The sequence below is a fragment of the Sporosarcina sp. NCCP-2222 genome, from assembly GCF_023168145.1.
GTDB lineage: Bacteria > Bacillota > Bacilli > Bacillales_A > Planococcaceae > Sporosarcina.
The window spans coordinates 59988-149255 of the sequence record NZ_BQYK01000010.1 but is presented as its reverse complement, the minus strand read 5'-3'; the positions used below and the strand labels follow the sequence as shown (position 1 = coordinate 149255).

The following is an 89268-nucleotide window of genomic DNA, read 5'->3' as shown; positions in this document are numbered from 1 at the left end:
GACTTAGCTATTTCAATTGAACTTTCCCTGCCATTTAAATAACGATTAACTGCTTGTAACTTATCTTCTGCAGTAAATTTAGCCATAGAAAAAATGCACCTCCAATTGTTAGATGGTGTCTAACAATTGGGGTGCAGTTCATAGGGGATTGGGCTTTTCCAAGGTTTACACCGTTTGAATTTTATACTTTTTAATCTCCGGAGGTATCGGGCAAACATATTCCTCTCCACCGCGCTGTTCAATCAATTCCTCTTTTGCTCTTTCCAGAATATCTGGATTGTGAAGGACGTTGATCGCTGTTGCCGCCATGACCTTGCCTGCATGCAGCATTCCTTTATGCGCAACAGATGTTTTACCAGTCGACACGACCTGCCATGTGTGCAGTGGCGTTCCAATCGGTTCGCATCCGACTAGTGCTTGCACGGTAGGGACTACCCAGCTTACGTCGCCGACATCGCTTGTACCCGGCATGACACCATTCGAAGGAATAAACGGGTCGATGATGTCTGCCATATCTTTACCTTTTAATTCTTTATTCACCTGCACGTCTTTTCTTTTATCTGCTTCTGAAAGGGTCGCACGGATGGCTTTGGCGAATTCCAAATCCTTCTCATCATACTGAGGCACTCCTAGAGCGACGAAGTTATCATACATCACTTCTTCCAGTGTATTGTTTGGCAGGATATCGGAGGCAGCGGAAGCAAAATCGATTTCTACTTCGGTGCCCGTCATGAGTGCCGCGCCTCTTGCGATGTCACAGACACGTTGATAAATTTCTTCTGCTTGGGCAACACGTGGAGCCCGGATGAAGTAGAGGACGTCTGCCTTCTCTTGGACGACATTCGGAGAGTATCCACCTGTATTCGTAATGGCATAATGAATCCTTGCTTCCGGAATGACATGTTCCCTCAAATAGTTGACACCGACATTCATCAGCTCCACAGCATCGAGTGCACTTCTTCCAAGGTGGGGGCTATCCGCTGCATGAGCGCTTCTTCCTTTAAAGCGATAAGAAACTTCATAGCAGGCGAGGGAGGACATCGACCATACAGCATGGCGCGACCAAGGATGCCAGCATACCGCAAAATCCACATCATCAAACAAGCCTGCCCGCACCATGAAAGTTTTTCCGCTGCCGATTTCCTCTCCAGGGCAGCCGTAGTATCGGACTGTTCCTTCGAGGTTATTTTCCTCCAAATATTGGCGAATTGCAATGGCAGCCGCTAATGCACCAGTGCCGAGCAGATTATGTCCACATCCATGTCCGTTTCCGCCTGCTTCCACTGGATTGAAGCTAGTTTCCGCTCCAGCTTGGCTTAAACCGGATAAGGCATCGAATTCGCCTAGTACTGCGATAACGGGTTTCCCTTGGCCGAAGCTGCCAACAAAAGCGGTTTCGATATCGCCTACCCCTTTCTCAACAGCAAAGCCTTCCTCTTCTAATGTTTTACATAGTAAGTCGGCCGATTGAAACTCGACAAAGCCTGTTTCTGCGTATTCCCAAATTCGATCACTGACAGAAATTAATTTTTCCCGTTTTTCTTCAATCACATTGGATAACATTTCGCGGTAGTTCATTTCATTCACCTCTGCAAAAGATTTGTTTACTAAATGGTGGATTTACACCTTCGCGGTCTTCTTTCCAAATTAAAACGGGCCATATTGGATGACTTGCGCGATTACTAAGAAAATCAGAACAACAGCCACTTGGATTAAAACGTACGGTAATACCCATTTCACCCATTTGGAATAGGGGATGCCCATCATCCCTAGCGCCGCAAGCAGCAAACCGCCTGTTGGAATGATCAAGTTCGATACGCCCCCGCCCATCACGGTCGCAAAAGCGGCAGTTTGTCTTGTTACACCGACCAAATCTGCCAGAGGGGCCATAATCGGCATGACCAGGGAGGCATGTCCACTTCCTGATGGAACGATAAAGTGGATAAAGAAATTTGCAGCGCCCATGCCTACTGCGGTTACACTTGGCGGAAGCCCTTCCAGCAACCCGGAAGTTACATATAAAATCGTATCCAAGAGCCCGCCTGCTGTAAGAACAACTAAAATGGTACTTGCAACACCAATGATCATAGCGCCGGGAACCATTTCTGCGCATCCTTTTAGAAATGCGTCTGTCATGTCGTTTCCTGATAGCTTGCCGATGAGTCCCATGATGATGGCGCCTAACAAGAAAATTCCCACAATCTCACCGATATACCAGCCAAGGCTGATGACCCCATAAATAAGGGCGATGAAACAGCCTAAAAAGACAAATAGTGAGATGGCATGTCTTTTGCTGATTTTGTAATTCGTATCAAATGTAATGCTTTCGTTTGGATTAAATCTGCCGTATTCGGCCAGTTCAGGATTTTTCTCGATTTTATTGACATGACGTAAAATAAAGAGGACCGTCAAAATGTAGAAGATGATATAAATGGCGATCCGTAAGCCGATTCCTGAATACATAGGAAGTTCGGCAACAGTTTGGGCAACCCCAATCGTGAAGGGATTGGTGATTCCTGAAGTGAATCCAGCGCCGAGCATCCCGAGAACGACGATGGCAAGGCCTGTTAACGCATCAAAGCCGAGGGCGATAGCCATCGGTACAACGATTGTAATGTAGACCAATGTATCCTCAGCTGCTCCAATCAGCGTGCCGAGCAATGAAAAAATGAGTACCATCACAGGGATGATCAATTTTTTTCGGGCACCGAACTTCTGAGCAGTAAACCGGATTAACGCATCAATGGAACCTGTCGCTTGCATAATGCCTAGAGCCCCGCCGATGAGCAAGACGAATAGGATAATTGGAGCGGCGTTCACCATGCCTTGGTGAAACGAGTTGAACATCTCCAGCAATCCAACGGGTGTTCGATCGACAAATTCAAATTTTGCCGGGTCAATCATTGTTCGGCCATTTTCCTCAAATCTGGCGTATTTGCCCGCAGGAACCACATAGGTTAACACAGTAATGGCAGCAATGATAAAAAACATCAGAACGTAAGCACTAATTCCACTTTTTTTCTTTGGCTTCTTTTCTTCATTGCCTGCATTTTTTAAAGGTTTGGCCATGCTCATCTGTAACACTCCCTAATCAATTGGTTTGTAACGCATGCTGTGAACTATCCCTTCATCCAACTAGTATCGAAAGTCTTCCCCGAGTATTCAAATAGACCCCCAATTAATTGAATTCTGAAAAATAGATTTGTCAACGCTTTCATTTTATCTTGATTTAGGGCGGGTGATATTCAAAAGAGGAATACTGCATATTATGATTCTGAATAAGTTCGGTTATAATATTTTAGAGTGATCTATCGTATAATTGGAGCTTTAAACAGTTGAAGGACAGGTGGAGACTTCGTGGAGATTAGACATTTGCAGACATTTCAAATTGTAGTGGAAGAACAGAATCTGATTCAGGCCGCTATGCGTCTCAATTACTCACAACCGACGGTGACCAAACACCTGCAGCAATTGGAAGAGGAAATCGGTTTGCCGCTATTCGAGAAAGTGGACAATCGTAGAAGGTTAACGAAAGCCGGAGAATTTCTGTACGAGCATTCGAAGAATATCCTCAATGAGCTCTTCATTCTTCAAATGGGAATGGAAGATTTGAAAGGAGAAAAACAAACGATTCGGCTTTGTGGCTTAGATGAATATTGCGATCGTTTTTTTCTGCCATTCGTTCGAAGCTTTCAAAAAAAGAACCCCAATGTTCTATTTGACGTACAAGCAATCAACAGCAGTGACGATTCCTTGCAGGCAGTCATCCTGGATGAATCGGACTTCGCAATTGTTGCCGGAAGGCCGCTTAACACGGACATTACTTCTCAAATTATTGACTTCGATGACCTGGTTCTCTTCGCTTCTAGCGATGTGGCTGCTGACCCGGCAAATACGGAGGAGTACTTGGCGAAATATCCAGTTCTCGTCGATTACAACGCACCTTTTATTAAATTTGAGATCTTGAAAAAAGGAACTAATTTTTCAAACACGGTTCAATGCAACAGTGATGAAGCAATTAAAAATGCCGTGCTGCACCATGAATATCTGGGTATTATCGGAACCGGCCGAATCAAAGAAGAAATTCGCTCCGGTACTGTCACCGTTTTGGAAACGTATGCGTCCAACAACCCGGTCAAACTCATTGTGTTGACAAAAAAACTGGGGAATCCGGTTTTTCAAGACTTTTTCACTTCGTTTGGCAAAGCAAATCGGTTGTAATTTTTTGAGGGATACAGGTACATATGAAATAATCCATAACCTTACATGCTAAGTGCAAAACTTAAGATTCATGAAATGGCACGCAACTAACTATAAGGGGAAATCTGAATGGAAGAGGAAATTACGGAAAAAGTAAAAGATGAACTTGCAGATAGACTAGGATTAGGTAAAACAGAGCAAATGAAAAGCACTCTGTTTCAAGGCGACTTCGGTTTTAGTATAGATTTTTCTCTACTCATACCCTTATTGCTAGTAGTCGCAATAGCCGTTTTTCTACTTAAACGTAATAGAAAGAGCAGTAAATAATTGGCGCATCTCCATACAAGGGATTTGCGCCTTTTCAATTTTGATTTGCTCGTTGAATTCGGATAGTCGTTACTCATTTGGGCAACATACGGGTGACATCTATATAAAAGGAGGATGGGCGTGAGAACCATAATTTCATTTGTGCTGGCATTCCTTATATTTCACTTTTCGACGTTGGCCAGTGCAGAAGCTCCTTTCACAGCCGCATTTATCCGGGACCATCAACTGTGGATTAAAGAAGGGGAGCAAGAAACGCAATTGACGAAGGACCGATATATTTATTCACCGAAATGGTCGTATGACGGCCGTTTCATTGGCTATATTGATGGGGATGAAAAAGGGGAGAAGTCGGATTTATATATATACGATAGGAAGGAAAAAGAAAGCTATCAATCGTATGTGCAGGTCGTCACATCAGATTTTAAATGGGCCCCGAATAAGAATCAAATCGCGTATACGAATTATGGCGTTTTGGATGTGACAAAAACAGAAAACGGACGGCCGCAAGGATTTGAAAATGTCGCATTAGGTGTTAGTGGCTTTGAATGGTTTCCGAACGGCAAGGAATTTATTGTTTCATCCGATTCCACCTTGCTTCCGACAGGATGGACGCCCATTCCGCTATTTCGAATTCAGGCAGACGCAAATCTTTCGAAGGATAAAATTCAACCATTCTATACCATTCCTACGAATGAAACTGATTTATTCGGGATTAGCGTCGATTTCTTTAAATGGAGTCCGGATGGAGAATGGGTTAGCTTTTTAGTAATTCCGACTGCTTCCTTCGCTATGGATAGCAATACCTTGAGCGTGTTATCGTCCCAGGGAAAACAATTTCAAGCTATCGGTAAAATGTTGTCGTTTCAAGAGTGGTTCAAATGGTCGCCTTCAGCCAATGAGCTGGCCTACATTTCAGGAGAAGGCCGATTCTTTGTCGAGAACAAGAATACGACGGTTTCAGAAATTCCAATTGCAGAGCAACAGCTGGAATACACTCCTCAAGGCTTTGTGGATCTTGGGCTTGATTGGTTCTCCAAAGACTTGATTATTGTAGCACGTGCGAAGGAGAATAAAGAGTGGAAAGAAGGGCCTGTCCCAACGATGTACACCTCACTCTTTGCGATCAACATTAGAACAGGTGAGCAGCATCAACTCACTTCCCCCGGGGAAAATGAAATAGACGAGCAGCCTCAAGTCGTTGGCTCTTACTTGACCTGGTTTAGAAAGAAGCCGGGGCACACAAAAGGGGATGTGTGGGTACGGGATGGCCTATCGGGTCAGGAGTACATTTGGCTGGAAAATGTCGACGGCGCTCCCGTATTCTTTACACAAAAACAAAAATCATGAGAACAGGGTGCAATTCCGTCGGGAGTTGCCTCTTTTTTTATTACAATTGTTTCCTGTTGAATTATTGACAGAAAAGGCACCTTTGCTTTTCAATGAAGGATAAGGATGCAGGGAGGTGTTTGTTTGGTATACATCATTGATTCCGTCCCAGGATGGGCTGGGATTCTTTCTTTGATTCTCTTTATTCTTTGTTTTTATTTTACCTTAACGTTTTTCCAATATGTAAAAGCTGGCGACATGCGTCTTGCCAAACAGTCCAAGGCAGCGGCGGTCGGGTGTCTTGCGCTTGGTTTATTGATTCCTGCTTTCTACAGTTTGTAACATGAAAAGGAAAAACGGAACTTCCTAAACAGAGGAAGGCTAACGAGCTGGCAATCAAGCCTGCTCGTTTTTAGCTATACAAAAACGCGGTTGTCTGTCGAATCAAAAAAATCCGTGTATAATGGAATAATTATATGAATTGGAGGAATTCGAATGAACGATTTACAGCTGACGATTGAACTAACTAAGCATCCAAAAGAGAAGCCAGCAGCCGACCAGCTTGCATTCGGCACCGTCTTTACCGATCATCTGTTTACGATGGATTATACAGCGGGCCGAGGATGGCATGATGCGAAAATCAAACCATATGAACCGATCAGCCTGGATCCGGCAGCCATTGTTTTTCATTATGGACAAACGGTATTCGAAGGGTTGAAAGCGTATGTGACGGAGGAACAAGAAGTGGTTCTGTTCAGACCGGAAGAAAACTTGAAACGCCTGAATCGATCTAATGATCGACTCTGCATGCCTGAAATTGATGAGGAATTTGCGCTTCATGCACTGAAAGAGCTCATTCGAATCGACAAGGATTGGATACCGAATAAGGAAGGTACATCTTTATACATACGTCCGTTTATCTTTGCCACGCAGCCTTATTTAGGTGTCGCTCCTTCTGCGACCTATACATTCATGATCATCCTCTCGCCTGTTGGGGCGTACTATAAAGAAGGGATGAATCCGGTGAAAATTGCAGTTGAATCCGAATTTGTCCGTGCGGTCGCTGGGGGTACAGGCAGTGCAAAAACGGCAGGAAACTACGCGGGGGCTATGAAAGCGCAAGAGATTGCTGAAGCAAACGGCTATTCCCAAGTGCTGTGGCTCGATGGAAAAGAACGCCATTATATTGAGGAAGTCGGGGCGATGAATGTCTTCTTTAAAATCGACGGTGAAATTGTGACGCCTTCATTGAACGGCAGTATTTTGGAAGGCGTGACGCGAAAATCTGTCATAGAGTTGCTTCGTCATTGGGGTATTCCAGTTCATGAGCGTAAGATCTCCATGGAAGAATTACATGCCGCTTCCCAGGCGGGTACATTAGAAGAAGCGTTCGGTTCAGGAACAGCCGCTGTCATTTCTCCGATTGGAGAGCTTTTCTGGAAAGGCGAGAAAATGACGATTCACAACGGAGAAATCGGACCTTTATCGCAACGGATTTACGATACAATCACCGGCATCCAAACGGGTAAACTGGAGGATCCATTCGGCTGGCGCGTCAATGTGTTCGAGTAAAGGTAGTTTCATTCTACATGAAAGGTGGTTGATGTATGGAAGTAGCCATTCGAAAGCTGACCACAATTGAAGAAGTGCATTTAATTAAGCCGCTGGAAGAGAAAGTGTGGCAATCAGCCACAGTCCCGCTTCATCAGCTCTACACAGCCATTCAAAATGGCGGTTTGCTTATCGGCGCGTTTGACGAGGACCGCCTGATTGGATTTTCATATAGCTTTCCGGGGTTTCGGAATGGTTCTGTCTTTTTATGTTCCCACATGCTTGGGATTGATCCGGATTATCGTTCCCAAGGCATTGGCAGAAAGTTGAAGGAGAAGCAACTGATTGAAGCCGAGCAAATGGGCTATGAATTAATCGTCTGGACGTACGATCCACTGGAAAGCCGCAATGCCTATTTGAATTTGGCGAAGTTGCATGGCATCTGCTCTACTTACCTTGAAAATTGGTACGGGGAGATGGCGGACGGTTTGAATCAAGGCTTGCCATCGGACCGTTTCAAAGTGGAATGGTGGATTAGGAGCGCGCGGGTGCAGACAGCTTGGACGCCGGATGGAATTCAATTTGAGCGTCCTTGCAGCATTTCTTATACAGCGAGCGGCCAACCGCAAATCAGGGAAGTTGCGGGGCAGCTTCACTCAAGTGCGGACGGCTACGAAATTCCAGTCCCGTCCAATATTCAAGAACTGAAGAAGTTAGAGCCTTCGCTTGCCTACAATTGGAGAATGCAGTTGCGGGATATCTTTCAGCAATTATTCTCTGATGGTTATGCAGCTGTCGGTGTCAGGCGTTCGGATAGCGAGGAAGGCATCTGTTATTACCAATTGGTTCGCCGAGAGACGATACCTTTGTGAGGAAATGGGGGAGTAGCATGGACATCCGAGAAATTATTGTCAGACGAATGAAAATGAAGATGAAACAGCCGTTTACGACAAGTTTCGGCACAATGCAGGACAAGCATTTTTTATTGATTGAAATAAAAGACGGCTCGGGCCGCAGCGGATGGGGCGAATCGGTTGCATTCGATGCGCCTTGGTACAGTGAGGAAACTGTCGAGACAAATTGGCATATGATTCGTGACTTTCTAGTACCAATTTTGCTGGATGCCGATCTTTCGCATCCTGATGAAGTGAGTGGACTCTTTTCGCCGATTCGGAAAAACAATATGGCGAAAGCCGCTGTTGAGGGCGCTGTTTGGGATTTGTACGCAAAGCAGCAGGGCATGCCACTGGCAAAAGCGCTAGGCGGTACCCGCCAGCAGATCGAGGTTGGCATCAGCATCGGCATACAGCAAAGCGTCGAGGAGTTGACGGAAGTCGTCCGGCACCATTTGCAGGAAGGCTACAAGCGCATTAAGGTGAAAATAAAACCTGGCAAGGAAATTGAGATTCTGTCGGCACTCCGGCAATCCTTCCCGGACATTGCCTTAATGGCAGATGCTAACTCTGCGTATACATTGGCGGATACAGCGCTTTTACAGCGCCTTGATGAGTTCAATCTTATGATGATTGAACAGCCGCTCGCTTCGGATGACATTATTGATCATGCGATTTTGCAAAAAGAGCTAAAAACACCAATTTGCCTTGACGAAAGCATTCATTCTTTGGAAGATGCGCGCAAGGCAGTAGAGCTTGGCAGCACCAAAATCATCAATATCAAAATCGGTCGTGTCGGCGGCTTGACAGAAGCGAGAAAAATACATGATTACTGTATGGAAAAAGGGATTCCTGTCTGGTGCGGAGGCATGCTCGAGGCAGGAATTGGCCGTGCGCATAATATTGCACTGACTTCCTTGCCGAATTTCATCCTTCCAGGCGATACGGCCGCTTCTTCGCGCTATTGGGAAAAGGATATCATTCAGCCGGAGGTCGTCATGGAGGATGGCTACATCAATGTGCCGGAAGATCCTGGCATTGGCTATGAGCCGGATATTGCAAGTATCGACCGTTTCATGACCGATAGGTGGTCATTCTCGAAAGAGGGATAGGCTGTTTCCTATCCCTTTCTCCTGAGGGCCGTACAACGGCGATGTATCCTGCACGTTTTGAGCTTCTCCGGACATGACTTATAGAATTCTGCTCTCATAGCGGCACTCTCGCACATGCCTATGCAACCTCCTCCACTGAATTTCCGTCTAATGGATTGATGAAGCAGCCATTTTCCAGTAGAATGAACATAGGTTTTGTAGAGAGGGAGTTTTTCGTGAAAAAATTAGTTAAATCCTTGACGATCGGCACGCTCGTTTTGCTCCTCGCCGCTTGCAATTCCAGCGGGGCATCAGAAAAAATGACGGCTGAACGTCTATTGGACAAGTCCAAGAAGGAAATGGCGTCATCTTTGGATGCGGTCCATTCACATATTGTCTACGATGATTATAAAGTGACAGTTCATGATGGGGATTTTGAGAATCCTGAAAAAAGCGGCGCCAAATTCGATATTCAAACCGATGCTTTCTTAAATCCTATGAAAATGCATCAAGAGACACTCGTACAGCCCCGAGGCATCAAATCATACAAAATGAATCTCTATCGATTGGGCGACCAGAACTTTGTCTCTGATGAAAACAACAAAGAGTGGGAAGAAACGTCTTCGGAAACGCTCGAAAAATTGTTCGGCACACTCGTGTCGCGTTCCAACCCGACGCTCGATCTTTCGCTGTTTGATGAATTCAAGGATGATTTCGTCCTGGAACCAATCGAATACGGGTATGCATTGACATTAAGTTTGAATCGGAAGCAATTCGAGAAATTTAAACAGCTTGTGCCGGATCTCGGACCCGAGCAAGACGGCTTCCTGATCATTTATAAGATGGATTTAGTTATCACATTTAACAAGAGCACTTCTTATGTGACGAGCTTTAAAATGTCAGCGGATATGCGGTCATTCCGTGACGGCACTTCCTATCGAGCGAGGCAGAAATTGAACGCTACATATAGCTATTTTAATGATATCGATCCTTTCAAAGTACCTGACCAGCTTCAATAACCGCAACGTCTTTCCTCTCTTGAGGGAAGGCGTTTTTTTTATGGGAAAATATGATTTTTTCCTTACATATCCCATGTTTTACAGAGCTGGAAATAAAAAACCTTGAATACGGACAAGTGTTCGGGGTATATTATGAAGAGAACGATTGTTCGTAGGAGGGATGCGTAATGTATGAAAATTTACCGAACCGGCAGATCGTCTGCCTGGATATGAGAAGTTTTTATGCCAGCTGCGCGGCGGCCATCGAAGGTCTGGATGTCATGGAGACGCCAATTGCGGTGATAGGAAACATGGAACGCAAAGGCGGTGTCATCCTTGCAGCATCTCCGCCCTTAAAAAAAGAGTTTGGCATTAAGACCGGCATGCGGTTATTTGAAATTCCGGATGATCCGAGCATTCGATTGATTGAGCCAAAAATGGGGTTTTACTTGGATGTATCTATGGCCATTACGCGTCATTTGAACCGCTTTGTTCCAAAAGAAGCCATTCATGTATATAGCGTTGACGAAAGTTTTGTCGATTTGACAGGTACGGAGCGCCTATGGGGACCGCTGGAGGATACGGTGCAGCGCATTCAAGACGAGCTGGCCGAGCAATTCCAGCTGCCTTCCGCCTGTGGCATCGGGCCGAATATGCTGCTGTCAAAGCTCGCCTTGGATTTGGAAGCGAAAAAGACGGGCATTGCCCGCTGGACATATGAGGACGTACCTGAAAAGCTTTGGCCGATCGCCCCGCTCAGCAAAATGTGGGGCATCGGCAGCCGGCTGGAAAAGACGTTAAACCATATGGGCATCTTCTCTGTCGGCGATCTGGCCCATGCCCCTTTGGAGGAGCTGGAAAAAAAATTCGGCATCATGGGCAATCAATTATATCATCATGCCCACGGACTCGATTTTTCAAGCGTCGACACAGCTCCGCTTGTCGAAGGACAAATCAGCTATGGGAAAGGCCAGATGCTGTTTAGGGACTATGAAAAGCGTGAAGATGTGCTGGCGGTCCTGCTCGAAATGTGCGAGGATGTCGCCAAGCGGGCCCGGGAGGCAGGGAAAGCGGGGCGTACCGTTCACCTGTCTGTCGCCTATTCCAAGCGTTCGCTCGGTGGCGGATTCAGCCGTTCCGCTTCGGTCAATGAATCGATCAATGACACGATGGGCATCTATCGGATATGCACGCAGCTGTTCGACCGTTTCCATGACGGACGTGCGGTTCGGCGGCTGGGCATCAGCTTGACGAATTTGGAGGAAGAGCACTCCATGCAGCTCAGCTTCTTCGATGAACGGAAATGGCGTGATCGCAAGCTCGGTGCCACAATGGATACGCTGCGCAATAAATACGGATCTACTGCGGTATTGCGGGCGGTGTCCTATACAGAGGCTGGAACAGCGGTCCATCGGGCCAAACTCATCGGCGGGCATTATAAATAGAAAGACCGTCCGGAAAGCTGCCGGACGGCCGAAGTGTCAATTTGTTTGCAAGTGGCGGCGATATCTCCATGCGCAAAGAGCCGAAAGGGCAAGTAAAGCGGCGGCCAGCATATACACAAAACGCGCACCCGCCCATTCGGCAATTGCTCCAAAAGCCAAAGAACCCGCCGCGAACAAAATGGATACGATGGTTTGCTGCACCGCATAGATGGCAGGCAATTCTTCAGCCGTAGCCGCTTTTTGCAAACACGTATCGATTGAAATGCCTTTCCACTGCTGAAATACGCCTGTGCATCCTACGAGAACGAGGGCGAACCATGGCCAGGCTGTCATTCCGAAAAGAGCAGTCAGCAGGCTGATGCCAAATGAGGACACCAAAATGGCCTGTTGCAAGGAACTCTCGATAAGTGAAGCAAAACGTGCGCACAGGATGCCCCCTGTCAGCATGCCGATGAAGAAGGCTGTGTTGATATATCCCCACCAAGCCTCGTTTTTGGCGAGCACTTCTGTCACAAACACATAGAGGATGGAGGCGATCCATACGACGTTAGCCAGTGCTTCCAGTGCAATCAGAATATGCAGCGTCCGATATAAAGGATGCTTCCATATAAGGCGCCAGCCTGCCGTCAATTCACTCACGGCCTTTGTTTCCCGTTTAGGCAGAGTAAATTTGACAGGATCAGAAATTCCGGCAAGCAGGGCGATGGCGAATAGATACAGCGTACCTGTCAACAAAATGGCGAACGGGCCCGTAGTCAACGCGACAATGCCTCCACCTACAGCCCAGGCGCCTAAATTGACGGTTTCGGACACGATAGAGAAGAAACTGTTGGCCTTCACCAATTCCTCCTTTGGCACAAGCCGCGGTAACATGGCATGGCTTGCGGGAGCTGCCCAGCCGTCAAGAAACGCGATGGCAAACACGAAGCTTAATAAGGCAGTCACACTTGTCGCTCCGGATGCGTAGGACGCCAGCAACCAGAGTACAATTGTTTTCAATGCTTGGGACGTGACGAGCAATCTTTTTAGCGAAAAGCGGTTGATCAGAAGCGGAGAAAGGAAGCCGCTTCCAAAGCGTCCCATCATATTGACGAATGGAACGAGAGCGAGTACGAACGGCGAATTGGACTGTCCATATAAAATGGCAATCAGCCCCACAATGTAGAATATGTCACCGCAATCGGCAATCGCCTGGCCCATCCATAAAAAACGGAAAGATCGATGTTTCATTCATTTGCAGCCCCTTTTCAATCAAATTCGTTCTTTGATGAAAAGAGAAGGTTTACACTGCTTTTCATACCTCCTTTGTTAATAGGGGCAAAGCGCTTGTCAATGAATGATAAAAGTACTTTCAAATGCGTAGCAACGGACAGCCGGAAAGAGGCTGCAGGAATGAAAGACATCGGTTAGTCCCGTAGCGATTTTTTCAGGTTGGCCAGATCCTCTTCCAGCTTTTCAATTTTCTCCATTAAGCCGGAGGAATGAATGGCGCTCCGCACGGCCCAGACTAAGACAAAAGAAAAGAGGACAAAAGCAAAAAATATGGTCAGGATGAAGGTTGTCACATCCAGCGGCATGACGGGCACCTCTCTTTCTACTATTCATTATCTTATCATATGACTGTCAATTGCAGGAAGGAGCTAACAACAATGATTCGGGATCGAGGAAATATTAAATGGACAGCAATGATGCTTCCGGAGCATATTCAGCAATTGCGGAATTGGCAGGCGGAAGATGGAAGGCTGCCAAGGGGCATGCCGGATGAGCAGCAGCTGGAAGAATGGAATTATAAGATCAGCAACGCAATGGAAGGGGGGACGCCAGTCTCTATTGAGTTTTGGCAGGCGGAAGATGTTAAAAAGGTGCAAGGGTTCATCCAGAAGACGGACAGCCTCCAAGGGGTGCTTCAAATTGGCATGGAACGAGGGAATGCACATTGCGTGCCGTTTGTCGATATAAAAAGTATTTCAGAAATCGAATAATTTAAGTTTCGTACCTTTTCTATTGTTCAGACTTTTGGTAGACTATTTGAGGACAACATAGAAAGAGAGAGAAAAGGGTAGGGGGAGTCATGTGAAAGTTTTAGTTCAGCTAAGCTGGTTTTTTAAGCAGCGTAAGAAGCAATACGGTCTCGGCATTGCTGCGCTTGTATTTGTTTCCTTGCTGCAGTTGCTGCCGCCGAAAATTATCGGGTTCATAGTCGATGATATTACAAAAGGGACGTTGAGCTCTTCCGAACTGATCAAATGGCTGATCATCTTGGCAGCGGCCGGCGTGCTCATGTACATAGCACGCTATTATTGGCGTGTCATGATTTTCGGATCCGCCGTCCTGTTATCTAGGACGATGCGGGAAAAATTATTTAACCATTTTACGAGGATGTCACCGTCGTTTTATCAAAAACGCCGTGTCGGGGATTTGATGGCACATGCGACAAATGACATCAATGCTGTGCAACAGACAGCAGGAATGGGAATTTTAACACTCGTCGACTCTATTTCGACTGGCGGTTTTGTCATTTTGACAATGGCCTTGACGATCAACTGGAAATTGACGGTGATCGCTTTAATTCCATTTCCATTCATGATTTTCCTGACAAGTTATTATGGGCGGCTGCTCCGAAAGAAATTTCGTTTTGCCCAGGAAGCTTTTTCAAGCTTGAATGATAAAACGCAGGAAAGCATTTCGGGGATCAAGGTGATTAAGACATTTGGTCAACAAAAAGAAGACATCCAGGATTTTACCGAACTCTCAACGGATGTAGTCGAAAAAAACATGAGAGTGGCCAAGATTGATGCATTATTTGATCCGACGATCACTGGAATTTTCGCAATTTCCTATATACTTTCATTCTTTTTTGGAACGAAATTTATAATTGCGGGAGATATGTCAATCGGGGATATGGTAGCATTCAGTACATATCTTGGGCTACTGATATGGCCAATGCTTGCGTTTGGCTTCCTGTTCAATATCGTGGAACGCGGGAACGCCTCGTACAGCAGGATTTCAGAGCTTCTTTCCATCACGCCTGAAATTCAAGACGTGGCAGGTGCAATTGCTGATCGGCCTGAGGGTGATTTGCATTTTGATATCGATGAATTCACGTTTCCAGAAGATGAAGCACCTGCCTTGCGTGATGTGCACTTTACATTGAGACGGGGAGAAACACTCGGGATTGTCGGCAAGACCGGATCAGGGAAGACGGCCATCTTGAAGCTTCTGTTACGGGAGTTTGAAGGATACAAAGGAAGCATTGTGTACGGTGGACATCCGATCAATCAATACAAACAGCAAAGTTTACGGAGTTCCATTGGATACGTGCCGCAAGACCACTTCCTCTTTTCGACGACTGTGGCAGAAAACATTGCGTTCACGAATCCCAAGGTTGACCGTGAGAAGGTTTACGAAGCTGCACGGCTCGCCTACATTCACGAGGACATTTTAGGGTTTGCAGAAGGCTATGAAACCGTCGTCGGAGAACGGGGTGTTTCCTTATCTGGCGGACAGAAACAGCGGATTTCCATTGCCCGCGCACTGATCATGCAGCCGGAATTATTGATTTTGGACGATTCGTTATCGGCGGTGGATGCGAAGACAGAGGAAGCCATTCTGGAAGCATTGAAGCAGACGCGCACCGGCGAAACGACAATCATCACGTCTCACCGCCTGAGTGCCATCCAACATGCCCATAAAATTATCGTCTTGGAAGAAGGAACTATTATCGAGGCAGGTACCCATGATGAATTGATTGCATTAGGCGGCAAGTATAAAGAAATGTATGACTTGCAGCAACTCGAAGTGCTCGTTGAACAAGGGGGTGAGGAATAATGTCCATTGAAAAACAGCCAAAACTGACAGCAAAGGATCAATGGATCGTATTCAAGCGGTTATTGAGATACGCCATTCCTCATAAGGCAAGCATTACGGTAGCGCTGATCCTGCTCGTCTTGACGGTAACGGGAAGCATTGTAGGACCGTTGCTCATCCAATCATTTATCGATAATTATTTGACGCCGGAAAATTTTCCGAAGAATGAAGTTATGGTGCTCGCACTTACTTATATCGGGCTTCAACTCTTTATAGTCGTTGTCTCGTATTTCCAATCGCTACGGTTCCAGGCGATTGCCTTGAAGGTTATCCAGCAAATGCGGATTGATGTATTTACAAAAGTGCAAGGACTCGGCATGCGTTACTTTGACAAAACGCCTGCAGGCAGTATCGTATCACGGGTAACAAATGATACGGAATCAATCAAAGAGATGTTTGTCAGCGTAATCGTTACATTCCTACAAGCAATCTTTGTCATATTTGGCGTCTACTTCGCCCTGTTCGCACTCGATGTGAAGCTTGCATTCATGTCAATGGGACTGCTGCCGTTATTTATGATTATTGTCATTGTCTATCGCCGGTACAGTGCGGATTTCTACCAGGATATCCGTGAACGGCTCAGCCAATTGAATGCCAAAATAGCGGAGTCGCTGTCTGGCATGGGCATGATCCAGGCGTTCCGGCAAGAGGAACGCTTGGCGAAGGAATTCGATGATATCAATGAAGGACATTACCGGGCAGGTATGCGAAATATTAAATTCGACAGCGTATTGCTTGGGCCATTCATCGATTTGCTGTACGCCATCGCGATTGTCTTCGTCCTTGGCTATTTCGGTTTTATGTCTTTGGAAAGTGCCGTTGATGTAGGGATCATCTATGCGTTCACTACGTTAATCGGCCGGTTGTTCCAGCCAGTTCAGCAAGTGATGCAGCGACTATCCATTTTCCAGCAAGCACTTGTTTCTGCCTCCCGTGTGTTCAAACTGATGGATGATACGGATATGGAACCGAGCCAGACAGATCAAGCGAAGCAACCGGTCCAAGAAGGGACTATCGAATTTCGCGATGTCACGTTTTCCTACGATGGCAAAAATAATGTGTTGAAGAATATTTCATTCACCGCAAATGCGGGGGAAACGGTGGCCCTCGTCGGCCATACCGGAAGCGGCAAGAGCTCCATCATCAACTTGCTTATGCGTTTCTATGAGTATAATCAAGGGGAAATCTTGGTGGATGGCATATCGCTGAAAGACTATCCGAAAGAGGAGCTCCGCCGAAAGGTCGGTCTCGTCCTGCAGGACCCGTTTCTGTTCTATGGGGATATTGAAAGCAACATCCGTCTTCATAACAAGGAAATGACAGGAGAAGAAGTACGTGCGGCGGCTGAATTTGTCCAAGCGAATGAATTTATTGAAAAACTGCCTGATAAATATTCGCAGAAAGTGACAGAGCGCGGTTCTACGTTCTCCAGCGGTCAACGCCAGCTCGTCGCCTTCGCGCGCACAATCGCAACAAATCCGAAAATACTTGTCCTGGACGAAGCGACCGCCAATATCGATACGGAAACCGAAGTCGCGATTCAAGCAAGCTTGGAAAAAATGCGGAAAGGCCGGACGACCATTGCGATCGCCCACCGATTAAGTACAATCCAGGATGCGGAACTAATCTTAGTGCTGCACCAGGGGGAAATTGTCGAACGGGGTAATCACCAGCAGCTCCTCGCGCAAAAAGGGCTCTATTACATGATGTACCAATTGCAAAATGGATTGCTGGATGATGCGATTTAAACGGTAAGTGTCTTGAAAGGCAAACTTCAGGCGGCAAGCAAACTCAACAAGGGTTTGCTTGCCGCCTTTTCATTTTGATGTTAGCAAAGTGGAATGCTGTTGCGGAAATGTTGCGGGCACTGGCATTAATTTGGCACCCAGACACACTGATTTGGCGTGGTGGTCCTGTAATTTGGCGCCCAGCAGCACTAATTTGGCACGGGTGCCTTCTTATTAGGCGAGTGAGATCTGGTTGTCCGACAAGGAAGGACAAACTAGTTATGCAAACAAGAGGTCATTTTCTCGCTACCATGCAAACGGCATATCCGAATGTCATAAACTGTTCACAGGTAAAATCAACGTATTTCCGCTATGGATTTGGTACGATGGGGAGAGAATAATGAAGGGGAGAGAAGGATGAATACTGATTTGAATGTGTTTCTGGCGTTCGGCGCCGGATTTTTAAGTTTCATTTCACCGTGTGTGCTGCCTTTGTATCCAGCATTTATATCGTATATTACAGGCATGTCAATCGATGAATTGAAAGGCGATTCCAAGCGGATGAGCCGAAATGGAATGCTTCACACGATCTTTTTCCTGCTTGGATTTTCGGTCGTTTTTGTCTTCCTTGGTTTCAGCACATCGCTCGTTGGCAACTTTTTTGTGCAGTACAAGGATATACTACGGCAAGCGGGCGCCATCTTTATCGTCCTGTTTGGGCTAATGGTCATCGGGTTGTTCAAGCCTGATTTCTTAATGAAAGAACGACGTCTGCAATTCAAAAACCGACCGGCCGGCTTCTTGGGAACGGCTTTGATCGGCCTTGCATTTTCAGCAGGCTGGCAGCCATGCATGGGGCCCATCATTGGAGCGATCATTGGACTGGCTGCAGCCAATCCAGGCTCCAGTATGTTATATATGATGATGTATGTATTAGGGTTCGCTATCCCGTTCTTCATTTTATCATTTTTCATTACCCGTCTTGGATGGATCAAACGGCATAGTAATTTGATGATGAAAATTGGTGGTTATGTTATGATTGCTTTCGGATTTTTGTTGTTTTTCGATGGAATCACGTATCTCACTAGCTTGTTAAGTCCGATTTTTGGTGATTTCCAAGGTTTTTGATTGGATAGGAGGAACAACCGATGAATGAAATTGGATCATATGAGCATTGGAACGAAGTTATAGAAAAAGAGCCGCAACTCCTTCTTTTCGTTAAAACGGACCACTGTTCCGTCTGTGAGGGGCTCTACCCGCAAGTGGAAGCGCTCGCCGATCGATTTCCATTTCCTTTCTATCAAGTAAATGCGGCGCGTGTGCCTGAACTTGCGGGGCAGTTATCGCTATTTACTGCTCCTGTCGTACTGCTTTATCATCATGGTAAAGAAATAGCGCGCTTCGCCCGTTTTGTTCAGATGGACCAGCTTACACGCCGCATGCAAGAGCTCGTGGAACGGGGGAAGGAAGATGCTTAAGCTTCAGGAATGGATTGATTATGTTTTCAACACGATTCCATCAGTATATTTAATTGTCGGATCAACCGTTATCTTTCTTTTTATGGGGACCATGGCATTTATTGTCCGAACTAGAGCAGCTAAGCGGCCGATTTCCGCCAAACGGATTATTCTGCCGCCGCTCTTCATGTCGACAGGCGCATTGATGTTCCTATTCGAAGAATTCCGAGTGCCGCTTCCGCAAGTGTTGGAAGCAGTGGCAGTTGGTTTGTTGTTTTCTCTCATTTTGATTAAAACAACGAACTTTGAGAAGAAGGACGGATTGTTGTATGTGAAGAAGTCCAAAGCATTCATTGTCATTCTTTTGAGCCTGCTCGTCATCCGTCTGGTGGCCAAGCTCATATTGAGCAGCTCCATCGATGTGGGTGAATTGGGGGGAATGTTCTTCCTGCTGGCATTTGCGATGATTCTTCCTTGGCGTATCGGCATGTTGATTAAATATGTAAGAGTTCGAAACCAAACAGCAGAGTGATTATACAAAAATCGTCCCCGCCACAAAAGTAAAGGGGACGATTTTTTAATTGCAGATTCTTGCTCAATGATTTTCCTTTTTCCAACTTCGATATGTTACAAGCTCGACAAAGCCATAGGACACTATCATTGATAAAATAGGGACAATATAATGTTTGGGTGGCCCAAATAAAAAAATAACAACGATAAATCCTGTGATAAAAAGGAAAGTGTTTATGACATACGATTTTTTCCGGGATTTTAAATAGTGTATTGCCTTATTCATTATTCACCTTCGAGTATGTAGTATATTATCGATTGATAATATCAAGATAGGGATTGCGGAATCAAATGGCAATATTTACAAACATCAAAGAATCAGCTGTGTGTACAATGCAAAAGAAAAGAGGCTGTCCAACATCGATGGATCGATGTTCTGGACGGCCTCATTCTGCTTATTCAAATAAGTGCTCGTATGGCTTCATATCCACTTCCATGGACGTTAATTTCTTAATCAGGAATTTATGATCCCGCTTCGGCGTGGCCACAATATATCCCCGGATAATATGGTCAAAATCAATTGTCTTTGCGCGATCTTCCAAGGCAATCTGCCCAATTTTGGAAGCGATTTTCTGTTTGGCTACATCGCGGAACAATTCTGGAACAGGACTTACAAGCTCATTCAAAAGCTTTTTGGCATCCTCATTCCAAAGATGAAGGGATTCATTAACATAATGTTCTTCCCAATCAAGCGTCGATTTGCCATCCTCTTTCGGAAACACCTTCAAGAATTTACGGAACATGAAGTAGCCGCCGATGCCAAATAAACCGACTAGGACGATACACCAGAATACGATGAACCACATAAACCAATCCTGCATTTGTCTTCACCTCTTCCTCACTTCCCCTATTATAAAAGGAATTGAGAAAAATTTCATTAACAATGTATCCTTTTCCTTTGCCTGTTTCTATATAACAGGTGAAGGGAGGTGGAGCACATGGCAACAATGGAATTCAGAGGCGCTATCGGAAAGGTATTTTTTGACGGAGGGCTGACGGAGGAAGGCAAGTTGATTCGCAAGGCCAAGTCTTACCGCAATATCGCGCAAGGGGTGAACGCGACAAATTTGTACAACGCCTTATCCCAGCTTGCGCAATTTTCGGAGCGAGCAGTCGTAGGAATGGAAAAGGTCGAAACATCAGAAGTCGTCAATTAAAACGAAAAGGAGATGGTAAGACATGAGCAGGACATTGCAACTTACATTTGAAACAGCAGCAGGGAAAACATCTATGCTGACAGTGGACGAGCCGCGGAGTGATATTACGTCCGAGCAAATCCAAGCTGCCATGCAGCAAATTATCGCAACGGGAGCATTTGAAGTGGATGGCTCGCCGCTATCCGCATCGAAGAGTGCACGCATCGTAGAAAGAACCGTGACCGAATTCACGACCGCGTAACAAATAGCAGTCAGCCCGCCAGTCTTATGCTGGCGGGTTTTTAACTTAGAATAAGGAGGGCATGATGAATGGAAACCTGGTTGAATTTCATACAAGAGATCGGATTCCCGGTATTCGTATCGTTTTATCTATTGCATCGTCTTGAACAGAAATTGGAAGCGATCCATGATGTGCTCGTCACATTAAAGATGAAGTGAACTTCACAAAAACGTCATTCTTTTGCCATACAACGAAGTTTGGCAACCTTGTTTGAATATTTGTCTTCATCTATGATAAAGTTATAAAGAATGTGAAGGAGTCTCGATATGTTTAAAAAAGTATTGTTTTCCGCAATGATGACCGGCTTGCTATTTATTGCTGCATGCTCAAGCGGTTTTAAGCCGGATCACGAATATCCGGTCCAGCCATTCGAATTTACAAATCAAGATGGAGACACAGTCTCATTGGATGATTTGAAAGGCGAGGTCTGGCTCGCACAATTTATTTTTACAAATTGTACAACAGTCTGCCCTCCGATGATGTCGAACATGGGCGATTTACAGGGCATGTTAGAAAAAGAAGGCGTGGAAGATTATAAAATTGTTTCATTCAGTGTAGATCCGGATCACGATACGCCCGAAAAGTTAAAACAATATTTGGAGCAATTCGGTATGCCAGATGAATCTAAATGGATTATGCTGACAGGATACAAAATAGATGAGATCAATAAGCTTTCAGTTGCTGCTTTTAAAATGCCGGTAGCTGAAATTAAAAATTCAGATCAAGTCGTGCATGGTTCTCGATTTGGATTAGTAAATCAAGACGGAAAAGTCGTAAAAACATACGCGGGTGCGGATGAAGTCCCATACGACCAAATTGTTAAAGATATGAAAGCGCTCATTAAGCAAGGAGCGGAGTAAGCGGAAAGGGTGAGAGAGTGAAGAAAAAGCGAAAGCCAAATAAAGGATTATCCATGAAGACGAAAGCGATTCTTATCGTGCTTCTCGTTCCAGTGGCTGTCACTTTATTCACTCTCACTGCGATAATCTGGACAGGCATCCAAAATCCCGAGCTGATCAAAAAGTCAGCAAGCGGGCTGATGGATTTCCAAGACCGTCATACGGCCACAGTCATCCCGGAAGAGTATGTACCGATTTACAAAGCAGCTGCAGATGAGTATAGCATTCCGTGGACGCTGCTTGCGGCCCACCACCGGGTGGAGACTCGTTTTTCAACGATGGATCCACTTGTATCTCCGGCCGGAGCCGAAGGCCATATGCAATTCATGCCTTGCACATTTGTCGGCTGGGGATATCCGGGCTGCAGTGGACTGGGCAAAGGGAATATTCCAGAGAAAGACAAAACTGATCCTGCTGTCATTAAGAAGTATGGCGGTTATGGAGTCGATGCGAATGGTGACGGCATCGCCGATCCGTTTGATATTGAAGACGCCATTTTCAGTGCCGCAAATTACTTATCAAAAAGTGGAGCGGCCGACGGCGATATTGAAAAAGCGATTTTCCATTACAATCATAGTGATAAGTATGTGGAGGACGTACTATGGTTTTTCAATGAATTCGAATCACAGCGACTCGCCAGAGCAGATGATACAGGAGATCCATCCCAGTAAAAAGTGAGCAAGCCTTTCCGGCAGGCTCCTTTTTTATTGAAAAAAACCCGTTATCCTCTAAGGATAACGGGTTCAACCATTCATAGGGCTATTACGAAGCTCTACGCATGGATTTCATAATGAGGCTCACAATAAACACCAAGATAATCGCACCTAACAAGGCTGGCAAGATATAGAAATCAGACACTTTCGGACCCCAATCGCCTAACAGCATGCCTCCGATCCAAGCACCGATGATACCAGCAATAATGTTACCGATAACGCCTCCTGGAATATCTCTTCCTAGGATAAGGCCAGCTAGCCAACCAATTACGCCTCCAATAATTAAGAACCAAATAAAGCTCATGTAATCCATCTCCTTTTCAAAAGTTATGATTGCCTCTGTAGTATTTGTAATATCCGTTATTTCAATACCTCAAACATCCTGTTGAAAAAAAGTTGTTAGCAAAAGTAAATGAAAAGCTGGGAAAGTGGCTATTCTAAAGGGTAAAAAGCTTTCTAGGCAAATTCCATTAAAAGACACAAAACCACAGAGCATGCACCACTTGTCCAATCGGAAGGAAAAGATAAGAAAGTCGTTACTAGGAAAACATCCATGGAAGAAATACGAGGAGAGCAGTGGCTCGTGAATATATATAGAGAGGCCGGCAAGAGCGGCTTTTTCGCATTTTCCTAGAGGACAGACAATGGCTCAATGATACCCGAATACTACATGGACAGGTTCAAAAAACTATCGACGTCACACGCACCTTTTGCCCTTGCTTCAACTGGACTGTGTTTTAGGAGTTCATAATTCCAGCTTTAAATAATTCATAGTGGCAGGGATCTTCTCCTTGCGTATATATGGACGGCCGTGACATTCCGGGATGCTTATTGTATAGAATCCCGGTTCAATATCCGACATAGTGGGAGGTGTCTTCATAGTCTGCAGATAATTCGAGGAGCGAAAATGCCCTAATTTCGGAACTGATATGTTGGTGACCTGCAAAATGCTTTATCGTCCAGGTCTTACTGCACGTTTATTGAAAGAAGTATAAAATCTCAAAGATTTTTGCATTACTAGGAATGCGGATCGGCCAATTTGACATACTAGGATGGACTACTTGAAAAAGGAAGGGATGCGGCATGTCAATGGATTGGTTTGATCGGGTATGTGAGGAATTGCAAGATCACCTGGAATCCATATGTGATCAATATGGTGAAGTGGGGCATATGACAATTGTCAGAGCGGCCAAGCATCCCAGAATTGAATTTTTCCTTGAGACTGAAGAGGATTTGCGTGAATACTTCTTCACGCTGTTTTATGATCCAAGCAATGAAGAGTTTTACATCACTACAATTGAGTTCGACACAGATCGACTCTCCAAAGTGATACTTCCGGATATCGAGGATATTATTGATGAAGTGCATGAAACCTTCCATGATTTTCTGGATGACGAGGAGTGGGAAGAAGAGGACGACGAGGAATTTACAGAAGAGTACGAGGTCGAAGTTGACTGGAAAACAGGGGAAGTCGTTGCCTATACGAATGAGGATGATATAGAAGTGCTTTATCAATTCGGACTCATTGAGGAGACAGGGGACGGCATCATTCGGCGAATCAATCGCTTTGAAACTGCAGATCGGGAACTTGTAGAAGATGATTCCTATTTTATCTTCAGTCAAGAGGAGGCCATTACGATCATATCGCTAATAGCCTCGCATATGGATTCCCTTAAAAAATTTGATTTTTAATTGGAGAAGGGCGGTTTCCTATTGGGAAAACGCCCTATCTTTTTCAATCAGCGAACGACTGACGCACCAAGTGTCTTTTCAAAATGCCGAAGGGCCCATTCATGCCCGGCTGCGTCAAAACTTGCGACGCCGCGTTCATGAATGACTATGTTGTAACCTAAATTATAGGCATCGACCGCAGTGTGCAAAATACAAATGTCCGTACATACGCCAACTAGATGGATTTCCTCAATGCCGCGCGAGCGCAGCTGAATATCCAGATCGGTTCCAGCAAAAGCGCTATAGCGAGTCTTATCCATCCAGATCATTTCTTCTTTTCTTTTCTCGAATAATTCATTCAACTTGCCATATGGATGTCTCCCAGAAGTGCCTCTAATATTATGAGGAGGAAACAGCCTGGATTCCGGGTGATAAGGATCATCCTTTTCATGCACATCGACGGGCATGATGACAACATGGCCTTCGTCTAAAAAAGACTCGGTTAATGCAGTAATATAGTTCTCCAACTGAATACCGGGTTGGCCACATGTCAGCGCTCCATCCTCTGCAACAAAATCATTGGTATAATCAATTACGAGCAACGCTTTTTTCACTGATCTCACTCCTTGATGTGTCATTACACCTATCATGCCACATTTGATGGGAGAATTCACTAGGATTTATTACACCTTATTGCGAAGTTAGTATACTTCATTTTAAAAAATGGCAGTTGTCTTGAAATACGAAACCAAGCGGGACAAGAAGGCCATCACTTTTTCTTATGGAAGACTATAATTTTAAAGTATTTTACTTATGAACGTTGCTATATTATGATGGAGTAGAGAAAAGATGCTCGTTTACGGCCTTTTCAGTAGATAAAGGGAGGAATTCACCAATGGCGAAAAGTAACTTGCACAATAGCCGCCAATCGTTCGAAGTGAACGGAAAGACGTATAACTACTATCGTCTGAAAGCACTCGAAGAAGCCGGCATTGCAAATGTATCCAGACTGCCTTATTCAGTCAAGGTGCTACTTGAATCCGTTTTGCGTCAGCACGACGGCTATGTGATCAAAGATGAACATGTTGAAAATCTTGCGAAATGGGGAAAAGATGCGGATAAGGATGCGGAAGTACCTTTCAAGCCATCCCGCGTCATCCTTCAAGACTTCACCGGTGTACCGGTTGTCGTTGACCTTGCGTCCCTTCGCTCTGCGATGGCAGAAATGGGTGGAGACCCTGACAAAATCAACCCTGAAATTCCAGTTGACCTAGTTATCGACCACTCTGTGCAAGTAGACCAATATGGTACAAACGAAGCGCTACAAAAGAATATGGAGCTTGAGTTCGAACGCAACGCAGAGCGTTATCAGTTCCTTAGCTGGGCACAAAAAGCATACGATAACTACCGTGCGGTTCCACCGGCAACAGGTATCGTTCACCAAGTAAACTTGGAATACCTTGCAAGCGTTGTCCATGCGATTGAAAATGAAGACGGCACATTTGAAACGTACCCAGATACACTTGTCGGTACGGATTCCCATACGACAATGATCAATGGTATCGGTGTACTTGGATGGGGTGTCGGCGGTATCGAGGCAGAAGCCGGAATGCTTGGCCAACCTTCATACTTCCCGATTCCTGAAGTAATCGGTGTCAAACTTACTGGAGAACTTCCAAACGGAACAACTGCAACTGACCTTGCGCTTAAAGTGACACAAACACTTCGTGCTCATGGGGTAGTAGGTAAGTTCGTAGAATTCTTCGGACCTGGCGTATCTAAATTGCCACTTGCGGACCGTGCGACAATCGCTAACATGGCGCCTGAATATGGTGCAACTTGCGGTTTCTTCCCGGTTGACGGAGAATCACTTGACTATATGCGTTTAACAGGCCGTGACGAAGACCATATCCAAGTCGTTCAAAAATATTTGGAAGAAAACGATATGTTCTTCACAGCGGACAAAGAAGAGCCGACGTATACAGAAGTAATCGAAATCGACTTGACGAAAATCGAAGCGAATCTTGCAGGTCCGAAGCGTCCACAAGACTTAATTCCTCTTTCCGAACTACAACGTTCTTTTAAAGATTCAGTTGTGGCTCCAGAAGGGAACCAAGGTTTCGGATTGACTCCGAAAGAATTCGACAAGTCTGGAACGGTGGAATTTGAAGACGGACGTACAGTCGGCATGAAGACGGGCGACCTCGCAATTGCAGCGATTACGTCTTGTACAAACACTTCCAACCCATACGTTATGCTTGGTGCTGGACTTGTGGCGAAGAAAGCTGTCGAAAAAGGTCTTACACCTCCGGCATACGTAAAGACTTCACTCGCACCAGGTTCGAAAGTTGTTACAGGCTACTTGCAAGACTCTGGATTGCTTCCATACATGGAACAAATCGGATTCAACTTGGTCGGTTATGGCTGTACAACATGTATCGGTAACTCCGGTCCATTATTGCCTGAAATCGAGAAGACAATTATAGATAACGATCTTCTTGTTTCTTCCGTACTTTCCGGTAACCGTAACTTCGAAGGACGGATCCACCCGCTTGTTAAAGCGAACTACTTGGCTTCACCGCCACTAGTTGTTGCTTATGCACTTGCTGGTACTGTCGATATCGACTTCGAAAAAGACCCAATCGGCAAAGCAAACGATGGTACGGATGTATACTTTAAAGACATCTGGCCAACAACGGAAGAAGTGAAAGAAGTCGTTAAATCGACAGTAACACCTGAACTCTTCCGTAAAGAATATGCTCGCGTCTTCACAGAAAACGAAGCATGGAATGCGATCGAAACAACAGACGATTCCTTGTATGATTTCGATGAAAACTCGACATATATCCAAAACCCACCATTCTTCGAAGGTCTTTCGAAAGAACCAGGCGATATCAAAACATTGTCCGGACTTCGGGTTGTCGGGAAGTTTGGCGACTCCATTACAACGGACCATATTTCTCCGGCAGGTGCAATCGGTAAAGATACACCAGCAGGTAAATATTTGCGCGAACGCGGCGTAGAGCCACGTTACTTCAACTCGTACGGTTCTCGCCGTGGTAACCACGAAGTCATGATGCGCGGTACATTCGCGAACATCCGGATCCGTAACCAAATCGCAAAAGGTACAGAAGGCGGCTTCACAACATATTGGCCAACAAAAGAAATCATGCCAATCTATGATGTAGCTATGAAATACCAAGCGGATGGTACAGGTCTTGCAATCATCGCAGGTAAAGACTACGGTATGGGATCTTCCCGTGACTGGGCTGCTAAAGGAACTTCTTTGCTCGGCATCAAAACAGTCATAGCGGAAAGCTACGAGCGGATCCACCGTTCAAACCTTGTTATGATGGGTGTGCTTCCACTTCAATTCTTGAACGGTGACAGCGCGGAGTCCCTTGGTCTAACAGGCGAAGAGGAAATCAGCGTTAACATCGCGGAAGGCGTAAAACCACGCGACATCCTTAAAGTGACTGCGACTGCAAAAGACGGCTCCGTCAAAGAATTCGACGTATTAGCTCGTTTCGACTCCGAAGTTGAAATCGACTACTACCGTCACGGCGGAATCCTTCAAATGGTCCTTCGCGACAAAATGAAAAACAACTAATCACAGAATAAGGGTGTCCGGGAAAACCGGGCACCCTTTTTTCATGCAAAATCGGATTTTGTCTTCTATTTCGAGATGTTCTCTAACTCAAAAGACTCTTCTATGCCGTTCCATTTCACATTAACAGTAATCTGTTCATCTGCAGATACTGTCCCAGAGGAATTTCCTTTCGAAGTAAATGATACATCGGTTGGTGGATTGGAAAACTTTTTAGTTGCACTAAAATTTTCTGACTCCGTTTCAAAAGAATACGTAATTTCATCTGTGGAAGCCAGTTCTTGGGATAGCCCCTTGTAGGTGACTGTAAAATCGTAGTTTGCATCTCCTCTTGAATATTGATCTTCAGTTCCTTTAAAAAAGATTTCCGCTTCCCAATGGTCATTCTCGCCAGAAAATTTATATTCGTAGCTGTATGTGTTGCAAGCGGATAATATTATTAGTGACAGTAGAATCGGTATGAATGCTTTTACTGTTGTATTCAATCAGACTCCCTCCTATTGGAAAATTATTCACTGTTATTATATACATAGACATTCGAAGATTTAAAATAATATTGTAATAAACAACTCTCTGGTCGAGGAGACGAATGTGAAAAACAGCATGCTGCTAGTCAAAAAGACTCACAAGGAAGTTAATCTTGTTATGTGGTACCATTAGAAAAATGGCGGTAAATAATAGAGGACTGAAATAAAGGGAAGGAGAGGGGATTAACTAATGATTGAACTAGCCACTTTTGGATTTTTATTAAATCCCATTCTAGCTATCGTATTTTGCATCAACTTAGTATCTGCCATAAAAAAAGTGAAGCGGGAGGAAGATACTGCCCGCAATACGTTTTGGATGTCAATATCTCTCGGATATATTGTTTTTTCACTAACAACGCTTATCATGGCCAGTTCGTAAGGTGAGAGATGTTATTTATTTGCAATCGTAGCAGTTGGTTTGTATCTGGTAAATTTATGATCAGAATCTACTTTTTTCAACCTGCCAAAAATCGAACTGAATAATAGTAGATATGCTAAAAGCAATATAAAAACCACTTCAAATACATAAAAGTGAAAAGTGGTTAATTACCGAATACACAGTCCATCCTTAATGATTTTCTTCTTGGATTTCATCTTCTATAAGTTTAATGAGTGTTGTTGATTCCTTAAAGGTCATCGTTTGGGCCTTGCCTTTATATTCTATGTGATGGCTATAGATGCCAATCCCCCCTGCAGGGTAATACCCGACATTACTAATGTAAATTACATAGAGTGGTTTTTCGCCAATATCAATGGAAGGCGTTATATTATCTGATTTTAAATTTTCCAAAGCAGAGGAAAATTCTTTGATAAAATCCTTATCATCGGTCACCATTTGATTATTCGTTTCATATTCAAATAATTCTACACTCTCGATGTTTTTGTAAGTAATATCTTCCTCTGAGAATAACCGTTCCATAGACTCTCCTTTATTTCGTGTGAAAACAACAACTAAAGTGATGGCAATAATCACAATTACAGTCACGGCCATAATCCTATTTTTCATTTAAACCCTCCTCCCAATAGTTTTTTTATGAATCTGTTTAAATTCTTCATCCTACAATCATCTTACCGATTAACTTGAGTTTCCTCATTAATATACTTACCTTTAATTCCCATCATCCATTTTCCTACAATATATATTTTCGTGCAATTCAACCAATAATCTTTGTAAACAACAAACTTTACGAAAACAACCTTTTAGTAAGAGAGATGACTCTCTGCATGATCTATTCATCTAACAAGATATCTACCGTCTTAGATTTTTTAACATCAGAGGCATACCAAGTTTGTAGTTGATTAAAATCTGATGATAGCAAATCTGCGGTGACGAGACGGAATGTGTTAGAGGAAATCCACTCGTATTCCAATATTGGCCATGTCGGTTCATTCATAAATTCTTTTGTGTCTTCTTCAAATGTAAACGGAATACTTTCCAACTTAGCCAAATCAACAGGAACGAGAATATGCCGGATGATTTGGCCGCCTTCATTATAGGCATATCGAATGAGTACTTTATCTTGATCAGGAGACAGCTGATAATCTTGAAAGATCCCATTTCGTAATGGCAATGATTTTATTTCGCGATTATGTACTTTAATTAGTAAACTGTCACATTGTTTATTGCCGCAACTGTACTGCAATAGAAAGAAACGTTCCTCTGTATGTGTTTCGATTTCTTCATAGTGAGTGCGCTCTATTTCCAATTCTGGGTCAGTCTGTGCACTTAAATAAGATTGAAGAGTCGGCAGGTCTTTTACCGGTATTTCTAGTTCTGCCATAGTGAGAACATTGGAACTTAATTCAAGCGGAGCGGGTGACTCAACGGGGGGACTTGATACCTTTTGTCTAGTATGGAACCAGTGGGAAACCAATAAACCTAATAGGATGCCGACTGCAAAAAGAATAATCTTCTTTTTCATTGCTGTCTCCTTTCAAAAATTCAAATCTATCATCCATCCTAACATATATCTGGAAAGAAGATAAGTGTGTTTTCTGAATTGGTAATGCTATAATGAAAAGGATATGATATACATTTTTCTTTCAGAGGAGGGTGGAAATGAGAAAACAGATCAGTCAGGCGGATAAAGTGCGACTGCGTCAGCGAAAACATATCGCTTTCAGAATGAATCTATTGTTTTTCTGTATTTTTTTCCTATTTTCGTTACTAATCTTCCGTCTTGGTTATTTACAAATAGTCAAAGGCAAGGAATACACCCTCCAATTGGAACTAAAAGAGGAAATACCGGTCAATACAAGTGTTCCGAGAGGAAGAATCTACGACCGAAACGGTAATGTGCTGGTTGATAATGAACCGAAAAACGCTATTACTTATACAAAAACAACGTCTACGACCTCCAAGGATATGCTGAAAATAGCCAGAGATCTTGCCCAGTTGATTGAGCAGGATACGAAACGCATCACTCTTGGTGATAAGCGGGATTTTTGGATTTTGCTGAATTCAAAGAAGGCAGAGAAGAAAGTCACGGCCGAAGAGATTGAAGCGTTACGTAAAAAGCATGACACATGGACAGAGAAAGAAATCCAAAAAGAAATCAATCAAATGACCCGTGATCGTATCACGGATAAAGAGATTAATTCCTTTACCAAAAAAGATCTCGAGGTTCTGGCGATTTATCGTGAAATGATGTCAGGCTATGCCTATTCTCCTCAAATTATTAAGAGTGATAATGTGACAGAAATTGAATTTGCAAGAGTTTCCGAAAGATTAAACGATTTACCGGGAGTTGATACAACTACTGATTGGGATCGTATAAAGGTTTCGGATAATACATTGATCGGTTCTACAACAACCTCTTTGCAAGGCATTCCGCGTACCAGGCTAGATTATTTTTTGGCGAGGGATTATTCACGGAATGACCGCGTTGGGATTAGTTATTTGGAACAATCTTATGAAGAATTGTTGAAGGGACAAAAGACGGTTGTGAAAAATGTCAAAGACCGAACGGGACGTGTTGTGGAGACTGTCACCGTACGGGAAGGGGAACCGGGGAAGGACCTTGTTTTGACATTGGATAGTGAACTCCATGAGGCCCTGGAGCAAATTGTGTCAGACAAGTTGCTCGCTTGGAAGCAAGTAAGGACGTCTGGGCTATTGGATCGTGCTTTTCTTGTCATGATGAACCCAAATAACGGAGAAGTATTGGCTCTTATTGGCAAGCAGCTCGTACAAGATAAAGACACAGGAAAATGGATCGTCCAGGATTATGCCTTTGGTACGTTTACGTCCGCCTATGAAGTAGGTTCGACAGTCAAGCTGGCAACTGTTCTGACTGGCTATAGTGAGAATGTCCTGCGCATAGGTGAGGTAAAAATTGATGAACCAATCTATATCGCCGGTTCATCCGTTAAGCAATCCCTATTTAACCGAGGGGGCAATCGAGTAGCCATCAATGAGATTGAAGCGTTAGGGAAATCTTCTAACGTGTACATGTTTAAAATAGCGATGTCTCTTGGAGATGCTGTATATCGTCCTTATAAGCCATTACCCATAAACTTGGAAGGGTTCGACCGGTTTCGTGAATCGTTTGCTTCATTTGGATTAGGCGTGAAAACAGGGATCGATTTGCCAGGCGAGTATCCAGGATATCCGGGGACTGAAACGATATCTGGTAAACTGCTTGATTTCTCAATTGGTCAGTTTGATACGTATACACCTTTGCAAATGGCTCAATATGTATCTACTGTAGCGAATGGCGGGTACCGGATGGCGCCGAGAATAGTGAAAGAAATCAGGGAACCGTCACCGGATGGATCCGTCTTTGGCGCGTTAATGCAGGAAACAGAGGCTGTTGTGCTGAATCGGGTGAAGAATACAGATGAGGAAATTGAACAAGTGAAAAAAGGAATGCTTTATACGTACGGACCAAGAGGAACGGCACCCAATTTGTTTGCAAATGCAAAGTATACGGCAGCCGGAAAAACGGGGACAGCCCAATCTGCCTATTATGACGGGAGCGATCGAAGCAAGTACGGAACAAAGACGGTTAACTTGACGCATGTTGGGTTTGCGCCGTTTGAGACGCCTGAAGTCGCGTTTTCCATCGTCATCCCTAACGTCTCAACAGATCGGAATGATTATACTTCAAAATGGAGCAACGATTTGGCGAGGGAGGCATTGGATATTTATTTTGATTTAAAAAAGAGAAGGATGATGGAAGAGCAGCCAGTCACGACTGATTTGCCTATTAGAAGGAAGCTAGAACAAGAAGGAGATAAAAATTGACTTGCTTATGGAGAAATATGTAAATGTTTTGAACCAAGGAATACTCGCTGTGCATAAGGTTATGTTAAGAGGGGAGCGGTGGATGATCGCCCTCCCTTTATTTTATTTGTTCATTCATTTAAAGGGTTTGGAAACTAACTGTTGAATAGGATAGAAGTGCAATAGAGGAAAGTTATGATGAAATGATTGAAAATAAAAGAGCCCTTCTCTTTTCCGCAATTCTCTTGGCTATGTGCATCTAAATGATGTTGCCGTATCCAGATAACCAATTAATTGATGCAACCACCACATTTATGTCGTTTCCCATTAAGACTTCGCAAGGCTTTCGTTTCATTGGGATAGCTGGATCCATCCTCTTCGTCCTCGCACTCGTGTTACTGGCAAAAGGATTGAGGAAGTATCATGTTCGAACCATCCTGCTCGTCATCGGGCTGTTCACTTTTTCACCAAAATATCTCCTCGCATTTTATCAAGATACGTTGGCCAGCGGAATTAATGCGGTTACTTATGATGGTGAAGGGACATGTCAATTTGAAGAAAAATCCGAAGCGTTGCTCGAAGGAACATGCAGTATAGTACTGAGGAATCGAAGCAAGGAGCCAGTAACGTTTGCATTGGAATTTATTAATTCAAACGATTTGGAAGACGGCATACGAATGCAAACGCTCATGAATACAAATGGGCCATACCAAATAACAATTGATGCGAAGCAAGAGCGGCGGGTGAATCTGACAGAACTGCTGGATGTATCCGATATCCCTCAACGCATCACGAATGGATCATCGAATCGGGTGCATATTCGACTGATAGAACCGGGTAAATCTCGAAATTTATAGTAAGATAAGCAGGAAGATATGAGATAACTAGAAGAGGTGATGGGAATGAATACAGATCAACGAGCCTTACTAATTGTGGATGTGCAAAATGCATTTAAAGACGAAAAGTGGGGAGAACGCAATAATAAACAGGCCGAAGAAAATATCCGTAAACTTCTTTGGCATTGGAGAGAGAAGGAGGGGACCGTCATCCATGTTCAGCATACATCGGATCATCCTGACTCCTTATTTCATCCAAGCCATGAAGGCTACTTGATTCAGTCGATCGTTCAACCGATTGAAGGCGAAACCATCATATCAAAGAAAGTGAATAGCAGCTTTATTGGCACAAATTTAGAGGAGCTCCTAAGAGAGAAAGGGATATCAGGTATCGTCATCACGGGGTTAACAACTCCTCATTGTGTTGCGACAACAACGAGAATGAGTGGAAATCTAGGTTTTGATACCATTCTCATATCGGATGCGACGGCTGCATTCGGATTGCGAGACCAAAATGGGATTTATTTCGATGCAGAAACCATACATAACGTTTCACTTGCCACGCTGCACGAGGAATTTGCAACCATCCTGACAACGGAGCAAATGCTGGGGTGGGACGGATGACAATAGGATTGATTCATCATATTGAGCTATATGTGTCTAATTTGAAGAAAACGATCGACTTTTGGGGCTGGTTTCTTGAGGAATTGGGCTATGAAACGTATCAAGAATGGGAACTGGGGCGCAGCTGGAAACTGGAGAATACGTATATCGTCTTTGTACAAACGGAGGAACGATTTTTGGACATTCCGTACCATCGATGCCGTGTCGGTTTAAATCATTTGGCTTTCCATGCAAGCTCTCGCGAACAGGTGGATGACATGACAAGCGTGCTAAAACAAAAAGGCATCCCCATTTTATACGAAAAGCGCCATCCCTATGCAGGTGGCGAAACGCATTATGCCGTTTACTTTGAAGATCCTGACCGGATAAAAGTGGAGTTGGTTGCCCCCTTGTCAGTTGATATGATTGAAAATGAATCTAACTTATCAGGTGGCACCAATTCGTGAGGCCGAACATTTATAGAAGTTATTCAATCATTTGATTGAAAGGCTACTAGTAGGAAGGAGAGCGAATGATGAACGTTCCTTATTTTGCACAATGGGAATCCCGTGATTTAGTTGCAGACTTTTTAACAGGAAAACTGGATTCAGCTGAAGATCCTCTATGGGCATTATCGGGTGCAGAAACTCCGGAAGAGTATGCATTTTGGAGCCCGAATGTTTGCGGGATGGCCTGTTTAAAAATGCATTTGGCGCATACGAAAGGCCAAGTCTTCCCGACTTTAGAACTTATGAAGGAATGTAAGGAGTACGGGGGTTACAAAGTAGATGATGCAAAGGAAGTAAGTGGCTTATATTATCATCCATTTGTATCTTATGTAAAAGACAAATTTGGGCTATCTGCAGAAGTTAAAGAAAATATTTCAGTTAACGAGATGTGTGATCTCGTAGAAGAAGGTCATGTATTTATCGCATCTGTTCATCCAAGTATTAGAACTCCTGATACCATTCCTCCAAAAAAAGGCGGGCACCTGGTGTATGTTTTCGCGAAAGATCCTCGCGACAAAAAGATAATTTTTCATAATCCCTCGGGAAACACGCCTGCGAGTCAAGAAAATGTGTCGCTGGATTTAGAGGTTTTCAACCGTTATTACGCCCAGCGAGGCATACTCATTAGGCTGGAGTCAGAATAAGCTTTTTTGTTATTCAGTCAACTACAGCTGTGAAACCGAAGCGTGAAAAAGACTAGTCCAAACTGTGCATGCAATAAATAGATAAGGCAAGTAAGAGTTATGGCTCCTATGATAGGGAACCGTTGCTCTTACTGACTTATTTATGCGAAATCTTGTATGTTCTTCGCATTAACAGTAGCTTCAAAATAATTTCCTATTTTGTCTACAAATATTGTCCGCAGATATGAAGGAGTTATTATTGCAATAGAGAACGTAAAAATTACCATTACCTAAAGGAAGGAGATGACAAGATAGTGATCTATGTGAATGTAAGGGCGATCATCGTAAAAGAAACACCATCCGGCGAGGAAGTGTTAATTCAACGACGTGTGAAAGATCAGGAAAAAAGGAGGCCATTTGAATTGCCTGGAGGAAGAATCGAGCAGTTCGAATCATTGCTTGATTGTTTAAAAAGAGAGTTGAAAGAAGAAACCGGACTGGACATAGAGGATATTCTAGATCCGATCGATTTAGTGGAGACAGTAGCAAAGGATGGTTTTCGAGTCGAATGTATGAGACCCTTTGCTGTTTACCAGACAATAAATGGACCTGTCGATTCCATGGGTGTTTATTTTCGATGTAAAGCAAAAGGCAGTCTTTTGGAAATAGGTGATGAAACGGACATGATCGGCTGGGTCAGCCTCGAAAGACTGCGATCCCTTATAGAACAAGATGAATTTAGCGGAGTAGACAAAGCAGGGGTTGAGTTTTACCTGACTGACTACAATCGAAAAAATCTGCAATCCTTATCTAAAGTTGAATGAACAGCATTTCCTTCACCTCTTTTGTATAATGGACAAAGAGGTGATCCTATTGTTTATTGCAGAAAAACAAATTGAAATCAGATACGCGGAGACGGATCAAATGGGTGTCGTCTATCATGCGAATTACTTAGTGTGGATGGAGATTGGACGGACCCGGTTAATTAGTGAGCTGGGCTTTACATATGCCGGTTTGGAAGAACAGGGTTATCTTTCACCGGTCATTGATCTATCCATTCAATATAAAGCGGCGATGCGATATGGACAGGTTGCGACAGTCCGAACTTGGGTGGAATCTCACGGAAAATTGCGTACGGTGTATGGCTATGAAATTCTACATGAGGATGGAACCGTGGCAGCGACCGCGACATCTGAGCATATTTTAGTGAAAAAAGACAGCTTCCGGCCGATTGCCCTCAGTAAAATCGATCCTGTCTGGGATGCCAAATATACCGAAATTCAACGGGTTGCAGACTGATGGCGTTCGGCATTGACCGTAAAGAGCTGAAGGCCTGGAAAGAGGCAGTCGAAAACGGACACATTGCTTTTTTGACTCATTATTGGCTGGATGACCGATTTCCTGATTGCAAGACGGTAACAAAAGTCGGCTGCTCTGATATCCAGAAGCTGATCCGCTGGGGCGAGAAATACGGCCTGAAACCTGCGTGGATTGATCACCGCAAGGACTACCCGCATTATGATTTATTTGGCAAGCAGGAACGGAACATTCTGGAGGAAGAAGGCAAGATTGAACAGCTTCATCGGTTTTATCCCGAAACTGAAAAATTATGAGCACTGTAAATATCTGTGTAGGCACTGTCATTATGATAGTGTCTTTTTTTCTTTCCGGTTGTCTTCGAACGTTAGGTAGGCTGAAGGCATAGTATACAGGGAACCGAGAAAGGAGCAGTAACTGCATGACATCGATTGTTTTTATCGAAAGCGTTCAATTCGGTGCGGCAAAAGATGCGCTCGAAGCATCAAAGCAGCTTGGATACACTCCTATTCTTCTCACAGAAAAACGATCAATCGCCATTCATGCGCTCGAATGGGGCAGTACAGACTTGATCTATCATATCGATCTTACAGAAACGCGAATACGGGATGTATTGGATCATCTGCGCAAAGAGGGACACCACTTGCAGGCTGTTATCAGTTTCGTCGATCCTTATGTTTCCTTGGCTGCCCGATTGTCGAATGAATATTGCCAAACTGACTTATCCGCCGATGCACTTGGCTATATGGAAAACAAAATCCATACAAGACATGCGCTGGCATCGTTAGGTGTTAACCCGATATTTAGCGATATAACAGAAGAGCTACAGCCTGCTGTTTCTTTCCCGGCAGTCATTAAATCATCCTTTTCTAAGGGATCCCGTGACGTCTACTATGTCCGGACAGCAGAGGAGCTGGCTACAGCCCGCTATAAGCTGACGTCAAGACATAAGGACACAGTCATACTGCTAGAAGCTTACATGGAAGGTTCTCAATACATTGTAGAAGTAGTTGTTCGAGATAACTTGCCTCATATTGTGGCAGTTGCCGAACAAGATGTAACAAATGAAGGGAAGTTTATCGTTACGGGCTATTCCATTGGAAATATCCTTACTAAAAAAGAATATGATGAACTGCTGAAGGTGGTAGGAAAAATAGTAGGATCGTTACATATTACCAATGCCGCGTTTCATTTAGAGATGCGCCTTACATCTCAAGGATGGAAATTGATTGAACTCAATCCACGAATGGCCGGCTTTACAATGAATCAAATGATTGATAAAGCATATGGAATTAACCTAGCAAAGGAAACTGTCCGCTTTTACGCTGGTCAAGCGCCGAACTTAACGAATAGCAAAGAACGTGCCGTGTATACATATTGTATGACAACGGAACTATACGGCATCTTCCAGGGCGTTTCCGGGATAGAGGAATCGGCGGCTCAGCCTGGCGTCGTATCCGTGGAGTTGCTCGTAAAAGCAGGAGACATCGTCGGTCCTGCGATGTCGATGGGCCAGCGGTATGGCTATGTAATGGCGTCCGGAGACAGTGTGGAGCTGGCAAGGGAACGGGCAATGGAAGCGGCTCGCCTCATTGTATTTTATATAGAAGAAATTTGAATACTTGGCAGGAAGGAGAGGAAACGAATGGAACAGTGCTCGATATGCTCCGCTTTACAAGAGCTGCAAAGGGAGCAGGAGTTGTTAACTTGTCAACATACGCAATTTCGATTTATTAAGCGATTGAAGGACTACGATTGTATCCCTTTTACGTTATCGACTGCCAACCGTCGTTTTCATGCCTTTCACAAGGGGAAGCCAACACCATTTTTTTCGTTGCAATCGATAGACGAGGAGACCGGCTGCGTGGTGTTAACACTTCTTGAACCGCTGGATATGGAAGGGAATCACGCCTTTTTGGCTGATCAATTTTTTACGCTTCGAAAAACGGATAGCTGCGTCACCATTGTGCCCTGCTGTTTTTGTAGTATTGAGGCTCTTCCATTGGAATGTGTCGGGCGCCCCTTGCCGATCCGGGAGCAAAAAGGATAAAAGATATTGCCATCTACACACTTGTCCGTTGCCAACCTGCCTTTGTTTGAATGTATTAGAGATAGATTATGCATTTACGCAAAGGAGATTCGGTATCATGACAATTATAGGTATGCTGCACCATCGTAAAGATCCGCGCACTGTCATCAAATCATACGCCTATGCAGCTGTGGCGAAAGCGGAAGGCGCCACATTTTTTTATTTTTCTCCCGGTGAAGTGAATTTTGTTAATCGTTCCATTCGGGGACAAGTGTATGAAAATGGAAGTTGGGTGGAAAGGGTGATGCCTTTTCCAGATGTTATTTATAATGCCGGAAGCCCTGAAAAATTAGCAAAATCCAAAACGGTGTTGACCAAGTTGAAAAGTGAGATCCCGTTTACGACTCATTCCATAGGCAACAAGTGGAGTGTTGCCAACCGCCTGAAGGAAGGGAAGGAGTTTGCGAATTACTTAATACCATCTGAAATTGTAAAAGATGTTGATCAGTTACTGAAATTCATGACCGCTTTTCAGCGAATTGTATTCAAGCCGGTCGATGGAAGGAAAGGCAAAGGGATTTATTTTATAGAAAAGAAAGATCACCGATATGCGGTCACTTTTAATACGACGAAGCAATGGTATACGGAGCTGCAGCTTGTAAAATTTATTGAAACGAAGCTGAAACAAGAACCTTTCATCTTGCAGCCGTACATTCAATCCGTAACGAAGTCTGGGCAAGTGTTCGATTTTCGGTTGCATGTGCAGAAAAATGGCGAGGGCGAATGGGTGATCACGACGATCTATCCCCGTGTAGCACCCCAAGGATCAATTATCGCCAATATTAACAATGGTGGCTTTACCAATTACCTGGATCCTTTTTTAGAACAAGAATTCGGCTCTGATGCCTTTAATATTCGCAAGACGCTGGAGTTCTTTTCGTTGTCACTAGCCCGTCATCTGGATGAATTGCAGATGGTTCAATTTGGCGAAATGATTGATGAAATTGGTGTCGATATCGGCATGGATGAAAACCGGAAGCTGTGGATCTATGAAGTAAACTGGCGTCCCGGATGTCCGCCTGCATTTTATTTGGAATTGGATGTAGTCATCAACGGGATTCGATATGCCATGTATATGGCTAAAAACCAACGGAAAATGAAAGAGCAAATCCGTGAAGTGAAGCGAAGGAACTTGAATAAGGAAGGCGTTATGCCAGTCATCGGCATTACCGGAAGCGCGGGCAAGACGACAACGAAAGCATTTGTCGCTTCCATCCTGTCGAAGAAGTGGAATGTGTTCGAGTCGAAGGACTATTGGAATACGACTGAACATACGAAGCAGCATGCCGCCTTACTCACCCCTTCCCACGATGTGGCTGTACTGGAATATGGGATGGCGTATCCTGGCGTCATTACGGAGCATTGTAGCATTATCCAGCCGACGATCAGCATCGTTACAAACATTGGGCATGCGCACATTGGGAATTTTAATGGAGATCCCCGCGGCATCGCGAAAGCCAAGTCCGAAATCATTCACGGCATGGATCAGCATGGCATCTTGATTGTCAACGCAGATGATAAGAATTCGAGGTTTTTGGAAACGCAAAAATTTAAAGGCAAAATTTATACAGTCGGCATTCATACCGAAAAGGCGCATTACCGAGCATATGATCTTCAATACTCCGAGCAAGGCATGTCATTTAAAATGAACTTGCAAGGTCAAAAAATGGATTTTTTTATCCCGATTTTAGGGGAGCATCATGTATACAATGCATTGAATGCGATTGCGGTAGCCGATTTGCTCGGATTTACAGCGCTTGAAATAAAACTGGGCCTGCTGTTTAGAAAACCGCCGCGCCGGTTGACCCTCTACGATTTGAAGGACGGCATTACAGTCATTGACGATACAGTCCATTCCCATCCAGAAGGGGTGAAGGCGGCCCTCGACGTACTCGATAATATTGCGAAGAATCGGAAAGTGGCGATTATCGGCCAGATGCGGGAGCTTGGTGATCTACGGGAAGCAGAATATGAGAAGGTCGGTCAATATGTGAAAAAGCTAGGGATTGATCTTTTCATCACGTATGGTTTTCGTACCGAAGAGATGGGAGCTGCTGCGAAAAAAGCCGGCTTTCCAGCGCAAAACATCCATCACTTCACCGATCGGGAAAAGCTGCATGACTTGCTGAAGAAGCTCGTCCGCAAGAATGATACGATTCTTATCAAAGGAGCGAGCAAAACGAATATGTTTGATACTGTAAAATTCTTGGATCAGCAATTTAAACAGTAGGAAATACTGCCGTTTCCCATCGTTCGGGGAACGGTTTTTTCATGCCATAAAAAAACGAGGAAAAGTTGTGCTTCACTTTTCCTCGGACATATGGAATGTTATTTCTTTCGCGGCATCTTCAGCATTTCGCCTCGCTTGCAGCAAGGTGTCTCCTGTCGCGATCACGTATGCGTAACGGTGACCCATAGAAAGTGGTGGAATAAGCACAGTTCCTTTTCGCGGCTTAACATACACGTCCAGGACTCCTTGTGCTTTTCGGGCCCTCGCTTTGCCAGTCACTTTTTCAAGCTTTCCTCTTTCAGAAACGATGACATAATGAGTGTAAATATGCTGTTTCCTTGAAGGAGTAATGTTCGGAACACCGCCTGTATAAAGCTTAATGGTTTCCTTCACTAAATTAAAACCGAATGCAGCTTCAAGCATCTTGTTCATCGCGCCGCCTGAAATACGGGGATTAATTTCGATCAATTTCCACCCTTTCGGCGAACGCCGCAATTCGAGATGCATCGCTCCGTTTTCCAGACCAAAGCGTTTGACAATTGATTTGATGATTTGTTCAACCGGGGTCTTCATCATCTGTGGAACATCTACCATCACGCCATAACCGGTAATAATAAAACGTTTGCCCGCCGTCACTTCCTGCTTCATGAAACCGGCAATTTTTACTGTTCCTTTGTGTACGAGTGCTTCTACTAAATATTGCTCTCCTTCGATGTATTCCTCCAAAATAACAGGCTCATACGGCGAGTTATCATGCAGTTTGTTCATATGTCTCATGAGCTGTTTACTGTTTTTTGCTAGAAGCACATCCTTAGAGCCGGTAGAATGTGGTGATTTAACGATAACCGGATAGCCAAGCTTCATTGATTCTATTGAATAGGTGTCAAATTCTTCTGGCTGGATGATGAAATGCTTCGGGGTAAAAGGATAATTTTGCAGGAGTTCTCTCGTTGCCGCTTTATTCTCCATTGTCGTGATTGCCTTTGTCGAAGAGACATTAGTGCAAAATTCGTCTTGTAGTTCTGAGGCAATGTGCACAAATGAATCGACAAAACTAAGAATCGATTTAATAACCAGCCCTCGGTCGGATAGCTCTGCTATTTTCTTTTTCATCTCTTTGATGTCCGTCGTCTCAATTTGAACCATCTCATGCACATCTTTATACTCTTCCCGCTGTCTCAACTGCTTTTCATTACTTGTAAATAGCACCGTGAAATATCCGAGATCTCCGGCCGCCCGGATTGCCTCACGGCTTGATCCGGATTTGTTTGTTCCAATAAATATGATTGTTTTCAAAGAGTCCACTCCTTAACTGATCAAGCGAAAACCATTCCTTTCTATCGTATGTCGGATTGTGCTGGGTACATGGTCAAGTATCTTGATGTATGAAGGATTTCATTGCACAAAAAAGGTGTTAGTCCAAGCATCCGAAGGACGTTTGCATATACTGAAACATGCGAAAGGAGTGAAATACAACGATGAAACCGTTAACCGTAGGCCAAATTAGAAAGAGGCTGGGGGGCGAATTGATACAAGGATCCGATCAAATGATCGTCAAGCATGGCGCGTATCGAATCAAGCAGCTGAAACATCCGCATACCCTATTATTCACGAGAAAAAATATTGTCGATTGGGAGAAGCTGAAAGACTATTTTCCACTCGTCCTTGTGACGGATTCAGAGGAAGGTAACAATACACATCTTACCGATTTGACGATAATCCGAGTTGCAGATGCCAATGATGCCTATTGGTCTTTTGTTGATTACTATCGGTCTTTGCTTGATCTCCCGGTTATCGCAATTACTGGGACATCCGGAAAAACGACGACCAAAGAAATGATTCGGCATTTATTATCAGCGCAAAAGAAGATCGCCAGCACAAACAGCAGCAATAATTCCAGAACAGCACATTTGCATTATTTACTCAGCATGGATGAAGATACCGAAGCGGCCGTATTTGAAACCGCTGTCGGCGCTCCTGGGGATATTTTGAATGCGGGAAGGTATTTTAAGCCGACCATCGGCATCATCACCAATATCGGAGAACATCACTTGAACTATTGCACAACGTTGGAAAGTTATATTGAAGCAAAATGTGAATTGTTCACAGTTGTAGGTGATTCAGGAACAATGATTCTAAATATGGATGACCCGACCATCCGCAAATTGGATCAAAACTATAAGGGGAAAATTCTTACAGTTGGAATCAATGGAAATTTCGATTATACCGCGAAAGACGTTCAGTATGCAGACGGCGGCATGCAATTCAACGTAGAATGCAACGGCCAAAGACTTCCTATGTTTGTACCGGGCTACGGCTTCCATCAAGTGAGCAATGCACTAGCTGCGTTGGCGGCTGTTCATCAAATTGGTATGTCAATGCACGAGGCCGCTGATTCGCTAAAAACTTTTTCTCCGTTAAATAAACAATTACAGGTACAAAAAGGCATAAAAGGATCCACGCTGATTGATGACACATGGAGCCTGACAACCACATCACTACAAGCTGCCTTGAAAGTTTTAAACGAAGTCGGTCAAGGCAAGAAAAAAATCGCTATCATCGGAACGATTACAGACCTTGGTTCCTGGGGTTATGTCATCCATAAAAATGCAGGAGAAATGCTTGCGAAAAGCGGAATTGATGTCCTTGTGACAATCGGCAAACATGCTCGGATTATGGCTCAAACTGTCGCAAAAACGCGAAAACTTAATATGGTGATGGCGTTTAATAACCATATACGTGCAATTGAATTTGTAAGTGACTTGATAGATGAGCAGTCCGTCGTCCTCATCAAGGGAGATATGTATAGTAAATCGGTAAATCTGGTAGCTGCCTCATTGAAGAAGAACTGATCCATCTATTTGGCTATCCTAATTTCCTGAGTATGGACAAACACCAAGCCGCTAACGCGGAAGGGATAATATTCTACAGTATAAATGCGAAAGGAGGGATTTTTTATGGGTATTGTTTGCCCATGTGGCGTTCGTGTCAATTCGGTTTCACAACAGAATCGGGTCAAGTTCGAAGGGGTCCCGGGAACTGTTTGCGGAACAATCAAGTATACAGCAGACATTTGCGTCTCGACGCCAGGCAGTTCCCGGCTGACTTTGCGTTTTATTGATACCGAGAATAATGGCGCACATAATTTCACATTTACCGCTACCTCTTTCAAGCAAGTGACATGTTGCAAAGGGGAGTACCGGTGCGATGTAACAGTAAGAGGCACAGGGGTTATCAATGGAATCACTTATGGGTTCCAAGCTATCTTTAGCGACTATTTCAAGATGGCAAAAGCTGATGTAGTCATGGAGTTTGAGATTTACGATTTCTTTGATCAATTAGGAGCAGCACCTGTTAAGAAGGGATCTATTATGGCTCGCGGCTGCATGTAATTTATAAACATGACGACTCCCGTCAATGGAACGGGAGTCAGGCCGTTATCGGAAAGATGGTGAGCGTGTGAGAAGAATAACCGGCCATTTTAGGAAGCTGACAAATTATTTACTCCCCGAACAACAGAAAGAGGGGCAAGCAGACGATCGGTTCATTGTGACAATGCAAAGAGAAGAGAATCATTCTTGGCATATTGCTTCCATCATCAAGGTGAATAGTACAATGCCAGCACATGCACTGTTTCGATGGCGAATAGCCAGAATGCGTAGATCATTGCAACAGCTTGCGGATGAAGTGGCAGCAAACTATAAGGACAGTCTGACAGTTGTTTTAACTGTGACCTGCAATCCTTCTGGATACGTTCAGTTGGAACATCATCGAATTCATTTCCGGAATAGCAAATGGAGTCAATACGCACTGTTAAAAAGCAACAACCGATTAGCCCCATATTTGCCCCCGACTGAATTATATACACCTGAAACGGTTCGTGACTTTTTACAGCGATACAAAGAAGTTCTCCTCAAACCTTGTATCGGGCAAGAAGGGAAAGGAATCATCCAGGTAATTAGGCAACCTGATGAAAGTTTTGCAATTCATCAATGGAACGAAAAATATACGTGTGCCTCTTACGACGAACTATTTGAACGTTTAGCTAGCAGCAATGTAGCGAAAAAACCATATATAGTTCAGCAAAAGCTGCGGCTAGCTGAAATCGGTGATTGTCCAATCGATCTTCGTGTTGTTGTACAAAAGGACGAAAATCGATGGGTTGGTACGGGGATGCTCGTGAAAGTTGCGGCGAAAGACTTTTTTGTGACAAATGTCGCACAGCACATCATGCCTTTTGAAGAAGGGATACGACAGTCTAGTATCGCACGATTCGGCGCGCGGAAACTGAAAGACCGGTTGTATCAGTTATGCTTGGCTGCTGCCAGGCAACTGGAACAGGTCAACCCGGCACCCGACATCATTGGCTATGATATAGGCATAACCCAGTGCGGAAAAATCTTTATACTTGAAGGGAATTATGTACCGGACTTGGCAATGTTCCATTCACTTGAAGACCAAAAGATGTATTGGACGATCAAGTCGTACCAACTGCAGAATGAAAATTAGTTCTGGTGACAGCGGAAGGGAGGGTAAATATGAAACCGTTACATGTGCAAGCAATCAAGGAACTCCTTCAAGGCGAACTCATTTATGGAGCCGTGAATTGGAGAGTGCACCACGCCATCTACTACAAACGGCAGGTGTTATCCCGTACGCATACATTGATGTTCATCCACCGCACCGAAACTATTGATTGGGATGAGATTGAATCGAAAAAACCAGCTTTATTGGTCACAGATAAACCGGTAGATGAGATCCAAATAGACCTCCCGGATATTACAATAATTAAGGTACCGAGTCTCGTTCAGGCCTATTGGTCTTTCATCGAATATTATCGAGCCCAGTTTTCAATTCCTGTAATCACCATTACGGGCACATGTGGAAAGACGACAACAAAAGACATGATACGACATATCATGAGTGCAAAATATAATGTCGTCGCTTCTGTCAGCAGCAAAAATGAACCACGGCGTTCCTTCCCGTATTTGATGCAAATGAATGATCGGACGGATGTAGCTGTGTTCGAACACGGTCTCGGTAATTCAGGAAACATCAAACACCAATGCTTGATTTATAAACCGACAATAGGCATTTTGACGAATATTGGCGTCCATCACTTGGATGGCTGTCACGACTTGGACGGTTATATTCGTGCAAAAAGTGAAATAGTGGAAGGTATTTCAGAAGGCGGAATTCTCATATTGAATGCGGATGATGAAAATACGAAAAAAGTCGAGCTTTCCCCTTTTAAAGGAGAGAAAATTTTATATATCAGCATCCAAGAAGAGACTGATTACTGGGCGACTGATATACGTTACGCGGAAGGAGGCATGGCTTTTACGTTACACCATGATGGGGCATCTTTTGAGGCATTTGTACCAGGTTTCGGTACGCATCAAGTATATAACGCATTGGCAGCAATTGCGGCAACAACCGAAATGGGACTGGCTGAACGAGATGCCATCTACCAGCTGGCGTCCTTTTCAAATCCCGAGCGGCATATGCAGTTCTTTGAAGGGGTAGCGGGCAGTACGATCATTGACGACACATGGACCATTAATCCAACGTCTATCAAGGCGGCATTGCAAGTAATAAAAGAACTGGGCAGAGAGAAAAAAATCATTTTTGTCGTTGGCGATATTAACCGGCTTGGCCGTTTTGAGAAAAAGTATCATCAAGAAATCGGGGATCTTATTGCGGAACAGCCGATTGATTTATTGATCACTATCGGCAGCAAGGCGGAGGAAATCGGCAGGCAGGCGAAACGGGCAGGCAGCCAGGCGGAAATTCGAATGCTCAAAGAGGTGGAAGGCGTGGAGAAAATTGTAGCTCCTTTGCTAGATCAAAATACGATTGTGTTAATTAAAGGTCCTATGTCAAGTAAAGGATTGATTGAGTTCGCCAAAGGATTGAGGAAGAAATAGGCTAATTCATGACTTTTTTAAAAAAACGTTTAGCCACGCAAAAGAGGAAAGGCGAAGGAAACATCAAGTTTTCCTTCGCCTTTTTTGGTTCGAACGAGATACCTATTCATTGCTCGCTTTTCAATATTTGTATTAGCATATTTGGAGGATGCGGCATATCGCCAATCGCGCAGCCGCATTCAAAACGTCTAATTAGTTTCCTGATATGAAGCGCTTCGCTGTAATATAGTGCGAGTTATAATAGTCGACAAGCAGGACACGGGATTGGACACCTGAGGACGTTGGAATAATAATGCGGTATTCACCGGCATAGATCCCAACCAAGCTAGGCGTTTTCGATCCTTTTACACTATTAAAGAATACTAAATCACCTTTTTTCAAGTTAGCACGTGAGACAGTTGTCCCTTTTGCCATCAAAGCCGATAAAGACGTAGCCGGAAGGGTGATGTTCTGTTTTTTATAAACATAATTGATATATCCAAGGCTCGTAAATCTCATAGCACTTGCATTCGTCACGTTGCCGATTGTCGCTTTATCACGCAGTTGATATGCGGACTCAACAATTTTATCTCCCTTTGTTGCAGGGGATGATGACATTAAACCAGGTAGTACGCGACGAGCGGTAACGTAGTTATCTTTGTAATAGGGTTTGCTATTCATGTCAGTAATAACAATCTTCTGCTTAGGATCGGCCATTTGAATGACTTTGTTGTTGCCCATATACATGACAACATGATCCGGATCTGTACCTGTTTTCTTTGATTTAAAGAAGAGGAGATCGCCTTTTTTCCATTGACCTTTTGCCACATATGTCCCTTGTTTCATCATATAATCCTCATTATACGTTCCGAGATCAACGCCGTTTTTCTCAAAAACATACATAAGAAATGAAGCGCATGAAAACTTATAAGGATAGGTATCTTTATATTGTGTATTGCTGTAGCTCGCTTTTCCAATTAGGCTTTTTGCAGTTGCTATCAATTGATCTGCTTTCGCATTTACAGCCGCTGTTGTAGGTTGCGATGCAAGAGTAGCAGCAGCTACCGGCTCGGGATTAACTGCCGGGATGGCTAATGTACTGAGAGTGACTGTGGCGGCTAATGCAGCTGAGATAATTTTTTTATTCATAATTTCCTCCTTGTATGTATGCAAAGTTTCGGAACGCCTTTACAGTATCATAGAAAAATTGCAGGGTTGGCAGGAAATTAATCCCGTGGAATTTTACCAGTTAGCACAAACGTACATATGACAGCCTGTTCCTTGTTTCTTTACATTTGCATTACAAAGATTACAACTGGAATGTTCAGGTATTTATCATGCAGGCAACCAATTGTTGGAATTGTGAAAAGAGGAGATAAGAGTAAGAGGTACAAAATAATAATATTATGTAAAGCTAATTGTGGAGAAAGAAAAAAGCGCAAGATGCTTACGCTTTTTCATAGGAGAAGTGCAGTTCATTCAATTGTGGATTAACCGTAACATGCAAGTCGTGCCCTGAAAAAAACCACTCATCACGCTTTTCGATATAGAAAAGGACTCCGTCTTGCTTCGTTTCCACGCCAATTTCATCATGGCCTTCTTTTCTAATGCCTAATGAGAACCCCTCATGCAATGGGCTCGCACCACCGTAGCGTGCAAAGAATTTGATTTCGTCACCTGGTTCCACATCCATTTCCTCATGGAACCATTCTAAAGCTTCCTCTGATAAAACGATTTTCATTCAGCATCCCGCCTTTCGGTTTGTCCTATTGTATTACAACCACTTCACCTTTGGCTCGGTTCCTGCTTTGATTCTCGTCATGTTTGCGCGGTGGCGGTAGAAAATAAATACGGCCATAAGCCCAACAATGATCATCAAGTAGATATCCTTTGTTATGAAATAGTAGATGACCGTGTAAATGAAAGCTACGGCTGCTACGATCATAGAGGATAGTGAAACCATTTTCGTGATTTTCAAGGCGATCAGAAAGGTCAAAAGGACAATAAGAAAAATTGGCCAATTGTAGCCTAATAGAATCCCGCCGGAAGTGGCCACTGCCTTTCCTCCTTTGAAGCGTGCGAATACAGGAAAGATATGCCCGATGACCGCCATGAACCCGATCACGAGCGGGTGAATATTCACATCACTAAAGTAAGGAAGCAATGGAAGCAGGACAGCTGCAGTACCTTTTAATATGTCGAGAACGGTGACGATTAAACCTGCTGTTTTGCCTAACACACGAAATGTGTTGGTCGCCCCTAAGTTGCCGCTGCCATGCTCGCGGACATCTGTTTTGAAAAATAATTTGCCTATCCAAAGGGCAGAAGGGATAGAGCCGAGCAGATACGCAAGAAGTAGTAAAATAGCTGTTTCCATAATGGTCCCCTTTACATATTTCCGTTACTGTTAGTTTAGCAGAACGTCAGGAAGGGGACAATGAGATTTACAAATGTGTCTTTCCTGTTAAGAAAAGAATATAGTCAAGTTGTTGCCAATTGGACGGAAATTCCTCTTGTCATTGCATATTACAGCGTTGTTCTATACAATAAATTGAGCGAGCTACATGAAAACGTTGATTTGACAAGCTTTTCTTGTAGCGTTACGATATATATAAAAGAGAACATTTGTTTGATGGGGGTTGCAATTTGACGAAGAATCAAGAAGTGTATACGTATGATGATGATTCGATCAGTGTATTGGAAGGTCTTGATGCGGTACGGAAACGTCCAGGGATGTATATCGGATCCACTGATGCACGAGGGCTTCATCATCTCGTTTATGAAATTGTAGATAATGCAGTGGATGAAGCATTGGCGGGTTACGGGAATGAAGTCGACGTCATGCTTCACAAAGACGGCAGCGTCAGTGTACGGGATTATGGGCGTGGTATGCCTACCGGAATGCACAAAATGGGGAAGCCGACGACAGAAGTCATTTTCACCGTCTTGCATGCCGGGGGAAAGTTTGGCCAGGGCGGCTATAAAACAAGTGGCGGTTTGCACGGCGTCGGCGCTTCAGTCGTCAACGCGCTTTCTGAATGGCTGGAAGTAACCATTTATCGTGATGGCAAGAAATTTCGCCAGCGATTTGAAAACGGCGGCAAGCCAGCTACAACACTAGAGGAGATAGGAACGTCCAAGGAAAAAGGGACGCTCATTCACTTCAAACCCGATCCAACCATCTTTTCGACAATAAAATATCAATACGATACTTTGGCGGAACGCTTGCGGGAATCTGCATTCCTCTTAAAAGGATTAAAAATTGTCCTGGCGGAGGAAGGCACCGACAAGAAGGATGTATTCCATTATGAATCGGGGATCAAAGCGTTCGTTTCTTATTTGAACGAGGAAAAAGATACGCTTCATGAGGTCGCCTATTTAGAAGGTGTTGCTGAAGGAATTGAAGTCGAATTTGCTTTCCAATTCAGTGACGGCTATTCTGAAACCATTCTGTCCTTCGTTAATAACGTCCGGACAAAAGATGGCGGTACGCATGAAACGGGTGCCAAAACAGCGATGACTCGCGTATTCAACGAATATGCGAGAAAAACAGGCATTTTAAAAGAAAAGGACAAAAACTTGGATGGCTCGGACATCCGAGAAGGGATTTCAGCTGTCGTTTCCGTCCGCATTCCAGAGGAAATTCTTCAATTTGAAGGACAGACGAAAGGAAAGCTTGGGACAAGCGAAGCGAGGACGGCAACAGACGGCATCATTTCCCAGCAGCTTCTCTATTTCCTTGAGGAGAACGCTGAATTGAGTGCCAACCTGATCCGCAAAGCGATTCGCGCGCAGCAGGCAAGAGAAGCGGCCCGAAAAGCACGTGAAGATGCACGTTCCGGAAAGAAACGAAAGAAATCGGATACGCTGCTATCCGGCAAGCTGACACCTGCCCAATCCAGAAATGCTTCAAAAAATGAATTGTACTTAGTTGAGGGAGACTCGGCTGGCGGTTCTGCCAAGCAGGGACGAGACCGGACTTTCCAAGCAATTTTGCCGCTTCGGGGTAAAGTTATCAATACGGAAAAGGCAAAGCTTGAAGATATTATGAAAAACGAGGAGATCAATACGATTATCCACGCAATTGGCGGTGGAGTCGGGGCCGATTTCCATATTGACGATATCGCATACGACAAAGTGATTATCATGACCGATGCCGATACGGACGGAGCGCATATCCAAGTGTTGCTCCTTACATTTTTCTATCGGTACATGAAGCCGCTCATCGAAGCAGGCAAAGTCTATATCGCGTTGCCACCACTTTACAAAGTATTCAAAGGAACAGGCAAAAGCGAAAAAGTCGAGTATGCATGGACCGAATCAGATTTGAATGCGGCCATTAAGAAGATTGGCAAAGGCTATATGCTACAGCGCTACAAAGGTCTCGGTGAAATGAATGCCGAACAGCTTTGGGAAACGACGATGAATCCTGAGACACGCACATTGATCCGGGTGACGATTGAAGACGGCGCCCAATCGGAACGCCGCGTCACGACGTTAATGGGTGATAAAGTCGAACCACGCCGCCGATGGATTGAAAGTAATGTTGATTTTGGCGTGGAAGATCAAAATATATTGGAAAATGAATTTCTCCATGAGGGGGACTCTGAATGACAGCAACAGAACGTTACCAAGACCTTCCACTGGAAGAAGTCATCGGGGACCGATTTGGACGGTATAGTAAATATATTATCCAAGACCGGGCATTGCCGGATGCACGAGATGGGCTGAAGCCTGTTCAGCGGCGTATCCTGTATGCAATGTTCCATGAAGGGAATACGCATGATAAAGCATTCCGGAAATCGGCAAAAACTGTCGGGAACGTCATCGGGAATTACCATCCTCATGGCGATTCCTCCGTCTATGATGCGATGGTCCGGATGAGCCAGGATTGGAAACTGCGTCATCTGATGGTGGAAATGCACGGAAATAATGGATCTGTTGACGGCGATCCTGCTGCCGCTATGCGTTATACAGAAGCAAGACTTTCTGCTATTGCTGGTGAAATGCTACGTGATATCGGGAAGAATACTGTGGATTTCATTCCCAACTTTGATGATACAGAGCCGGAGCCGACTGTACTGCCGGCTCGATTCCCGAACCTGTTGGTGAATGGATCGACAGGAATTTCAGCGGGATATGCGACAGACATCCCGCCTCATGCGCTACATGAGGTGATAGATGCTGTATTGATGCGGATGGACAATCCAGACGTTTCGGTAGAAGAATTGATGACTGTATTAAAAGGCCCTGATTTTCCGACAGGCGGCATCATACAAGGAACCGATGGCATCAAAACAGCTTATGAAACGGGTAAAGGCCGATTCGTCATACGTGCCAAATATGAAATTGAATCATTGAAAGCAGGAAAATCCCAAATTGTTGTCACGGAAATTCCTTACGATGTGAACAAGGCAAACCTAGTGAAAAAGATGGATGAATTACGTCTGGATCGTAAATTAGATGGAATCGCGGATGTACGGGATGAGTCGGACCGCACGGGCTTGCGAATTGTTATTGAACTTAAAAAGGATATTGACGGCAATAGCATCATGCAATATCTATTGAAGAACACAGACCTTCAAATTACGTACAATTTCAATATGGTGGCGATTTCTAACAGACGGCCGATGCTGATGTCACTTCCAATGCTGCTTGACGCATATATTGATCATCAGAAAGATGTTGTCACGCGTCGCTCGGAGTACGATATTCAAAAAGCAAAAGACCGTCTGCATATTGTAGAAGGTCTCATGAAGGCGTTATCGATTTTGGATGAAGTGATCAAAACGATCCGTGCTTCCAAGGATAAACGGGATGCTAAGAATAATCTCATCGCTCAATTTGGATTTACAGAAGTTCAGGCAGAAGCGATCGTCTCCTTGCAGCTTTATCGTTTGACGAATACGGATATCACCGAACTGCAACGAGAAGATGAATCACTACGTAAATTAATTGAGCAATTGGATGCAATCCTGAAAAGCGACCGTAAACTTTCCTCGGTTATCAAGAAGGAATTGCTTGAAATTCGCAAGCAATTTGCTGAGCCAAGACTCTCTGTAATTGAGGAAAAGATTGAAAGTATTAAAGTGGATCTCGACATCCTTGTGCCAAGTGAAGAGGTTGTGGTATCTGTCACGAAGGACGGGTATGTGAAGCGTACGAGCATGCGGTCCTACTCGGCTTCCAATGGCGCGGGCCAGGAGATGAAAGAGTCTGATTTCAGTCTAATGGAATCTGTCATGAATACACAGCATCATGTGCTGCTCTTCACTTCACGCGGCAATTATATTTATCAGCCAGTTCACGAGCTACCGGACATCCGCTGGAAGGATCTTGGACAGCATATTTCAAGTATCATTTCACTGGAGCCTGGCGAAGAAGTGGCAGCTGTACTCGGTTTTGATTCTTTTGAAGCCAATGTTTCGGTACTTACCGTCTCAGCGCAAGGAAATATTAAAATTTCACAGCTGGCCGACTTCCAAGTACAACGCTATTCACGTACCTTTAAGGCAATGAACATCAAGAAAGGCGATCGCCTAGTAGATGCGCGGATTGTCCAAGGAAACGAGGATGTTATTCTAATCACCCAGCAAGCGTACGGCCTGCGTTTCTCTCTAACAGAGCTTTCCCAAACCGGCGTCCGAACGGCTGGTGTTAAGGGGATTAATTTGAAGCCGGATGATGTTGTCGTCTCCATTGAAACCGTTACAGATCAGGGAGAGTCAATCGTAATTGCAACGCAACGCGGGGCAGTGAAACGGATGGCGTTAAAAGAACTTGAGACTGCAGGCAGGGCGCAGCGAGGACTTGTTGTCCTGAAAGAGCTGAAAAGCCATCCACACCGAATTATTGGTACAGCTTTAGCAAAAACGGATGATCAACTCATCCTGATGACTGCTCAAGGCAAGAAAATACCGTTTGCAGCAGGCACGCTGCGGCTGGTAGATCGCTATTCGAACGGCAGCTTTATTGCGGATGAACAAAAAGACGGCCAAGCAGTCCGTCTGTACAAAGAACCGAAAGTACAAATCGATTAATTGGAGTCACGGGCAAAAGGCCCGTGACTTTTTCAATGGATTCGATTATACTAATTCGAGAATCGAAATAGTTAAGGCTGGGGTGGGAATATGTGGAGGAATCGCAATGTCTGGATCATCTTGTCAGGCGAGATGATTGCAGGATTGGGTCTATGGACGGGGATAATAGGAAATTTAGAATTCATGCAGGAAAAAGTACCATCGGATTTTGTAAAAGCTATGATTTTATCAGTAGGGTTATTAGCAGGTATTTTAGCAGGACCGCTCGCTGGAAGAATTATTGACCAGTCCAGGAAAAAGACTGTCCTGATCGTATCGGGAATTGGCCGGCTGGCAAGTGTATTACTCATGCTGCTTGCTTTGCAAACCGGGTCCATCGCTTGGATGATCGCGTTTGTCATCGGGATTCAATTGTCGGCCACTTTTTATTTTCCGGCCTTGCAATCGGCTATCCCCTTAGTCGTCAAAGATCAAGATTTATTGACGATGAATGGCATGCATATGAATGTGGCAACCATTGCCAGAGTTGCAGGGACTGCGTTAGCAGGTGTCATGCTCGTCTATTGGTCGCTGTCGTCTCTCTATTTCATTTCACTCGTCGCTTATGGAATTCTACTGCTCTTTACGATGTCGTTGAAGATTGATGAGGAAAAAGGTGATGCAAAGAAGGCCGGTGCAAGTCCTCAAAAGAGCGGCTTCATGGAAGTATTTCCGGTGTTAAAAGAGTTTCCAGCCGTCGGAATGACTTTAGTTATGACACTCATACCATTGCTGTTTTTAGGCTCATTTAACCTCATTGTCATCAATGTTAGTGAGATACAGCAGATGGCCTCCATCAAAGGATTGATATATACGTTTGAAGGCGTGGCATTCATGCTTGGTTCGGTTGTGATTAAACTGATAGCTAGGCGCTGGAGCACGACTCAAATCTTATTCTTTTTTGCTATGATCGTCGGCTTGTCTGAATTCATGCTGTTTTTTGCAGATCACTTATTCATGATCTTAAGTTCTTTTGCGGTTCTAGGATTTTCACTCGGCTGTTTTTTCCCTACCGCCATGGTCATTTTCCAAAAAAGAATGCCTAAAGAGTACCACGGACGCTTTTTCTCTTTCCGGAATATGCTCGAACGTGTTGTATTCCAAGTCGTTTTACTCACGGCTGGAGCATTCCTAGACTTAATTGGCTTGCAAACTATGATGATCACTTTCAGCATCATAAGCATCACGTTGACAGGTCTATTTTTCTTTATGATGAAGAAACGGAAGATTATATTGGAACAGCAGCCGGTTGAACCGGTGGTAGCCGCAGAGAGTGTATAACTCTTTGCGGTTTTTTTCTATTGGATCATGAGAAGGGTTTGAGCTGCTCCTAATCGGTTTCATATTTGGTTGATATTACAAAACATGTAGTGTTACACTTTAGGAAAGTTGATATTCGCGATTAGAAGAATTATAGAGAAGATAAAATATTAGTAAGCTAGTTAAAAATAAACAATGCACAAACTACTCTGCAATTTGATCTGTCCGTTTTTATGTCTTATTCGAGCGGAATAAACTCGTTCCTTAACCCGAAGTGGAGGACTTCATGATGATTGTCACGCTGCCTAAAGATAGTTATGAGAAGATAAATAAACTTCTAGTCAGCCAATATGAAAAGAATGAGAATGTACTAAATGCAATTATTAGCGGGATGAATCGAGGCATTATTTATGTGGATCAAGTAGAAGAGCCGCGAACTGCGATTGTCTATGCCGTCGGATTGGAGTACTTCTTGCTTGGCGATCCAGAAAATGAGCCGTTCAACAGACATCTGGGTCATTTTATTTCTACACAATTAAAGCAAGATAGTATGGACTTATGTGGCGGGACTTGGTTTATCAGCCGAATCTTTGATGAGAGATGGAAGGAGACAGTAGAGAAAGTAGTGAATGGACGAAGTTATTTCGTCGACTACAGTGTCTATTATGAATTGGATTCCATTCAAATCGAAAAGGGAGTAAAGCACTCTCTGCAAATTTTGGAGGACGAGTACTCGATTGTTAAGATCACAGAGGGATTAATTCACACACACGAGAATTTACGTGACGAATTGACTGAGTACTGGTCATCAGCGGAAACATTTAATCAATACGGTTTAGGATATGCTGTTTTATCAAATGAGAAGGTGATAAGTGCTTGCTATTCCTGTTGCGTGAATGGAGACCGACACGAGGTGTATGTTGCAACATTTGATAAGAAAGCAAGAAATAATGGATTGGCAACGCTCCTGGGACAACGATACATTGACGAGTGCCTGGAGCGTGGGTTTAGTGTATATTGGACGACTGACGAATCAAATGAACCTTCCAAACGGGTTGCAGAAAAATTGGGGTTTAACTATTCACATCGATTGATGTCGTTTGAATTTGAATTCTAATCAAAGAATGAAGTATCTGAGATATTTGAACTGAAAGGAGCGAAGATTTACATGGCACAAAATAAGGGAAAGTTACGGAGCTGCTCTATGCAAAGTTTGCACTATGAACACCGGCGGTTGTTTGTATAGGGCCAGGAATCTATTTCCGCCAAAGAAATATTCAGTTTGTAGTAATGACTTTGCTGCCTTAAAAGAAGAATATTTTTAAGGAGCATAGGGGCTATGAAATATTTTAATGCAGAGAGTATCTTGCCAAAAGAACTCGTGGAGGAATTACAAAAGTATGTAAACGGAGAAATGGTTTATGTTCCCATTGCAAAGGACTTGCATAAGAGATGGGGCGAGTGTTCAGGGATTAAAAAACAGTTAACCGCTAGAAACCATGCCATCCGACAACAATTTTCTCTCGGAGTCACGATTGAACAACTTTCCAACCAATTTTTTCTTTCTCATGACAGTATTAAGAAAATAGTTTATACAAAAAAATAGAATGGTTTTGTCACACTGGGCTAAATCTGGTGTGACTTTTTTAGGTAAAGAACAGTTATGAATCATGGAGTATCTATCATTCATTTGCCTGTTTCTATTACAATGACGACAAATACAAATCCAACTAGGTAAAGGAGAAGGCTATGAAAATAGAAGTTCGCTTAACTGAAATGTATGACGCCTACATTATTAAAAACTTATATCCCTTATACTTATATGATCTGTCTGGTCACTATGAAAGGCTCCCAAATGTCCATGGAATCTATGAGGAAAGTGACGATATTAAAACCTTGCATGAACAGTATGACATCCAAAATATTTGGTGGGAGAAGCCAGACGTACTTTTTCCTTTTTTAATTGTAGCAGAGGGAACGCCGGCAGGTTTTATCCTCATTGCAACCCCGCCTTATTGCAATAAAGGTATTGATTTTTTTGTTAATGAATTCTTCTTAATTCAGTCATTACGAGGGAAGGGGATTGCGGAAAGAGCAGCCAATATTGTATTTGATCAATTTAAAGGGAAATGGGAGCTATTCACTAACCCGCTGGAGAAAAATATTGCGGGTCAACAATTTTGGAGAAAGTGCTTGTCCAATTATACAAATGGCGCCTTCACTGAGATAAACGGAGAAACGTTTAATGGTTACCAGACGATTTTTCGATTTGTTAATTAAGAAGGCAAACGAAATAAATAAAAGAAAAACAAATAGACAACTTACAAAGATAATGAACAGTCCAAAAAACGCACATGGAGTGCGTTTTTTTGTTTCTAGCTTTCTGCTTAATGCTAACCTACCTGGTTTTTTCATTAGTGTTTATCTGAGCGCTATTCTTCTTTCTCTTGAAGATCACGTAAATTACATTACAGGCTACCATTAAGCTAACGAGGGACAGAAACCAGATAGCAAATGTGAGATTTAATTCACGATTAACGAAAAGAATAGCAATAAAAGTCCCGATAAGTGCCGTAATGGCGAGTCTGCTAACTATCCAATCGGGATGCAAAAGTATCTTCATTTTTACGCACCATCTTCCGTAATTTATTTCCTCATAGTGACTGACATGCCTTACAATCTGCTTTACAGCATTACATTATCTTACAGATCTCTTATTCTATTGTAACACATAATTTTTGTATTATTAGGGTTATTCTCATAGAATCATGTCATAGTTGACGACCACCATACACAATTCAAATAATCTGATATAATTGTAACAAGAAATTAATTAATTCCAATTAACACTATAATTAGAAATACACCCAGATTAGAGGGGTGATTGCAGAAATTGATAGTACAGCAAGGGGAAATGGGATAAAGGGGATGGAATACGATGTTGAAAAGATCAGTAATAGTTGGTTTGGCTGCTATATTAGTGCTGCTAGTGGGATGTGAAAAGGAAGAGCAGGCGGATGCGGACACGAATGCTGACTTGATGGAGAAAGAGATGGTCGAAGAGGCAGAAAAAGTAGAAACAGCTGCCGATGAGTATTGGTCCCAGGCGATCGATTCAGAACTTTGTCAAACAATCAGAGAATGCCGTGATTTAGGGGATGAGTATGGAAGTGAGTTTTTTTATGATTTCATAGGTGGGCTCAATGCGTCTAATCGAATGTCGAATATAAATGCTTACACGGAAGAAGATAAGTCTGTTTTGGCTACAAATACATGGGTAGAGGAAGTTCCCATTGTCGCGCGTTATGAATTAAGAGAAGATGAATTTTTTTTGACAGAAGGCGAAGAAGAAAGTATGTTCACAGGCATAGCCGACCTTGTTCTTGATATATTCAACAGAAATAGGATAAATGTGAAAATGGTTGATTTTCAAGAGGATATTTATATGCATGTAAATACGTATGAGGATAAATTGTATATACCTTCTAATTTGGTAAAGCAGTGGCTTCAATCTTATACATTACCCATACTAGTTCATGAATATGGGCATCTTGTGTCATGGAATGAAGCGGATTTTGTCATTTCGGATACCTGTCCAGCAGAACAATTTTATTACAAGCCGTATGGAGGGGAATGTTATAACCCTGACAGCTATATGAACCACTTTTTTCAAAGCTATTGGAAGAACTATGAGGAGCAATGGCTACAGGGTGGATATGTTTCTGTTGAAGATAGGATTGCTTTTTACGAAGAGCAAAAAGAGTCATTTATTACGATATACGCCAGTGTAAATCCTTATGAAGATATTGCAGAGTCTTTCAAATTCTTTATGTTAACGCCATACAATAACGATCCTCAAACGGTAGCAGATGAGAAAGTGAATTTCTTTTATCAGTTTCCGGAGCTGGTGGAGTATCGAACTTTTGTGATCAAGACGTTAAAAGATCGAAAAGATGAGATGTTATCTTTTTGGTAACTACTAACTTATACTAGTACGCCTATAATCAACTCAGAAATACTACTAAACCTTATATCGTTGATTACTATGTAATTAACGATATAGGTTTTTTTTATTACCTAGTTTCCCTATGACAAGCGAAGAACGTTAAAAAACTGGCATCTACATAAAATTGAACCCAAAATGATTCGATACTCGTCTAATTGCTGTATTGCAGAAGGATGGAAGGGGGGATAGAAGATTGAAAAAAGAAGAAAAGGACTTAATGTTAGAAAAACTGATGATTCGATATGGAGATGAATTGGTAAGATTAGCATTTTCCTATGTGAAAGATATTGAGAGTGCTAAGGATATGGTTCAAAATTCGTTTATTAAGTGCTATAACAACCTGGAGTCATTTAGGAAAGATTCTCAATTAAAAACATGGCTCTATCGAATAGTAATTAATGAATGTAAGGATTATTTAAAGAGTTGGAATTACAAAAAGGTACAGGTGAAAAGTTTTATTAATGAAACAACAAAATCCATTTTGCCATCATTAGAAAGGACAATTATCGATAAACAAAATAATAAGGGACTAAAAGATACGATCTTTTCTCTTCCTAAGATTTATCGGGAAGTCGTTTATTTATATTACTACGAATCCTTAAGTACAGAGGAAATTTCAATAGTTTTAGACGTTTCAATTGATACCATTAAAACTCGATTAAGAAGAGCCAAGCAAAGACTGGAGCCATTGATAAGGGAGGCAGGACTTCATGAAAGGTAAATTTGTTGAAGAAAAATTCACGGCAGATCAAGAATTACGTTTTACAAGTGCAGATCGTAAAGAAGTATTTCGGAAGATTGCTGAACTTGAAAAGAATGGTAACAATAAATCAGTTGGAATTTCCATGAGAATTTTTGCGCCGCTTACAATCTCTTTATTAGTAGTAGGTTTATGTGTTTTTTTGTTTACACCATTATTTTCGTCTGTAAGCGTCTTTCCTATGAAGAAGGACATAGCAGCAAGTGAATCAGCGTCTAAGGTAGACGAAGTCATCACCACCCTTATATCTGTTAAAGATGAAACGAATAGAATACCTATTAACATTTTATTTACTTATAATATAGACAAAGAAATGATGAAAGTTGTATCTATTCCGCGTGATACGTATGTTCCAATAGAGAAAAAAGATGGCACGATAGTATACGATAAAATGACCTTTGCTTATATGGAGGGTGCTGGGGCGGAGAGTGTAAAGAATACTGTTTCTGAACTTCTTGAATTATCAATTGACCATAATGCAGTTATAGATTTGAATACTTTCTCAGCAATGATGGATTCTGTCAGTGGAATAGAATATGAACTTCAGGAAGATATTCGAGTTAGAGCTATATCCCAAGTCGCATTCGAATTCCAAAAGGGATTAAATCGCTTGAATGGAGAAGAGGTTTTAGCATTATTAATGGATGCATCAGTTGGAAAGAACTTGGATGACGAAGACTTGTTGAACATCATAAGTGATGTTATGAGTAAAACCGAAAAAGAAATTTCAAAGATACAAGCAGAAGGTAATATCCCAATGGAGCAGTTCGATGAAAAGAGAGAATTTCGTCCGATGCAGGTTGTATCATTAATCGAGGGAATGGAAAATGTTATGATTAATGAAAAATATTTTATTCGATTTGATAAAGCTTTTTTACACTCTGTAACTGAAGAGCTAACTAATTTTGACTGAACAGTGATAGACATTCGGCTTTTAATAATCTATAAATAGTTAACTAGAAGCGATTATTTGTTAGAGGTTAATGTACAAGTCCTGTATGATCACTATATGGTGAACCATCATCCATAATAATTATATGTGGAGGGAGGGAAGTATCTTATGAAAGTTTTACGTTCTTTCTGTTGTCTCATCACATTCTCAGTTCTTGTAGTGGGTCTTTTCGGTTGTTCTTCAGAGGCGGATTGGAATTCCTCATTTGTTGTATGGAATGGAGATATGTATGAAGTCAGCAATGAATATGTTGATGAAGTGGATGAAGAAATCGGGCAGGTAACGAAGTATTCGGATAAGGAAGGGACATTCTCAGGAAACTTCTCAAACAAGTACAGTAAAGGGACTAAGCTTTATTCAATTAAGAACATAGGAACGGATGAAGCAATTGCTATTGAGGAAGATGGAAAATATCGTAAAGGTAATAACAATGGAAAGTATGGAAAAAAGTAATAGTAAATCAATACAATTTTGCATACAACAAACTTTTTGATGTGTATTAGCATACCAAAAAATAAAGAATTGCTTAGTTTTCCAATGAACTAAGCAATTCTTTATGTAAAAGTAAAGCTGTTCTTACTATTATACCAGTCATTGTGCCTCATCTTTTTATTTGATTCGATCTCGAATATCAGTTGTAAAATCAATGCGGTACTTAGACAAAGGCTCACCCTTGGGTATCTTCAAGTGTGTGGTTTGCAATCACTTTGTTCCTCAAATGCACCATTGGTTAAATGCTTAAAAAACTTGTCTGCTGCGATTGATAAAGGAGTATCCTTTTGGGTTATTAATCCAATTTTTCGCATTTCCAGATTTTCATTTAACCGAATTTCAATTAATTCACCGTTTGATAACTCTTTTTCAACCAATTCTTTAGTGACAAATGCAATACCCATTCCGATTTTTGCACATTCAATTAGCAATTCCACACTCCCTACTTCGATGTCCGGCTTACAAACAAGCCCGTATTTATGAAATAGCTGATCTAAGAATCTTCTCGTACTGCTAGCTGCCGAGAAAGTGATAATTGGATAGTTGATTAAGTCTTCAAGTGTAACTGTTCTATTAGCTAAATCTTTGTATTTTTCTCCAGCTATAAAGGTACTGTTGATATTCAGAAACTCTGTCAGTTGTATTTCACTTTGGTTTATTGGCAGATGAATGATCCCTATATCAATCATTCCACTAGTTAGTTTCTCAATAATTTGAGGCGTTGACCCATGTTGTAATTTGATTTTTATATCCGGGAAAATGTCTTGAAAAGTTTGTACATATGGTAACAAGTAATGCTTGCATGTCGAATCACTGCCTCCAATAGTAACTTGGCCGTTTTCTAAGGTTTTCAACTTGGAAATTTTCCGTTCTGCGTTTTCAATTAATCCAAAAGCTTGCTGAATATAGCCTTGTAATATTTCGCCCTCATAAGTCACTTTTACACCTTTTGAGGTTCTTAGGAAAAGTTGTACCCCTAGTCTTTCCTCTAATTGTTTAATTGCATGACTAACACTAGGTTGTGTAATATACAGCCTTTGTGCGGCCTTGCTAAAATTTTTTTCTATTGCGGTTATATAAAATACATAATATAAATTCATGTGCATGTCATAGATACCACCTATAGCTGTCATCAAATATATGAATTTCATTTATACCAATATCATGATTATAATAAATATACGGAAAAAAATATATGATTTTGGCCAAATGGAGTGATTTATATTGGAAAGCAATCAATTTGATGAAAGAGCCCGTAGTCCTTGGTCGCCATTAGCTGATGTGAAAACGGTTATGGTTTCACCAAGTGAAAAAAGAATGAATGGATCTGTGACGATACCTGGAAGCAAGAGTCTAACAAATCGAGCATTAATAATAAGCGCTTTAGCAAATGGAAGATCGAAGATTACAGGGATATTAAAAAGCGATGACTCGTATTGGTGCATAGATTCCTTGAGAAAGTTAGGCATAGAGATAGAAATTCGCGATAATACGGTCTTCATAGAAGGGAAGGGGGGAGAATGGAATTCATCTAGCAGTCTGTACATTGGTGCTGCAGGTACAATTGCAAGGTTTTTACCAGGAGCATTAGCGTTATCAAATAATGGAGCATGGGAAATCGAGGCAAGCGAAAGTATGAGTAAAAGACCTATTTCTCCTTTAATAGACGCTTTACAAGAGCTAGGTGCGGATATTTCATATTTGAATGAGATGGGTTATTATCCTATTTCAATAAAAGGCAAAGAATTATCCGGAGGCCATGTTAGCCTTTCTGGAAAACTTTCTAGCCAATTTATTAGTGGTATCCTGATTCCATCGCCTTATGCTAAAGGGTCAGTAAATTTGAATATTAAAGATTACATTGTTCAACACTCATATGTATATTTGACATTGCAGTTAATGGAGAAATTTGGAGCTCAGGTTGTTTATGATAACAAATTAGAGAAAATCGTAATTAATCCATCACATTACATGCCCCAAGAATTAGAGTTAGAAGCCGATGCTTCTACAGCTTGTTACTTTCTTGCTCTCGCAGCCCTAACAAATGGTAAAATTCGAATTCGAAATCTAACTTATGAAACAAAACAACCAGATATAAAAATGGTAGACATTCTTAAAAGAATGGGCTGTAACGTAACAAAGGGGCCTTCATTTATTGAACTGGAAGGTGCTGCTCAATTAAAAGGCGGTTTTGAAATTTCGATGAGGGAAATGTCAGATCAAACCTTGACACTTGCAGCAATAGCTCCGTTCGCAGATGGTCCAATAACCATAAAAGATGTGGAACATATTCGCTATCATGAATCAGATCGCATTAGTGCAATTTGTTATTCTCTAACTGAATTGGGTATCAAGGTGGAGGAATATAGAGACGGATTAAAAGTGTATCCAGGTAATCCAAAACCAGCTTTGCTACATACATTTGACGACCATAGGGTTGCTATGTCATTAGCGTTGATTGGTTCAAAAATAGAAGGGATTAGCCTAAATGATCCAGGGTGTGTTTCTAAAACTTGTCCTCACTTTTTTGATATGTTGGAGAATTTAGGATTGAAAATACTTCGAACAAAAGGATAAGTGTATATAATATTGGGCAGATAAAATAAGAGCTCTTGGAGCAGGAAAGTGCAGTGAAATATCAAAGGTTTTGATTTCCTGAAAATTTTATTGTAATTGAGATTAGCAACGTTTGACAATTTATATGGAGTCGATATATTAAATTAGATTTACTAGAGACGGCCAAGTTTTTTGAAAATCAAAAGCCAAATTTCAACTACTAATAGATAGGAATTTGGCTTTTTAAAATGCAACATAACTAATCACAGCCAATCCTGACACTTAAGGAATTCTGAATTAGATGTCTTTATTACCAATTTTTTCTTTAATATCTCATTGTCACAAGTATACTTTACGGAGAAACGCAACTTCCTATAATTTATATTATGTAAACTAAAAAATAAAAGAAAAAAAGAGTCCTACTAAGTATCGCCTTTCATGTCAGTCGCCTCGACTATAATAAATATTTAGTGCTATGCTCAATTAGATCATTGATGTTCAAATTATTCTCCTTGGCACATTTTCGAACTCGCTTAAGTAGTGTTTTCTTGTAAGTTGATTTATATTGCACTCTATCTTTTGGCCGACGTGATTTTTCGTACATGATAACTCCATTTGTTTCACTCAGCATTTTTTCTAAACAATCTTCTAATATGTGATTTATATGCGTTTCTCGTTCAGCTGCCATGATTTTCAGCTCCAGCAAAATCGCTTTGCTAATCGTTGTTCTAAATCTCAATCTGCCATGTATCGTCTCATAAGGCTCAGCTTTTGGTTTGCCGTTAACGTGTAATAACATCCGATCTTTTTTGGACTGCACACACAACTCGTTTGAGTTCGAATATAAAATTTCTGCCAAGTGCATTATTTGTACTTTTCCACTAACAGCTATTCTGAAATACGGACGTTTCAAGTCGCTGAATCGTATTTCACACGTCGGCATAAGATCCCAAGCTTTAAAAACATCTGCCAGAGACTCGGCAAATGACTCGCTTGCTGTGGTAATATTCATTTGATATCCTTCTTTTTGAACCCATCCATCTCCATCAATAACTCCACGCACAAATGCCGGAAGAAATTCCTTTGGAACATCAGGAAATCTAACACTTCTTGATTTATTCGGCATAATTCCAAGCTTTTCAAGATCAGATTTTATCACTTTCGAATTAATAATCAACAAATGTGTTTTTCGAGTTCCAGTTGGCTCTGATAGTACTTCAGAAGCTTCCATGAGAGTTGCCACCTTTTGCAAAATCGCAACATCTTTTTGAGCCAGATAAACTGAGTGCAAATCCTTGTTAACATGGCCATCTGTAATAAAAAGACCTAGTACCCAAGCCATTTCATGGGTCCATTTCTTAAAGAAGTCCTCATTCACCTGGTGAATTCTCGGACGACCTGTTGGACGCATTTGAATTCCATGTTTACTCAGCACATTACGTATCGCTCTATCCGAAAGTCCTACAAGCTGGCACATTTCTTTGTAGCTCATACCGCTTTCATACAGTTCAATTATTTTTTGATCAGTTATCCCTTTAATTCTCGCCATATCACTCTTCCTTTAGTTAGTGTTATTTTTATTATACCAAATATACGTTCGCATTTCCACCTAAATTACTAATCGACAAACCGTAAAGCTGCTTTTTCTAAGTAATTCTCATATACAACTTTCTCATTATATTTTTACGAGTTAAAACGAAAATCCACGCCATTAAAGTCTAATCGCATCAAAAAAAGGGGTCTATGTCCCCTATTTTCTTGCCTGGGTCATTTAATGGATTGGCAGCATCTATTTTTCTATGTTACGGTTAGTCCGCACAATTGTACAAATCTTCGGGGCAAGGTGAAATTCCTTACCGGCGGTGATCGAGCGTATGGCTCGTCAGTCCGTGACCCGTTTTCTTCTAGGAAACGGTGGAGCTGGTGTAACTCCGGCACCGACAGTAAAAGTCTGGATGGGAGAAGTTTTTGTATAGATTGTTGCATGCCCTTACTGATCTGCCCTTTCTTATTAGAGAGGGGGAATGACATGGAACATGATGATTATATGCAGCTTGCAGTCCAGTTGGCACGCACCGCCGCCGGCCAAACCTCTCCGAATCCGATTGTCGGGGCTGTTTGTGTTGCGAATGGACAAGTTGTCGGCACAGGTTTTCATGTGAAAGCTGGAACGCCGCATGCAGAAGTCCACGCACTGCGTATGGCAGGAAAATTAGCTGCAGGCGCCGACCTTTATGTTACGTTGGAACCTTGCGCCCATACTGGCCAAACGCCTCCATGCACAGAGGCAATAATTGCGAGCGGTATTCGCCGTGTTTTCATAGCATCTATTGATCCGAACCCTGCCGTTAGCGGCAAAGGGATCGGGCTTCTTCGAGATGCAGGTATTGAAGTAACAATGTTTCCAAACGAAGAGGCAGATTTCAGCAACCGGGCATTTTTTCATTTTATCCAACAGCAAAAGCCGTACGTCACGCTAAAGGCTGCCACCACCTTGGATGGCCGATTAGCGACGCAGCATGGGGACAGCAAATGGATCACATCTGAGCAAGCTAGACTAGATGTCCATTACCTCCGCCATACCCATGACGCAATACTGGTTGGCGTACAAACTATTCTTCAAGATAACCCTTTCCTCACCACCCGTTTGCCCCATGGTGGAAAGAATCCAATTCGAATTATTTTAGATCGACGTCTCCGGACGCCAAAAACTGCGCATGTCATATCAGACTGCGTATCACAAACGATCCTTTTTACAATGGCTGATGCAAAAGGCATTGACTCTTTTAACGAATTTCCGCATGTTCGTGTAGAAGCAATTCCAGAACATGCAGATTTTCTGACAGAAGTGTTGGTTCGTTTAGCCAAAATGGGTATCATGACTGTGCTTGTAGAAGGCGGCAGTCATGTCCATTCAAGTTTTATCGACCAGGGACTTGCACAAGAACTTTACTTGTATATGGCTCCCAAGTTGGTAGGCAATGGCCCTTCCCTTTTCGAAAATAACGGAAGATCGTCTATCTCCGAATCTGAGCTTTTACAAATCTTCAGTGTTACACAAATCGGCACTGACATTCGTTTGCACGCCCTCTTTTCAAAGGAGGTGTCAGCTTCTTGTTCACTGGGATCGTAGAAGAAATTGGCGTCATACAAGAAATTAAAAGAGACACTTATTCTATGCAATTGACAATCCATTGCAAAAAAGTGCTGGAAGACGTACACAAAGGAGATAGCATCGCAGTGGACGGTGTTTGTCTTACGGTTGTTGAATTTACATCTACCTTTTTTAGAGCGGATGTCATGCCTGAAACGTTTGCTTCCACTACCCTTTCGTCTATGAAACCTGGCAGCCACGTAAATTTGGAACGTGCCATTGCTGCAAACGGACGTTTCGGTGGACATTTTGTCTCTGGCCATGTGGATCAGGTCGGGGAAATAGTATCAATCAAGCCGGCATCGAACTCGGTCTATATGGAGATTCGTACACAGCATGAGCTGCTGCCTTACATTATGGAAAAAGGATCAATTGCAATTGACGGCACATCACTTACTATATTTGCTGTTAGGGACGATGCGTTTACGATCTCTTTAATTCCTGCAACACAAAAGGATTCACAAATCGGCCGAAAAAAGGTCGGATCCAATGTAAATATCGAATGCGACATGCTCGTTAAATATATGGAGCAACTACTCTTCAAACGACATCACGTGACACCGGAAGGCGGCTTGTCAATAGACGTATTGTCCGCTAACGGATTTCTAAAGTGAGGACAGGATGCCAATGTATACAACAGTTGAAATAGCAATTGATGAATTGAAACGCGGTAAACCAATTATCGTTGTTGATGATGAAGACCGCGAGGATGAAGGCGATTTTGTAGCGCTTGCCGAGTTTGCCACACCTGAAATGATCAATTTCATGGCAACAGAAGGGCGTGGATTGATTTGTGTACCGGTTGCTGAGTCGCTAGCTCAACAACTTGGATTAACACCGATGATTCAAAAAAATACAGACACACATGGGACAGCTTTCACGGTAAGTATAGATCATGCTGAATCCCATACCGGCATCTCAGCTTTTGAAAGATCAGAAACGATCCAGAAAATGATTGAGCCACATGCTTCCCTTTCTGATTTCAGACAACCGGGACATATCTTTCCGTTAGTCGCAAACAACGGCGGTGTCCTGCTTAGGGCTGGCCACACAGAGGCAGCGGTAGATCTGGCTATGCTTGCCGGTTCAAAAAAAGCGGGTGTCATTTGTGAAATTATGAATGAGGATGGAACGATGGCTCGCGGCAACCAACTAATTGAACTTGCCGAACGGTTTGGTCTTGTTATTCTGACAATCGAACAATTGATCGCCTACCGTAAAAAACATGACAAACTCATAGACCGCATTGCCGATATCGACTTGCCTACATCATACGGCCACTTTAAAGCGACTGCCTATACAGAAACACTGACAGGCCGTGAACATGTAGCGCTTGTAAAAGGCAAACCCGACGAGATGGATGCCCCTCTCGTCCGTATCCATTCTGAATGCATGACCGGGGACATATTCGGATCTTATCGATGTGATTGCGGCCCGCAGCTGGAAGCGGCGCTAAGGCAGATTGAGGAAGCCGGAACGGGCATCCTGCTTTATATGCGCCAGGAAGGACGAGGCATTGGCCTTGTGAATAAATTCAAAGCATATCAATTACAGGAACAAGGCATGGATACGGTGGAAGCGAATGAAAAATTAGGCTTCCAGGATGATGAACGGGACTATTACCAATGCGCGCAAATGTTAAAGGATTTAGGGGTCACAAAGATTAACTTGCTGACCAACAACCCTCGGAAAATAAATGCCTTAACAGCATACGGCATAACGGTTAACGAGCGCATCCCAATCGAATTGCCGGTCCGCGAAGAAAACAGCGTCTACATGGAAACGAAAAAACAAAAACTAGGTCACTTGCTGAAAGCGTAAGGAGGAAAATATAATGGGTACAACATATGAAGGTCATTTAATAGGAACTGGACTGAAAATTGGAATTGTCGTTTCACGTTTTAATGAATTTATTACTGGTAAACTGTTGAGCGGCGCGGAAGATGCATTGCGTAGACACGGCGTTGAGCAAGAAGATGTGGATGTCGCTTGGGTGCCAGGTGCTTTCGAGATTCCCCTTGTCGCAAAAAAATTGGCTGCTTCCAAAAAGTATGACGCCGTTATTGCGTTAGGTACAGTCATCAGAGGATCCACTCCCCACTTCGACTACGTATGCAATGAAGTGGCGAAAGGGATTTCCTCAATTAATCTATCTGAAGGGGTCCCGGTCATTTTTGGTGTAGTAACGACCGATTCCATAGAACAGGCCGTTGAAAGAGCCGGCACGAAAGCAGGTAATAAAGGCTGGGATGCTGGCACCTCGGCAATTGAAATGGGCAATCTGATGAGACAGATAGCAAAACAGTAAGGCAGCATTTTCAAAAAAGAAGACAGTCATTCCTATGGAAATGGCTGTCTTCATTATCTTTTCTCTAATAGGCTTTTAGTTGAAATAAATACGATCCGTTTGTTGCAGCTCGTCTATCGAGGAAGCACCGATTCCAAACATAGCCATCTTTAATTCCAGCTCGATCGTTTGCATGACACGTAATACGTCATCAACCGATTCTGTCGCTTCTTTCAAAATTGATTTTCCGAAGCCAACGAGATCTGCACCGAGAGCGATTGCTTTTGCCGCGTCTAACCCAGTGTGCATGCCGCCACTGCCGATGACAGTTTGTTCATTTCCCGCATGCTGACGGACGGCAATGATGCTTTCTGCAGTCGGTATGCCCCACCCGCTGAATGTTTCAGCCGCCTTACGTTTAATCGGATTATCAGCCCGGAATTTCTCTACCTGGCTCCAGGATGTGCCTCCAGCGCCCGCCACATCGATAAATTGCACTCCTGCATCACATAATTTTCTAGCCGTCTCCCCGTCGATTCCCCAACCGACTTCTTTTACGCCGACAGGCACGGGCAATGATTTGCATACATCCTCAATTTTTTGAAGAAGTGATTTAAAATTTGTATTGCCATCCGATTGGATTACTTCCTGGATGCTGTTCAAATGAAGCACAAGCGCATCTGCTTCACTCATTTCTATTATCCTCATGCATTCTTCCGAACCGAATCCATAATTGAACTGTACCGCCCCGAGATTCGCAATGATTGGTACGCTCGGCGCGTACTTTCTAACCTGGAACGATTCACGATGCTGTTCACTTTCGATTAAAGCACGCATCGAGCCTAAAGCTAAGGTCCAGCCTTGCTCTTCCGCTGCAATCGCCAGATTTCGGTTTATCGTCTCCGCAAATGCCGCGCCGCCTGTCATCGAACTGATTAGGAATGGTTTCGCGCATGTCCGTTTGACAAATGTGCATTGTAACTGAATCGATTCGAAATCTACTTCAGGTAATGCATTATGTATGAATCCGACCCGTTCGAACCCGGTCGTAATATTGGTGCCCGTCACTTTCTCGTTTAAAGTGATGTTAATATGTTCCGATTTTCGTTTATGGATTGCCTCCGTCACTTCTCTTCCGCCTTCCCGCCACCCATTCATTTCTGGCCCATTATCAGTATAGGCGATTGCCTTCATTTATTCATCTAAATGACTTGTCAGCGTTCATGTTTAAAAACATAACTTACTTTTTCATAGCCCATTTTCTCTTCATAAAAACGATGTGCCTCTGTTCTTCCGAGTCCCGAAGATAACGCAACAGTGCCATAGCCCATTTCATGAGATAATTCTTGTACAAATTCCAGCAGCATTTCCCCATAGCCATGAGAGCGGAAAGAAGCGTCTGTCACAAGGTCGCAAATCCAAATATAATTGCCGTAATAGAGGGTGGTCATGGGCATCCAGCCGATGATTGAGACGATCTGGCCATCAATGAGCAACGCGTGCTGCCGGTAGCTCATTTTTTCTTGGGCTTCCAAAACAAGTGTAAGATACGATTCCTCTGATAAATGAGTCCGCAATTGGCGCATAACCGGGAATCCTTTCAGCATTTCCTCAACAGACTGCAGTTCAATTATCCGTTCGCTCACTGATATCATTTCCTTTCTGAATCGACCCCAGTTGATAGGATTATAAAAACACACAAAGCGACGAGAAAACGTATCGTTTGTCCGTCGCTTTGTTCTGTCTTTTATTATCCGTTAAAACGCTTGATGCTGAGCTTCAGTAACGTTACACTCCCATTTTTCTACGGGATTGTGATACTTTTTTTGCTTGCTGGCTTTTCATTTTCGGTGTTTGCTGCATGGAATTTCCAGTCGTGCGGTTTGGATTAGCTTTGTTTTTCTTCGCCTCCAACTGTTGTTTCACAGCATCCTTTAAACTCATTTTCGCTTTTGCTTGATTATCTTGGGTATTTGACATGCGGGCTTCCTCCCTCGTGCTTGGTTAATAGATTTTACCATTGAAATAAATCCTCTGTCCAGTCAAAAAAGGAAATAGCATGTAAATTCAGTCAGAAAGTGACCGCTTGCTTTTCCGTCTGAGCAGAAGCCAAATAATCAAAAACATGCCGAGCGCAACGGCTTCAAGGGAGAAAATATACCAAGGATACGGGCCTAAATAATCAAGTAAACTCCCGTTAACGGGTTTGCGAGACAAGAACATATAATTTCCTTCCACTCTATTATTAACAAAAAGGATGAGTGGCAAAAGTAGGTTTAACAAAAGGAATGCCTGAAAGACTCCTCGTAAGGTCGGCGTATAGCCCCGAACCCAGACAAAGTACAAACCGGTCAGGATGATTCCCGCATGCGTAATGAAGAAATGAAAAAATCGAAAGTGAGGGAAATTCATGTCCAATACAGGTGTGATCATTGCTTGAAGTGCCCCAGCGATACCGGCAAAGATAACAAAATTCGCAAGCAATCGACTACCGGTCCACAGCAAAATAACAGTTGCGAGCAATGAAATGCTGCATAGTTCTAGAGGCAATGAATCCTGGAGCCGCCACCTTCCTGCCTCAATCATCCATAAATGAAACCCAATTTCAAGCGCTAATAAAACCAATGCGAACGAACGTTCCATCCCTCGTAAATTTGACACTCGGTCGCGCAACCGATGTCTGTATACATAGAGGCAACCAACCAAAATGATGAAAATAATGATCACAAGTAGGTGTGCTGCAGAAAACATTGTAAATTCATAAGTTTGCATACCCTTCACCCTAATCTGCAATTGATGTTAAATATTGACGTCTTTCTTTCAATGAAGTTCTCAAACACGAAATCTCATTCGTTATCATATGCTAAAGAAGATTCCGTGATAGGAGGAATTCCTATGGCTTTCTATCCATATCCTTTCGTGCCTTATATTGCGCAGCATCATCCATATCCAAGTCACGTTGCTTATACACCCGCTCACTTGGCCATACAGCCACCGGCTCAGCGAGATCCCTATCCACCCGTCGATATTAAGCAATTTAACTTATCTGCCCGCCGGTTCCGTGAGATTATGAAGCAGGCAGATCTGTTTACTGGCAAAGTAATCGCGTCAGATGAATTTGCCCGACAGCTGAAGGAAGCGGCCCAGGCCTCCAACCAAGGGGAAGTTAACCGACTCATCCGTTCTACAGGCGTCACAATCTCGTATCAGCTGCTGTATACACCGGACGGCCTTCGGATCGATTTTGCGAACAATGATTCGCAAAGCAGCTGCTGCCGTCTGCGCATGAACTTAGGATGGTAATAAAAGTGTAGCACCTCGAGAAGAGCAATTTAGTCAAAGCTATATAACTTGTAATTGGCTGAAGGATTGTATTACTGAAAACACCATGCTATATAAAAGACCTCCATTCCTGCACGATCAGTTGGAGGTCTTTGTCGTTTAATATATTCGATTAGTTATTATCTACAATCTATCGTTCATTCTTCCATTCGTCAATTAACTGTCCATTATTCAAATGCAGAATTCGATCCCCCAGTTTCCTGGCCTCTTGCCGATTATGCGTAACGATCAGGAAAGGCACGCCTTCCCACAATTGGTGCAGTCGAAGCAATTCATCCTGGCACTGCAGCCGTGTCTCTTCGTCGAGTGCAGATAAGGGTTCGTCAAGTAGCAGCAATGAAGGTTCGGTGGCAAGAGCCCGTGCAAGTGCGACACGCTGTTTTTCACCGCCAGATATTTGGTGTGGGTACTTCTTGATTAGATGATGGATTCGTAATACATCAAGCAGCTGTTGAATAACGTCTATTTTATTCGGGCGGTCTTTTTTCGGCACACCGTACCAAATATTTTTTTCCACGGTCATGTGAGGAAACAATGCATAGTCTTGAAAAAGATAACCGACCTTCCTTTGCTGGGCCGGAACTGACTTCCCCTCGCCATATAATAAGCTGTCTCCTAAATGAATGCACCCTTTGTCGGGCTGCTCCAGTCCAGCCAAACAATTTAAAATGGTTGTCTTGCCTGATCCGGAGGGTCCAAAAAGGACCACTATTTCATGGTCTGCAGTGAATGTAACATCCAACTCGAAATGGGAGAGCTTTTTATGTATCTGAACGTCCAACAATGGTTTCACCTGCCCTTTTCATTTGCAAAACGCCTCATATTCCGTTTGCTCCACCAATTCAGCCAGGTGATCGTACTAAAACCAAGTGCCACAATAATAATGACCCAGAAAGTGGCTTTTTCCATATGCCCCGACTCCACCGCAAAATAGATTGCCATAGGAATCGTATCGGTTTTTCCTGGTATATATCCTGCGAGCATGAGCGTCGCTCCGAATTCACCAAGGCCTCGTGCAAATGACAGGACAAGTCCCGCGAGCAGTCCAGGCCATGCAAGCGGGAAAGCGATCGTCCAAAAGACGCGCCAGTTGGAGGCCCCCATTGTCCGGGCAGCCTTTTCCAGGCGGACGTCTACATTTGCGAATGCCGCAGCTGCGCTTTGATACATTAACGGGAAGGAGACGACAATGGAGGCGATGACAGCTCCGATCCAGGAAAAGACGACTTGGACGTCGAACCAATCAAGCAGCCATTTGCCCAACCACCCATTCTTACCGAACAACAGCAGCAGTCCGAAACCGACAACAGTTGGCGGCAGGACGAGCGGCAGTAAAAAGAAAGATTCGATGATGCTCTTGCCGAAAAATTGCTTCCTTGCAATAAGATGAGCAAAAAAGATGCCAATAATAAAAACAATTGTCGTAGAAATCGCCGCCACTTTAAGCGATAAGATCAATGGTGTATAATCCGCGGATGCCACCACTATCACCTCCCCTTTTATTGAAAACCGTATTTACGAAGGACTGCTTTGCCTTCTTCCCCCTGTAAAAAGGTAAGGAATTCTTTTGCTTGGTCCGAGTGTTTCGTATTTGCAGTGACCGCTCCTGGATACACGATAGGTGTGTGCCAGGCTTCGTCAGCGGACGCAAGCACTTTCGTCTTCTTTGAAATCGCCGCATCACTTGAATAGACAATGCCATAATCCGCATTACCCATTTCTACATGAGTCAGCACTTGCCTTACATCCGATCCGTAGACAAGCTTGCCTTGTAGCGGTGCCCACAGTCCGAGCTTAACAAGCACTTCTTTAGAGTAACGGCCAGCTGGCACACTCTCCGGATCTCCAATCGCAAAATGTTGCAGTGAGGAAGGAGTAATATCTTCAAATGAGACGGCACTGCCTTTCGCATCCTCGTTTGCAATCAAGACTAATGTATTTTTCGTAAAATTAATCCGGCTGTCAGGATCAATCAAATCGGCCTTCTCCAGCCTGTCCATATCCTGTTCGCTGGCAGATAAAAAAAGATCGGCAGGTGCACCTTTTTCGATTTGAGTTGCAAGTTTACCGGAACTGCCAAAATTGAATTGTACTTGGATGCCTGTATGTTCATTTTCAAATGTCGTTTGCAATTCTGTCAAGGCGTCTGTCAAACTTGCAGCCGCGGATACCATAATTTCATTCCGCTCAATTGCTGCTCGATCGATCCCTTCCTCCTTGCCGCAGCCCCCCAGCAATACAAAGCAGCAGCTCAATAATAAGAAAAACAGAGTTCTTTGCATTACATCCCACTCCTTATCATTATATACATCTATAACTCATCATTTATAACATATTATAATTACTTATATCTACTTATAATTATATGAATTTACATATTATTAGACTGTTCTCTTTACTTTCGTAGAGGAAATGCGAGAGAATGAGTTTGTACACCGTTTTTCATAGGGCTGGAAGGAGAATGGGAGAATGAATAATCAAACGGCTTCCTATACAACAGAAGAAATTGCGGAGATGTTAAAGGTTTCTAAACTGACGGTATATGATTTGATTAAAAAAGGGGATTTGCGGGCCTACCGTGTCGGTCGACAAATGAGGATTGATGAGGAAGATCTGGACGCTTATAAAGAAAGCTCGAAAAGTGGTGCGGCGGAGAGAAACCATCACTTACCGGAAATTGTGCAGGCGCCAGCCACTTCTCCTGTTTCAGCGATCCCTGTCTCTCCCCTTCCGCGAACTACTCATCAATTGATCATAAGCGGCCAGGATATTAGCCTTGACCTTCTCGCAAATGCTATCGAGAAAGAAACAAGCGGTTACCGTCCTCTCCGGTCGTTTTCGGGTAGTTTGAACAGTCTTGTGTCCATGTACCGTGGAGAGGCCGATGTAGTCAGCCTTCATTTATTTGATGGCGATACAGGCACCTACAATATTCCGTATGTAAAGCGTTTGCTCGTCGGCCATTCGTATATGGTTGTCAATCTGCTGTTCCGCACTGCCGGCCTTTATGTGCAAAAAGGAAATCCGAAAGGCTTGAGCGGATGGCGGGATTTTAAGACACCCGGCCTGACGATCGTTAATCGGGAGAAAGGATCAGGTGCCAGAGTGCTACTCGATGAGAAGCTGCGGATGGAAGGCATTTCAGGAAAGTCGATCTTCGGATATGAAACGGAAGAGCTGAATCATTTTGCCGTTGCCGCGAAGGTTGCTGCAGGACAAGCAGACTGTGGAGTTGGCATCGAAAAAGCAGCATTAATGACCGGGGTTGATTTCGTCCCGCTTATCCAGGAACAGTATGATATCGTCATGTTGAAGAAGGGCGAAAATGCAGCGCTTCGTAAATCACTACATGCAGTTTTGCAGTCGGATAGCTTTCGAAGTGAACTGGAATCATTAGGCGGCTACGATTTATCAGCTATGGGCAGAATCATTTATGAGACAGAATAAAAAAGGAAGCACGGTGGCGAGGATTCTCCTCCACGTGCTTCCTTTTTTTAATTGGTTTCTTTTTTCACATCTTCATAATACATTGTTTCATCATATTCAAACTTGTTATAACGCAGCTTATACAATTTAAATAGATGCGTCAAAACGACTTTTATCAAAGCGTAGCCCGGTATACCAAGAATTACTCCCGGTACGCCGAATAATGACCCGGCCGACAACAGGACGAATATAATCGTAATCGGATGGATCTTCAACGATTTCCCCATGATTTGCGGCGAAATAAACTTCCCATCCACTAGTTGGACAATGGTCCATACGACTGCTAATTTCACTAGCATGAAGGGTGACGTCACAATGGCGATAATGACTGCAGGTGTGATCGCGATGATCGGGCCCAAATAAGGTACGACACTCGTAAACATGGCAAGAACGCCAAGCAATAGAGCATATTTCATGCCGATGATTTGGAAACCGATCGACACCATGATGCCGATGCAGATGGCAACGAGAATTTGACCTTGAATATAGGCGCTGATCTGGTGGTCCGCGTCCTTGAAGATCGCTTCCGCGTCATCCCGGAACCGAGGCGGCAACAATTTCTTGATGAATGCCGGCAGCTTCTCCCCGTCCTTCAGTAAATAAAATAATATGAACGGTACAGTGGCTATCGCGAGGATAAAGCCTGTCAGCATGGAAATAAAGGAAGTGATGCCAGTCGCGATGCCACCTATCATTTCAGTGACCATTCGGCCGATATCTCCAAGTCCCTTATCCAGCAGTGAATTGACGTTGAAATTCAACCCCTCGTAATAGGATGAGAAGATGGAAGTTCGCAGAAACGCATCCAATTTAATTACCATCTGCTGAAAATAAGTCGGAAACTCCTCGACCAGGTTGGCGAACTGTCCTTTTAAAAACGGAAAAACGAGAACGACGAGCAATGTAATGAGACCGATGAGACCGATAAAGATTATGAGGATGCCCCATACTCTCGGAATGCGAAGCCGTTCCAGCAACCGCAAAATAGGCCGCAAAATATAATAGGCGATCGTCGCCAGAATAATTGGCAAGACAACGGTAGAGAAAAATACTTTAATTGGGTAAAACACAAACGAAACCTTACTATAGACAAGAATAATCAGACCAATGAGCAAAAGAAGGCCGAGTACATACAACGTGCTGCGGCCTCCTAAAAATGCGATGATCCGATGGGTGCCAGTTTGGCGGCTTGGTTGATCTTTATTTTGATCGTTCAACATTCCATCTGCCCTCTCCTTGTTTATTCCTATTGCTGAAGAAATTCAGCGATCGCATCTTTATTTTTCTGCAAATCGAGTTCGATTACGGAACCTGCGTGCGCATAGGAGTTAAACGAATAGGAGCCTTCCACCGGTACCGTCATCGTGTCAATTTTTGCTCCGCGGTTCATCAGGACGGTAAGAGCTCGTGTCAATTCATCCTTTGTGCTTAAGTCCGTTTGAATGAAACCGGAAACGGAACCTGCAAGTTTTGGCACATGCAGCAGCATCCCTGGACGCATCGCTTCTTCTTTTACTGCAGAAATCACCTTCTGCTGCCTAGCCACCCTGCCGAAATCCCCTTCCGCATCAGCACGAAAACGGGCATAGCCAAGCAACTCCTTGCCATTTAACTGATGGGTTCCTGGCGTAAGCGTAACCCCAATCTTCTCTGACATCTCTTTTTCCACATCCATCTCGATGCCGTCCGGAAAGGCGGTATCAATGATCGACTCAAAATTATCAAAATCGATGATGGCATAATGGTGGATTGGAAGATCGAACATGCCAGTAATCGTATCCTTCGCTGTTTGCACGCCGCCTAAATAATAGGCCGTGTTCAGCTTATAGGATTTATACCCGGGTATTTCCGCGTAGATGTCCCGCATAAAGGAAATAAGACGCATCTTCCCTTCTTTTTTATCCCAAGATAAGACCATCATCGTGTCTGTACGGGAGCGTCCGCTGCCATCATCATCTATGCCAAGCAGGAGAAAGTTCTCGACAGAAGGATTTTTTGGATCCGCGATATCCCCTTTGAAAGGCCCTGGATCAATTTCCTGTCCCTTTGCGAGCGATTGGCCTGCATTGAATTGCAAATAGGAGTAACAGCTTGCTATGAGAAGGAATAAGATAAGCAGCGTCAGAATGACCCTGCCGATGCGGAGCTTCTTCCTTCTTCTTCTCCGTGGTAAAGGCCCTTCATATTGTTCTTCCATTCAATTGACTCCTCCGAACTATAAATTCAGTATGTAAAGTAGGACGAATGAGGGTTGGACGGGTTCCGTCGTTAGGAATAGTATAGCATGTCACACGCCAACAAGGCATTTATCACTTCCTGAACACACCCTTCTGCATACGATAATAGAAAAGGAGGTGTTGAATATGGGAAATGAATACTGCGGAGGAGGATACGGCTCGTCTTTCGTGCTACTTGTTGTCCTCTTTATTTTGTTGATCATCGTGGGGGCCGCTTATATCTGTTAATCGGAGACCTTTTATTCAAATACCGCCTTTTTCTTGCAAGGACGCATGAAGCGTCCTTGTTTTCGTGTGTTAAAATAAAGGCAGCTGTGAAAACATGGTACAATAAAAATCAGAATGGAGTTAGAGGAGGTTAGTTGGATGTCGACAGAAACATCATGGGAGAAGGCAACATTTGCGGGTGGCTGTTTTTGGTGTATGGTCAAACCTTTTAAAGAATGGGATGGCATTATGGATGTCGTTTCAGGCTATATGGGCGGTCATTTGGAAAACCCTACATATGAAGATGTAAAAGGCGGCGAGTCCGGACATTTGGAAGTGGTGGAAATCACTTTCGACCCTGCCGTTTTCCCTTATGAACAATTGCTGGATGTGTATTGGCAGCAAGTGGACCCGACAGACGCGGGCGGTCAATTCCATGACCGGGGCCATTCCTATACCACTGCTATTTTCTATCATACGGAAGAACAGAAAAAACTGGCCGAACAGTCGAAGGATGCTTTGCAAAACAGCGGCCGTTTTACCAAGCCTATCGTAACGCCAATCCGCCCTGCTGAACGTTTTTATAAGGCAGAAGAATATCACCAGGATTATTACCGAAAAGAAAAGAACCATTATGAAGAAGATCGGGCCAAGTCAGGCCGGGATGAATTCATTGCGGAACATTGGGAGAAATAATGGAAAGAGCAGGAGCCGATCTACCGGCCCCTGCTCTTTTACATTTGCTCTTGCTTCTTGCCATTACCGATTAAAAAGGCTAAGGCGATCATAAGAAGGAAAAAAGCAGCTATGATCAGCAGAGTATTTTGATGGTTGCTCGTCAAATCATAAAGGATTCCTATTAACAAAGGCAAAAGGCCGGCCATAATAAAACCGCCTGTCTGCATCATGGCAGTCCAACTATTAGTCTCGGCAGCCGTTTCTGTTTCATCCAATGGAAGAAGCAGAGCTATTGGGAATAACCCGCCAAGAGGAATGCCGAGAACAAAAGCGCCAACCCACGTCAGCGACGTGCTGCCCGTTCCCACTAAACCTATTGCGATTAAACCAAGCAGAAGAATCGTCAGCAGCCAAAACCGACGTGCCGGAAAACGTGTGATCAACAACGGGATAAGTAAATTGAACAGAATTTGAATGATCGTCATCATGCTGAGCATGGAGCCTGCTTGAAGCAAAGAGAAACCATTGTCCGTTACAACTGGAACGAACCAGGTGACGATTGAGAAAAATGTTGATGCCTGCAAACCGAAAAACAGAAGTAAAATCCACGCTCTCGGAGATTTCCATGGTGAACTTCCAACGGTATGGACGTTTTTTTTCGTTTGCTGGCGGACCCGTACTTCCCCTCTGGTCGCAGCCACCCAAAACAAGATGCCGAGTAATGCCAGAACTGACCAAATTCCGAGCGCCATCCGATGCGACGCAGTTGACTCATAGACAAATGCAGTTAGGCCAGCACTTAGAGAAGCGCCTACCCCCATGCCAAATGAGTATACACTTATGACAGAAGCGGCGCGTTCAGGAAATTTCTGTTTAATCATCGCGGAAAGCAACGGCCCGATGATGGCAATGGAAATGCCGATTCCGAAAGCAGTCAGCAGCAGAATACTATAGCTGTCGTTCACTCCCCTGACTGCGGTGAGAAGTCCGATAACAAAAAGCATCAATAAGACAGAATTGGAAAGCCCGAGCTTTCGATTCAAAACAGGAGCTAAAGAAGCAAAGATCCCCATGCAGAGTACCGGCAGCGAGGTTAGCAAGCTTACTTGCGCATTGGAAAGATCTAAATGGTCCCGTATTGTGTCAAGCATGGGACCAATAGAAGTGATGGCAGGCCTCATATTAATGGCTACCATAAAAATACCTAGAATAATAACGATGGTCTGTTTTCTTTTTGTCATTCTGGGAGTGCTCCTTCGTTTTACGAACTTGTGTTTCCATCCTTTTCCACGTATAATTACTTATGAAAGGATGATAGAAATGAAGATTGATCATTGGGCCTATGCCCGTAAATACCAAATCAAATGTGTTTTTGATAAATACCCTTCAACTGTCTTCCTGTTTCGAAGAGTCGCTGATTATTATTTCATATTTTCGTCTTCAGGAATAGATGTGAATGAAATCCCGTCCCCAAAAGATTACGTCAGGATGGAATATTTGCTCAATAAGGAGCTAGGCACGTTGCAAGCCTATCGTAACCGTAAGAGGCTACGAAATTCAACGATCTCCTCCTGATGAATTTTTCTGACGAAAAGCGCTGGAATTCAATGCCTGTCGTTCCCTATTCCCCTTGGTTCATGCTATAATAGGAGCATTGTGAAATTAGGAGGATTATTTATGATAGCAGTAAGTAATGTCAGTCTTCAATTTGGTGATCGCAAACTTTTTGAAGATGTCAATATACAGTTCAACCCAGGCCATTGCTACGGCTTAATCGGAGCGAACGGTGCAGGTAAATCAACATTTTTGAAAATCCTGTCAGGCGAAATTGAGCCGCAAACAGGAAATGTCATTATGAACAAAGACGAGCGCTTAGCCGTCCTGAAACAAAACCATTTTGAATACGAAGAAAACGAAGTGCTTGATACAGTCATCATGGGCCATAAGAGACTGTATGACATCATGACTGAGAAAAACGCCATCTACATGAAAGAAGATTTCTCAGACGAGGATGGCATGCGTGCTGCCGAGCTGGAAGGTGAATTTGCCGAGTTGAATGGTTGGGAAGCTGAATCAGAAGCTGCCATACTCCTTCAAGGTCTAGGCATACCTGAAAGCATGCACCATGTGAAAATGTCCGAATTGACAGGTTCAGACAAAGTGAAGGTTCTCTTGGCGCAAGCTTTATTTGGCAAGCCGGATGTCCTTTTGCTGGATGAGCCGACGAACCATCTTGACTTGAAAGCAATTCAGTGGCTTGAGGAGTTTTTAATCAACTTTGAAAACACCGTCATCGTTGTATCCCATGACCGTCACTTCCTGAATAAAGTATGTACGCAAATTGCCGATTTAGATTTCTCTAAAATCCAACTCTATCCGGGCAACTATGATTTCTGGTATGAATCGAGCCAATTGGCGCTTAAGATGGCACAGGATCAAAACAAAAAGAAAGAAGAAAAAATCAAGGAACTTCAAGCATTCGTTGCCCGTTTCAGTGCGAACGCATCCAAATCGAAACAAGCGACATCGCGTAAGAAAGCCTTGGAAAAAATTGAATTGGATGATATCAGGCCATCTTCCCGCCGGTATCCATTCGTCAATTTCCAAATCGGCCGTGAAATTGGGAACGATGTACTTTCCATACAAGGTGTTTCCAAGATGAAAGAAGGAAAACAACTTCTTAAAAATGCCACATTTACAATGGGCAAAGAGGATAAGATTATACTTCTTGGCAATCCGCTTGCCAAAACAGCGCTTCTTGAAATTTTAGCAGAAGAGGATCAACCCGATGAAGGTTCAATCAAATGGGGCGTCACAACATCCCGTGCCTACTTCCCTCTCGACAACAGTGAATTTTTTGAGGGTTCGGAAGAGACTCTTGTGGAATGGTTGCGCCAGTACTCCCCTGAGGATCAAACGGAGACTTTCTTGCGTGGGTTCCTTGGACGCATGCTGTTCTCAGGTGAAGAAGTGAAAAAGAAACCTTCCGTTCTTTCCGGGGGCGAAAAAGTGCGTTGCATGCTCTCTAAAATGATGCTCACAAACGCCAATGTCCTTTTACTTGATGAACCGATGAACCACTTGGACCTTGAATCGATCCAAGCGTTGAACAATGGATTGATTGCATTCAAGGGAGCTATGGTCTTCACTTCACATGACCAGCAGTTCATTCAAACAGTTGCCAACCGGGTTATTGAAATCCGCGAAGACGGTACTATTTTCGATAAAATGATGCAATATGATGAATACCTAGAGTGGAAAGATCAACAAGCAGTTTCAAATTAATTGTCATGTAAAACCGTTTTCCTTCATTGGAAAGCGGTTTTTCTTTTATTAGGATAATCGGTACTCGTTCGGGCATTCTAAACAAAAAGGAGTGGAAGGCATGAAAAAAGTTGCTATTTTCCTGACAGCCCTCTTGTTCATGGTCATCATGGCAGGTTGTTCTTCAGGTAAAGAGAACACAGTCCCGAACAACTCAGGTAATTCTGGCAAACCCCTTAAGTCGTCAAATGAGTCGTCAGAGGGAGTGCAAAAAGTGGATAAAGACTTGCTTGATTATTTTTTAGCGGACGGATCGAAAGCCCATTTCCGAGGTGAAGGCCAAAATTTTTCTGAGCTTGATGTTCAGTTTGCGATGCCTTACGAAAATTATGTCATAGTACATGAAAGCAACGGCCAGGCGATTGTCCAATATGTTTATCAAATCGGCGAAAAACAAATCACAACTCTCAGCTATGATTTAGTTGATTCTACAACAGACTTCCCTACTTTGGATGAAATCAAAAAGATGGAACCAGTCGGTGTCTATCTACACAAGCCGTTTGAGAAAGGACAGATATTCGGGCAATGGGAGATTGTTGAAACCGATGTCCCAGTCGAAACATATTTCAAGAAATTTGACAATGCATTTGTCCTTCAATCGACTGAGCCGATCATCGGCGCAGAAAACAAGGCCTATATCGTGAGGAAGTATTTTGTGGAAGGTTTCGGAGAAGTTAAACGGGAATCCATTATGAAAACGACGGATGGGGAACGACTGGTCATGACATCTACATTAGAATCAGTTTCACAACCATGAAAAAGAGGCAGCCTTTTGAGGCGCCTCTTGGTTTGACAGATTATTGTTTAACAACGTTAGCTGCTTGAAGTCCACGGTTGCCTTCTACTACTTCAAATTCAACGTGTTGACCTTCGTCTAAAGTTTTGAATCCGTCTCCCTGAATTGCGGAGAAGTGTACGAATACATCGTCTTCGCCTTCTACTTCGATAAACCCGAAGCCTTTTTCAGAGTTAAACCACTTTACCGTACCTTGTTTCATCATACTACCTCCAAATAATAAATACTTAACTAATACGTGAACCCCCTGCAATGAAAAAATTCACATATTACAAAAAGTACCGATGAGCACCGATCACTTTTTGTAATACGTGAATACGTTCCATTCGGTCAATCTCACTTTATTGTTACTGTAACTATACCATATTTTTCAATAAAGTCAACATAACATTACTAACTATTTGAATTATTGCTCAAAACTTCACTGCATGGAATACCGTCATGCAGAACAACGATCCCGTGATACAGTTGCAAGCATTCATCGCACCCTTCACAATATACCCTTTCAGCTTCGGACCAAAACGCAAAAAAACAATTTTTTCTTTTTTCATTAAATGTATGCTGATTCTCAAGCTTGTTATATAAATCACGAAAATACGTGTTGGCTTCTTCCTTTGATTCAAACGACTGAGATGTCACGACCATGCTTCTCCAATCGTCGAACATCCACCACGGCTCATAATCCGCCTTCATATAGATTACTTCATACATTCAAGATCCCCCCAATCTTCTTTTGCCGAGAGTGTCCCCCATTTTAGCAAATTCCTTCTCGTTATCCAAGCGTTTCATATTGACCGTTCAAAAGGAATGTTTTCCTGATAGGAATCAGGTATAATTGTACTAAGCGAATGAAACTTTCCTTTCCTTGAAACGTATTTACTATATATACAGAAGGAGGCCTGAATGCGCCATGCAAGAAGTAAAACAATTTTTCATTCGACATTTCATTACTGCACCAGTCAGTTTTGGTTCCTGGCTCATCTTCCTTTTAGGGGCTGGCATGAATTTCTTTGCTGCAACAGGCCTGATGATCGCCATTTATCTCGGAGGCACATTTACAATCAAACAAATTCAACTCTCATCCAACGTTAAAAAACTTGGTATGTCGAGATCTGAATACCAGCATATAAAGACGCAGATTGCAGAGGCCAAGGGGAAAATCAAGAGATTGAACAGCATGTACGGTCAAGTGCGATCCGTTCAAGCATTTAAACAAGTATATGAAATGAACAATCTGGCGAAACGGATCTTATCCATTGTACGCAGCAACCCTCAAAAGTTTTACCATGTCGAGCGTTTTTTCTATTCCCATTTGGATTCAGCTGTGGAGTTGACTTCCAAATATTCCATGCTTGTCAATCAGCCACTGAAGGACCAGGAATTACGGGTGGCGCTCCAGCACACGAGAGAAACGTTAACTGACGTCAATAAACAATTAGAGCAAGATTTAAGAAGCGCCCTGGCAACGGATATTGAGCAGCTTCAGTTGGAACTCGACTATGTCGATGTAACGATGAACCATAATAAGCCGTTGCTACATATGAAAGGAGACTTGCCTCATGACAGAAAACAAATCAACGATCGATGAAGTGAAATCATTTGATGACTTATTGGAAAACCCGTTCAACGAACCATTGCTCCCAAAAGAAATGCAGATGGAAACACCTGCTGCGTCCACATCCGTGAAGTTGATGGACCGACTATCGCCAGAGGAACAGGAAAAGGCGAAACAATTGGCTGCGCAAATTCCAGTTGGCAATTATGAGGCGATTATTACGTATGGTGCAAATGCACAAAACGAATTATCCCGCTTCTCCCATAAAATGTTGGACCACGTGCAAAGCAAGGATATCGGACCGGTTGGAGATGTACTTAGTGATTTGATGGGAAAACTTTCTGAAATTGACCCGGAGGATTTGAGTGATAAGAAGAAGTCAGGTCTCAGCCGTTTATTTAGCAAGGCGACACGTTCCATTCAAGAAATGATGACAAAGTATCAAAAATTGAGCACACAAATCGATCGGATAGGTGTTCAATTAGAGCATTCCAAGCGGGGCTTGCTGGAAGACGTCCACATGCTGGAAAGTTTGTACGAGCAGAATAAAACATACTTCCAAGCCTTAAACGTCTACATTGCTGCAGCAGAGCTGAAACGAGATGAAATCGCTACTGTGACGATTCCTGAATTGCGTAGAAAAGCGGAAGCATCCAACGATCAAATGGCATTTCAAGAAGTAAATGACATGGCGCAGTTTCTTGACCGGCTGGAAAAGAGATTGTACGATTTGCAGCTCTCCCGCCAAATCACCATTCAAAGCGCACCGCAAATCCGTATGATTCAACAAACGAACCAAACGCTTGCAGAGAAGATCCAATCATCGATTATGACATCGATTCCACTTTGGAAAAACCAGATTGCCATTGCTCTTACGTTGAATCGTCAGCGAAAAGCAGTTGAATCACAGCGGCTTGTTACAAAAACAACAAATGATCTCCTTCTGAAAAATTCGGAGATGCTGAAGGTTAATTCCATCGAGACAGCTAAAGAGAACGAACGAGGCATTATTGAAATTGATACACTGAAGAAAACACAGGAAAACTTAATTCAAACTATCGAAGAAACACTTGTCATTCAAGCAGATGGCCGCGCGAAACGGAAAGCTGCTGAAGTAGAAATCGCGAGAATGGAAGAAGAATTAAAACAAAGACTTCTCTCTGTTCATGAAAGAACACAAAACCGCCCATCTTAAGGCGGTTTTTTCTTTGGTACTTATTTGACGACAATGGCAAGCAGTTTGCGAAGTATTCGAAGTGTTTGATCTGCAAAGTTTTCCACAGAATGAGCGGAAGCTGTTTTATTGCCAAACATGCTGCTAAACAGTTCCCTTTGATCATCTGTCGGCTCATCAGTGGATAAGAAAAGATGAATTACAGATATTCCCTGCTTCTCCGCTTCCAGGACGGCTTCCCTCGTGTCGAGAATGCCATTTCGGTCATATCCAAAAGCAGATGGTTCGCCGTCTGAAAAGACGAGTAGAAATTTATGCTTTTCAGCACGCATCATTAATTTTTTTTTCATCCACCGAATAGCAAAACCATCCCGGTTATCTTCATTCGCTTCAAACGATAAGATTGACATACCGCTGTCTTTATTGCGGTCTGGAAACGTATGCATCATACCGAATATATTTAACTGCGACTCTTTTGACGTTTCCTCAGCATCTTCATAATAAGACGATATTTCATGTTGTATTTTCAACGTTCTCAGAACGTCGTGAAATAGCAGCACCGCCATTTTGGTTTCATCCAGTTTATCGAGCATGGAAGCAGATCCATCAACGAGCAAACCGAAAACAGCGTCCAGGTTGGCAGAAGGTGCCTGTTTCCGATAAAATGGCTTCGGTCTCTCGTCGACAAGCATGGTCGTCAATTTCGAGGATAACCGGCCTTTCAGAAGCCGTTCTCTCCGGGATTCGGTTTTTAATTCAATCCGTTTCCTAATTTCTTCTGTTAACGCCCGTACAATCGGCTTTTGCCTTTCTCGCCAGGCAAGGAGTTTTTCTATATTTTCTTTAGATGGCTTGCCTTCGATCCGCTCTTCTTCATATACGACATGTATATGTTCGCGGCCGAACTCATGGCCGGCAGCATATCGCTGCGCGGTCTGCCGTTCTTCTTTCTCGTTGTCTTGCCATTGTTCGCTTTCATTGCCTGTAGACCGTCCATGGCCCGTTTCCTCGATAGCTGCCCCATCATTTCCTTCTGCGGCATTAGTTCCATCGCCTTTACCGGAACGGCCATGCTCCAATTCGTATTCCAAATGAATTCCTGACTCGTCCTCGGATTCCCGATGCCACGTACGGAAAAGTTCTTCAATCGTGTCTTTTACTTGGTCATCTCCCTGTTCGGCGTCTTGCATTCCTTCATGATAAAGGAACCTAGCTGTTTCCTCTGTAATTGAATCACCCAGTGCGTAATATTGATGAACCAAATCCCTTTCAAGTGCTTCTTCGACATAAACGATGACACGCTCCGCCAAATAGGTGTTATCTTCCGTGCTTGAGCTGTCATACGCTTGCCCGATCAGTAGGAGGAGAGGATTTAAGTCAAGCAACCCCTCGCCACTCCAGCTTCGGTCTGCATAGATGCCGGCATATAGGGAAATGAAAAATTTGTTTAGGAGCGCATCAGCCAGGAAACTTTTTTGTACATTGGAAGCCAGGCTATCCCTATGGAATGCGACCATCGCTTCACGCCTTGCTTCAAAAGCCACCGCCGTACCTGGCCTTTCCTTCTGTATTTTTTCAATTAACCGGAATTCTTCTAGCATGAGCAGAAACTCTGCACAGAAATGCGGAAACTTATGAGTTCGGTATTCATCTTGATACCTCATCCACATTTGTACTGAAAAGTCCTTCCAAAATCCTGATGTTAATAAGTATAAATCGGATAATCGTCCGAGATGTGTCAGCTGTTCGGTTCGATGCCGCCAAAAAACACTCATGGAGACAGCGCCTTCACGAGGACGAAACTCCATTAATTTCCGCTCGGTCAGTTCGAGAAAAGGGGCATCTGCCAATGCACGCCCCAAGCGTTCATAAAGTAAGAGTTGGTTGGCATCTATCGTTTCATCATTGAATTGGATGAAGCGTTTCACCATGGATGTGAGCCTTCTTCCAACGAAGGAGGAATCCATGTATCAACAAGTTCCATTACGAGTTTTTGTTCCATGGAATCTTCCAGTTTTTCAGCAATTGCGTATTGAATGGCTCTTTTTTCCGGAATATAAACTGACAGCTGGACGGCATCCAACAAACTCCTGACCGAAGCGGCCTCATCGGACAAGAGTCCATTCATAACTTGTTTTTTCAAATCACCGTGGATGGAAAGAAACGCCTGCAGCTTTTGAGTTTCCACTTCAGGATAAGTTGATACAAGCAGCGAATTCAATTGTAGATCACTTAAATACGGAATCGAGAAAGAAACAAAGCGGTTTTTTAGAGCTTCATTCATAGGAGAAGTACCTACATAGCCTTCGTTAATTGCTGCAACAACAGAGAAATTGTCATGTGCATGGATGACTTCCCCGGTCAACGGATTTGTCAGCATTCTGCGATGATCCAAGACGCTATGCAAGATGGGCAACGTTTCTGGTTTTGCCATGTTGATCTCATCTATATACAAGATATGCCCCTTTTTCATCGCTTGGACAACAGGCCCTTCCACGAATTCAATATAGGTTTGTCCATCTCTCGTAACGATGGTCTTAAAGCCGAGTAACGACTCGGCATCCAGATCCACTGAGCAATTGACGCTTTGCATCGGTTGGTGGAAATAATGTGAAACACTTTGCGCTAATTTGGTTTTGCCTGATCCGGATGGCCCTTTTAATAGGACAGGTTTTTTTAGGGTTACAGCAATCAGTATATCGTCCCATAAATAAGGGGTTGGTGAGACATAACCGCCTTCCTGGATCAACCGCCGATCCTCTTGCGCATACGCAGTCTGGTTGCGCCGCATCTGTTCTTTTTCAATAAACTCTATCATGCCCTAGCCTCCTTGCTAAAGAAACCGATACATCATGAAAGAGATGTATCGGTTATTAAGTAAAGACAATGAAATTATTCAAAATAAGTTTTGTAGTAGCCGCCAACTTTCCCGCTGTTATCAATAATGAACAGAAATTCATCTGTTTCATTCTTGACTTCATACTCTTTGCCAGGCGTAAGCATATTGTTTACTACATATTTTTCCGCATCCGCGTGTTTACAGGCGACTGTTCGGATCGTCGGGGCAGTTAGCCAATTTGTAAATGACATGAAAGTTTCCTCCTTTATTGAATGGAAAAAAATCGGTCCGACATAAGGCGGACCGATCAATGTAACTGGATGCTAATTAAGATCCAAGCAGAAGGTCTTCTGGATTTTCAATTAGTTCTTTTACCATTTTCAAGAAGCCTACGGAATCTTTACCGTCAATTACACGGTGATCATATGATAATGCAACAT

General features: G+C 43.2%; 94 protein-coding genes and 1 riboswitch. Of the genes, 62 read left to right on the top strand and 32 right to left on the bottom strand.

Features of this window, described 5'->3' with window-relative positions; translation table 11 throughout:
* Positions 1–165 precede the first annotated feature (165 nt).
* Positions 166–1578, bottom strand: a complete 1413-nt coding sequence (locus NCCP2222_RS18245) for a M20 family metallopeptidase (protein WP_248513817.1) — start codon at positions 1576–1578, stop codon at positions 166–168.
* A gap of 69 nt (positions 1579–1647) precedes the next feature.
* Positions 1648–3075 (bottom strand): YfcC family protein, encoded by a 1428-nt coding sequence (locus tag NCCP2222_RS18240; RefSeq protein ID WP_248513816.1) that lies wholly within the window; start codon positions 3073–3075, stop codon positions 1648–1650.
* 282 nt (positions 3076–3357) lie between these two features.
* Between NCCP2222_RS18240 and NCCP2222_RS18235 the strand changes: the two genes are divergently transcribed.
* The 9 genes from NCCP2222_RS18235 (at position 3358) to NCCP2222_RS18195 (ending at position 11831) form a co-directional block, all read left to right on the top strand.
* On the top strand, positions 3358–4221 hold the full coding sequence (locus NCCP2222_RS18235) for a LysR family transcriptional regulator (protein WP_248513815.1): 864 nt from the start codon (positions 3358–3360) through the stop codon (positions 4219–4221).
* A gap of 108 nt (positions 4222–4329) precedes the next feature.
* On the top strand, positions 4330–4527 hold the full coding sequence (locus tag NCCP2222_RS18230) for a hypothetical protein (protein WP_248513814.1): 198 nt from the start codon (positions 4330–4332) through the stop codon (positions 4525–4527).
* A gap of 114 nt (positions 4528–4641) precedes the next feature.
* On the top strand, positions 4642–5874 hold the full coding sequence (locus NCCP2222_RS18225) for a TolB family protein (RefSeq protein ID WP_248513813.1): 1233 nt from the start codon (positions 4642–4644) through the stop codon (positions 5872–5874).
* Between the two features lie 123 nt (positions 5875–5997).
* Positions 5998–6195, top strand: a complete 198-nt coding sequence (locus tag NCCP2222_RS18220; RefSeq protein WP_248513812.1) for a hypothetical protein — start codon at positions 5998–6000, stop codon at positions 6193–6195.
* Positions 6196–6348: 153 nt separating this feature from the next.
* Positions 6349–7425, top strand: coding sequence for a branched-chain amino acid aminotransferase (locus NCCP2222_RS18215; RefSeq protein WP_248513811.1), 1077 nt, complete (start codon positions 6349–6351; stop codon positions 7423–7425).
* A gap of 35 nt (positions 7426–7460) precedes the next feature.
* A complete protein-coding gene (locus tag NCCP2222_RS18210) occupies positions 7461–8276 on the top strand; it encodes a GNAT family N-acetyltransferase (protein WP_248513810.1) in 816 nt (271 codons plus the stop codon).
* Positions 8277–8293: 17 nt separating this feature from the next.
* On the top strand, positions 8294–9409 hold the full coding sequence (gene menC, locus NCCP2222_RS18205; protein ID WP_248513809.1) for an o-succinylbenzoate synthase: 1116 nt from the start codon (positions 8294–8296) through the stop codon (positions 9407–9409).
* Positions 9410–9624: 215 nt separating this feature from the next.
* Positions 9625–10407: a DUF6612 family protein gene (locus tag NCCP2222_RS18200; RefSeq protein WP_248513808.1), complete on the top strand. Its 783-nt coding sequence runs from the start codon at positions 9625–9627 to the stop codon at positions 10405–10407.
* Positions 10408–10574: 167 nt separating this feature from the next.
* Positions 10575–11831 (top strand): Y-family DNA polymerase, encoded by a 1257-nt coding sequence (locus NCCP2222_RS18195; protein ID WP_248513807.1) that lies wholly within the window; start codon positions 10575–10577, stop codon positions 11829–11831.
* Positions 11832–11867: 36 nt separating this feature from the next.
* Here the strand turns inward: NCCP2222_RS18195 and NCCP2222_RS18190 are convergent, their stop codons facing one another.
* Both NCCP2222_RS18190 and NCCP2222_RS18185 read right to left on the bottom strand, forming a co-directional pair.
* Positions 11868–13061 carry an MFS transporter gene (locus tag NCCP2222_RS18190; protein WP_248513806.1) on the bottom strand — a complete coding sequence of 398 codons (1194 nt, stop codon included), beginning with the start codon at positions 13059–13061 and terminating at the stop codon, positions 11868–11870.
* A gap of 176 nt (positions 13062–13237) precedes the next feature.
* Positions 13238–13408: a hypothetical protein gene (locus NCCP2222_RS18185; RefSeq protein WP_248513805.1), complete on the bottom strand. Its 171-nt coding sequence runs from the start codon at positions 13406–13408 to the stop codon at positions 13238–13240.
* Between the two features lie 72 nt (positions 13409–13480).
* Between NCCP2222_RS18185 and NCCP2222_RS18180 the strand changes: the two genes are divergently transcribed.
* From NCCP2222_RS18180 to NCCP2222_RS18155, 6 genes are all read left to right on the top strand, one after another.
* Entirely contained in the window at positions 13481–13813 is a 333-nt protein-coding gene (locus NCCP2222_RS18180) for a YolD-like family protein (RefSeq protein ID WP_248513804.1), read from the top strand.
* Between the two features lie 91 nt (positions 13814–13904).
* The gene (locus NCCP2222_RS18175; RefSeq protein ID WP_248513803.1) at positions 13905–15659 is read left to right on the top strand and encodes an ABC transporter ATP-binding protein; all 1755 of its coding nucleotides are present in this window, start codon (positions 13905–13907) and stop codon (positions 15657–15659) included.
* Between the two features lie 5 nt (positions 15660–15664).
* On the top strand, positions 15665–17446 hold the full coding sequence (locus tag NCCP2222_RS18170; protein ID WP_375709216.1) for an ABC transporter ATP-binding protein: 1782 nt from the start codon (positions 15665–15667) through the stop codon (positions 17444–17446).
* Positions 17447–17842: 396 nt separating this feature from the next.
* On the top strand, positions 17843–18553 hold the full coding sequence (locus tag NCCP2222_RS18165) for a cytochrome c biogenesis CcdA family protein (RefSeq protein ID WP_248513801.1): 711 nt from the start codon (positions 17843–17845) through the stop codon (positions 18551–18553).
* A 20-nt stretch (positions 18554–18573) separates the two neighbouring features.
* Complete coding sequence (locus NCCP2222_RS18160) at positions 18574–18903, top strand: thioredoxin family protein (protein WP_248513800.1); 330 nt, start codon at positions 18574–18576, stop codon at positions 18901–18903.
* Positions 18896–19414: a CcdC family protein gene (locus NCCP2222_RS18155; protein ID WP_248513799.1), complete on the top strand. Its 519-nt coding sequence runs from the start codon at positions 18896–18898 to the stop codon at positions 19412–19414. Before NCCP2222_RS18160 ends, NCCP2222_RS18155 begins: the two co-directional genes overlap by 8 nt.
* Before the next feature lie 433 nt (positions 19415–19847).
* On the opposite strand, the gene NCCP2222_RS18150 is transcribed toward NCCP2222_RS18155, so the two are convergent.
* Positions 19848–20273 carry a DUF2621 domain-containing protein gene (locus tag NCCP2222_RS18150; protein ID WP_248513798.1) on the bottom strand — a complete coding sequence of 142 codons (426 nt, stop codon included), beginning with the start codon at positions 20271–20273 and terminating at the stop codon, positions 19848–19850.
* A 117-nt stretch (positions 20274–20390) separates the two neighbouring features.
* Here NCCP2222_RS18150 and NCCP2222_RS18145 point away from each other — a divergent pair, with 117 nt between their 5' ends.
* From NCCP2222_RS18145 to NCCP2222_RS18125, 5 genes are all read left to right on the top strand, one after another.
* Entirely contained in the window at positions 20391–20609 is a 219-nt protein-coding gene (locus tag NCCP2222_RS18145; protein WP_248513797.1) for a DUF1659 domain-containing protein, read from the top strand.
* Positions 20610–20631: 22 nt separating this feature from the next.
* Positions 20632–20850 (top strand): DUF2922 domain-containing protein, encoded by a 219-nt coding sequence (locus NCCP2222_RS18140; protein ID WP_248513796.1) that lies wholly within the window; start codon positions 20632–20634, stop codon positions 20848–20850.
* A gap of 68 nt (positions 20851–20918) precedes the next feature.
* Positions 20919–21047 carry a YvrJ family protein gene (locus NCCP2222_RS18135; protein WP_248513795.1) on the top strand — a complete coding sequence of 43 codons (129 nt, stop codon included), beginning with the start codon at positions 20919–20921 and terminating at the stop codon, positions 21045–21047.
* A gap of 108 nt (positions 21048–21155) precedes the next feature.
* The gene (locus NCCP2222_RS18130; RefSeq protein WP_248513794.1) at positions 21156–21749 is read left to right on the top strand and encodes an SCO family protein; all 594 of its coding nucleotides are present in this window, start codon (positions 21156–21158) and stop codon (positions 21747–21749) included.
* Positions 21750–21766: 17 nt separating this feature from the next.
* Positions 21767–22459 carry a lytic transglycosylase domain-containing protein gene (locus NCCP2222_RS18125; protein WP_375709214.1) on the top strand — a complete coding sequence of 231 codons (693 nt, stop codon included), beginning with the start codon at positions 21767–21769 and terminating at the stop codon, positions 22457–22459.
* Positions 22460–22550: 91 nt separating this feature from the next.
* Here the strand turns inward: NCCP2222_RS18125 and NCCP2222_RS18120 are convergent, their stop codons facing one another.
* Complete coding sequence (locus NCCP2222_RS18120; RefSeq protein WP_248513793.1) at positions 22551–22805, bottom strand: GlsB/YeaQ/YmgE family stress response membrane protein; 255 nt, start codon at positions 22803–22805, stop codon at positions 22551–22553.
* A 779-nt stretch (positions 22806–23584) separates the two neighbouring features.
* Between NCCP2222_RS18120 and NCCP2222_RS18115 the strand changes: the two genes are divergently transcribed.
* The gene (locus tag NCCP2222_RS18115; protein ID WP_248513792.1) at positions 23585–24193 is read left to right on the top strand and encodes a hypothetical protein; all 609 of its coding nucleotides are present in this window, start codon (positions 23585–23587) and stop codon (positions 24191–24193) included.
* Between the two features lie 47 nt (positions 24194–24240).
* On the opposite strand, the gene NCCP2222_RS18110 is transcribed toward NCCP2222_RS18115, so the two are convergent.
* The gene (locus NCCP2222_RS18110; RefSeq protein ID WP_248513791.1) at positions 24241–24786 is read right to left on the bottom strand and encodes a cysteine hydrolase family protein; all 546 of its coding nucleotides are present in this window, start codon (positions 24784–24786) and stop codon (positions 24241–24243) included.
* A gap of 281 nt (positions 24787–25067) precedes the next feature.
* Here NCCP2222_RS18110 and acnA point away from each other — a divergent pair, with 281 nt between their 5' ends.
* Entirely contained in the window at positions 25068–27782 is a 2715-nt protein-coding gene (acnA, locus tag NCCP2222_RS18105; RefSeq protein ID WP_248513790.1) for an aconitate hydratase AcnA, read from the top strand.
* 65 nt (positions 27783–27847) lie between these two features.
* On the opposite strand, the gene NCCP2222_RS18100 is transcribed toward acnA, so the two are convergent.
* Positions 27848–28264, bottom strand: a complete 417-nt coding sequence (locus tag NCCP2222_RS18100) for a hypothetical protein (RefSeq protein WP_248513789.1) — start codon at positions 28262–28264, stop codon at positions 27848–27850.
* 232 nt (positions 28265–28496) lie between these two features.
* Here NCCP2222_RS18100 and NCCP2222_RS18095 point away from each other — a divergent pair, with 232 nt between their 5' ends.
* Complete coding sequence (locus tag NCCP2222_RS18095) at positions 28497–28685, top strand: hypothetical protein (protein WP_248513788.1); 189 nt, start codon at positions 28497–28499, stop codon at positions 28683–28685.
* 189 nt (positions 28686–28874) lie between these two features.
* Here NCCP2222_RS18095 and NCCP2222_RS18090 read toward each other — a convergent pair whose 3' ends face one another.
* Both NCCP2222_RS18090 and NCCP2222_RS18085 read right to left on the bottom strand, forming a co-directional pair.
* Complete coding sequence (locus NCCP2222_RS18090; protein ID WP_248513787.1) at positions 28875–29312, bottom strand: hypothetical protein; 438 nt, start codon at positions 29310–29312, stop codon at positions 28875–28877.
* 223 nt (positions 29313–29535) lie between these two features.
* Positions 29536–30228 carry a hypothetical protein gene (locus NCCP2222_RS18085; RefSeq protein ID WP_248513786.1) on the bottom strand — a complete coding sequence of 231 codons (693 nt, stop codon included), beginning with the start codon at positions 30226–30228 and terminating at the stop codon, positions 29536–29538.
* Between the two features lie 137 nt (positions 30229–30365).
* Here NCCP2222_RS18085 and NCCP2222_RS18080 point away from each other — a divergent pair, with 137 nt between their 5' ends.
* From NCCP2222_RS18080 to NCCP2222_RS18030, 11 genes are all read left to right on the top strand, one after another.
* On the top strand, positions 30366–32552 hold the full coding sequence (locus NCCP2222_RS18080) for a peptidoglycan D,D-transpeptidase FtsI family protein (RefSeq protein WP_248513785.1): 2187 nt from the start codon (positions 30366–30368) through the stop codon (positions 32550–32552).
* 242 nt (positions 32553–32794) lie between these two features.
* Positions 32795–33388 (top strand): hypothetical protein, encoded by a 594-nt coding sequence (locus NCCP2222_RS18075; protein ID WP_248513784.1) that lies wholly within the window; start codon positions 32795–32797, stop codon positions 33386–33388.
* Between the two features lie 45 nt (positions 33389–33433).
* Entirely contained in the window at positions 33434–33991 is a 558-nt protein-coding gene (locus NCCP2222_RS18070) for a cysteine hydrolase family protein (protein ID WP_248513783.1), read from the top strand.
* A complete protein-coding gene (locus tag NCCP2222_RS18065) occupies positions 33988–34437 on the top strand; it encodes a VOC family protein (protein WP_248513782.1) in 450 nt (149 codons plus the stop codon). Before NCCP2222_RS18070 ends, NCCP2222_RS18065 begins: the two co-directional genes overlap by 4 nt.
* Positions 34438–34505: 68 nt before the next feature.
* Positions 34506–35123, top strand: coding sequence for a C39 family peptidase (locus tag NCCP2222_RS18060; protein ID WP_248513781.1), 618 nt, complete (start codon positions 34506–34508; stop codon positions 35121–35123).
* A 293-nt stretch (positions 35124–35416) separates the two neighbouring features.
* Positions 35417–35926, top strand: a complete 510-nt coding sequence (locus NCCP2222_RS18055; RefSeq protein ID WP_248513780.1) for an NUDIX domain-containing protein — start codon at positions 35417–35419, stop codon at positions 35924–35926.
* 49 nt (positions 35927–35975) lie between these two features.
* The gene (locus NCCP2222_RS18050; RefSeq protein WP_238081355.1) at positions 35976–36401 is read left to right on the top strand and encodes an acyl-CoA thioesterase; all 426 of its coding nucleotides are present in this window, start codon (positions 35976–35978) and stop codon (positions 36399–36401) included.
* Entirely contained in the window at positions 36401–36715 is a 315-nt protein-coding gene (locus tag NCCP2222_RS18045) for a hypothetical protein (protein ID WP_248513779.1), read from the top strand. The genes NCCP2222_RS18050 and NCCP2222_RS18045 overlap by 1 nt, the downstream gene beginning before the upstream one ends.
* 125 nt (positions 36716–36840) lie before the next feature.
* Entirely contained in the window at positions 36841–38037 is a 1197-nt protein-coding gene (locus NCCP2222_RS18040) for an ATP-grasp domain-containing protein (protein WP_248513778.1), read from the top strand.
* 27 nt (positions 38038–38064) lie between these two features.
* The gene (locus tag NCCP2222_RS18035; protein ID WP_248513777.1) at positions 38065–38469 is read left to right on the top strand and encodes a CotY/CotZ family spore coat protein; all 405 of its coding nucleotides are present in this window, start codon (positions 38065–38067) and stop codon (positions 38467–38469) included.
* Positions 38470–38566: 97 nt separating this feature from the next.
* Positions 38567–40738 (top strand): YheC/YheD family protein, encoded by a 2172-nt coding sequence (locus NCCP2222_RS18030; protein WP_248513776.1) that lies wholly within the window; start codon positions 38567–38569, stop codon positions 40736–40738.
* Between the two features lie 72 nt (positions 40739–40810).
* On the opposite strand, the gene NCCP2222_RS18025 is transcribed toward NCCP2222_RS18030, so the two are convergent.
* Positions 40811–42034 carry an ATP-grasp domain-containing protein gene (locus NCCP2222_RS18025; RefSeq protein WP_375709213.1) on the bottom strand — a complete coding sequence of 408 codons (1224 nt, stop codon included), beginning with the start codon at positions 42032–42034 and terminating at the stop codon, positions 40811–40813.
* A 182-nt stretch (positions 42035–42216) separates the two neighbouring features.
* Here NCCP2222_RS18025 and NCCP2222_RS18020 point away from each other — a divergent pair, with 182 nt between their 5' ends.
* The 4 genes from NCCP2222_RS18020 to NCCP2222_RS18005 all read left to right on the top strand — a co-directional run bounded on the left by NCCP2222_RS18020 (position 42217) and on the right by NCCP2222_RS18005 (position 46665).
* The gene (locus NCCP2222_RS18020; protein WP_248513774.1) at positions 42217–43590 is read left to right on the top strand and encodes a Mur ligase family protein; all 1374 of its coding nucleotides are present in this window, start codon (positions 42217–42219) and stop codon (positions 43588–43590) included.
* A gap of 105 nt (positions 43591–43695) precedes the next feature.
* A complete protein-coding gene (locus NCCP2222_RS18015; RefSeq protein WP_248513773.1) occupies positions 43696–44130 on the top strand; it encodes a hypothetical protein in 435 nt (144 codons plus the stop codon).
* Positions 44131–44197: 67 nt separating this feature from the next.
* Positions 44198–45247, top strand: a complete 1050-nt coding sequence (locus tag NCCP2222_RS18010) for a YheC/YheD family protein (RefSeq protein WP_248513772.1) — start codon at positions 44198–44200, stop codon at positions 45245–45247.
* Positions 45248–45276: 29 nt separating this feature from the next.
* Positions 45277–46665 (top strand): Mur ligase family protein, encoded by a 1389-nt coding sequence (locus tag NCCP2222_RS18005; RefSeq protein ID WP_248513771.1) that lies wholly within the window; start codon positions 45277–45279, stop codon positions 46663–46665.
* 192 nt (positions 46666–46857) lie between these two features.
* Here NCCP2222_RS18005 and NCCP2222_RS18000 read toward each other — a convergent pair whose 3' ends face one another.
* The 3 genes from NCCP2222_RS18000 to plsY all read right to left on the bottom strand — a co-directional run bounded on the left by NCCP2222_RS18000 (position 46858) and on the right by plsY (position 49021).
* Positions 46858–47793: a C40 family peptidase gene (locus NCCP2222_RS18000; protein ID WP_248513770.1), complete on the bottom strand. Its 936-nt coding sequence runs from the start codon at positions 47791–47793 to the stop codon at positions 46858–46860.
* 298 nt (positions 47794–48091) lie between these two features.
* Complete coding sequence (locus NCCP2222_RS17995) at positions 48092–48385, bottom strand: HesB/YadR/YfhF family protein (RefSeq protein WP_248513769.1); 294 nt, start codon at positions 48383–48385, stop codon at positions 48092–48094.
* 33 nt (positions 48386–48418) lie between these two features.
* Entirely contained in the window at positions 48419–49021 is a 603-nt protein-coding gene (gene plsY, locus NCCP2222_RS17990) for a glycerol-3-phosphate 1-O-acyltransferase PlsY (protein WP_248513768.1), read from the bottom strand.
* A gap of 269 nt (positions 49022–49290) precedes the next feature.
* On the opposite strand from plsY, the gene parE reads away from it, so the two are divergent.
* The 10 genes from parE (at position 49291) to NCCP2222_RS17940 (ending at position 61154) form a co-directional block, all read left to right on the top strand.
* Positions 49291–51258 (top strand): DNA topoisomerase IV subunit B, encoded by a 1968-nt coding sequence (gene parE / locus NCCP2222_RS17985; RefSeq protein ID WP_248513767.1) that lies wholly within the window; start codon positions 49291–49293, stop codon positions 51256–51258.
* Entirely contained in the window at positions 51255–53684 is a 2430-nt protein-coding gene (gene parC / locus NCCP2222_RS17980) for a DNA topoisomerase IV subunit A (RefSeq protein WP_248513766.1), read from the top strand. Before parE ends, parC begins: the two co-directional genes overlap by 4 nt.
* 90 nt (positions 53685–53774) lie before the next feature.
* On the top strand, positions 53775–55004 hold the full coding sequence (locus NCCP2222_RS17975; RefSeq protein WP_248513765.1) for an MFS transporter: 1230 nt from the start codon (positions 53775–53777) through the stop codon (positions 55002–55004).
* A gap of 265 nt (positions 55005–55269) precedes the next feature.
* On the top strand, positions 55270–56100 hold the full coding sequence (locus NCCP2222_RS17970) for a GNAT family N-acetyltransferase (RefSeq protein ID WP_248513764.1): 831 nt from the start codon (positions 55270–55272) through the stop codon (positions 56098–56100).
* A 222-nt stretch (positions 56101–56322) separates the two neighbouring features.
* The gene (locus tag NCCP2222_RS17965; RefSeq protein ID WP_248513763.1) at positions 56323–56589 is read left to right on the top strand and encodes a CD3324 family protein; all 267 of its coding nucleotides are present in this window, start codon (positions 56323–56325) and stop codon (positions 56587–56589) included.
* Positions 56590–56732: 143 nt separating this feature from the next.
* Entirely contained in the window at positions 56733–57263 is a 531-nt protein-coding gene (locus tag NCCP2222_RS17960) for a GNAT family N-acetyltransferase (protein WP_248513762.1), read from the top strand.
* Positions 57264–57921: 658 nt separating this feature from the next.
* The gene (locus NCCP2222_RS17955; RefSeq protein WP_248513761.1) at positions 57922–58959 is read left to right on the top strand and encodes a hypothetical protein; all 1038 of its coding nucleotides are present in this window, start codon (positions 57922–57924) and stop codon (positions 58957–58959) included.
* Between the two features lie 223 nt (positions 58960–59182).
* Positions 59183–59710 carry a sigma-70 family RNA polymerase sigma factor gene (locus NCCP2222_RS17950; protein WP_248513760.1) on the top strand — a complete coding sequence of 176 codons (528 nt, stop codon included), beginning with the start codon at positions 59183–59185 and terminating at the stop codon, positions 59708–59710.
* Positions 59700–60662 (top strand): LCP family protein, encoded by a 963-nt coding sequence (locus NCCP2222_RS17945; protein WP_248513759.1) that lies wholly within the window; start codon positions 59700–59702, stop codon positions 60660–60662. Before NCCP2222_RS17950 ends, NCCP2222_RS17945 begins: the two co-directional genes overlap by 11 nt.
* 147 nt (positions 60663–60809) lie before the next feature.
* Positions 60810–61154, top strand: coding sequence for a hypothetical protein (locus tag NCCP2222_RS17940; RefSeq protein WP_248513758.1), 345 nt, complete (start codon positions 60810–60812; stop codon positions 61152–61154).
* Between the two features lie 230 nt (positions 61155–61384).
* On the opposite strand, the gene NCCP2222_RS17935 is transcribed toward NCCP2222_RS17940, so the two are convergent.
* Positions 61385–62299 (bottom strand): LysR family transcriptional regulator, encoded by a 915-nt coding sequence (locus NCCP2222_RS17935; protein ID WP_248513757.1) that lies wholly within the window; start codon positions 62297–62299, stop codon positions 61385–61387.
* 118 nt (positions 62300–62417) lie between these two features.
* Between NCCP2222_RS17935 and aroA the strand changes: the two genes are divergently transcribed.
* Positions 62418–63770, top strand: a complete 1353-nt coding sequence (gene aroA, locus NCCP2222_RS17930) for a 3-phosphoshikimate 1-carboxyvinyltransferase (RefSeq protein WP_248513756.1) — start codon at positions 62418–62420, stop codon at positions 63768–63770.
* 433 nt (positions 63771–64203) lie between these two features.
* Here aroA and NCCP2222_RS17925 read toward each other — a convergent pair whose 3' ends face one another.
* A complete protein-coding gene (locus NCCP2222_RS17925) occupies positions 64204–65298 on the bottom strand; it encodes an LAGLIDADG family homing endonuclease (RefSeq protein WP_248513755.1) in 1095 nt (364 codons plus the stop codon).
* Between the two features lie 276 nt (positions 65299–65574).
* A riboswitch (FMN riboswitch) is annotated at positions 65575–65720 on the top strand.
* 58 nt (positions 65721–65778) lie between these two features.
* On the opposite strand from NCCP2222_RS17925, the gene ribD reads away from it, so the two are divergent.
* The 4 genes from ribD to ribH are packed head-to-tail and all read left to right on the top strand — an operon-like array spanning position 65779 to position 69211.
* Positions 65779–66882, top strand: coding sequence for a bifunctional diaminohydroxyphosphoribosylaminopyrimidine deaminase/5-amino-6-(5-phosphoribosylamino)uracil reductase RibD (gene ribD / locus NCCP2222_RS17920; protein ID WP_248513754.1), 1104 nt, complete (start codon positions 65779–65781; stop codon positions 66880–66882).
* Positions 66864–67517, top strand: coding sequence for a riboflavin synthase (ribE, locus tag NCCP2222_RS17915; protein ID WP_248513753.1), 654 nt, complete (start codon positions 66864–66866; stop codon positions 67515–67517). The genes ribD and ribE overlap by 19 nt, the downstream gene beginning before the upstream one ends.
* 13 nt (positions 67518–67530) lie before the next feature.
* Positions 67531–68724, top strand: a complete 1194-nt coding sequence (locus NCCP2222_RS17910) for a bifunctional 3,4-dihydroxy-2-butanone-4-phosphate synthase/GTP cyclohydrolase II (RefSeq protein ID WP_248513752.1) — start codon at positions 67531–67533, stop codon at positions 68722–68724.
* A 13-nt stretch (positions 68725–68737) separates the two neighbouring features.
* Positions 68738–69211: a 6,7-dimethyl-8-ribityllumazine synthase gene (gene ribH, locus NCCP2222_RS17905; protein ID WP_248513751.1), complete on the top strand. Its 474-nt coding sequence runs from the start codon at positions 68738–68740 to the stop codon at positions 69209–69211.
* Positions 69212–69286: 75 nt separating this feature from the next.
* Here the strand turns inward: ribH and fni are convergent, their stop codons facing one another.
* From fni to NCCP2222_RS17885, 4 genes are all read right to left on the bottom strand, one after another.
* The gene (gene fni / locus NCCP2222_RS17900; protein WP_248513750.1) at positions 69287–70318 is read right to left on the bottom strand and encodes a type 2 isopentenyl-diphosphate Delta-isomerase; all 1032 of its coding nucleotides are present in this window, start codon (positions 70316–70318) and stop codon (positions 69287–69289) included.
* Positions 70319–70404: 86 nt separating this feature from the next.
* Positions 70405–70845 (bottom strand): GNAT family N-acetyltransferase, encoded by a 441-nt coding sequence (locus NCCP2222_RS17895; protein ID WP_248513749.1) that lies wholly within the window; start codon positions 70843–70845, stop codon positions 70405–70407.
* Between the two features lie 133 nt (positions 70846–70978).
* Positions 70979–71170, bottom strand: coding sequence for a hypothetical protein (locus NCCP2222_RS17890; RefSeq protein WP_248513748.1), 192 nt, complete (start codon positions 71168–71170; stop codon positions 70979–70981).
* A gap of 87 nt (positions 71171–71257) precedes the next feature.
* Complete coding sequence (locus tag NCCP2222_RS17885) at positions 71258–71962, bottom strand: YwaF family protein (RefSeq protein ID WP_248513747.1); 705 nt, start codon at positions 71960–71962, stop codon at positions 71258–71260.
* Between the two features lie 123 nt (positions 71963–72085).
* Between NCCP2222_RS17885 and NCCP2222_RS17880 the strand changes: the two genes are divergently transcribed.
* Positions 72086–72493 (top strand): YuzC family spore coat inner layer protein, encoded by a 408-nt coding sequence (locus tag NCCP2222_RS17880; RefSeq protein WP_248513745.1) that lies wholly within the window; start codon positions 72086–72088, stop codon positions 72491–72493.
* A 169-nt stretch (positions 72494–72662) separates the two neighbouring features.
* Here NCCP2222_RS17880 and NCCP2222_RS17875 read toward each other — a convergent pair whose 3' ends face one another.
* Genes NCCP2222_RS17875 through modA form a run of 3 tightly spaced genes read right to left on the bottom strand, consistent with a single transcriptional unit; the run spans position 72663 to position 74814 of the window.
* Positions 72663–73316: an ATP-binding cassette domain-containing protein gene (locus NCCP2222_RS17875; RefSeq protein ID WP_248513744.1), complete on the bottom strand. Its 654-nt coding sequence runs from the start codon at positions 73314–73316 to the stop codon at positions 72663–72665.
* Between the two features lie 5 nt (positions 73317–73321).
* The gene (modB, locus tag NCCP2222_RS17870; protein ID WP_248513743.1) at positions 73322–74014 is read right to left on the bottom strand and encodes a molybdate ABC transporter permease subunit; all 693 of its coding nucleotides are present in this window, start codon (positions 74012–74014) and stop codon (positions 73322–73324) included.
* A gap of 17 nt (positions 74015–74031) precedes the next feature.
* The gene (modA, locus tag NCCP2222_RS17865) at positions 74032–74814 is read right to left on the bottom strand and encodes a molybdate ABC transporter substrate-binding protein (protein ID WP_248513742.1); all 783 of its coding nucleotides are present in this window, start codon (positions 74812–74814) and stop codon (positions 74032–74034) included.
* A gap of 187 nt (positions 74815–75001) precedes the next feature.
* Between modA and NCCP2222_RS17860 the strand changes: the two genes are divergently transcribed.
* The gene (locus tag NCCP2222_RS17860; protein ID WP_248513741.1) at positions 75002–75979 is read left to right on the top strand and encodes a substrate-binding domain-containing protein; all 978 of its coding nucleotides are present in this window, start codon (positions 75002–75004) and stop codon (positions 75977–75979) included.
* Between the two features lie 47 nt (positions 75980–76026).
* On the opposite strand, the gene NCCP2222_RS17855 is transcribed toward NCCP2222_RS17860, so the two are convergent.
* Together NCCP2222_RS17855 and NCCP2222_RS17850 are read right to left on the bottom strand one after the other, a co-directional pair.
* The gene (locus NCCP2222_RS17855; protein ID WP_248513740.1) at positions 76027–77238 is read right to left on the bottom strand and encodes an AI-2E family transporter; all 1212 of its coding nucleotides are present in this window, start codon (positions 77236–77238) and stop codon (positions 76027–76029) included.
* A 26-nt stretch (positions 77239–77264) separates the two neighbouring features.
* A complete protein-coding gene (locus tag NCCP2222_RS17850) occupies positions 77265–78215 on the bottom strand; it encodes an LCP family protein (RefSeq protein ID WP_248513739.1) in 951 nt (316 codons plus the stop codon).
* Between the two features lie 166 nt (positions 78216–78381).
* On the opposite strand from NCCP2222_RS17850, the gene NCCP2222_RS17845 reads away from it, so the two are divergent.
* Positions 78382–78483, top strand: coding sequence for a YjcZ family sporulation protein (locus tag NCCP2222_RS17845; protein WP_248513738.1), 102 nt, complete (start codon positions 78382–78384; stop codon positions 78481–78483).
* Between the two features lie 138 nt (positions 78484–78621).
* The gene (msrA, locus tag NCCP2222_RS17840; protein ID WP_248513737.1) at positions 78622–79158 is read left to right on the top strand and encodes a peptide-methionine (S)-S-oxide reductase MsrA; all 537 of its coding nucleotides are present in this window, start codon (positions 78622–78624) and stop codon (positions 79156–79158) included.
* A 38-nt stretch (positions 79159–79196) separates the two neighbouring features.
* Here the strand turns inward: msrA and NCCP2222_RS17835 are convergent, their stop codons facing one another.
* Entirely contained in the window at positions 79197–80381 is a 1185-nt protein-coding gene (locus NCCP2222_RS17835) for an MFS transporter (protein WP_248513736.1), read from the bottom strand.
* Between the two features lie 79 nt (positions 80382–80460).
* On the opposite strand from NCCP2222_RS17835, the gene NCCP2222_RS17830 reads away from it, so the two are divergent.
* The 3 genes from NCCP2222_RS17830 (at position 80461) to NCCP2222_RS17820 (ending at position 83221) form a co-directional block, all read left to right on the top strand.
* A complete protein-coding gene (locus tag NCCP2222_RS17830; protein WP_238081434.1) occupies positions 80461–80715 on the top strand; it encodes a hypothetical protein in 255 nt (84 codons plus the stop codon).
* Positions 80716–80817: 102 nt separating this feature from the next.
* Positions 80818–82425 carry an ABC-F family ATP-binding cassette domain-containing protein gene (locus tag NCCP2222_RS17825; protein ID WP_248513735.1) on the top strand — a complete coding sequence of 536 codons (1608 nt, stop codon included), beginning with the start codon at positions 80818–80820 and terminating at the stop codon, positions 82423–82425.
* A gap of 100 nt (positions 82426–82525) precedes the next feature.
* The gene (locus NCCP2222_RS17820) at positions 82526–83221 is read left to right on the top strand and encodes a hypothetical protein (RefSeq protein WP_248513734.1); all 696 of its coding nucleotides are present in this window, start codon (positions 82526–82528) and stop codon (positions 83219–83221) included.
* A gap of 40 nt (positions 83222–83261) precedes the next feature.
* Here NCCP2222_RS17820 and NCCP2222_RS17815 read toward each other — a convergent pair whose 3' ends face one another.
* Together NCCP2222_RS17815 and NCCP2222_RS17810 are read right to left on the bottom strand one after the other, a co-directional pair.
* On the bottom strand, positions 83262–83462 hold the full coding sequence (locus NCCP2222_RS17815) for a cold-shock protein (protein ID WP_184210741.1): 201 nt from the start codon (positions 83460–83462) through the stop codon (positions 83262–83264).
* Positions 83463–83653: 191 nt separating this feature from the next.
* Positions 83654–83971 carry a DUF1033 family protein gene (locus NCCP2222_RS17810; protein ID WP_248513733.1) on the bottom strand — a complete coding sequence of 106 codons (318 nt, stop codon included), beginning with the start codon at positions 83969–83971 and terminating at the stop codon, positions 83654–83656.
* A 199-nt stretch (positions 83972–84170) separates the two neighbouring features.
* Between NCCP2222_RS17810 and NCCP2222_RS17805 the strand changes: the two genes are divergently transcribed.
* The gene (locus tag NCCP2222_RS17805) at positions 84171–84848 is read left to right on the top strand and encodes a 5-bromo-4-chloroindolyl phosphate hydrolysis family protein (RefSeq protein ID WP_248513732.1); all 678 of its coding nucleotides are present in this window, start codon (positions 84171–84173) and stop codon (positions 84846–84848) included.
* A complete protein-coding gene (locus NCCP2222_RS17800; RefSeq protein WP_248513731.1) occupies positions 84820–86010 on the top strand; it encodes a toxic anion resistance protein in 1191 nt (396 codons plus the stop codon). Before NCCP2222_RS17805 ends, NCCP2222_RS17800 begins: the two co-directional genes overlap by 29 nt.
* A gap of 20 nt (positions 86011–86030) precedes the next feature.
* Here the strand turns inward: NCCP2222_RS17800 and NCCP2222_RS17795 are convergent, their stop codons facing one another.
* The 4 genes from NCCP2222_RS17795 to NCCP2222_RS17780 form a co-directional block, all read right to left on the bottom strand.
* On the bottom strand, positions 86031–87920 hold the full coding sequence (locus tag NCCP2222_RS17795; RefSeq protein ID WP_248513730.1) for a vWA domain-containing protein: 1890 nt from the start codon (positions 87918–87920) through the stop codon (positions 86031–86033).
* A complete protein-coding gene (locus tag NCCP2222_RS17790; RefSeq protein ID WP_248513729.1) occupies positions 87914–88807 on the bottom strand; it encodes an ATP-binding protein in 894 nt (297 codons plus the stop codon). The genes NCCP2222_RS17795 and NCCP2222_RS17790 overlap by 7 nt, the downstream gene beginning before the upstream one ends.
* Before the next feature lie 74 nt (positions 88808–88881).
* A complete protein-coding gene (locus NCCP2222_RS17785) occupies positions 88882–89079 on the bottom strand; it encodes a DUF6501 family protein (RefSeq protein ID WP_248513728.1) in 198 nt (65 codons plus the stop codon).
* A 76-nt stretch (positions 89080–89155) separates the two neighbouring features.
* On the bottom strand, positions 89156–89268 hold a 113-nt coding region (locus tag NCCP2222_RS17780), incomplete at its 5' end, for a 2-oxo acid dehydrogenase subunit E2 (protein WP_248513820.1).

Coding starts and splice junctions, on each gene's coding strand:
- NCCP2222_RS18035 (WP_248513777.1), top strand. CDS start 38,065: ATGGAACAGTGCTCGATATGCTCCGCTTTACAAGAGCTGCAAAGGGAG.
- NCCP2222_RS18230 (WP_248513814.1), top strand. CDS start 4,330: ATGGAAGAGGAAATTACGGAAAAAGTAAAAGATGAACTTGCAGATAGA.
- msrA (WP_248513737.1), top strand. CDS start 78,622: ATGTCGACAGAAACATCATGGGAGAAGGCAACATTTGCGGGTGGCTGT.
- NCCP2222_RS18020 (WP_248513774.1), top strand. CDS start 42,217: ATGAAACCGTTAACCGTAGGCCAAATTAGAAAGAGGCTGGGGGGCGAA.
- NCCP2222_RS17835 (WP_248513736.1), bottom strand. CDS start 80,381: ATGACAAAAAGAAAACAGACCATCGTTATTATTCTAGGTATTTTTATG.
- NCCP2222_RS17850 (WP_248513739.1), bottom strand. CDS start 78,215: ATGGAAGAACAATATGAAGGGCCTTTACCACGGAGAAGAAGAAGGAAG.
- NCCP2222_RS18045 (WP_248513779.1), top strand. CDS start 36,401: ATGGCGTTCGGCATTGACCGTAAAGAGCTGAAGGCCTGGAAAGAGGCA.
- NCCP2222_RS18185 (WP_248513805.1), bottom strand. CDS start 13,408: ATGCCGCTGGATGTGACAACCTTCATCCTGACCATATTTTTTGCTTTT.
- NCCP2222_RS18155 (WP_248513799.1), top strand. CDS start 18,896: ATGCTTAAGCTTCAGGAATGGATTGATTATGTTTTCAACACGATTCCA.
- NCCP2222_RS18120 (WP_248513793.1), bottom strand. CDS start 22,805: ATGAGCTTTATTTGGTTCTTAATTATTGGAGGCGTAATTGGTTGGCTA.
- NCCP2222_RS17805 (WP_248513732.1), top strand. CDS start 84,171: ATGCAAGAAGTAAAACAATTTTTCATTCGACATTTCATTACTGCACCA.
- NCCP2222_RS17975 (WP_248513765.1), top strand. CDS start 53,775: ATGTGGAGGAATCGCAATGTCTGGATCATCTTGTCAGGCGAGATGATT.
- NCCP2222_RS18190 (WP_248513806.1), bottom strand. CDS start 13,061: ATGAAACATCGATCTTTCCGTTTTTTATGGATGGGCCAGGCGATTGCC.
- NCCP2222_RS17965 (WP_248513763.1), top strand. CDS start 56,323: ATGAAATATTTTAATGCAGAGAGTATCTTGCCAAAAGAACTCGTGGAG.
- NCCP2222_RS18180 (WP_248513804.1), top strand. CDS start 13,481: ATGATTCGGGATCGAGGAAATATTAAATGGACAGCAATGATGCTTCCG.
- NCCP2222_RS17815 (WP_184210741.1), bottom strand. CDS start 83,462: ATGAAACAAGGTACGGTAAAGTGGTTTAACTCTGAAAAAGGCTTCGGG.
- NCCP2222_RS18145 (WP_248513797.1), top strand. CDS start 20,391: ATGGCAACAATGGAATTCAGAGGCGCTATCGGAAAGGTATTTTTTGAC.
- NCCP2222_RS17945 (WP_248513759.1), top strand. CDS start 59,700: ATGAAAGGTAAATTTGTTGAAGAAAAATTCACGGCAGATCAAGAATTA.
- NCCP2222_RS18095 (WP_248513788.1), top strand. CDS start 28,497: ATGATTGAACTAGCCACTTTTGGATTTTTATTAAATCCCATTCTAGCT.
- NCCP2222_RS18085 (WP_248513786.1), bottom strand. CDS start 30,228: ATGAAAAAGAAGATTATTCTTTTTGCAGTCGGCATCCTATTAGGTTTA.
- NCCP2222_RS17890 (WP_248513748.1), bottom strand. CDS start 71,170: ATGTCAAATACCCAAGATAATCAAGCAAAAGCGAAAATGAGTTTAAAG.
- NCCP2222_RS18165 (WP_248513801.1), top strand. CDS start 17,843: ATGAATACTGATTTGAATGTGTTTCTGGCGTTCGGCGCCGGATTTTTA.
- ribD (WP_248513754.1), top strand. CDS start 65,779: ATGGAACATGATGATTATATGCAGCTTGCAGTCCAGTTGGCACGCACC.
- NCCP2222_RS17935 (WP_248513757.1), bottom strand. CDS start 62,299: ATGCACATGAATTTATATTATGTATTTTATATAACCGCAATAGAAAAA.
- NCCP2222_RS18140 (WP_248513796.1), top strand. CDS start 20,632: ATGAGCAGGACATTGCAACTTACATTTGAAACAGCAGCAGGGAAAACA.
- NCCP2222_RS17860 (WP_248513741.1), top strand. CDS start 75,002: ATGAATAATCAAACGGCTTCCTATACAACAGAAGAAATTGCGGAGATG.
- NCCP2222_RS18040 (WP_248513778.1), top strand. CDS start 36,841: ATGACATCGATTGTTTTTATCGAAAGCGTTCAATTCGGTGCGGCAAAA.
- NCCP2222_RS17825 (WP_248513735.1), top strand. CDS start 80,818: ATGATAGCAGTAAGTAATGTCAGTCTTCAATTTGGTGATCGCAAACTT.
- NCCP2222_RS18210 (WP_248513810.1), top strand. CDS start 7,461: ATGGAAGTAGCCATTCGAAAGCTGACCACAATTGAAGAAGTGCATTTA.
- NCCP2222_RS18000 (WP_248513770.1), bottom strand. CDS start 47,793: ATGAATAAAAAAATTATCTCAGCTGCATTAGCCGCCACAGTCACTCTC.
- NCCP2222_RS18065 (WP_248513782.1), top strand. CDS start 33,988: ATGACAATAGGATTGATTCATCATATTGAGCTATATGTGTCTAATTTG.
- NCCP2222_RS17800 (WP_248513731.1), top strand. CDS start 84,820: ATGACAGAAAACAAATCAACGATCGATGAAGTGAAATCATTTGATGAC.
- NCCP2222_RS17880 (WP_248513745.1), top strand. CDS start 72,086: ATGGCTTTCTATCCATATCCTTTCGTGCCTTATATTGCGCAGCATCAT.
- NCCP2222_RS17785 (WP_248513728.1), bottom strand. CDS start 89,079: ATGTCATTTACAAATTGGCTAACTGCCCCGACGATCCGAACAGTCGCC.
- NCCP2222_RS17910 (WP_248513752.1), top strand. CDS start 67,531: ATGTATACAACAGTTGAAATAGCAATTGATGAATTGAAACGCGGTAAA.
- modA (WP_248513742.1), bottom strand. CDS start 74,814: ATGCAAAGAACTCTGTTTTTCTTATTATTGAGCTGCTGCTTTGTATTG.
- NCCP2222_RS17795 (WP_248513730.1), bottom strand. CDS start 87,920: ATGGTGAAACGCTTCATCCAATTCAATGATGAAACGATAGATGCCAAC.
- NCCP2222_RS18225 (WP_248513813.1), top strand. CDS start 4,642: ATGGGCGTGAGAACCATAATTTCATTTGTGCTGGCATTCCTTATATTT.
- NCCP2222_RS17855 (WP_248513740.1), bottom strand. CDS start 77,238: ATGTTGAACGATCAAAATAAAGATCAACCAAGCCGCCAAACTGGCACC.
- NCCP2222_RS18015 (WP_248513773.1), top strand. CDS start 43,696: ATGGGTATTGTTTGCCCATGTGGCGTTCGTGTCAATTCGGTTTCACAA.
- plsY (WP_248513768.1), bottom strand. CDS start 49,021: ATGGAAACAGCTATTTTACTACTTCTTGCGTATCTGCTCGGCTCTATC.
- acnA (WP_248513790.1), top strand. CDS start 25,068: ATGGCGAAAAGTAACTTGCACAATAGCCGCCAATCGTTCGAAGTGAAC.
- NCCP2222_RS17955 (WP_248513761.1), top strand. CDS start 57,922: ATGTTGAAAAGATCAGTAATAGTTGGTTTGGCTGCTATATTAGTGCTG.
- NCCP2222_RS17960 (WP_248513762.1), top strand. CDS start 56,733: ATGAAAATAGAAGTTCGCTTAACTGAAATGTATGACGCCTACATTATT.
- NCCP2222_RS18195 (WP_248513807.1), top strand. CDS start 10,575: ATGTATGAAAATTTACCGAACCGGCAGATCGTCTGCCTGGATATGAGA.
- ribH (WP_248513751.1), top strand. CDS start 68,738: ATGGGTACAACATATGAAGGTCATTTAATAGGAACTGGACTGAAAATT.
- NCCP2222_RS18160 (WP_248513800.1), top strand. CDS start 18,574: ATGAATGAAATTGGATCATATGAGCATTGGAACGAAGTTATAGAAAAA.
- NCCP2222_RS17925 (WP_248513755.1), bottom strand. CDS start 65,298: ATGGCGAGAATTAAAGGGATAACTGATCAAAAAATAATTGAACTGTAT.
- NCCP2222_RS17790 (WP_248513729.1), bottom strand. CDS start 88,807: ATGATAGAGTTTATTGAAAAAGAACAGATGCGGCGCAACCAGACTGCG.
- NCCP2222_RS18245 (WP_248513817.1), bottom strand. CDS start 1,578: ATGAACTACCGCGAAATGTTATCCAATGTGATTGAAGAAAAACGGGAA.
- NCCP2222_RS17820 (WP_248513734.1), top strand. CDS start 82,526: ATGAAAAAAGTTGCTATTTTCCTGACAGCCCTCTTGTTCATGGTCATC.
- NCCP2222_RS18005 (WP_248513771.1), top strand. CDS start 45,277: ATGAAACCGTTACATGTGCAAGCAATCAAGGAACTCCTTCAAGGCGAA.
- NCCP2222_RS18240 (WP_248513816.1), bottom strand. CDS start 3,075: ATGAGCATGGCCAAACCTTTAAAAAATGCAGGCAATGAAGAAAAGAAG.
- NCCP2222_RS18130 (WP_248513794.1), top strand. CDS start 21,156: ATGTTTAAAAAAGTATTGTTTTCCGCAATGATGACCGGCTTGCTATTT.
- NCCP2222_RS17895 (WP_248513749.1), bottom strand. CDS start 70,845: ATGATATCAGTGAGCGAACGGATAATTGAACTGCAGTCTGTTGAGGAA.
- NCCP2222_RS17995 (WP_248513769.1), bottom strand. CDS start 48,385: ATGAAAATCGTTTTATCAGAGGAAGCTTTAGAATGGTTCCATGAGGAA.
- menC (WP_248513809.1), top strand. CDS start 8,294: ATGGACATCCGAGAAATTATTGTCAGACGAATGAAAATGAAGATGAAA.
- parC (WP_248513766.1), top strand. CDS start 51,255: ATGACAGCAACAGAACGTTACCAAGACCTTCCACTGGAAGAAGTCATC.
- NCCP2222_RS18080 (WP_248513785.1), top strand. CDS start 30,366: ATGAGAAAACAGATCAGTCAGGCGGATAAAGTGCGACTGCGTCAGCGA.
- NCCP2222_RS17970 (WP_248513764.1), top strand. CDS start 55,270: ATGATGATTGTCACGCTGCCTAAAGATAGTTATGAGAAGATAAATAAA.
- NCCP2222_RS17845 (WP_248513738.1), top strand. CDS start 78,382: ATGGGAAATGAATACTGCGGAGGAGGATACGGCTCGTCTTTCGTGCTA.
- NCCP2222_RS18135 (WP_248513795.1), top strand. CDS start 20,919: ATGGAAACCTGGTTGAATTTCATACAAGAGATCGGATTCCCGGTATTC.
- NCCP2222_RS17830 (WP_238081434.1), top strand. CDS start 80,461: ATGAAGATTGATCATTGGGCCTATGCCCGTAAATACCAAATCAAATGT.
- NCCP2222_RS18150 (WP_248513798.1), bottom strand. CDS start 20,273: ATGCAGGATTGGTTTATGTGGTTCATCGTATTCTGGTGTATCGTCCTA.
- NCCP2222_RS18215 (WP_248513811.1), top strand. CDS start 6,349: ATGAACGATTTACAGCTGACGATTGAACTAACTAAGCATCCAAAAGAG.
- NCCP2222_RS18090 (WP_248513787.1), bottom strand. CDS start 29,312: ATGAAAAATAGGATTATGGCCGTGACTGTAATTGTGATTATTGCCATC.
- NCCP2222_RS17885 (WP_248513747.1), bottom strand. CDS start 71,962: ATGCAAACTTATGAATTTACAATGTTTTCTGCAGCACACCTACTTGTG.
- NCCP2222_RS18060 (WP_248513781.1), top strand. CDS start 34,506: ATGAACGTTCCTTATTTTGCACAATGGGAATCCCGTGATTTAGTTGCA.
- NCCP2222_RS17940 (WP_248513758.1), top strand. CDS start 60,810: ATGAAAGTTTTACGTTCTTTCTGTTGTCTCATCACATTCTCAGTTCTT.
- NCCP2222_RS18075 (WP_248513784.1), top strand. CDS start 32,795: ATGATGTTGCCGTATCCAGATAACCAATTAATTGATGCAACCACCACA.
- NCCP2222_RS17810 (WP_248513733.1), bottom strand. CDS start 83,971: ATGTATGAAGTAATCTATATGAAGGCGGATTATGAGCCGTGGTGGATG.
- NCCP2222_RS18070 (WP_248513783.1), top strand. CDS start 33,434: ATGAATACAGATCAACGAGCCTTACTAATTGTGGATGTGCAAAATGCA.
- NCCP2222_RS18030 (WP_248513776.1), top strand. CDS start 38,567: ATGACAATTATAGGTATGCTGCACCATCGTAAAGATCCGCGCACTGTC.
- NCCP2222_RS18115 (WP_248513792.1), top strand. CDS start 23,585: ATGTCAATGGATTGGTTTGATCGGGTATGTGAGGAATTGCAAGATCAC.